Origin of the sequence: Streptomyces sp. NPDC014727 (assembly GCF_043083485.1) — a bacterium.
Taxonomy (GTDB): Bacteria; Actinomycetota; Actinomycetes; order Streptomycetales; family Streptomycetaceae; genus Streptomyces.
The window spans coordinates 566,574-679,869 of the sequence record NZ_JBIBYR010000001.1 but is presented as its reverse complement, the minus strand read 5'-3'; the positions used below and the strand labels follow the sequence as shown (position 1 = coordinate 679,869).

The window sequence follows — 113,296 nt, the reverse complement described above, 5'->3', positions numbered from 1 at the left end:
AGGCGTGACAGTGCTCCGGCGACGGTTCGAAGATCCGGGTCGGACGCGAGCCCGGCATGGTACAGGCGCAGTTGGTTCGCGCCGAGCGAGGCCGCGTGCGTCGCGTCCCGCTCCAGCGTGGCGGGGCTGCCCCCCATCCCGGAGACCACGGTGAAGTTGGCCGCGAGCACCCCCTCGCGCCCGGCGAACGGACCGAGCACCGCCTCGCGCGCCGCGTCGCCACCGGTGCAGGGCAGCACCACACCGTCCGCCACCGACACGATGTGCTCCGGGTCGACTCCGACGTTCGCCCCGGAGCGGTACGGCGCGGGGTCGGCGTGCAGCAACACCTGGAAGTCCGGCCCCGCCGCCGCCCGCACGGCGGCGACCACGGACTCCTGGAGCGTACGGGCGACCCGGCCGCGCCACTGGAGGGTGGTGGCGGCGAGGTCGGCGCCGAGGAGCTTCTCGACGCCGGCCCACCCGGCCTCCGGAGAACCGGAACCGGACCAGACCGGCTCCAGCGCCCGGCGCACCGAGTTGGCCAACTCGGCTGCTTCCAGGCCGTGTTCGGCGTAGCCGGTCCGGCAGTCGGGGCAGAAGCAGAGCGCCATCAGATACTGCGCCGCGTCCCCCAGACCGACGCCCGCGATCTTGTCGTGGGCGTGCAGATGCGCGAAGCCGTACCAGCCGCAGGACTCCAGCTCGGTGCCGTACGCACCGCCGCGCACCGCCGCCTCCCCCGCCAGGTCCACCAGATGGGAGCGGACCGCGGGCTGCGCGATGCAGGGCGCCCAGGGATAGCGGTCACCGTACGCATTGACCACGGAGGTCTCCGGATGCTCGGCACCCATCCGGGAGTTGTGCGCGAGGACCACCCAGGTGTGCACCTGAAGACCGGCGTCGGTCAGGGCCTGCGCGGCCTCGGCGTACGGATCGTCCGAGGCCACCCAGGACTGCTCGTACGGACGCAGCGCGCGCCCGGCCCACCGTGCGGCGTCCGGCGGGTAGAGCACCGCGGCGTGTTCGGCGGTGACGATGCGACGGCCGGGGTGGCGCGGGGTGAGCGCCCGGGTGGAGTGGTAGGCGGCGGCGAGCGTCACCTGCTGGACACCCAGGTCCGCGACGCGGGCGGCCGCGTCCGGGTCGCCGACGACGTCCCAGGGGTAGAGGAAGGCAGAAGTCCTCATCCGTGCCGCTCCTGTCCGTACTTCTCCAGCAGGGCACGGCCGCGCGCGATGATCCCGGCCAGTTCCTCGATGTGGGCGGCGGACGGCTCGGTGAGCGGGGTCCGGACCTCGCCCACATCCAGACCGCCCAGCCGGACCGCGGCCTTGACGAGTGAGACGGCGTAGCCGCGGCCCTTGGCGCGCAGTTCGACGAGCGGGCGGTAGAAGTGGTCCAGGAGCGCGCCCGCCAGGTCGTCGTCGCCGGAATCCAGCGCCCGGTAGAAGGCCAGCGCGATGTCGGGCGCGAAGGCGAAGACGGCGGAGGAGTAGAGCGTCACGCCGATGCCCCGGTAGGCGAGCCCGGTGAGTTCGGCGGTGGGCAGCCCGTTGAAGTACAGGAAGTCCCGGCCGGGCAGTGCGGTGCGGACGGCGCTGACGATGCGCTGCATCAGATCGAGGTCGCCGTAGCCGTCCTTGAGGCCGATGACGCCGGGTGTTGCGGCCAGGGCGACGACGGTCTGCGGGGTGAAGACGGCGTTGTCGCGCTGGTAGACGATCGTCTCCAGACCGGTGGCCGCGGCCAGTGCCGCGTAGTGGCTCAGCAGCCCCGGCTGGTCGGCGACGACGAGGTACGGGGGCATGGCGAGAAGCCCGTCCGCGCCCGCCTCCTCTGCCAGCCGCGCGTACTGGATCGCGAGCGCCGTGCCGTATCCGGCCCCCGCGACGACGGGCACCTCTCCGGCGGTCTCCTCGACGGCCGCGGCGACGACGAGCCGGAACTCCTCGGGCGTCAGCGCATGGAACTCACCGGTGCCGCAGCAGGCGAAGACGGCCGCCGCGCCGGCGTCGACACCGGTGCGCACATGCGCCCGGAAGGCATCGAGGTCGACGGAGCCGTCCGGCCCGTACGCGGTGACGGGGAAGAAGAGCGGCCCGGCGACGCGGCTGAGTCGGGCGGCAAGGGGGGCTGAGGTCACGGGCGCTCCCTGAGCGAGTTCAGGCGGCACAATTCTGATCGATGTACATATTCATGAACGCCCTCACGCTAAGGCAGCCGCCCGCCGCAGGTCAAGAAGGGGGCGCGCGGCCCGCCCGCCGCAAATCCGGAGTCACCGACTTCGCGAGCCACCTCACCGGAAAGCGCCCGGCACTTGACGTGAAACGCGGCGGCTTCTTAGCTTGTCCATGCATATGAATGCCGTCCATGGATTTGATGTCCCGCGCCGCGTGCCGCAGGTACCGCCGGGGTCGTCCACACGCGCGGGCCGCGCGCGTGGGCCTATGTACCGAGGAGATCCGCGTATGCCCGCTCCCCGCACCGTCCTGCTCACCGGCGCCGCCGGCGGCCTCGGCACCCTGATGCGCGGACTGCTGCCCGCGTACGGCTACGAGCTCCGCCTCCTCGACCTCGTCCCCGTCGAGGGCGAACCCGGCGCGATCACGGCCGACCTCGGCGACAGGGCGGCGCTGCGCGAGGCCGTGCGGGGCGTCGACGCGATCATCCACCTCGCGGGCATCTCCCTGGAAGCCTCGTTCGACAAGATCCTCAAGGCGAACATCGAGGGGACGTACAACCTCTACGAGGCCGCGCGCGAAGAGGGCGTCGGGCGCATCGTGTTCGCCTCCTCGAACCACGTCGTCGGCTACACGCCCCGTCCGCTGCCCGGCGATCCGCTCATCCCCGTCGGGACGCCGCGCCGCCCCGACACCTTCTACGGCCTGTCCAAGTCCTTCGGCGAGGACCTCGCCCAGCTGTACTGGGACCGGCACGGCATGGAGACCGTCTCCGTACGCATCGGCTCCTGCTTCCCGGAACCGACGTCCGTACGGATGCTCTCGGTCTGGATGAGCCCCGAGGACGGTGCCCGGCTCTTCCACGCCGCGCTCACCGCCGAGAACGTGCGGCACACCGTCGTCCACGGCTCCTCCGACAACACCCGGCTGTGGTGGGACCTGACGACGGCCCGTTCGCTCGGGTACGAGCCGAAGGACGACTCGGAGCCGTACGCGGCCGCACTCGTCGCCGAGCAGGGGGAGCTGGACCAGGACAACCCCGACCACGCCCACCTCGGCGGCCACTTCTGCACCAACGCGCCGATCTGGCCGCACTGACGCAAGGTCCGGGCGAACGGGGCGGTCCGGGTGGTCGTGTCAAGAGTGCGCCAAGGCGGGTGAAGGTAAGGGAACGGCAAAGCCCGGTCGTTCGTTACCCCGTGCATGACCGCAATGACCCCCGGCTCGAACATCCCTCTCACCGCCGCCCGCGTGGCAGTGGACGTCTCCGCTCCGGTGCGGCTCGACGTCTCGGGCCTGCTGCTCACCGTCGACGGCAAGGTGCGTTCCGACGACGACTTCATCTTCTACAACCAGCCCGCCGGCCCAGGGGTGACCTACCGCTCCGGCGGCGGGACCGCGCCGGACGCGATCCTGGTGGACACCACCGCCGTCCCGCCCGACATCGAGAAGATCGTCATCACGGCGAGCCCGGACGAGGCGGGCCGGACCTTCCAGGGAATCGAGCCCACCGCGACCGTGCGCAACGCCGACGACGGCAGTGTGATGGCCACATTCACCCCGCCGCGGCTCGGCAGCGAAACGGCGCTCGTGGTCATCGAGGTCTACCTCCGCAACGGCGCCTGGAAGGCCCGCGCGGTCGGCCAGGGCTACGCGAACGGGCTGGCCGGCATCGCGACGGACTTCGGCGTCTCGGTCGAGGAGGAGCCCGCCGCCGCACCCGCGCCCGTGCCCGCCGCACCGCCGATGCCCGCCGCACCGCCCGTGGACCCGCGGATCGCCGCGCCTCCGGCCCCCGCCGCGCCTCCGGCTCCCGCCGCCCCGCCCGCGCCCGCCGCCTCCGGCAGGATCAACCTCGACAAGGGCCGGGTCAGCCTCCAGAAGAACCAGACGGTCTCGCTGGTCAAGGCCGGCCGGCCGCTGCTCTCGCAGGTCAAAATGGGCCTCGGCTGGGAGCCCGCGTTCCGGGGCAAGGACATCGACCTGGACGCCTCGGTGATCGCCTACGGCCCCAACCGGAACCACCTGGACAGCTGCTACTTCGGCAAGCTCTCCATCCTGAACGGCGCCATCAAGCACTCCGGCGACAACCTCACGGGTGAGGGCGCGGGTGACGACGAGGTGATCGTCGTCGACCTGGGCCGGATCCCGGCGGAGGCGACCGGTCTGGTCTTCACGGTCAACTCGTTCACCGGCCAGAAGTTCACCGAGGTCGCCAAGGCCTACTGCCGGCTGGTCGACGCCGCCACCGACGAGGAGTTGGTCCGCTTCGACCTGACCGGCGCGGAGCCGCAGACCGGCGTGATGATGGCCAAGCTGATCAAGCAGTTCTCCGGCGAGTGGGAGATGACGGCCATGGGTGACTTCGTGAAGTCGCGCACCGTCCGCGGCATGGTGAAGCCCGCCGCCCAGGCGCTCTGACGCCGCGAAGGCGCCCGCGACACGGCTTCAGGGGCACCTGCGGATGCCAGGTGCCCCTGAGGACCTCGGAGTCCGGCGGGACGCCGAAGCCGCGCGCGCTCGCCGGCTCGCTCAGAGCTTGGTCAGCTTGGAGTACGGGCTCAGGATCCTCCCCTGTCGCCCCGAGAAGTCGATGAGCACCGCGTCGTTGTCGCCCTCGACGGCAAGGACACGGCCGAGTCCGAACTGATCGTGCGACACCCTGTCGCCCACATCGAACAATTCGACCGGTGGGGCCGCCTGGGCCGGGCGGTTGAAGGGACTGGAGGGCAGGTGGCGCCGGGATCCGGCTGACTGTTTCATTACCTTGAGTATGCGCCCTGGAAAGGCCCGACGCCATGCCCGTCCACTCCTGGGGGCGTAAGGACGCCGGATTCGGCATCAGCCGTTCCAGGGCCAGTCCGCGTCACGACCGGCTTCCAGCAGCGGCACCATGCGGAACGCCGCGTCCGAAAGCCCCCCGAAGGTGTGGCGGTTCGCACCCCCCGACGGAGCGTGTCCCACCCGGTGTCCGGCGAGATTCCAGGTGTACACGGGCACGGTGGACGGCACGGCCGCGGTGGCGTCCGAGGCGTACGAGAACGCCGCCTGCTCGTCCGTGACGATCAGTACGCGGTCGTGTCCCCGGTAGTGCAGACGCACCGCCTCCGCGGTGTTGGTGCCGCCGAGGTCACCGAAACGCTCCAGCACCTTCAGCACGGACTCGCGGCGTCGATACGTCACCGGTGCGCTGTTTGTTCCGAATTGCACCAGATCGGCATGGGACGCCCGCAGCGCCAGTGCCGTACCGAAGATCGCGGCGGCGTCGGCCCGGTTGAGCTGCGAACGGTCCGAGAGCGGCGACCACATCGAGCCCGAGCGGTCGACCAGGATCAGCGTCCGCCCCGGCAGTGCGGGCACATTGCGCAGGGAGTGACCGAGCGCCTTCTCCAGCGGGTGGGCCCAGCGCAGTGAGGGCGCGTGCCGGTAGGCGGCGAGATAGCGGAACGGGAACTGCCGCGACGCGGCGACCACGTCCGGGTCGCAGATCTTCGCCGCCACCCGCGCGGCGACCTCGTCCGAGACGCCCGCCTCGTCGAAGTTGCGCAGATTACGCAGGAGCGCCATCGCGCCCATCGACGGAATGACCGCTTCCCAGGCCGCGGCGTCCATGGGCCCCTGCAGCCACCCGGCCAGCGCCTCCCAGGTCATGCCCGCGGCAGCCAGCCGGTCCGCGCCGTCCTCGCCGGTGACGACGGCCCGGCGCTCCTCGACCGGCAGTTCCATCAGCGCGCGGTGGGCGGTGAGGGTGCGGTCGGAGGCCGGCACCACGGCCGCTTCCGGGTGGTGGCGACGGTCGAGGGCGTACCGGAACAGCTCGCCCTGCCACGGCTTCTCGGGGTCGGGCGAGGCGTGCACGATGTTCAGGATGTCGGCGAAGCGGTAGCCCTTGGACGCGGTGTCGTACTTCAGCAGCGACGTGCCGTGGTAAAGACGGCGTACGGCATCGGCGATGCCGCGCTTGACGGGCTTGGGCACGGCACGGCCGTAGCGCGAGGTCCAGTAGCCGAGGAGTTCCCCGGGTTCGTCGGCGCGCAGCAGGACGGAGTCGACGACCTGCCGGTTGGACGGACCGTCCTCGGCGCCCGCGTCGAGCCGCGCCTTCACGTACTCGGCGGCGCCGACGATCGAGGCGGTACGCATCCGGCCGTCGCGGCGCAGCCAGTGGAGCAGGCCGGCGGTCCACTCGGCGTCACCGACGGCGAGTACCCGCACCAGCTGGGCGAACCGGTCGTCGCGCTGCTCGCCGTCCTCGTAGAAGGTCTGCTGCGAAACGAAATTGGCGACCGCGAGCAGAAAGAGTTCGGAGCGATTGTCGCGGAGATGTCCTCGGCCGCCCTGATGCGTCGGCGCCGTCTGCCCGGACGACTTCACGGGCGAGGTGGCGCGAGGCCGGACGGCGCGGATGTTGAAGCGTGCCATGTGAATTCCCCCGAATTCATTGGGAGAAGGCACAGCGGAAAAGGTGCCCGAGATCAGGGGTCGGTGACGGGCTTGCCCGATGCTCTACCGCTTTGAGCTACCGGCCGTGGCCGGGCAGGACTTGAACCCGCAACCGTCGGATCCGAGAAGTAGCCGTCACCTGCGCACCGGGCACCCCCGGCATCTGTGCCTCCCGAGATCAGAGTCGGCGGCGGCGTTTTCGTTTCAAGAAGTAACCGCTGCCTGCGCACCGGGAGGTGCATGCATTTCTTGCTCATGAAGTTGTTGGGGTGCCCAGAGATCAGGGTCGGCGGAACCGACGAAGGTGCTCTGCCGACTGAGCTACACCGGAACGAGATCCGGTGACGGGACTCGAACCCGCGACATCCCCATTATCAGTGGAAGTAGGTCCTGCCTGCGCACCTGGGCACAGACAGGACTCTAGAGGGGGACTCCGGGGCGCGCGAGGGAATTAACCGCGCCGAAAGATGCCCTCCGGGGACTTTGGCGCCACCGGCCGTCAGTGGCGGTTCGGCTGGCGCTTCCACGGACCGGTGATGGCGAGCATGATGCCCGGCGTCTGGATGTTCGCGTACAGCGTCCTGCCGTCGGGCGAGAAGGTGACACCGGTGAACTCGCTGTACTCCGGCTCCTCTTCGCTGCCGATGTTCAGCTCGTTGCGCGCGATCGGGTACGTGCGGCCGCTCTCGGTCGCCCCGAAGAGGTGCTGGATGCCGTTGCCGTCCTCGGCGATGACCAGACCGCCGTACGGCGAGACGGTGATGTTGTCCGGGCCGTCGAAGGCACCGTCCTTCGACGGGTCGGCGTTCACGCCCAGGAGCACCTTCAGCGTCAGCGTGCGGCGCTTCGGGTCGTAGAACCAGACCTGGCCGTCGTGCTGGACGGGGCTCTCGGCGCGGGCGAACGAGGAGACGATGTACGCACCGCCGTCGCCCCACCACATGCCTTCGAGCTTACGGGCCCGGGTGACCTGGCCGTCCGTGAACTGCTTGCGCACCGAGACGGTCTTCGCGTCACGGTCGGGCACATCGGTCCAGTCCACGCCGTACACCGTGCCGATCTTCGTGGCGCGTGACAGGTCGTCGACGAACGTGCCGCCGCTGTCGAAGCACTTGGCGGCCTGGAGGACACCCGCGTCGTCGGCGAGCGTGCGGAGCTTGCCGCGGCCGTGCCGGAAGCCGTGCGGCGGGACCCAGCGGTACAGCAGCCCGTTGGGGCCCGCGGCATCCTCGGTCAGATAGGCGTGCCCCTGCTTGGGGTCGATGACGACGGCCTCGTGGGCGTACCGGCCGAGCGCCTTGATCGGGCGCGGGTCGCGATTGGCGCGCCTGTCGTACGGGTCGACCTCGAAGACGTAGCCGTGGTCCTTGAGCAGGCCGTTCTTGCCCGCCTTGTCCTCGGTCTCCTCACAGGTGAGCCAGGTGCCCCACGGGGAGGCGCCACCGGCGCAGTTGGTGGACGTACCGGCGATGCCGACCCACTCGGCGGTACGGCCGTCGCGGCGGGTCTCCACGACGGTGCAGCCGCCCGCCGCGACCGGGTCGTACACGAGGCCCTCGGCGAGCGGCACCGGGTGCTCCCAGCCGGCGCGGGTGCCGCTCAGCTCGTGGTTGTTGACGAGCAGCGTGACGCCGCGCGGGCCCTCGAAGGTGGCCGTCCCGTCGTGGTTGGAGGGGGTGTACTCCCCGGTCTCCAGCTTGGTGACACCACTGTGGGTGATGACCTTGTACGAGAATCCGGCCGGCAGCGAGAGGAGACCCTCGGGGTCGGTGACCAGCGGTCCGTATCCCGGCTCGTCGTGACGACCGTGGTCGTGGTCGTGTCCGTGTCCGTGCTTCGAGTCCTCGGCGGCCAGGGCACCGGGCGCGGTGGCCAGCGCGGCGACAGTGCCGGTCAGGGCGATGCCGGCACCGGTGAGAGCGGACTGTCTGGTGAATTCCCTGCGTGTGAAGGGCATCACGTACTCCTGGAGCGACTGGGTGGGTTGTTGGCGCGCCCACAGTCGCGCCCCTGCACCAACACCAGTTGAACCACGGGCGACGTCGAGGGGCATCCTTCCTGTGCAGTTGGCCGGATGCGGTCGGCCTGATGCGACCGGCCGGAGTGCCGGCCGCGCCCGTTCCACACTGCGCGCCACGGACCGCCGCGCGCCGCCCACACCTGCGCGGGCGCGCGGTCCGCGCGCCCGTCCGGCCTCAGGCCCCCGTCCGCGACCGCGCCTTGAACGCTGCCTTGCGGGCCTCCTTGGCCTTCTTCTTGTCGCTGTGCAGCCGCCCCATCGCTTCGAGGACATCCGCCGTCGCCGGGTGCTCCACCCGCCACGCCTCGTCGAAGAAGCCGCCGTGCTGGCCCGCGAGACCCTCGACCAGGCCCTGGAGCTCGTCCAGATCGCCCTCGGCCGCCAACTGGGCCGCGATCGTGTCGATGGCGAGCCAGAAGATCATCGGCTCCGGCGGCGCGGGAACATCCGCCGCACCCAGCTCCGCGAGCCAGACCCGCGCCAGCCCGCCCAGCTCGGGGTCGTCCAGCACCGCGCGCACCGCGGGCTCCGCCTCCGCGCCGACCAGCGCGAGCGCCTGCTGGCAGTGGAGCCGGCGCAGCGGCGCCTGCTCGTCCGTTCCGCGTGCCGCCGCCAGGAGTTCGGCCGCGGCGTCGTCCGCGCCGCGTCGGGCGAGCCACAGCCCGAACTCGTCGCGGGCCGCCGTCTCGGGGTAGTGGGCGATGCCGCCGAGAAGTGCGTCGGCGCCCTTCTCCGCGAGGTCCCCGATCGTGGGGGCGTCCACTCCGGCCTCCAGCATCCGGGCCCGGATGCCGTACAGGCCGAGGGGTGTCAGTTTCACCATTCCGTACCGGGTGATGTCCTCGTCGTCGGACTGCGCAGCGGTGTCCTCGCCCTCCTCGACCAGCAACGCCTCGTCCACCGGGCGGTATTCGACGATCCCGATGGGTTCGAGGACCCGGAACTGGTCGTCGAGGCGCATCATCGCCTCCGACACCTGCTCAAGAATGTCGTCGGTGGGCTCGCTCATGTCGTCGGGCACGATCACGGACGCGGCGAGTGCGGGCAGCGGTACGAGATCCGTGTCCACGCCGCCGTCGCCGACGGTGAGCAGATACAGATTGGCGAGGACCCCGTCGAGGAACTCCGCCTCCACCTCCGGGTCCCAGTCCAGGGATTCGAAGTCGACCGAGCCGTCCTCGCCGATGAGATCGGCGAAGTCCTCGAAGACGGGAGCGGTGGCGTCGGCGAACACGGCCTCCAGTCCGTCGAGCCAGATCGAGAGGACGTCCTGCGGTGAACCGCCGGTGATCAGCGCCAGGTTCTCACCTGCGGCGGCAGTCCCCTCCGCGTCCTCCCCCGCCTGCTCCTGAGGATCCTCGACGTCCACGAGCCCCGTGTCGACCGCGAGCCGCCACGCCTCGCTGGCCTCCGCCGCACCGTCCTCGTCCGCGGAGAGGCCGAGGTGCTCGGCCGCCGCGGGCAGTTGTGCGTCGACGAGCTCGCCACCGGCACCGACCCGGGTCCCGGGGCCCGCCCAGCGGGCGAGCCGGACAGCGCGGGCGAGCAGCGGCGCGGCGAGCGCGTCCCGTGCCAGCTCGGCCTCGGAGTGCAGCCGTACGGGCGGCAGGGTGGAGCGCTCTGCGGACATCAGGTGGTTCTCCTCGGGACGTACGGGGTCGGGCGGCCCCAGCGTAGACGCATTTCGCCCCATGCCGCCCGGTTCATGCAACGGACAGCCGCAGTCCACCGTGATGACCTTGACAACCGCCTTGCGCTCACAAGAGATTGACGCGCGTAGACCTCCACACCACCCTCGATTCCCCCCGGAGTCCGTGATGCCCATCGCATCGTCCAGAACGACCGCCGTGTCCGCCGTCGTCACCGCCGCGCTCGCCGCGGGTCTGCTCACCGGTGCAGCCACCACCTCCGCGTCCGCCTCCCCGACGCCCTCCTCGTCCTCGCCCTCGGACGGCCAGGTCCGGATCCACGACATCCAGGGCCCCACCCGGATATCCCCGCTCGTCGGCCAACAGGTCAACGGTGTCCCGGGCATCGTCACGGGTGTGCGGACGTACGGTTCGAAGGGTTTCTGGTTCCAGGACCCGAACGCCGACGCCGACCCCGCGACCAGCGAGGGGATCTTCGTCTTCACCAGCTCGGCGCCGACCGTCGCGGTCGGTGACGCGGTCACCGTCTCCGGCACGGTCGCCGAGTTCGTCCCGGGCGGCGCCTCCTCCGGCAACCAGTCGCTCACCCAGATCAGCAAGCCCGTCGTCACGGTGGTGTCCTCCGGCAACCCCCTGCCCGCACCGGTGACGATCACGGAGCGCTCGGTCCCCTCCCGGTACGCCCCGGCCGGCGACCCCGCGGCGGGCGGCTCCATCAACGCACTCCCCCTCGACCCTTCGCGCTACGCCCTGGACCACTACGAGTCGCTGGAGGGCATGAACGTCCGCATCGGCACCTCGCGGGTGGTCGGCGCCACCGACCCGTACGCCGAGCTGTGGGTGACGGTGAAGCCGCACGAGAACGCCAGCCACCGCGGCGGTACGGTCTACGGCTCGTACACCGCGCAGAACACCGGCCGCCTCCAGATCCAGTCGCTGGTACCGCTCGCCGAACAGCCCTTCCCGACCGCCGATGTCGGTGATGTCCTGTCCGGTACGACCGAGGGTCCGCTCGACTTCAACCAGTTCGGCGGCTACACGCTGACCGCGCGCACCCTGGGCAAGGTCACTGCCAAGGGGCTGAGCCGGGAGACGACCCGCAAGCAGCACGCCGACGAACTGGCGGTGGCGACGTACAACGTCGAGAACCTCGACCCCACCGATCCGCAGGAGAAGTTCGACGCGCTCGCCGCCGCCGTCGTCCGCAACCTCGCCGCCCCCGACATCGTGGCGCTGGAGGAGATCCAGGACGACAACGGCGCGAAGGACGACGGTACGGTCTCCGCCGAACAGACGGTCAAGAAGTTCACCGACGCGGTCGTGGCCGCGGGCGGCCCGGCGTACGAGTGGCGTTCCATCGACCCGGAGGACAAGAAGGACGGCGGCGAGCCCGGCGGCAACATCCGCCAGGTGTTCCTCTTCAACCCGAAGCGGGTGTCGTTCACCGACCGCGCGGGCGGCGGCGCGACGACCGCGACCGATGTCGTACGGCAGCAGGGCCGGGCGGCCCTGACCCTCTCCCCCGGCCGGATCGACCCGGCGAACACGGCGTGGACGAACAGCCGCAAGCCGCTCGCCGGCGAGTTCAGCTTCCGCGGCCGTACGGTCTTCGTCGTCGCCAACCACTTCGCGTCCAAGGGCGGCGACGAGTCCATCGTGTCGCAGCACCAGCCGCCGACCCGCTCGTCGGAGCTCCAGCGGCACGCGCAGGGCAAGGCGGTCAACACCTTCGTCAAGAAGCTGCTGAGCGTCCAGAAGAACGCGGACGTCCTGGTCGTCGGCGACATCAACGACTTCGAGTTCTCCGGCACGACCGAGGCGCTGACGGCCGGTGGCGTGCTGTACCCGGCGATCAAGTCCCTGCCGCGCGCGGAGCGGTACTCGTACGTCTACCAGGGCAACACCCAGGTGCTCGACCAGATCCTGACCAGCCCGTCGATCCACGGCTTCAGTTACGACAGCGTGCACATCAACGCCGAGTTCGCCGCGCAGAACAGCGATCACGACCCGCAGGTGCTCCGCTTCCGCCCGTAACCCCTCACGCCCCTACACGCCCGCCCCCGGCCTCATGCTGAGCGCGGGCGTGTACCGGTGCACGCCACCGCCGGTCACACTCGGGTAGGACTGCACCCGCTCCCACTGCGGCGTCCTCGACCCGACCCCGTCACCGGGGGCGGCCAGCGCGTCGACATGGGCCTGCGCGCTCTCCCATTCGGCGTAATTGAGCACGTGCGTTCCGTCGACGCTCACATGGAAGTGCCCGGAGATGCCTCCGGCGGCAGGCGCCGGATCGGTCCCCAGGGCCTCGAACACGGTGTCCACCCAGTCCCGCTGCCGCGCCTTGTCCGCGCCGTCGAACTCGACGTCGACGATCACGACGCACCCCGGCTCCCGCGCGTCCCCCTCCCCCGGCAGCGTGGAGCGGTAGGGCTCAAGCGTGTGCAGACCGAGCCGCCGGATGCCCGGCACGGCGGCGTCGATGTCCGCGTTGCGCTCGTCCCGGCCGTACCGGAAGAAGTCCTGATAGGCCTGCTCCCCACTCCACTGGCTGTAATGGAACAACGTCTTCCCGTCCTCACCCGCATGGACGGTGTACGAGAGCAGCCCCGGGTGCGGCCACTCCCGGCCGTCCCACGCCTTGCGGACGGCCTCGATCGTCCGCCGCTGCCGCTCGGGCGTACCGACGTCCCAGGTGCTTGCCTTGACCAGTCCGACGTCGTTGCGGGCAAGATCGGGACGGGACTGGAAGCGGACGCTCATGACGAGCCCTCCTGACCGGTGCACCCCTGCGGCGCACCACTGCCGACCACACTGGTACGTCAAGTGCGCTTGAGGTCAACACCACTCCCGCGTCGACGCCGTCAGGTCCCTCGAAAGAACAACGACTCGACAGAACCACGAACGGAGCACCTCATGGATCTGCATGTCAGGGCGATCACCCGCGAGGAACATCTGGCGTTCGTCGCGAGCCGGCCCGCCGTGAGCCATATGCAGGTTCCGTCGTGGGGCGATGTGAAGCCCGACTGGCGCGCGGAGAGCATCGGCTGGTTCGACCGGGACTCAGCCGGCCGTGAGCGGATCGTGGGCGCCGGGCTCGTCCTCCACCGGCCGATCCCCCGGACGGGACGCACCCTGGCCTATCTGCCGGAGGGCCCCGTCATCGACTGGCACGACACCGCCCTGCGGCGGTGGCTGGAGCCGATGCTGGCGCATCTGAAGGCGCAGGGGGCTTTCTCGGTGCGCATGGGCCCGCCGGTGGTCGTCCGGCGCTGGGACGCCGAGACCGTCAAGGACGCCATCGCCGAACCGTCCGCCGGGCGACTGCGCGACGTGCCCGCTGATGCGAACGAGCCGCAGGCGGCCGAGGTCGTGGAGCAGTTGCGCGCACTGGGCTGGCGGCAGGGCGAGGAGGACGGCGGGGACGGTTTCGGCGCCGGGCAGCCCCGGTACGTGTTCCAGGTGCCGTTCGCCGGGCTGCCGCTGGAGGAGATCCGGCGCAATCTGAACCAGCAGTGGCGGCGCAACATCAAGAAGGCGGAGAAGGCGGGCGTCAAGGTCGTCGAGGGCGGCTACGAGGACCTTCCCGCCTTCTACGAGCTGTACCGCGAAACGGCAGGGCGCGACCGTTTCATCCCCCGCCCGCTCGACTACTTCGAGCGCATGTGGACCGCGCTGCGGGCCGAGGACCCGGGCCGGATGCGGCTCTACCTCGCCCACCACGACGGCGAAACGCTCGCCGCGGCGACGATGCTGACCGTCGGGAACCACGTCTGGTACTCCTACGGCGCCTCGACCGGCCGCAAGCGCGAGGTCCAGCCCAACAACGCCATCCAGTGGCGCATGATGAGCGACGCGCACGAGCGGGGCGCGGCCGTGTACGACCTGCGTGGCATCACCGACACCCTGGACGAGGGCAACCATCTCCTGGGCCTGCTCCGCTTCAAGGTCGGCACCGGCGGCCGGGCCGCCGAATACCTCGGCGAGTGGGACTACCCGATCAACAAGGTGCTGCACAAGGCCTTCGCGCTCTACATGGCCCGTCGCTGACCACAGCGGCCGCGGACCACGGACCCGGCGCCGGGGTGCACCGTCCACCGGTCCCGGTCGGCATCCCGTGATCAGTCACGCGGCCGCGCCCCTGCCCGGGTACCGAGCGCTCGGGCGTCCGTGCCAGACTCCCGAGCATGCTCCTTCGCACCGCCACCCGCGCCGACCTGCCCGCCGTCCTCGCGCTGCTCGCGGACGAGGAGCGGGTCGTCGACCCGGCCTCGGTCGTGGTCGACGAGACGTACGAGAGGGCCTTCGCCGCCATCGAGGGCGACCCGCGCAACGAGATGCTCGTCCTGGTGGAGGGGGACACCGTGGTGGGCTGTCTGCAGGCGACCTACATACCGGGGCTCGGCAAGCACGGCGAGGAGCGGGCCCTGATCGAGGCGGTGCGCATCAGGGCCGACCGGCGGGGCGGCGGGCTGGGCCGGGAGCTGATGAAGCAGGCCGTCGACCGGGCCCGGCTGCGGGGGTGCGGACTGATGCAGCTGACCAGCAACAAGCGACGCACCGACGCGCACCGGTTCTACGAGTCGCTGGGATTCGCCCGCAGTCACGAGGGCTTCAAGCTCGCCCTCTGATCCGGCTCGTCGCGGCGCTGTCCCGCCGGTTCGGTCCGCCAGGCGGTCATGTTCAGCTCGTCGAGCAGCCGTACGTCGCTCCCCTCCAGCGGGAAGGTGCGCGCCTCCAGGCCGGGGGCCGGTGCGATCTCCAGCGCGTCTCCCTCGACGAGGTCGCCGCCGGTCGGGGTGGAGACCCAGGCGAGAAGCGACCGCATCGTCCCTCCCGGCTTCAGCACGACCTCCTCCGGGCCCTCGTCGCTCCCCATGTAGGAGGAGCCCGGATTCACCGGGACCGGCAGGGGGTCACCGGCGTCGTCCAGGGCCCGGACGGACGGATAGCCCTTGACGCGGTACGGCTCGCTGCCGCAGTTGGTGAGGGTGAGGCCGACGGCCCGGTGGCCCAGCGCGGCCTGCACCTCGCCCATGTCGACGACCACCCCGGAGGACGGGCAGCCGGCCCGGCCGGCGGAGGGCGTGGGGCCGGGGCCCTGCGCCGAGGGCGCCCACCGGTCGGGGAGCGGGGCCGAGACGGTCGGGAACGGGGTCGGCAGCGTGTCGGCGTGCACCCTGTACGGGGCACTCGGTGTCGGTTCCGGCTCGCCCTCGCCCGCCGGTACGAGAAACCCGGCGCAGCCCGAGAGCGACAGGGCCAGCGCCCCGGTCATGAGCACGGCCACCACCGGTCCGCGTCTTCCCGCCCCGGGCCCGGTCCCCGCCCCTGTCAGATCCCGCACGCTCATGCTCCCGCCCCCACGTCGGACTTCCGCATAGACGTTCGATCATGCCAGAGCGCACGCCCTCTTCCTTGCGACTGTTCAGCGATCCTTGCCTTTCATCCCAAGCAGAACTAAGTGGACCTTCACGGTCTGGCCGGCTGACACTTCGGGTATGACAGCATCTTCAGCACCTTTCGGCCGCGCGCTCTGCGCGATGATCACGCCGTTCACCGCCTCCGGCGCACTGGACCCGGACGCGGCCGGGAAGCATGCCGCCTCACTGATCGCCGACGGCTGCGACGGTCTGGTGCTCAGCGGCACCACGGGCGAGTCCCCGACCACGACCGACGCCGAGAAGATCGCATTGCTGCGCGCGGTCAGGGCGGCGGTCGGCGACGGCGTGCCGATCGTCGTCGGGGTCGGCGGCCCGGACACCCGCCACACCGTGACCCTTGCCCAGCAGGCCGAACAGGCGGGCGCGGACGGCCTGTTGGTGGTGACGCCCTACTACAGCAGACCGCCGCAGGCCGCAGTCGAGGCGTACTTCCGGCGCGTCGCCGACGCCACCGGCCTGCCGCTGATGCTGTACGACATCCCCGGCCGCACCGGCACCCGCATCGAGCCGGAGACCCTGCTGCGGCTCGCGGAGCACCCGCGCGTCGTGGCCGTGAAGGACTGCGCGTACGACCTGCTCGGCTCCACGAAGGTGATCGGCGCGACCTCGCTGGCGTACTACTCGGGCTGCGAGGAGCTGAATCTGCCGTTGTACGCGGTGGGCGCGGCGGGCTATGTCAGCACCGTCGCCAATGTGGCGCCCCGGCAGCTGAGGGCGGTCCTGGACGCCTTCGACACCGGGGACACCGCCGGGGCCGCCCGGCTCAACGGGCTGACGGTCCCGCTCACCGAGCTGATGATGGCGTCCGGGCTGCCCGGCACGGTCACGGCGAAGGCACTGCTCGACGCCGGACCGGTCCGGGAACCACTGCAGCCCGCCGGGCGTGAGGCGACCGACGGGCTGCGGAGGGTGTACGAGGAACTTCTCGCCGCTACAAGCTAGTTGTGGCTGTGCAGGATGTCGTTGAGGCCGCCCCAGACCGCGTTGTTCGGCCGCGCCTCCACGGCTCCGGTGACCGAGTTGCGACGGAAGAGGATGTTCGAGGCGCCGGAGAGCTCACGGGCCTTGACGATCTGTCCGTCCGGCAGCGTGATGCGGCTGCCGGCCGTGATGTAGAGCCCGGCCTCGACGACACACTCGTCGCCGAGCGCGATCCCGACACCGGCCTCGGCGCCGATCAGGCAGCGCTCGCCGATGACGATGCGTTCCTTGCCGCCGCCGGAGAGGGTGCCCATGGTGGAGGCGCCGCCGCCGATGTCGGAGCCGTTGCCGACGACGACACCCGCGGAGATCCGGCCCTCGACCATCGACGTGCCGAGGGTGCCCGCGTTGAAGTTGACGAAGCCCTCGTGCATGACGGTGGTGCCGGAGGCGAGGTGCGCGCCGAGCCTGACCCGGTCGGCGTCGGCGATCCGCACACCCTTGGGCGCGACGTAGTCCGTCATCCGGGGGAACTTGTCGACCGAGGTGACCTGCAGGTGCAGGCCCTCGGCGCGGGCGTTCAGCCGGACCCTCTCCACATCGTCCACGGCGACCGGGCCGAGCGAGGTCCAGGCGACGTTGGCGAGGAGGCCGAAGAGGCCGTCCAGGTTCTGACCGTGCGGCCGGACGAGGCGGTGCGAGAGGAGGTGCAGACGCAGGTACGCGTCGTGGGCGTCGAGCGGCTTGTCGTCGAGCGAGGCGATGACCGTACGGACGGCGACGATCTCGACACCGCGGCGGGCGTCCACACCGATGGCCTTGGCGGCACCCGTGCCCAGGAGGTCGACGGCCCGGTCGGGGGTGAGCCGTTCGGTTCCGGCCGGGCCCTGGGCGGCGGTGAGCTCGGGGGCGGGGAACCAGGTGTCGAGAACGGAACCGTCGCCGGCGATGGTGGCGAGGCCGGCGGCGACGGCGCCGGTGGTGCGAGCAGAAGTCGTGTCGGTCATGACAGGAAACCTAACCGGCGGGGCGCCGTCGGAGCCAACCGGTCTCGCCGGGTGGTCGTCCAAAGCCCATGACCACCCGGTCAGCCGGACCGCGCCTGCCGTTCGGGCGCCGGTGCGGAGGCCTCCTCGCGCACCGGCGGACGCACCGCCACGAGCCCCGGTTCCGCCTCCCGCAGCCGCCGGGCCGCCAGCACCGCCGCCCCCGCGCCGCCGGCCAGCACGGCGCAGGCCGGCCAGAGCAGGCCGGGCGCGGCGGCGTAGAGGGCGCCGCCGAGCGGTGGCGCCAGCACCTGACCGCTGATGGAGGCACCCGCGTACAGGCTCTGGAAGCGGCCCTGCGCATGGTCGGGAGCCCGGTCGGCGACGTACGCCGTCGCGGTGGTCTTGTACAGGATCTCGCCCGCGGTCAAGGCCGCCATCATGGTGACGGCGAACAGCGCTCCGGCCCCCGGGACGAGCACCGCGTAGCCCAGCCCCACGAGCAACAGCCCGGTACCCACGATGCCCAGCGGCTCCCGTCGGCGCAGCGCGTGCGCCGCGGGAAGTTCCAGCAGGAGGATGAGGCCGCCGTTGATCGCGAGCAGCCGGCCGTAGAACTGGGCGCCGTGGCCGTGCTCGGACAGGAAGACGGGCAGGGTCGAGTACTGCTGGCGGTAGACGAGGTCGACGCAGAGGATCGCGGCGAGCAGGACCAGCACCGCGGGCCTGGCCCGCAGCTCCTGCGCGAGCCCGGGTGCACCGGGCTCGCGGGCGGGCCGGCTGTGCGCGGTGCCGTGCGACGGCAGCACCATGGCCGCGTACCCCGCGAAGAGCAGTGTCCCGAGGCCGTCGGCGACGAACAGCCAGTCGTACGAGAAGCGGGCGGCGATCAGGGCGCCGAGCGGCGGCCCGACGGCGAAGGCCGCGTTGCCCCCGGCCCGTACGAGGGCGAAGCTCTGACGCCGGCCGCCCTCGGGGACACAGACGGCTACGAGTGCGGCATTGGCCGCGCGCACGACGCCCGCCGCGTACTGCGCGAGCGGCAGCACCCCGTACATGGCCGCGACGGGCAGAACCGGCAGGGTGGCGAGCGCCGCACCGCCGACCAGCGCACCGGTCAGGAGCATCCGGCGGTGACCGTAGCGATCGCCGAACCAGCCGCCGGTGAAGTTCCCCGCGACCAGGCCGATGCCGCCGACGCCCGCGATCACGCCGGCCTGGGGGACGGTCAGCCCGCGCGGGCCCGTCAGATAGACGAAGAGATAGACGAAGGTGAAGCTGACGACCCCGTTGAGGAAGGAGCCGAGAGCCAGCAGCCGTACCGTGCGTGGTACGTCCCGCACCATCCCGAAGAACCCCATCCGCAACACCCTCCCCAAGTGAGTCTCTCTTGGGAACGGACTATGGCATCATGCTTTCCTGCAGGTCAATCCGGTGAGATACGGCCGCGGAAGCAGGAAGGAGGACCCATGCCCCAGCGCACCAGCCTGGCCGACGCCGACTGCGCCATCGCCCAGGCACTCGATGTCGTCGGCGACTGGTGGACCCTGCTGATCGTGCGGGACACGGCGCGCGGGGTGCACCGCTTCGACGCGCTCCAGGAAGAGCTGGGCGTCTCCCGCAAAGTGCTGACCGAACGGCTGCGGCTGCTGGTCGACGCGGGCGTGCTGTCCCGGGAGCCGTACCAGGACCGGCCGCCCCGGTACGAGTACCGGCTCACCCGGCGCGGACACGCGCTGCTGCCCGTACTGATCGCGCTCCAGGACTGGGGCGACACCTGGGTGATGGGGGACGGGGAAATGATGGCAACGGCCGCGGAGGCGTCGAAGGAGGCGGCCCGGGTGCACGCCCTGGTGGGCACCCGCCTGCCCGAGCTGCGTCTGCTGGACCATGAGGGCGCGTCGCGCGACCCGGTCGCCGACACCCCGTACACCGTCCTGTACTGCTTCCCCGGCGCCTACGCCCGCCGGGACGCCTACCCGCCGGGCTGGGCCGAGATCCCCGGCGCGAGCGGCTGCACCCTCGAATCCTGCACGTACCGCGACCAGTTGGCCGAATTCACGGTGGCAGGAGCGAGCGTGCACGGCGTCTCGACCCAACGGCCGGACGAACAGCGGGCGTTCGCGGAGGCGGAACGGCTGCGCTTCTCGCTGCTGTCCGACGCGGAGCTGGACCTGGCGGCGGCCCTGCGGCTGCCGACCTTCCGCGCGGCGGGAACGAGCAGATTGAAGCGGCTGACGTTGGTGGTCGACCGGGACCGGACGATCCGCGAGGCGCTGTACCCGGTCACGGACATCGAGGCGAGCGTGCGGGCGGCCCTGGCCGCGGTCCGGGACGCGGGCCCGTCCGTCGAGTGAGGGGCACGTGCGGCCGGGTGCCGGGCCGGCCCGACACCCGGGACCGGAGCGGTCAGCCGACGATCCGGCTCATCATCTCCCGGGTGTACGCCTCGTCGTAGTCGCCGCCGGTGAGCAGCACCTGCAGGCAGATACCGTCCATGAGCGCGATCAGCGCCCGCGCCGTGGCCGGATCGGTCCGCCGCGACAGCAAATCGGCCGTGCCGTCGGTCCACTCGGCGGCGACGGGCCGCAGCGCGGGCCTGCGCAGCGCGGCGAGGTACAACTCGTACTCCAGCTCGGCCCGCCCGCGCCCGCCGGAGAAGTACTCCCCCAGCAGCCGGGCCAGCTCCTCGGCGAGGTCGGCCGCCGGGTCGGCCAGGGCCTCGCTCTCCCGCATGACCTCGGCGAAATTCTCGTTCGACCGGCGCAGCGCGGCGATCAACAGCTCGTCCAGCGAGGCGAAGTGATAGGTCGTCGAACCGAGCGGCACGTCCGCCTCGGCCGCGACGGAGCGGTGGCTGAGCCCCGCGATGCCCTTGGCGCCGACGACCCGGATCGCGGCGTCGATGATGCGTCCGCGCCGCTCGGGGTCGTAACGACGTGTCATCAGTGGGCTCCTCCCAGGTTCAGCACCACCACTCCGGCGATGACCAGCGCTATGCCCGCCAGCTTGACCAGGTTGCCGGACTCCCCCATGAAGAGGATGCCGATGGCGGCGACGGCGGCGGTGCCGATCCCGGCCCAGATGGCATAGGCGGTGCCCATGGACAGCGTCTTCAGCGTCTGGGCGAGCAGGGTGAAGGCTATGAGATAGCCCGCGACGGTGATCAGCGAGGGCCAGAGCCGGGTGAAGCCCTCGCTGTACTTCATGGCCGTCGTGCCGGCCACCTCCGCCGCGATCGCCGCGGCAAGCAGTCCATATCCCATGTGTACGAGTGTACGCATCGCCGCTCGCACCACGGTACGACGGATTCACGCCACTCGGGACGCTACGGTGTCCCGACCGGCACACAGGACGACGACACAACGGAGCTGCAGTGACGCAGGACGCAGGGTGGGGCGGCGGTGCGCCGTACGGAGGAGCACCGTACGGAGGGCCACCGGGATGGAGTGGCTGGATGCCACCGCCGAAGCCCGGAGTGATACCGCTGGCACCCCTGAGGCTCGGGGACATACTCGGCGGCGCCTTCAGCACGATAGGCCGCTACTGGAAGCAGCTCCTCGGCGTCGGCGTCGCCGTGTACGGCGTGGCGCTGGTCGTCGTGGGGGCGGCGACGTTGATCGCGTACTCCGCGACCAGCGACCATCTGCACCGGCTCATCTCGCTCAGCGCCGATCAGGACCCGGCGTCGGACGACCTCGCGCCGGTGCTGATCGCCTTCGGCGCCATCTGGCTGGTCGCCGTGGTCGCCCTCATGCTCTGTACGGCCCTGATGTACGCGGCCGTTCCCGCGATCCTGCAGGAGGCGGTACTGGGCAGGCCCACCACCTTCTCCGTCATCTGGCGACGGGCCTGGGCGCGCGTGCCGGCGGTGATCGGCACGGTGATCCTGTCCAGCCTGATCGCGATGATCCCGATGGTGCTCATGATGGTCGGCTTCTGCGCCCTCGTGATCAGCGCGATCACCCTGGCCCACGAGTCCGGTGCCGCGGTGTGGACCGCGCTCGGCCTCCTCGGCGCCCTGGCCACCGCTCCCCTGGCGGCCTGGCTCTGGGTGAAGTTCAGCCTGGCCGCCCCGGCCGCGGTCTTCGAGCGGCAGAGCCCTGTGGCGGCCCTGCGCCGTTCGTCGCAGCTGGTGCGTGGCGACTGGTGGCGGGTCTTCGGGATCAGTCTGCTGGCCTTCGTGATGGCGGCCGTGGCGAACTACGTCATCCAGATCCCGTTCTCGTTCCTCGGCATGTTCTCCGGCGCCATCGGCGGCTCGACCCTGGACGAGGACCCGAACCCCGCGTCGATCGCCTTCGCCATGAGCGGCTACCTGGTGATCTTCGTGCTGGGGCAGCTCATCGGTCAGCTCCTCTCGGCGACGTTTCCGCAGCTGGTGACCGGACTTCTCTACGTCGACCGGCGCATGCGCACGGAGAACCTGGGCCCGGTCCTCGCCGAGGCGGCGGCCGTACCGCCGTCCCCGTACGGCACCGGTTGAGGGCTGTCCCGGGATCCCAGGGATGACGGGACAGCCCTTGGGCTCTTCCGCCGGATCAGGCCGGGGCTCCTCAGCCGATGAGCGAGTTCTTCGGACTCAGCACACAGAACTCGTTCCCCTCGGGGTCCTCCAGCACCACCCAACTCACCTCCGCCTGCTGCCCGATGTCCGCCCGCCGCGCCCCGAGCCCGATGATGCGCTCGACCTCGGCGGCCTGGTCATCGGGGGCGAGGTCGATGTGGAGCCGGTTCTTGCGCGTCTTTTGCTCCGGCACGGGGACGAAGCAGATCCCGGGAATCGCCGACTTGTCGGCGCCGATGACGATTTCGTCGTCGGCCTCGAAGAGCACCTTCCAGTCGAGCACCTGGCACCAGAAGCGGGCCAGCGACGGAAGATCGTGAGTGTCGACGACGATGCTGTAGAAAGAAGCGGCCATGCCCGCCAGTCTGCCCGGCAGGCATGGCCGTTGACCATCCCGCATCGCGAAGGTGCCCGGCCCGTCAGCTGCCGACGGTGAACCAGGTGGCCCGGGACTTCTTCCACTCGGCGTGGTCGAGATCCTTCGCCTCCGTGCCGTCCCCGTACAGATCAGCCGATCCGGCATCCGTGACCAGCTGCGCCCGCGCGCCCGGAACCGTCAGGTCCGGAACGTCGACGACGGCCTCCCAGCCACCCGGGTCGGCGGTCGGCAGATCGGCCCGCTTGACCGGCGCGTGCGCGGCGACCCCGTCCCAGCTGTAGAGGGCGTACGGGTCGGAGTTGTCGTCGGCCGCCCAGGAACCGGCCACGATCAGATACTGGTCGGCCGCGTTCTTACGGATGTCCCGGATGCTGAGTCCGCCGAGGTCCAGCTCGATCGGCGTACCGATGACCGCCTTCGCGCCGCTGCCGGCCACCTTGTCGAAGTTGGTGACGGGCACGACGAGCGCCTTGCCCCCCGCCTTCGGCGGAACGAGCGGCGCCCGGAAACCGAGGTACGCGGTGGTCGTCGAGCCGGGGGCGAACTCCAGCCCCTCGATGTTGAATCCGTCGATCTGCTTGGGCGCTTCACCGTCCGCCGTCCCCGCGGCGAAGCCGTACCGGTTGCCGTTCGCCTTGTCCCAGGCGACGAGGTCGTCACGGAGCTTCTTGTACGAGCCGCCGACCGTCAGCCGGGTGGCGGCCCCCGAGCCGGTCACCGTCGTGGTGAAGACGGTGTTGCGGTCGGCCTTGTACACACCGTCCTTGTTGTTGCCGAGCGATCCGGTCCAGTAGATGGTGTTCCCGACCCGGGCTCCGGCCTCGATGTCGATCTCCTTCGACACCCCGAGCTCCGAGCCGACGTCCCAGCTCCGCACGGGCGCACCGGACGCCGAACGGTCGTACAGGCGCAGCGTGTTGGACTCGTCGTCGGCGACCACCACGTACCCGCCGCCCGCGTCGACGGCGGCCGAGGCGTCCGACGAGCCGATGAGGTAGCGCGTGTCGGCGGCGTTCTGCACGGCGGCGGACGCGGCGTAGTGCAGCGTCCGGGTGGCGGTCCTGCCGCCGAGTCCGGTGACCTTGATCGTGAGGTCCGTGTGGCCACGCCCGTGCGCGGCGACCGCGAGCTGCCGGGTGGCGCCGGTCCCGGTCACGGTCACATCGCCGGTTCCGGCGACGGAGGGCTTGGAGCTCGCCGACGCCGTCACCCCGAGCGCGGCGGCATCGGCGCCGCTCTGCGCGACGGTGACGGTCACCACCGGGTCACCGGTCGCAACGACGGCACCGGAGAGATAGGAGGCCGAGAGCCCGATCGTCGGCGTGCCGTAACCCGCGGCGTGCGCGGGGGCGTCGACCCCCAGGGCGGCCAGCACGAGGACTCCGCTCGCGGCGATGGCCGCCCGGCGGTTGTGGAGCGAAAGCTGATGCGACACAGCGTGCCTCTCGTCGGCGTGGGTTCGCGTTCAGACTCCCGTTCCCTCGCCAACGACGGACACACATCACGCGTACGGCGGACGAACAACGACGAACGGCCCCCGGCGCTTGCCGGGGGCCGTTCGCAGACGCGGATGGCTCAGACGTTGAAGCCGAGCGCGCGCAGCTGCTCGCGCCCGTCGTCCGTGATCTTGTCCGGGCCCCACGGCGGCATCCAGACCCAGTTGATCCGCAGCTCGTTGACGATGCCGTCGGTCGCGGACTTCGCCTGGTCCTCGATGACGTCGGTCAGCGGGCACGCCGCGGACGTCAGGGTCATGTCGAGGGTGGCGATGTTGGCGTCGTCGATGTGGATGCCGTAGATCAGGCCCAGGTTGACGACGTCGATGCCCAGCTCGGGGTCGACGACGTCGTACAGGGCTTCGCGGACCTCTTCCTCGGAGGCCGGCTTGGTCGTCGCGCCCTCGTTGGATGTCACCGTGTTCTCGCTCATGCCGTCTTCCCTTCGGACAGCGCTTTCGCCGTCGCGTCCTTCCACGCCATCCAGCTCAACAGCGCGCATTTGACCCGGGCCGGGTACTTCGAGACACCGGCGAACGCGACCGCGTCCTCCAGCACCTCCTCCATCGCGTCGTCCGGCTCCAGCTGGCCCTTCGACTGCATCAGCTCCAGGAAGGTCTCCTGGATCTTCTGCGCCTCGCCCAGCTCCTTGCCGACCAGCAGATCGTTCAGCACGGAGGCGCTGGCCTGGCTGATGGAGCAGCCCTGACCCTCGTACGACACATCGGTGATGGTCTCGCCGTCGTACTTCACCCGGAGAGTGATCTCGTCGCCGCACGTCGGGTTGACGTGGTGCACCTCGGCGTCGCCGTCCCGCAGGCCACGCCCATGGGGGTGCTTGTAGTGGTCCAGGATCACTTCCTGGTACATGGAATCAAGCTTCACCAGTCAACCCTCAGCCGCTCTGCCTAGTAACCGCTCTGCCTATTACCCGAAAAAGTTCCGTACGTGCTCCAGACCGTCCACCAGGGCGTCGACCTCGGCGGGCGTGGAGTACAGATAGAACGACGCTCGCGTCGTCGCAGGAATTCCGTACCTCAGGCAGACCGGCCGCGCACAGTGGTGTCCGACCCGGACCGCGATGCCCTGCTCGTCGAGTACCTGACCCACGTCGTGGGGGTGGATGTCACCGAGCGTGAAGGAGATCGTGGCGCCGCGGTCCTCGGCCGTCGCAGGACCGATGATCCTGAGGTCCGGCACCTCCAGCAGCCGCTTCACCGCGTACTCGGTGATCGCGTGCTCGTGCCGGTAGATGTTCTCCATGCCGATCGCCGAGAGGTAGTCCACGGCCGCGCCGAGGCCGACGGCCTGGGCGATCGGGGGCGTACCGGCCTCGAACTTGTGCGGCGCGGGGGCGTAGGTCGACGAGTGCATCGACACGGTCTCGATCATCTCGCCACCGCCGAGGAACGGCGGCAGGTCCTCCAGGAGCTCCTGCCGTCCCCAGAGCACACCGATGCCGGTCGGGCCGACCATCTTGTGGCCGGTGAAGGCCACGAAGTCGGCCTGCAGCGCCTGCACGTCCAGCACCATGTGCGGGGCGGCCTGGGAGGCGTCGATGCAGACCAGCGCGCCGACCTGCTGGGCACGGCGGATGATCTTCTCGACCGGGTTGATCGTGCCCATGATGTTGGAGACCAGGGTGAAGGAGACGATCTTCGTCTTCTCCGTGATGATCTCGTCGATGTCGGACAGGTCGAGCCGGCCCTCGTCGGTGATGCCGAACCACTTCAGCTTCGCGCCGGTGCGCTGCGAGAGCAGCTGCCACGGCACGATGTTGGAGTGGTGCTCCATCTCCGTGGTGACGATCTCGGTGTCGTGGTCGACCCGGTAGGGCTCGTCGGCCCAGCCGAGCATGTTGGCCACGAGGTTCAGCGACTCGGAGGCGTTCTTGGTGAAGATCACCTCGTTGCGACTGGGCGCGTTGATGAACGCGGCGACCTTGTCACGGGCGCCTTCGTACAGCGCCGTGGCCTCCTCCGCGATCGTGTACACGCCGCGGTGCACATTGGCGTTGTGCCGCTCGTAGTACTCGTTGAGGGCGTCGAGCACCTGGCGCGGCTTCTGCGACGTCGCCGCACTGTCCAGGTAGACGACCTTCTTTCCGTCGTGGACCGTACGATCCAGCAGGGGGAAGTCCTTGCGGATCGCCTCGGTGTCGAGGAGGCCCGGCAGCTGTGTCACGCGGAAGCGCCACCCTTCACATATGCCTCGTAGCCCTCGTTCTCCAGCTTGTCGGCGAGCTCGGCGCCGCCGGACTCGGCAATACGGCCGTTGGCGAAGACGTGCACGAAGTCGGGCTTGATGTAGCGGAGGATCCGCGTGTAGTGCGTGATCAGCAGGGTGCCGACCTCGCCGGTCTCGCGGACCCGGTTGACGCCCTCGGAAACGATGCGCAGGGCGTCGACGTCCAGGCCGGAGTCGGTCTCGTCGAGGATCGCGACCTTCGGCTTGAGGAGCTCCAGCTGAAGGATCTCGTGACGCTTCTTCTCACCGCCGGAGAAGCCTTCGTTCACGTTGCGCTCGGCGAACGCCGGGTCCATCTGGAGCCGGCCCATCGTCTCCTTGACCTCCTTCACCCAGGTACGCAGCTTGGGCGCCTCGCCGCGGACGGCGGTGGCGGAGGTGCGCAGGAAGTTGGAGACCGAGACACCGGGGATCTCGACCGGGTACTGCATCGCGAGGAACAGACCGGCGCGGGCCCGCTCGTCGACGGTCATCTCGAGGACGTCTTCGCCGTCCAGGGTCACCGAACCGCTGGTGATCGTGTACTTGGGGTGACCCGCGAGGGAGTACGCGAGGGTGGACTTGCCGGACCCGTTGGGGCCCATGATGGCGTGGGTCTCGCCCTGCTTCACGATCAGGTCGACGCCCTTGAGGATCTCCTTCGTGGCGTTGTCGGCCTCGACGGAGACGTGCAGGTCGCGGATTTCAAGCGTTGCCATGGGTGACTCAGGACTCCTGGGTGACGGAGACGAGCACATCGTCCCCTTCGATCTTGACGGGGTATACGGGGACGGGGCGCGTCGCGGGAAGACTGGACGGCTTGCCGGTGCGGAGGTCGAAGCTGGAGCCGTGCAGCCAGCACTCGATCATGCAGTCCTCGACCTCTCCCTCGGACAGTGAGACGTTCGCGTGCGAGCAGATGTCGTTGATCGCGAACACCTCGCCCTCGGTACGGACGACGGACACCGGAATGCCGTCGAGCTCCACCCGCTTCGGGGTGTCGTCCTCCAGCTCGCTCAGCGCACAGGCTTTGACGAAGGCCATCAGACGGACGCCTTCAGCTCGGCCTCGATCTTGTCGAGCAGCCGCGCCTCGACGTCCGGCAGTCCGATCTGCTGGACCAGCTCGGCGAAGAAGCCGCGTACCACGAGCCGACGGGCCTCCTCGGCCGGGATGCCGCGGGACATCAGGTAGAAGAGCTGCTCGTCGTCGAAGCGGCCGGTCGCGGAGGCGTGGCCGGCGCCGACGATCTCGCCGGTCTCGATCTCCAGGTTCGGCACCGAGTCGACCCGCGCGCCGTCGGTGAGGACGAGGTTGCGGTTCATCTCGTAGGTGTCGGTGCCCTCGGCCCTGGCCTGGATGAGGACGTCACCGATCCACACCGCGTGCGCGTCGTCGCCCTGGAGCGCGCCCTTGTAGGCGGCGTTGGACTTGCAGTGCGGGGTGTTGTGGTCGACCAGGAGACGGTGCTCCTGGTGCTGACCCCTGTCGGTGAAGTAGAGGCCGAAGAGCTCGGCCTCGCCGCCGGTGCCCGCGTAGCTGACGCGCGGGTGGAGACGGACGAGGTCACCGCCGAAGGTGACGACGATCGACTTGAACGAGGCGTCCCGGCCGACCAGCGCGTTGTGCTGGCCGACGTGGACCGCGTTCTCGTCCCAGTCCTGCACGGAGACGACGGTGAGCTTCGCGCCGTCGCCGAGGACGTAGTCCACGTTGGCGGCGAGCACCGCGTCACCGGTGTGGTCGATGACGACCACGGCCTCGGCGAAGGCTCCCAGCTCGACGACCTGGTGGCCGTAGGCCACGCCGCCCTCGCCGTGCACCGCGATGCGGATCGGCTCGGCGAGCACGGCCTCCTTGGCGACCGTGACGACGGACGCCTGCTCGAAGGACGTGTACGCCTGGGCGGCGACGCGGTCCACCGGGGTGCCGGCCTTCCCGAGCCGGGAGTCGTCGCGGCCGACGGTCTCGACCGTGACGCCCTCGGGGGCCTCGATCGCGACCTTCACCGCGCCGCCGGTGGCGACGGCGGTGCCGTCGTGCAGTCCGCGCAGCCGCTCCAGCGGCGTGAACCGCCACTCCTCCTCACGACCGTGCGGGACGGGGAAGTCCGCGACGTCGAAGGACGGAGGCGCGCTCATGCGCGTGGCGACGGTCGACTCGGCGGCCACCGCGATGGAGCCGGCGGTGGTTGATCCCGCCGGAGGGGGTCCCCCCGCTCGAACGGAGCCGAGAGTGGGGGAGTTCTGAGCCTCAGCCATGGCTGTCGTAGTGCTCACTTTCTCTGTCAAAAGTCGGGGGATTCGGTCGTCGGGCGGTGCTGCCCTGTCAGCCGACCGAGCCCTCCATCTGCAGCTCGATCAGCCGGTTGAGTTCGAGGGCGTACTCCATCGGCAGCTCCTTCGCGATCGGCTCGACGAAGCCGCGCACGATCATCGCCATCGCCTCGAACTCCGTCAGACCGCGGCTCATCAGGTAGAAGAGCTGGTCCTCGGAGACCTTGGAGACGGTGGCCTCGTGCCCCATCGACACGTCGTCCTCGCGGACGTCCACGTACGGGTAGGTGTCGGAGCGCGAGATCGTGTCGACCAGCAGGGCGTCGCACAGGACGTTGGACTTCGCGCCCGGCGCGCCTTCGCCGATCTCGATCAGACCGCGGTAGGACGTACGGCCGCCGCCTCGCGCCACCGACTTGGAGACGATGTTGGAGGAGGTGTTCGGCGCCATGTGGACCATCTTGGCGCCGGCGTCCTGGTGCTGGCCCTCGCCCGCGAAGGCGATGGACAGGGTCTCGCCCTTGGCGTGCTCACCCATCAGGTAGACGGCCGGGTACTTCATGGTGACCTTGGAGCCGATGTTGCCGTCGACCCACTCCATGGTCGCGCCCTCGTAGGCCACGGCGCGCTTGGTGACCAGGTTGTAGACGTTGTTCGACCAGTTCTGGATCGTCGTGTAGCGGCAGCGGCCGCCCTTCTTCACGATGATCTCGACGACCGCGGAGTGCAGCGAGTCGGAGGAGTAGATCGGGGCGGTGCAGCCCTCGACGTAGTGGACGTAGGCGTCCTCGTCGACGATGATCAGCGTCCGCTCGAACTGGCCCATGTTCTCCGTGTTGATGCGGAAGTAGGCCTGCAGCGGGATGTCGACGTGGACACCCTTGGGCACGTAGATGAACGAGCCGCCGGACCACACGGCCGAGTTCAGCGAGGCGAACTTGTTGTCGCCGACCGGGATGACGGTGCCGAAGTACTCCTTGAAGAGCTCCGGGTGCTCCTTCAGCGCGGTGTCGGTGTCCAGGAAGACGACGCCCTGCTCCTCCAGGTCCTCACGGATCTGGTGGTAGACGACCTCGGACTCGTACTGCGCGGCGACACCGGCGACCAGGCGCTGCTTCTCCGCCTCCGGGATGCCGAGCTTGTCGTAGGTGTTCTTGATGTCCTCGGGCAGGTCTTCCCAGGACTCCGCCTGCTTCTCCGTGGACCGGACGAAGTACTTGATGTTGTCGAAGTCGATGCCCGACAGGTCCGAGCCCCAGTTCGGCATGGGCTTCTTGTCGAAGAGCCTGAGGCCCTTGAGGCGCAGCTTCAGCATCCACTCGGGCTCGTTCTTCTTCGCCGAGATGTCGCGGACGACCTCCTCGGAGAGCCCGCGCTTGGCTGCGGCGCCTGCCGCGTCGGAGTCGGCCCAGCCGAATTCGTACGTGCCCAGACCCTCGAGCTCAGGGTGGGCAGTCTCCGTAGGGAGCGTCATGCGGGGTTCCTCCCGGCCGTGCTTGCTGATGCTGAATTGATGGTCTGTGGTGCTGAGTGGCCGCTGCGCGGAATGTACGTCGTGCACACACCGTCGCCGTGGGCAATGGTGGCCAGACGCTGCACATGCGTCCCGAGGAGGCTGGAGAAGAACTCCGTCTCCGCCTCGCACAGCTGCGGATACTGCTCGGCGACATGAGCGACCGGGCAGTGGTGCTGGCACAGCTGTTCGCCCTGCTGCGGGCCGGGCGCGCTACGCGCCGTAGCAGCGTACCCGTCGGCGGACAAGGCCTTGGCCAGCGCCTCCGTGCGCGCCTCGGGGTCGGCGGCCTCGATCACCGAGCGGTAGGCCTCGGACTGGGCCGCGATCCTGGCCCGTGCGAAAGCGACGACCGCCTCGTCGCCCGAGGTCTCGGCGATCCACCGCAGGGCGTCCGCCGCGAGCTTGTCGTAGGACTGGTCGAAGGCGTCGCGCCCGCAGTCCGTCAGAGCGAACACCTTGGCCGGTCGGCCCCGGGTCCGCGCGCCGTACACCCGCTGCTCACGGGCCTCGACGACGCCGTCGGAGACAAGGGCGTCGAGATGGCGGCGGACGGCGGCCTGAGTGAGGCCGAGGCGCTTCGCCAGATCGGCGACCGTGGACGGGCCGTGGTCCAGGATGGAGCGCGCGACCCGGTTGCGCGTCGAGCGCTCACCGGTCGCGAGTTCCTCCTGCGGAGCCTCGCCAACGTTTTTCACAACGCCATTGTTGCGTAATTCGCCGGGCCCTGACAACCACGGTCCGAAACGATCTACGGTGCGGTCCATCACTTAGGGTTACCTAATTCAGCCCCGCGACTCGGCCCGTTTCCGCTCCTGCCTACACTTACCGGCCATGAAGAGCGAGTCCGTCGTACAGGTCCGGAACCTGGTGAAGCGGTACGGCCCCAAGACCGCTGTGGACGGCCTCGACCTGTGTGTACGCACCGGCACCGTCACCGCCGTCCTCGGCCCCAACGGCGCCGGCAAGACCACCACCGTCGAAACCTGCGAGGGGTACCGCCGTCCGGACGGCGGGACGGTGGAGGTCCTCGGTCTCGACCCGGTCGCCGACGCCGCGGAGCTCCGCCCCCGGATCGGTGTGATGCTCCAGTCGGGTGGTGTCTACTCCGGCGCACGCGCCGACGAGATGCTCCGGCACATGGCGAAGCTCCACGCCCACCCGCTGGACGTCGACACGCTGATCGAGCGCCTCGGCCTCGGTGGCTGCGGCCGGACGACCTACCGCCGGCTCTCCGGCGGCCAGCAGCAGCGGCTCGCCCTGGCCATGGCCGTCGTCGGCCGCCCCGAGCTGGTCTTCCTGGACGAACCGACCGCCGGCCTCGATCCGCAGGCCCGCCGCTCCACCTGGGACCTCGTGCGCGAGCTCCGCGCCGACGGTGTGTCGATCGTTCTGACCACCCACTTCATGGACGAGGCCGAGGAGCTCGCCGACGACGTCGCCGTCATCGACGCGGGCAAGGTCATCGCCCAGGGCAGCCCCGAGACGCTCTGCCGCGGCGGCGCCGAGAACACTCTGCGCTTCACCGGCCGTCCCCGTCTCGACCTGGGTTCCCTCCTGAAGGCACTGCCCGACGGCTCGGAGGCGGCGGAGCTCACCCCGGGCACGTACCGCATCACGGGCGAAGTCGACCCGCAACTGCTGGCCACCGTCACCTCCTGGTGCGCGCAGCACGGAGTGATGCCGTCCGGCATCTCCGTGGAGCGGCACACCCTGGAGGACGTCTTCCTGGAACTGACCGGCAAGGAGCTGCGCGCATGAGCGCCGGTACGTACACCCCGCGGCCGGGCGCCGCCCCGCTCTCCCGCATGATCGCCACGCAGACCGCACTGGAGACGCGGATGCTGCTGCGCAACGGGGAGCAGCTGCTGCTGACCGTGATCATCCCGACGCTGCTGCTGGTGCTGTTCAGCGCGGTCGACATCGTGGACACGGGCGAGGGCAGGTCGGTCGACTTCCTGACGCCCGGCGTCCTCGCGCTCGCCGTGATGTCCACGGCCTTCACCGGCCAGGCCATCGCCACCGGTTTCGAGCGGCGGTACGGGGTGCTCAAGCGGCTGGCCGCCTCGCCGCTGCCCCGCTGGGCGCTGATGGCCGCCAAGACGCTGGCGGTGCTCGTCACCGAGGTGCTGCAGGTGGTGCTGCTCACGGTGATCGCGTTCGCGCTGGGCTGGTCGCCCCACGGCAACCCCTTCGCCGTCCTGCTGCTGCTCGTGCTCGGCACCGCGGCCTTCTCCGGGCTCGGTCTGCTGATGGCCGGGACGCTGAAGGCGGAGGCGACGCTCGCCGCGGCCAATCTGGTCTTTCTGCTGCTGCTGGTCGGCGGCGGGGTCGTCGTGCCCCTCGACAAGTTCCCGGACGCCGTGCAGTCGGCGCTGGGCCTGCTGCCGATCGCGGCCCTGTCGGACGGGCTGCGCGACGTGCTCCAGCACGGCGCGGCGATGCCGTGGGGCGACCTCGGCGTCCTCGCGGTGTGGGCGGTGCTCGGGCTGGGCGCGGCGGCCAAATTCTTCCGCTGGGAGTGAGCCGGCGCCTCGGCCGGGAGTGAGCCCGCGGGCGCGCTCCGTCGCCGGTTCGGGGTAACTCGTCCCCCTCGTGAAAGCTTGCACAAGCCGCCGCCTACGATGGTGCGCGTGCCCAAGCTGACCCGAGCCGAAGTCGCTCAAGCCGCGCGGAACCCGCTTCTCTTCATCGCCGAGCGATGGACTCCGTCCCCCCGTACGGTGCGCCGTGCGGCCATGTCGGCCGTCGTCATGGCCGTGCTCATCGTCGTGACCGGCGGCGCGGTGCGGCTGACCGGCTCCGGCCTCGGCTGCCCGACCTGGCCCAAGTGCACCGACGAGAGCCTCACGGCGACGAGCGAGATGGGTTTCCACGGCGCCATCGAGTTCGGCAACCGGATGCTGACGTACGTCCTGTGCGCGGCCGTCGGGTGGGCGATCATCGCCGCCCGGTCCGCGAAGCCCTGGCGGCACAGCCTCACCCGGCTCGGCTGGACGCAGTTCTGGGTCGTCATGGGCAACGCGGTGCTCGGCGGCATCGTGGTGCTGGTCGGCCTCAACCCGTACACCGTCGCGGCGCACTTCCTGCTGTCCACGGCTCTGCTCACCGTGGCGATGGTGACCTGGCAGCGGGTCCGCGAGGGGGACTTCGCGCCGCGTCCGCTGGTGGGCAAGGCGGTGTCGCAGTTGGCCTGGCTGCTCGCGGTCGTGACAGGGCTGCTGGTCGCGGTCGGCACGGTCGTGACCGGCGCCGGACGGCACGCGGGTGACTCCAGCGACGTCCACCGCATCCCGATCGACTGGAAGATGATCACACAGCTGCACGCCGATCTGGCCTGGGCCGTGGTGGCGCTCACCGTGGCTCTCTGGTTCGTGCTGAAGGCGGTGGACGCGCCCATCGGCCCGCTCCACCGCGCCCGTGACCTCTTCCTGGTGCTGATGAGTCAGGGCGTCATCGGTTACGTCCAGTACTTCACCGACACCCCCGAGATCCTCGTCGGCCTGCACATGCTCGGCTCGTGCCTGGTGTGGATCGCGGTCGTGCGGGTGCTGCTGTCGCTGCGTGAGCGCCCGGTGGCCGTCGCCCCGGTGTCCGGCCCCGCCGCCGAGCAGCCGGAGCCCGTCGCGGCGGGCTGAGCTCCGGGCGCCAGGAAGCCCTCCCCATACGTCGATCGCCGGACGGACCCGTACGCGGGTCCGTCCGGCGATCGACGTATGGGGGGTCCGTTCGCTCAGGCCTTGTCGGAGGGGCCGCCCACCTGGATGCCCGCCATTCGCGTCCATTCGTACGGGCCGGTGCGGACCTTCGCGGCGAACTCGCCGTCGAAGGACTCGTGCATCGTGATCCCGGCCTTGCGCGTGGCGCTCTCGGCGACCGCGTACGACGGTGCCACCAGATCGCCCCAGCCGCCGTCCTCGCCCACGAGAACGATGCGGGTGCCCATCTGCCCGATGTAGGCGAGCTGACCCTCCGCGCCGCCGTGCGCCTTGGCGAAGGCACCGATCTGCTTGGCGAGCCTCGCCGCCCTGCGCTCCGCGCGGGCCGCCTGCTTGCCGCTCTCCACCTGGGTCTCTGCCGTCTCTGCCATGGTCACGATGCTACCGATGGGTACACGGACGTGCGACGGGCGGGGCGCGTGGCCTGGGCCACGCACCCCGCCCGTCGGCAGGTGATCGGTGAAGCGGAACTACCTCACGAAGGGGTCGACCGCCACGGCGACGAAGAGCAGCGAGACATAGGTGATCGACCAGTGGAACAGCCGCATCTCCTTGAGCTTCCCGCCGGTCACCCCGGCGTTGGCCCGGTTGAGCAGGCCATGGGCCTCCCAGAGCCAGAACCCGCCGGTCAGCAGCGCCACCGCCGTGTAGAACCAGCCGGTGTAGCCGAGCGGGGTCAGCAGCAGCGAGACGGCGACCATCACCCAGCTGTAGATGACGATCTGGCGGGCCACCACCCGGTTGGAGGCGATGACCGGGAGCATCGGGACGCCGACCCTGGCGTAGTCGTCCTTGACCTTCATCGACAGCGGCCAGTAGTGCGGCGGCGTCCAGAAGAAGATGACGGCGAAGAGGATGACCGCGGCCCAGGACATCGAGTCGGTCACGGCGGACCAGCCGATGAGGACCGGCATGCAGCCGGCGATGCCGCCCCAGACGATGTTCTGCGAGGTGCGGCGCTTCAGCAGCATCGTGTAGACGACGACGTAGAAGAGCAGCGCGCCGAGCGACAGCGCCGCCGACAGCCAGTTGACCAGCAGTCCGAACCAGACCGTGGAGATCGCCGCGAGGGCGATACCGAAGGCCAGGCACTCACGTGGGCTCACCATGCCGGTGACCAGCGGGCGCTGCGAGGTACGGTCCATCAACGCGTCGATGTCGCGGTCGATGTACATGTTCAGCGCGTTGGCGCCGCCCGCCGAGAGATATCCCCCGATGGTGGTGGTGAGAACGAGCCACAGATCGGGTACACCCTGAGCGGCCAGGAACATCACCGGAACAGTGGTGATCAGCAACAGCTCGATGATCCGAGGCTTGGTCAGCGCCACGAATGCCTTGACACGGGCCCCGAACGGGCGGTGGCCCCCCGGGCTGGGAGTCAAGGCGACCCCTGCGGGTCGGGACTCGACGGCCGTCACGCACACCCCTGACAGAGAAATCCCAGCAAGCTCCGGGCGTGAGGGCCCGGTAAAGACTTGCGCGAACCAGACCACTGTAGACGTTGGCGGACAGGCCACCCTTCGCGGGGGTGGGGTCGTGTTGAAGTGGCGCGGGAGCACGGCGTCCGGCTCGTCGAAGTGCCCCGGGAGCGGGCGCGCCCGCGCTCGCCGGAGTGACGCGGGAGCGGGGAGACGGACGCGGAGAACGCCAATAAGGGGACAAGCCCGTCGATGCGCATCAGTAGGAGGATGCGCTCATCGGAGGGCGCATCGGTAACAGGGCGCGCTCATCGGAGGGCCCAGAAGTGAGCCGTCGCGCTCATACGGGAGGCGAACTCCGCAGGCCGCCTGCACCCTGGAAAGCAGCCGGAAAATGCGTGTTCCGACGGGGGTAGGCTCGACAACGCCCGGTGCGGTCACAGTCACCGGTTTTCAAACAGTGGAGAGGAGCCCTGACTCAGGGTGAGCACCAAGCCGACCACCACAGATCTCCAGTGGACCGAATTGGACCAGCGGGCCGTGGACACTGTCCGCGTCCTTGCCGCCGACGCCGTACAGAAGGTCGGAAACGGCCACCCGGGCACGGCGATGAGCCTGGCTCCCGCCGCGTACACCCTCTTCCAGAAGGTGATGCGGCACGACCCCGCCGACGCGGAGTGGACCGGTCGCGACCGGTTCGTGCTCTCCGCGGGTCACAGCAGCCTGACCCTCTACATCCAGCTCTACCTGGCCGGCTACGGCCTGGAACTCGATGACCTCAAGGCCTTCCGCACCTGGGGCTCGAAGACCCCCGGTCACCCGGAGTACGGCCACACCACCGGCGTCGAGACGACCACGGGCCCGCTCGGCCAGGGTGTCGCCAACGCCGTCGGCATGGCGATGGCCGCCCGTTACGAGCGCGGCCTGTTCGACCCGGACGCGGCCCCCGGCACCTCCCCGTTCGACCACATGGTCTGGGTCGTCGCCGGTGACGGGTGCCTCCAGGAGGGCATCTCCGCGGAGGCGTCCTCGCTGGCCGGCCACCAGAAGCTCGGCAACCTGGTCCTGCTGTGGGACGACAACCACATCTCCATCGAGGGCGACACGGAGACCGCGGTCTCCGAGGACACCCTGAAGCGTTACGAGGCGTACGGCTGGCACGTCCAGCGCGTCGACCAGCTGCCCAGCGGCGACCTGGACCCGGCGGGTCTGTACGAGGCACTGCAGGCCGCCAAGGCCGAGACCGGGCGCCCCTCGTTCATCGCGGCCCGTTCGATCATCGCCTGGCCCGCCCCGAACGCCCAGAACACCGAGGCCTCGCACGGCTCGGCGCTCGGTGACGAAGAGGTCGCCGCGACGAAGAAGGTCCTCGGCTTCGACCCGGAGAAGTCCTTCGAGGTCTCTGACGAGGTCATCTCCCACACCCGTGAGGCGCTGGACCGCGGCCGTGAGGCCAAGGCCGAGTGGGAGAAGTCCCTCGCCGCCTGGCGCACCACCAACCCGGAACGCGCCGCCGAGTTCGACCGGATCTCCGCGGGCGAGCTGCCCACGGGCTGGGAGGACAGGCTGCCGGTCTTCGAGCCGGGCAAGAGCGTCGCCACCCGCGCCGCCTCCGGCAAGGTGCTCCAGTCGCTCGGCGAGGTCATCCCCGAGCTGTGGGGCGGCTCCGCCGACCTTGCGGGCTCGAACAACACGACGATCGACAAGACGTCGTCGTTCCTCCCGGCGGGCAACCCGCTGCCCGGTGCCGACCCGTACGGCCGCACGATCCACTTCGGTATCCGCGAGCACGCCATGGCCGCGGCCATGAACGGCATCGCGCTGCACGGCCACACCCGCATCTACGGCGGCACGTTCCTGGTGTTCTCCGACTACATGCGCAACGCCGTTCGGCTGTCCGCACTGATGCACCTGCCGGTGACGTACGTGTGGACACACGACTCGATCGGTCTCGGCGAGGACGGCCCGACCCACCAGCCGGTGGAGCACCTGGCCTCGCTGCGCGCCATCCCGGGCCTGAACATCGTCCGCCCGGCCGACGCCAACGAGACCTCCATCGCCTGGCGCGAGATCCTGCGCCGCTACACCAAGGTGTTCGGCAAGGGGGCCCCGCACGGTCTGGCGCTGACCCGCCAGGGCGTGCCGACGTACGAGGCGAACGAGGACGCGGCGAAGGGCGGCTACGTGCTCTTCGAGGCCGAAGGCGGCGAGGCCCAGGTCCTCCTGATCGGCACGGGCTCCGAGGTGCACCTCGCCGTCGAGGCACGCGAGGAGCTGCAGGCGGCCGGCATCCCGACCCGGGTGGTGTCGATGCCGTCGGTCGAGTGGTTCGAGGAGCAGGACCAGGCCTACAAGGACAGCATTCTGCCGCCGTCCGTGAAGGCCCGGGTCGCGGTCGAGGCCGGTATCGGTCTGACCTGGCACCGTTACGTGGGGGACGCTGGCCGGATCGTCTCGCTGGAGCACTTCGGTGCCTCGGCCGACGCCAAGGTCCTCTTCCGTGAGTTCGGCTTCACCGGCGAGCACGTCGCCGCCGCAGCGCGGGAATCTCTCGCCGCCGCCACACGCTGACGCCGTTATACGACTAGTAGGAGATGCAATTCTCATGACAGACGCACTCAAGCGCCTCTCCGACGAGGGCGTGGCGATCTGGCTCGATGACCTGTCGCGCAAGCGGATCACCTCGGGCAACCTCGCCGAGCTGATCGACGAGCAGCACGTCGTGGGCGTCACCACCAACCCGTCGATCTTCCAGAAGGCGATCTCGCACGGCGACGGCTACGAGCAGCAGCTCACCGACCTCGCCACCCGCAAGGTCACCGTCGACGAGGCCATCCGCATGATCACGACGGCCGATGTACGGGATGCGGCGGACATCCTGCGTCCGGTCTTCGACGCCACGGACGGCCAGGACGGCCGGGTCTCCATCGAGGTCGACCCGCGTCTGGCGCACCGCACCGCCGCCACCGTCGCCGAGGCCAAGCAGCTGGCGTGGCTGGTGGACCGGCCCAACACGCTCATCAAGATCCCGGCGACGAAGGCCGGTCTCCCGGCGATCACCGAGGTCATCGGCAAGGGCATCAGCGTCAACGTCACGCTGATCTTCTCGCTGGAGCGCTACCGCGAGGTCATGGACGCCTACCTGGCGGGTCTGGAGAAGGCGAAGGCCGCGGGCCTGGACCTCTCCAAGATCCACTCGGTGGCCTCCTTCTTCGTGTCCCGCGTGGACACCGAGATCGACAAGCGTCTCGACGCGATCGGCACCGACGAGGCCAAGGCGCTCAAGGGCAAGGCGGCACTCGCCAACGCCCGGCTCGCCTACCAGGCGTACGAAGAGGTCTTCGGCTCGGAGCGCTGGGCCGCCCTGGACAAGGCGCAGGCCAACAAGCAGCGTCCGCTGTGGGCCTCGACCGGTGTCAAGGACCCCGCGTACAAGGACACCCTGTACGTCGACGACCTGGTCGCCCCCGGCACGGTGAACACCATGCCCGAGGCCACTTTGGACGCCACGGCGGACCACGGGCAGATCACGGGCAACACCATCGCCGACACCTACGAGCAGGCCCGTGCCGAGCTCGACGCGGTCGCGAAGCTCGGGATCTCCTACGACGACGTCGTCCAGCTCCTTGAGGACGAGGGCGTCGAGAAGTTCGAGGCGTCCTGGATCGACCTGCTCAACTCGACCGAGGCGGAGCTCAAGCGCCTCGCTCCTTCGGAGGGCTGACCACCTTGTCTGGTGTTCCCGGAGCCAACCCGCTTCGTGACCCCCAGGACCGACGGCTCCCGCGCATCGCGGGACCGTCGGGCCTGGTGATCTTTGGCGTCACGGGCGATTTGTCCCGTAAAAAGCTGATGCCCGCCGTCTACGACCTGGCCAACCGCGGCCTGCTGCCGCCGGGCTTCTCCCTCATCGGCTTCGCGCGCCGCGAGTGGCACGACGAGGACTTCGCCCAGGAGGTCCACGACGCCGTCAAGCAGCACGCGCGTACGCCGTTCCGTGAAGAGGTCTGGCAGCAGCTCATCCAGGGGATGCGCTTCGTCCAGGGCAACTTCGACGACGACGACGCCTTCGAGACCCTGAAGGCCACGATCCAGGACCTCGACAAGGCACAGGGCACGGGCGGCAACTTCGCCTTCTACCTCTCCGTGCCGCCGAAGTTCTTCCCCAAGGTCGTCCAGCAGCTCAAGAAGCACGGACTCGCCGACCAGAAGGAGGGTTCCTGGCGGCGTGCCGTCATCGAGAAGCCCTTCGGTCACGATCTGAAGAGCGCACAGGAGCTCAACCAGATCGTCCACGACGTGTTCCCGCCCAACGAGGTCTTCCGGATCGACCACTACCTGGGCAAGGAGACGGTCCAGAACATCCTGGCGCTGCGATTCGCCAACACGATGTTCGAGCCGATCTGGAACAGGTCGTACGTCGACCACGTCCAGATCACGATGGCCGAGGACATCGGCATCGGTGGCCGGGCCGGCTACTACGACGGCATCGGCGCCGCCCGTGACGTCATCCAGAACCACCTGCTCCAGCTGCTGGCGCTGACGGCGATGGAGGAGCCCGGCTCCTTCCACCCGAAGGCCCTGGTCGCCGAGAAGCTCAAGGTGCTCACGGCGGTGGAGCTGCCGGAGGACCTGGGCAAGCACACGGTGCGCGGCCAGTACGCGCACGCGTGGCAGGGCGGCGAGGAGGTCCTCGGCTATCTGGAGGAGGACGGCATCGACCCCAAGTCGACGACCGACACCTTCGCCGCGATCAAGCTGACGATCAACAACCGCCGCTGGGCGGGCGTGCCGTTCTACCTCCGGACCGGAAAGCGGCTCGGCCGCCGGGTCACGGAGATCGCGGTCGTCTTCAAGCGCGCCCCGTATCTGCCCTTCGAGTCCGGCGCGACGGAGGAGCTGGGCGGCAACGCCCTGGTCATCCGGGTCCAGCCGGACGAGGGCGTGACCGTGCGGTTCGGCTCCAAGGTGCCCGGCACCTCGATGGAGGTGCGGGACGTCACGATGGACTTCGCGTACGGCGAGTCCTTCACGGAGTCCAGCCCGGAGGCGTACGAGCGGCTCATCCTCGATGTGCTGCTCGGCGACGCCAACCTCTTCCCCCGGCACCAGGAGGTCGAACTCTCCTGGAACATCCTCGACCCGATCGAGGAGTACTGGGACAAGCACGGCAAGCCCGCGCAGTACCCGGCGGGCACCTGGGGCCCGGCCGAGGCGGACGAGATGCTTGCACGAGACGGACGGAGCTGGCGCCGGCCATGAAGATCGATCTCACGGAAACCACTTCCAGCAAGATCAACCAGGCGCTGGTGTCGGCCCGCCGCGCCATCGGCACCCCGGCCATCGGCATGGTGCTGACCCTGGTCATCGTCACCGACGAGGAGAACGCGTACGACGCGCTCAAGTCGGCCGGTGACGCCTCGCGCGAGCACCCCTCGCGGATCATCGCGGTGATCAAGCGGGTCAGCCGCTCGCCGCGCAGCCGCCGCGACGCCCGGCTCGACGCCGAGGTGCGGGTCGGTTCCGACGCGGGCACCGGCGAGACCGTCGTCCTGCGCCTCCACGGCGAGCTGGCCAACCACGCCCAGTCCGTGGTCCTGCCGCTGCTGCTGCCGGACGCCCCGGTCGTGGTCTGGTGGCCCGAGGACGCGCCCGACGACCCGGCGAAGGACCCGCTGGGCGCACTCGCCCAGCGCCGGATCACCGACGCGTACGCATCGGAGCACCCGGGTGACGAACTCGCGGTGCGCGCCCGGTCGTACACCCCGGGCGACACCGATCTGGCCTGGACCCGCATCACGCCGTGGCGCTCGATGCTGGCGGCCGCGCTCGACCAGCAGCAGGTCGAGGTGGCCTCGGCGACGGTCGAGGGCGAGTCGGAGAACCCGAGCTGCGAGCTGCTCGCCATGTGGCTCGCGGACCGCCTCCAGGTCCCGGTGGCACGCACCCTGTCCGACGGTCCCGGTCTGACGGCCGTGCGGATGGAGACCAAGAACGGCGTCATCGTTCTGGACCGCCCGGACGGTTCGCTGGCCACGCTCTCGATGCAGGGCCAGCCGGACCGTGCGGTGGCGCTCAAGCGGCGGGACACGGCCGAGCTGCTCGCCGAGGAGCTGCGGCGCCTGGACCCGGACAACACCTATGCGGCGACGGTGAAGTTCGGCGTGGAGAAGCTCGCCGGACCGGAGCAGAAGCCGTCCGAGCCCGCTCCCGCCGCCGCCCCGGCCGCCGCGAAGAAGACCGCGGCCAAGAAGGCGGCGGCGAAGTGAGTGCCCCTCAGCTTGTCGTGCACCGCGACAAGGAGCTGATGGCGCAGGCCGCCGCGGCCCGGCTGATCACGAGGATCGTGGACGCCCAGGCCGCACGCGGCTACGCCTCGGTGGTCCTCACCGGCGGGCGCAACGGCAACGGCCTGCTGGCCGCCCTCGCCGACGCGCCCGCCCGGGACGCGATCGACTGGTCGCGGCTCGACCTGTGGTGGGGCGACGAGCGGTTCCTGCCGGAGGGCGATCCGGAGCGCAATGTCACGCAGGCCCGCGAGGCCCTGCTGGACTCGGTGCCGCTGACCCCGTCACGGGTGCACGCGATGCCCGCCTCGGACGGTCCGTGCGGCAGCGACGCCGACGCGGCGGCGGCCTCGTACGCCGCTGAACTGGCCGCCGCGGCCGGCCCCGAGGACCACGGCCCGGTGCCGACGTTCGACGTCCTGATGCTGGGCGTCGGTCCGGACACGCATGTCGCGTCGCTCTTCCCGGAGCTGCCCGCGGTACGGGAGACCGAGCGCACTGTCGTCGGTGTGCACGGCGCGCCCAAGCCGCCGCCCACCCGCGTCTCGCTCACGCTGCCCGCGATCCGGGCGGCGCGCGAGGTGTGGCTGCTCGCCGCGGGTGAGGACAAGGCGGAGGCCGCGGAGATCGCGCTCTCGGGCGCCGGGGAGATCCAGGCCCCGGCGGCCGGTGCGTACGGACGCAGCCGCACCCTGTGGCTGCTGGACGCGGCGGCGGCCTCACGGCTGCCACGCGCGCTGTATCCGCCTGCCTCTTCCTGAGCGGTCGTCAGTGCCGTTGTGCACAGGCCCGGTTCGTCCCTCGGAGCGAACCGGGCCTGCGGCGTACTGGGCACGGCCCGGGTGCGACCGCCGTGACGGGCGCGGCGTGCTTCAGCGGCGGGATTCAGCAGGGGCTAGTGCTGTGGCCGGTCCGGCACCGCACGCGCCGAGGGCGTCGGGCGGGCTCTGCTCGTCGAACCGACGCACGGCCGGGCACCGCGCGGTCACCCGGCGGGCGGAGTGCGCTCCAGGAAGGGCTCCAGCAGGCCCGGAACGGCCTTGGAGGCGAAGTCGAGTCCCTCGTTCGCGTCCGCGTCGTACGCCGTGTACGCGCCCGCTCCGGCGGCCGTCGTCGCGGTGAGGCTCAGCACTCCGGCCCGCCGCTGGAAGTACGTCTGCCTGACCGTCCAGCCGATGACACCGGCCCGCTCCAGGGCGGCGGTCGAGCGCCGCACCGTGCCGGACCGGACCACCAGGTAGTCGCCATGGACGGTGTGTCCCAGGCCGCGGTACGCGTCCCGGGCGAGGAACACCCCGACGGGCAGCCCGACGACAGCGCAGGCGAGCGCGATCCCGAGCAGGACGGGTGTCAGCGACAACCCCAGCAGGACGAGGACGGCGACGGGGGCCACGACGGCCCCGCACGCCCGGCGCAACCGCCGGCCCCGGGCCGCGCGGGGGTGTCCGGTCAGCGGGGCGCCCGTCGGGGACATGACCTCGCGCAGGACGTCGGCGGCCACCGCGTCGGCGACGCGGCGCGGCGCGGCGGGCAGCAGGGTGTTGTGGTCGCCGTGCTGCTCCTCGTCGTCCTTGGCGAGCCCGGTGGTGATCGCGTCGACCCTGGCGGCGCCGAACAGTCGCACGCCGAGCGGTTCGACGAGGTCGACACCGCGCAGCCGCCGCTCCTCGATGGAGACGGAGCGGGAGGTCAGCAGTCCGCGCCGGACGCGCAGGGTGCCGCCGGGTTCGCGCTCCAGCCGGTAGCTCCACCACATCTCGACCCACAGGCCGAGCGCGCCGACGACCCCGGCGGCGACCGCGGCGACGACGAGGATCACGATCATGGTGATCAGTGAGGTGTCCCGGAACCGGTCACCGATCCAGTCGATCACCTGTCCCTGCGCCCCGAACCAGTCGCTGACCTGCATCACCCCGCCGGCCGCCGCGCCGCCGAGCGCGGGGGCGACGAACGAGACCGGTGCGTAGCGGATCCAGCGCGGGTCGAGGGCGACGAGCTCGCCCTCGCGATGGGTGCCCGGGGCTCCGGTGGCTGTACGTTCCAGCAGTTCGCGGCGGAGCCGTTCGCCCTCGGCCCTGGGGACCGGGTCCAGTTCCAGGGTGGATTCGTTGCCGGTGTGCTCGCCGGTGCCGATGCGGACGGTGACCAGGCCCAGGACCCGTTGCAGCAGGTGGGCGGTGAGGTCGACGCTGCGGATGCGTGGCCGGGCCAGTGAGCGCTTCTTGACCAGGAACAGCCCGGTGTGGAGCTCGACCCGTTCGGCGCCGATGCGGTAGCGGGTGCGGCGCCACCGCACATGGTCGCCGGCCGCGGCGCCCGCGATCAGCAGGACGGCACCGGCCAGTACCCAGGCGACCGCGGGTGCGAACCCGAACCGCCCGGAGAGCCCCAGCGTGGTGGGTACGGCCGCGCCGGCCGCCACCCCGGCCGCGAGGAGTGCGCTGAGGAGGACCGTACGCCGGTCCAGCCGCCGCCAGCCGGCAGCGGCATCGGGGCCGTCGGCGCTGTCGTCGTCGGCCGCCGGGAAGACGGTTGTCCCGGCGCTCATGTGGCGTCCCCGGGAATGTCCTGGGTTATCCGGGTCAGCCGCTCGGCCAGCTCGGCCGCCGGCTCATGGCCCAGTCCCTCGATCCGCACCGCGCCCTTGGACGACGCGGTGGTCACGGTGACCGTGGCGAGCCGGTAGAGCTGTTCGAGCGGGCCGCGCACGGTGTCCACGGTCTGGATCCGGGACATCGGGGCGATCCGCCACTCCTGACGCAGCACGCCGGTTCTGACATACACCGCTTCGTCGGTCACCTCCCAGCGGTGGGTGCGGAACCACCAGAGGGGGAAGAGGACGGCGCAGCCGCCGCCGAGGACCGCGAGGACCGCGGCGGACAGCAGCAGCCAGAACCGGGCGGGCTCGATGAGCGCGCCCAGCACGGCCAGGACGACCACCGGTGCCGCGGTCAGCAGCAGCCACCGGGCCCGCCACCAGCCGACGGCCCTCGGGTCCAGGGTGTTGTTCGGCGGCCTCAGCCGCACCGTCCGCTCCCCCGTGGTCATCGGCTCAGCGCCCCCTGCGGGCGCGGTACGCCTCGACGAGTGCGGCGGTCGAGCTGTCCAGCCCCTCGCCTCCCCGGCCTTCGGTCAGCACCGGCTCGATCCTCTTGGCGAGCACCTTGCCCAGTTCGACGCCCCACTGGTCGAAGGAGTCGATGTTCCAGACGGCGCCCTGGACGAAGACCTTGTGCTCGTACAGGGCGATCAGCTGGCCGAGGACGGACGGGGTCAGGCGGTCGGCCAGGATCGTGGTCGTCGGGTGGTTGCCCTTGAAGGTCTTGTGCGGCACCAGTTCCTCGGCGACGCCCTCGGCACGGACCTCGTCCGGCGTCTTGCCGAAGGCCAGCGCCTGCGTCTGGGCGAAGAAGTTGGCCATCAGCAGATCGTGCTGGGCGACCAGGCCGGGCAGCAGGTCCGCGACCGGCTCGGCGAAGCCGATGAAGTCGGCCGGGATGACCTTGGTGCCCTGGTGGATCAGCTGGTAGTAGGCGTGCTGCCCGTTGGTGCCGGGGGTGCCCCAGACGACCGGTCCGGTCTGCCAGTCGACCGGCTCGCCGTCCCGGTCCACGGACTTGCCGTTGGACTCCATGTCCAGCTGCTGCAAGTACGCGGTGAACTTGGACAGATAGTGGCTGTACGGCAGCACGGCGTGCGACTGGGCGTCGAAGAACGCTCCGTACCAGACACCCAACAGGCCCAGCAGCAGCGGGACGTTCTCTTCGGCGGGGGCGGTGCGGAAGTGCTCGTCGACGAGGTGGAAGCCGTCGAGCATCTCGCGGAACCGGTCCGGACCGATGGCGATCATCAGCGAGAGGCCGATGGCGGAGTCGTACGAGTAGCGGCCGCCGACCCAGTCCCAGAACTCGAACATGTTGGCGGTGTCGATGCCGAAGTCCGCAACCTTGCCGGCGTTCGTCGACAGCGCCACGAAGTGCTCGGCGACCGCTTCCTGACCGGCCCTCAGGCCGGTCAGCAGCCAGTCGCGGGCGGAGGTGGCGTTGGTGATGGTCTCGATCGTGGTGAAGGTCTTCGACGCGATGACGAAGAGCGTCTCGGCCGGGTCGAGATCGCGCACGGCCTCGTGGAGGTCGGCGCCGTCGACGTTCGACACGAAGCGGACGGTGAGCGAGCGGTCCGTGAAGGAGCGCAGCACCTCGTACGCCATGGCGGGACCGAGGTCGGAGCCGCCGATGCCGATGTTGACGACGTTCTTGATGCGCTTGCCGGTGTGACCGGTCCACTCGCCCGACCTGATGCGGTCGGAGAAGGACGCCATCTTGTCGAGCACGGCGTGCACACCGGGCACCACGTTCTCGCCGTCGACCTCGATCACGGCATCGCGCGGGGCGCGCAGCGCGGTGTGCAGGACGGCGCGGTCCTCGGTGGTGTTGATCTTCTCGCCGCGGAACATCGCGTCCCGCAGCTGTGCCACCCCGGTGGTCGCGGCCAGTTCGCGCAGCAGCCGGAGCGTCTCGTCGGTGACCAGGTGCTTGGAGTAGTCGACATACAGATCGCCGACCCGGAGGGTGTATCCGGTACCGCGCTGCGGATTGTCCGCGAAGAGCTGCCGCAGATGCGTGGTCCCGAGCTGCTCACGGTGCTTGCCCAGAGCGTTCCATTCGGGCGTCTGGTTGAGCCTGGTTCGGCTAGGTGTATTCATCCCGGATATCAGCCCACTTCTTCTCGTGCCTGCAGATGCCCCGCTGCCTCTCCAACTTAATTGATCAGAGGGGTTGACGAGACGATGGGAAGCTGCGGCACGGCAAAAGCAGTCCGGCCGGGCACCCTGTGGGTGCTCGGCCGGTGAACTTCCGGTGCGAGGCGCTAGATTTCGCCCCGGAGTTTCGCCAGGGCCTCGGCGAGGATGGCCTCGCCGTCCGCGTCGCTCCGCCGCTCGCGTACGTACGCGAGGTGTGTCTTGTACGGCTCGGTGCGCGGCGGGTCCGGCGGGCTGTCCCGGTCCTGACCTGCCGGGAAACCACAGCGCGGACAGTCCCAAGTCTCCGGTACCTGCGCGTCACTGGCGAAGCTCGGCTGCGTCTCGTGCCCGTTCGAGCACCAGAAGGAGATGCGGAGACGTGGCGCGGACTCGCCACGCTCGGCCTCCCCCATCGGCCCCGCTCCGACCCGGCTTCCCCGGATCGCGTTGCCACTTGCCACGGTCGTAACTCCCTGCGTGATGGTGCTCGAAGATGCCCCAGTCTACGTAAGGCCCAACGCGCGTCCAGTGAAAGGAGTTACACCCTCACCGGGAATCGCGTACGACGGGTCAGTTGTCCAGCTTGATCAGCAGACCAAGCACAACAATGCACGCGAACCAGGCCAGACCGATGAACACAGTGATCCGGTCCAGGTTCCGCTCGGCGACCGAGGAGCCGCCCACGGACGACTGCATGCCGCCACCGAACATGTCGGAGAGACCGCCGCCCTTTCCCTTGTGCATCAGCACCAGCAGCATCAGCAGCAGGCTGAAGACGATCAGGGCGATCTCGAACGCCAAAATCACGGCTGGTCCCTACTTTCCGGAATTCCTCTGGACTGCATGTGCGAACAACGGGGGCCGGGAGGCTACACCTTCCCCGGCCCCCGCAAGGGTACGACGGATCCGCGCTACCGCATACTCACTGGTCGCGGAAGCGGACGATCTTGACGAACTCGTCGGCGTCCAGCGCTGCGCCGCCGACGAGGGCGCCGTCCACATCCGGCTTCGACATGATCTCGGCGACGTTCCCGGACTTCACGGAGCCGCCGTACTGGATGCGGACCTTGTCGGCCAGCTCCTGGGAGTACAGCTCGGCGAGGCGGCCGCGGATCGCCGAGCAGACCTCCTGGGCGTCGTCGGCGCCGCAGACCTTGCCGGTCCCGATCGCCCAGACCGGCTCGTACGCGATCACGATCGACTCGGCCTGGTCGGCCGGGATGTCCCGCAGACCGCCGTCGACCTGGGCGAGCGTGTGCGCGACGTGGTTGCCCGCTTCACGGACCTCCAGTTCCTCGCCGACGCAGAGGATCGGGGTCAGGCCGTGCTTGTAGGCGGCCTTCACCTTGCTGTTGCAGATCTCGTCGGTCTCGCCGTGGTACTGGCGGCGCTCACTGTGGCCGACGGCGACGTAGGTGCACTTCAGCTTGGCGAGCATCGGGCCGGAGATCTCACCGGTGTACGCGCCGGAGTCGTGCGCCGAGATGTCCTGGGCGCCGTACTTGATCTTCAGCTTGTCGCCGTCGACCAGCGTCTGTACGGAGCGCAGGTCGGTGAAGGGCGGCAGGACGGCGACCTCGACGGCTTCGTAGTCCTTGTCGGCCAGGGCGAAGGCGAGCTTCTGGACGTGTGCGATGGCCTCAAGGTGGTTGAGGTTCATCTTCCAGTTGCCCGCCATCAGCGGGGTGCGAGTGGTCATGAAAGGTCAGTCCTCCAGTGCGGCGAGGCCGGGAAGCGTCTTGCCCTCAAGGTATTCGAGGCTGGCGCCGCCACCGGTCGAGATGTGTCCGAATGCGTTTTCGTCGAAGCCCAGGATGCGGACGGCGGCGGCGGAGTCACCACCGCCGACGACGCTGAAGCCCGAGGAGTCGACGAGGGCCTGGGCGACGGCCCGGGTGCCCTCGGCGTAATCAGGGTGCTCGAAGACGCCCATCGGACCGTTCCAGAAGACGGTGACGGCGTCGGCGAGCTTCGAGGCGTACAGCTTGTTGGTCTCGGGACCGTTGTCCAGCCCCATGAAACCGGCCGGGATGGCGTCCGCGGGCACGGTGCGGTGCTGCGTCGGGGCCTTGGCCTTGAGGTCCGGGAACTGCTCGGAGACCACGACGTCGACGGGGAGCACGAACTCCACGCCCTTCTCCTCGGCGCGCTCGAGGTATTCCAGCACCGCCGGGATCTGGTCCTCCTGGAGGAGGGAGCTGCCGACCTCGTGCCCCTGGGCCTTGAGGAAGGTGTACGCCATGCCGCCGCCGATGAGAATGCGGTCGGCGCGCTCCAGCAGGTGGTCGATGACACCGAGCTTGTCCGAGACCTTGGAGCCGCCGAGCACGACGGCGTAGGGGCGCTCGACGTTCTCGGTGAGCTTCTTCAGGACGCCGACCTCGGTGGCGATCAGGTCACCGGCGGCGTGCGGCAGCCGGGCCGGAAGATCGAAGACCGAGGCGTGCTTGCGGTGCACGGCTCCGAAGCCGTCGCCCACGTACACGTCGGCGAGCTCGGCGAGCTGGTCGGCGAACGCGCCGCGCTCGGCGTCGTCCTTGGAGGTCTCACCGGGGTTGAAGCGGAGGTTCTCGATGACGGCGACCCGGCCGTCGGTGAGCGCGGCGACCGTGGCGCGGGCGGACTCGCCGACCGTGTCGGTCGCGAAGGCCACGTCGGCACCGAGGAGCTCGCCGAGACGGGCGGCGGCGGGCGCCAGGGAGAAGGCGGGGTCCGGAGCCCCCTTGGGACGACCCAGGTGCGAGGCGACGATGACCCGCGCCCCGGCCGCAGCGAGCTTCTCCACGGTCGGCTGGACGGCGCGGATGCGGCCGTCGTCGGTGATGGTGGTGCCGCTCAGCGGCACGTTGAGGTCGGCGCGGACGAATACGCGCTTGCCGGTGACCCCTTCGGCGAGAAGTTCGTCGATCGTCTTCATCTTGCTGGACTCCTTGGAAGGGCGAGGGAGCATGCAACGGGGCTCGAACGGCGCGGCGTTGCGCTGTTCGAGCCCCGTGCTCACATCGAGATGCCTGCCGACCCGAAGGTCAGAGCTGGTTGCCGACGAAGACGGTCAGGTCGACAAGACGGTTGGAGTAACCCCACTCGTTGTCGTACCAGCCGAGGATCTTCACCGACTTGCCGTCCTGAACCATCGTCAGCGAGGAGTCGAAGGTGCAGGACGCCGGGTCGCTGACGATGTCCGAGGACACGATCGGGTCCTCGGTGTAGTAGAGGATGCCCTTGAGGTCGCCGTCGTCGGCGGCCTTCTTGAACGCGGCGTTGACCTCGTCCTTGGTGACCTCGCGCTGCAGCTCCACGACCAGGTCGGTGGCCGAGCCGGTCGGCACCGGGACGCGCATGGCGATGCCGTCCAGCTTGCCCTTCAGCTGCGGGAGCACCAGGGCGGTGGCCTTGGCCGCGCCGGTGGTGGTCGGGATGATGTTCTCGGCGGCGGCGCGGGCGCGACGCAGGTCCGAGTGCGGGAAGTCCAGGATGCGCTGGTCGTTCGTATAGGCGTGGACCGTCGTCATCAGGCCCTTGACGATGCCGAAGTTCTCGTCCAGGACCTTGGCCATCGGCGCGACACAGTTGGTGGTGCAGGAGGCGTTGGAGATGACGTGGTGGCTGGCCGCGTCGTACTTCTCCTGGTTGACACCCATCACGATGGTGATGTCCTCGCCCTTGGCCGGAGCCGAGATGAGGACCTTCTTGGCACCGCCGGCGATGTGCTTCTCGGCGTCGGCCTTCTTGGTGAAGATGCCGGTCGACTCGATGACGATGTCGACGCCCAGTTCGCCCCAGGGGATGTCGGCCGGGTTGCGCTCGGAGAGCACCTTGATGGTGTGACCGTCGACGGTGATGGTGTCGGTGGTGTGGCTGACCTCCGCCTTCAGACGACCCAGAATGGTGTCGTACTTCAGCAGGTGGGCCGTGGTCGCAGTGTCACCCAGGTCGTTGACAGCCACGATCTCGATGTCCGCACCCTGCTCCAGCAGCGCGCGGAAGTAGTTACGTCCGATGCGGCCAAAGCCGTTGATGCCTACGCGGATCGTCACGAACCGATCTCCTCGTTAGGTACGCCGGTTTTCGACGCCGGCGAGTTGTATGGGATGTCCCCGACCGCCTCCGACCCTACCTCTCCGATGGCGCGGGAGTGACATCGAGCGGGGCCGGAAGAGCCGCGCAGGCCCGTACCCCTCGGTAGGAGTACGGGCCTTCGGATGCCCGGTCGAACACGCAGTCACGACTACGGAGCGTCAACGCCCCGGGGATTTCCCGGCGTTCTGAATTCGGCCGATTTCACAGCCTTCGCCGGTCACCCCACCAGTCCGTCGGCGAGCTCCTCGCTGAGGGTCGATTCCGTCCCCGGGACACCCAGGTCCTGGGCTCGCTTGTCGGCCATCGCCAGGAGTCGGCGGATCCGGCCGGCGACCGCGTCCTTCGTCAGCGGCGGGTCGGCGAGCGCGCCCAGCTCCTCCAGGGAGGCCTGCTTGTGCTCCATGCGCAGCCGTCCGGCCGCCGCGAGGTGCTCGGGCACCTCCTCGCCGAGGATCTCGAGCGCGCGCCCCACCCGGGCGCCCGCGGCGACCGCGGCCCGCGCGGAACGGCGCAGGTTGGCGTCGTCGAAGTTGGCGAGCCGGTTGGCCGTGGCGCGGACCTCACGACGCATCCGCCGCTCCTCCCAGGCCAGCACCGACTCATGGGCGCCGAGCCGGGTGAGCAGCGCACCGATCGCGTCGCCGTCGCGGACGACGACCCGGTCCACCCCTCGCACCTCACGGGCCTTCGCCGCGATGGAGAGCCTGCGGGCCGCGCCGACCAGCGCGAGTGCCGCTTCCGGACCGGGGCAGGTCACCTCCAGCGAGGAGGAGCGGCCCGGTTCGGTGAGCGAGCCATGGGCCAGGAAGGCCCCGCGCCAGGCGGCCTCGGCATCGCAGGTGGCCCCCGAGACCACCTGCGGCGGCAGACCGCGGATGGGCCGGCCGCGACCGTCCACCAGACCGGTCTGGCGGGCCAGCTGGTCGCCTCCCGCCACCACCCGGACGACATAGCGGGAGCCGCGCCGCAGCCCGCCGGGGGCCATTACGATCAGCTCCGAGCTGTGCCCGAAGATTTCGAGGATGTCCCGCTTCAGCCGGCGAGCCGCCATCGCGGTGTCCAGCTCCGCCTCGATCACGATCCGACCGCTCACCAGGTGCAGCCCGCCGGCGAACCGGAGGATCGCCGAGACTTCTGCCTTCCTGCAGCAGGTCCGGGTCACGGGAAGCCGAGAGATTTCGTCCTTCACCGCGGGCGTCATCGCCATGGGCCGATCCTTCCATGCATCCGAAAAATACGGTCGTACGCGGCGGCCAACAGCTCCGGATCATGGATCGGAACGCCGTCGGGTGAGGCCACCGGCGCCAGCTCGACCGCGGCGCCGAGCCGCTTGGCGGCGTCGGCGAGGGACTCACGATCGGGCACGGCGGCTTCGTCGGCCAGCACCACGTCCATGGCGAGTTTAGGGGCGTGTCGTCCCAAAACCTCCAAATGACGCTGCGGAGAGAAGCCATCAGTTTCGCCGGGTTGCGGTGCGAGGTTGAGCGAGAGGACCTTGCGGGCCTTGGTCTCGACGAGCGCGTCGAGCAGTTCCGGGACGAGCAGATGCGGGATCACGGAGGAGAACCAGGACCCCGGACCGAGCACCACCCAGTCGGCGTCCAGGACGGCGGCGACGGCCTCGGGAACGGCCGGCGGGTCGTGCGGGACGACATGGACGGACTGCACCTCGCCCGGGGTGAGCGCCACGGTGGCCTGGCCGCGCACCGTGTCCACGTCGTCCGGGCGGTCCGGGTCGTGGCCCCGTACGAGCGCCTGGAGCTCCAGCGGCACGGCGGACATGGGCAGCACCCGGCCGTGCGCCCCGAGGAGCTTGCCGACCAGGTCCAGGGCCTGGACATGGTCACCGAGCTGCTCCCACAGGGCGACGATCAGCAGATTGCCGACCGCGTGCTCGTGCAGATCGCCCTTGGACTGGAAACGGTGCTGGATGACCCGGGCCCAGGTCTGGCCCCAGTCGTCGTCACCGCACAGGGCGGCGAGCGCCTTGCGCAGGTCGCCTGGCGGCAGGACGCCGAGCTCCTCGCGGAGCCGACCGCTGGAGCCGCCGTCGTCGGCGACGGTGACCACGGCCGTGAGATCGCCGGTGATCCGGCGGAGCGCGGCGAGTGACGCGGACAGCCCCATGCCGCCGCCGAGCGCGACGACCTTGGGCTGCGCGCCGCGCTTGCGGCCGGGCAGCGCAGCGGTGGCTCTGCGCAGCCGCCGCAGGCGCAGGTTACGGCTGGTCACTCGCGCCCCATGTCCCGGTGGACGAGGACGGTCTCGATGCCTTCGGTCGCGAGCCTGGCCGCGAGCTTCTCCGACATGGCCACGGAGCGGTGCTTGCCGCCCGTGCAGCCGACGGCGATCGTCACGTAGCGCTTGCCCTCGCGGCGGTACCCGGCGGCGATGAGCTGGAGCAGTTCCGTGTACTGGTTGAGGAATTCCTTGGCGCCGGGCTGGTCGAAGACGTAGGCGGAGACCTCTTCGTTGAGCCCGGTGAACGGCCGCAGCTCGGGAACCCAGTGCGGGTTGGGCAGGAAGCGGCAGTCGACCACGAGGTCGGCATCGACCGGCAGGCCGTACTTGAAGCCGAAGGACATCACCGTGGCGCGCAGCTCCGGCTCCTCGTCGCCGGCGAACTGGGCATCCATCTTGGCGCGCAGTTCGTGCACGTTGAGGCTGGAGGTGTCGATCACCAGGTCGGCGTCGCCGCGCAGCTCGCGCAGCAGGTCGCGCTCGGCGGCGATGCCGTCGACGATCCGGCCGTCGCCCTGGAGCGGGTGCGGGCGGCGGACCGATTCGAAGCGGCGGACCAGGGCGTCGTCGGAGGACTCCAGGAAGACGATCCGCCGGGTGACGTGCTTGGCCTCCAGGTCGGCGAGGGAGTCACGGAGGTTGTCGAAGAAGCGGCGGCCACGCACGTCGACGACGACGGCGATACGGGCCACGTTGCCCTGCGAGCGGGCGCCGAGCTCGACCATGGTGGGGATCAGGGCGGGTGGCAGGTTGTCGACGACGAACCAGCCGAGGTCCTCCAGACACTTGGCCGCCGTGCTGCGTCCGGCGCCCGACATCCCCGAGATGATCACCAGCTCGGGGATGGCCGCGTTCCCGTCGCCCGTGTCGTTGGTGGTGCCCGTACTCACGTGTCCTGCTCCGTCTGTTCGGTCGGTGCTGTCGTGCTCGACATCGCGTTCCTGCTCGACGTCGTGTTCGTGTTCGTGCTCGTGCTCAGTCATGTCGTGCTGCCCCCGTCGTCCTCTTCGATGATCTCTCCTGTCGCCGTGTTCACGGCGGGCGTGGCCGGGGCGGCCGAGGCCAGGGCGACAGCCACTGATTCCGCCGTTCTGCGGCCTATCCCCGGAACCTCGCAGATCTCGTCGATTGTCGCCTGCCTCAGCTTCTTCACGGAGCCGAAATGCTTGATCAACGCCTGTTTCCGGGTCTCTCCGAGGCCTGCGACCGCGTCCAGGGGGCTGGACCGGATGCGCTTGGCCCGTTTGGCGCGCTGATACGTGATCGCGAAGCGGTGGGCCTCGTCACGGACGCGCTGGAGGAGGTAGAGGCCCTCGCTGGAGCGGGGCAGGACGACGGGGTCGTCGTCATCGGGCAGCCAGACCTCTTCGAGGCGCTTGGCGAGGCCGCAGACGGCGATGTCGTCGATCCCCAGCTCGTCGAGGGCCCGCTTGGCGGCGGCGACCTGCGGCTGGCCGCCGTCGACCACGACGAGCTGCGGCGGATACGCGAACCGCTTGGGCCGGCCGTCGTCCTCACGGGGCTCGGTGTCCGGGTCCGGGGCGCTGTCCGGGACGGGGCCGGTGCCCGGTCCGGGGACGGTCTCCCCGGTGGGTGCGGTCCCCGGACCGGGAGAGGTGTCCGTGCCGGGGGCGACGGCCGGGAGGAGAGCCGTGCCCGTGCCCCGTGCGGCCCCCGTGAGAGCGACCGTGTCGCCTCCGGCGGCCGGGACGGGACCGGTCGGAGCGGGGGTCTCCTCCCACTCCCCCGTCCGCTCCTTCTCCTGGAGGTAGCGCTTGAAACGGCGGCCGATCACCTCGTGCATCGACCGGACGTCGTCCTGGCCCTCGAAGCCCTTGATCTGGAAGCGGCGGTACTCGCTCTTGCGGGCCAGTCCGTCCTCGAAGACGACCATGGACGCGACCACGTCGTCGCCCTGGAGGTGGGAGATGTCGAAGCACTCGATGCGCAGCGGGGCCGTGTCGAGGTCGAGCGCCTCGGCGATCTCCTCCAGGGCGCGGGAGCGGGTGGTCAGGTCCGAGGCGCGCTTGGTCTTGTGCAGCCCCAGGGCCTGCTGGGCGTTGCGCTGGACCGTCGCCATCAGGTCCTTCTTGTCACCACGCTGCGGGATGCGCAGGCTGACGTGGGAGCCCCGGCGGTCGGCGAGCCACTGGGAGATCGAGTCGGGGTCCTCGGGGAGGGCCGGGACGAGCACCTCCTTGGGGACGGAGTCGCCCGTCTCCTCGCCGTACAGCTGTTGCAGGGCGTGCTCGACCAGGCCGGAGGTGTCGACGTTCTCGACCTTGTCGGTGACCCAGCCGCGCTGACCGCGCACCCGCCCGCCGCGCACATGGAAGATCTGGACGGCGGCTTCGAGCTCGTCCTCGGCGACCGCGATCAGGTCGGCGTCGGTGGCGTCGGCGAGGACGACGGCGCTCTTCTCCATGGCCCGCTTGAGGGCCTCCACGTCGTCGCGGAGCCGGGCCGCCCGCTCGTACTCCATCTCCTCGGCCGCCGCCATCATGTCCTTCTCCAGGCGGCGGATGTACGTACCGGTGCGGCCGGCCATGAAGTCGCAGAAGTCGACCGCGAGTTCGCGGTGCTCCTCGGGGGTGACCCGGCCCACGCAGGGGGCCGAGCACTTGCCGATGTAGCCGAGGAGGCACGGGCGGCCGGTCCTGGCGGCGTTCTTGAAGACCCCTGCGGAACATGTACGCACCGGGAAGACCCGGAGCATCAGGTCGACCGTCTCGCGGATCGCCCAGGCGTGCCCGTAGGGGCCGAAGTAGCGCACGCCCTTCTTCTTGGCCCCGCGCATGACCTGGACCCGCGGGAATTCCTCGTTGAGCGTGACCGCGAGATACGGATAGCTCTTGTCGTCGCGGTACTTGACGTTGAACCGGGGGTCGAACTCCTTGATCCAGGAGTACTCCAGCTGGAGCGCCTCGACCTCCGTGGAGACGACCGTCCACTCCACCGAGGCGGCGGTGGTGACCATCGTGCGCGTACGCGGGTGGAGCGCGGCCAGGTCCTGGAAGTAGTTGGCCAGGCGCTGGCGCAGGTTCTTGGCCTTGCCGACGTAGATCACCCGGCGGTGTTCGTCGCGGAATTTGTAGACCCCCGGGGAGTCGGGGATCTGTCCCGGCTTGGGGCGGTAGCTGGAGGGGTCTGCCATGTGTCCCACCCTACTTGCGGGCAGTGACAGTGCTGTCTGTCGGCGGTGGAGCCGTGCTCCGGGGCGCGGACCGGGGGAGCGCGCCCCGGAGCACGGGTCAGGAGGTGCGGTCGCCGGTCACGAGGCCGCGCTGCCGGTGCGGTGCCGGAGCTCCGCCCAGGTCTCGGCGGGCGCACCGCGCGGTGCCCGTGCGGATCTCGCTCTCACCGGCCGGCACCGGACCGTTCACCTGGTGGAGCAGGGGGTACGGCCCGGCATGGTCGGCATCGACTGGGACTGGGAGTGAATCCGTTCGCGGCGGAGGTCAGGCCTTGGGGCCCGCGATGAGCTTCCCGCCCTCCAGCCGGACCGGGACCGCGGGCAGCGGCACGGTCGCCGGGCCGTGCAGCGCCTCGCCGGTGGTCGTGTCGAAGTGGCTGCCGTGGCAGGGGCACTCCCCCACGTTGTCCTCGATCTTGTTCAGCAGGCAGCCCGCGTGGGTGCACTGGGCGCTGAACGCCTTGTACTGACCCTTGGCCGGGCAGCTGACGATGACCCGCTGGTCCCGGTAGAGCTTGGATCCGCCGACCGGAACCTCTTCCGGCGCGCCGAGTTCGACGGGCGCGGTCGGCGTCGGCGTCACGGCGTGGCCGAGCTTCGACTCGGTCGAGCAGGCGGCGACTCCCAGCCCGGTGGCGCCGGCGAGCGCGGCACCCTTCAGCACGGTACGGCGGGCGGCGGGCTGGCCGGGCATGCGGTCTCCACTGGTCAGAGGGTGCAGGGTGCAGAGAGCTACCGCGGGCGACTGAGACACGCCGATACCGGAGGTACCGCGAGTATCAGAGCCATCGGTGACAGAACCGACGATACCGGCGGGGACCAGGGTCCCGTAGGCCGGGCCACCCCGGACGGGTCGTCCCTGGTCAGGAGAGGAGGGTGCACATGCCTCGGATCGGAGGGGGTGGGGCGCTCGGCCGCAACAACGAGCACCGGCGGGACACCCCCGTGCCGACGAAAGCGGCGGCCCCGGATTCCGGGGCCGCCGCCCGTACGCGGGCCTCAGGCCTTGCGCGTGCGCGTCGTCTTCTTGGCAGCGGGCTTCTTCGCCGCTGCCGTCTTGGTGGTCCTGGCAGTGGCGGACTTGGCGGCCTGGCCCGCGCTCGTCCTGGCCGTGGCCGTCTTCCTGGCCGGGGCCGACTTCGCGGCGACGGCCTTCTTCGCCGCCACGTTCCGCACCGGCTTGCGGGCCGCGGGCACCGCGGCTTCGCTCACCCGGTCCGGGTCCAGGATGCCCTGGAGGAACTTGCCGGTGTGGCTGGCCGGAACCCCGGCGACCTGCTCCGGTGTCCCCTCGGCGACGACCAGACCCCCGCCGTTGCCTCCTTCGGGGCCCATGTCGATGACCCAGTCCGCGGTCTTGACCACATCGAGGTTGTGCTCGATGACGATCACCGAGTTCCCCTTGTCGACCAGCCCGGAGAGCACCTTGATGAGCTTGCTGATGTCCTCGAAGTGCAGACCCGTGGTCGGCTCGTCCAGCACGTAGACCGTGCGGCCGGTGGAGCGCTTCTGCAACTCGCTCGCGAGCTTCACACGCTGGGCCTCACCACCGGAGAGCGTCGGCGCGGACTGGCCGAGCCTGACGTATCCGAGGCCGACCTCGTGCAGCGTACGCAGGTGACGGGCGATCGTCGGGACGGCCTCGAAGAACTCCAGGCCCTCCTCGATCGGCATGTCCAGCACCTCGGCGATGGACTTGCCCTTGTAGTGGACCTCCAGGGTCTCGCGGTTGTAGCGCGCTCCGTGGCAGACCTCGCACGGGACGTACACATCCGGCAGGAAGTTCATCTCGATCTTGATCGTGCCGTCGCCGGAGCAGTTCTCGCAGCGGCCGCCCTTGACGTTGAAGGAGAAGCGGCCCGGCAGATAGCCGCGCACCTTCGCCTCCATCGTCTCCGCGAACAGCTTGCGGACGTGGTCGAAGACACCGGTGTACGTGGCCGGGTTGGACCGGGGCGTACGGCCGATGGGCGACTGGTCGACGTGGACCACCTTGTCGACCTGGTCGTCCCCGTCGACCCGGGTGTGCCGCCCGGGGACCGACTTCGCGCCGTTCAGCTCGCGGGCCAGGTGGGTGTAGAGGATGTCGTTGACCAGCGTCGACTTTCCCGAACCCGAAACACCCGTGACGGCCGTGAGCACACCGAGCGGGAAGGAGACGTCGATGTCCTGGAGGTTGTTCTCGCGGGCCCCGTGCACCGTGAGCCTGCGCCCCGGGTCGACGGGGCGCCGGATGTCGGGCATCGCGATCGACTTCTTGCCGTTCAGGTACTGGCCGGTGATCGAATCGTCGTTGCCCAGCAGTTCCTTGAGCGATCCGGAGTGGACCACCTTCCCGCCGTGCTCACCGGCGCCGGGGCCGATGTCGACGACCCAGTCGGCGACCTTGATGGTGTCCTCGTCGTGCTCGACGACGATGAGCGTGTTGCCCATGTCACGGAGCCGGACCAGGGTCTCGATCAACCGGTGGTTGTCCCGCTGGTGCAGGCCGATGGACGGTTCGTCCAGCACGTACAGCACACCGACCAGGCCGGAGCCGATCTGGGTGGCCAGCCGGATGCGCTGGGCCTCGCCGCCGGACAGGGTGCCTGCCGCGCGGTTCAGCGAGAGGTAGTCGAGACCGACGTCGACCAGGAACCTCAGCCGCTCGTTGACCTCCTTCAGCACCCGCTCGGCGATCTTCTTGTCGCGGGCATTCAGCTTCATCCGGCCGAGGAACTCGGCGCACTCGCTGATCGACATCGCGGAGACCTCGGCGATGGACTTCTCCATCACCGTGACCGCGAGGACGATGGGCTTGAGCCTGGTGCCCTCACAGGTCGGGCAGGGCACCTCGCGCATGTAGCCCTCGAACCGCTCCCGGCTGGAGTCGCTCTCGGCCTCGGAGTGCCGCCGCTTGACGAACTGCACCGCCCCCTCGAAGGCGGGCGTGGTGTAGGCGCGCTCGCGCCCGTACCGGTTGCGGTAACGGACCTCGGTCTGGATCTTGTGGCCGAAGAGCAGGGCCTTCTTGGCGCGCTGCGGCAGCCCGGCCCACGGGATGTCCGTACGGAATCCGAGGGCCTCGGCGAGCGCGCCGATCAGCCGGCCGAAGTACTCCTTGGTGTGGCCGTGCGACCAGGGGTGGATCGCGCCCGCGTCGAGCGACCTCTCCTCGTCGGGGACGATCAGCTCCGGGTCGACCTCCATCCGCGTGCCGATACCCGTGCAGTCGGGGCAGGCGCCGAAGGGCGAGTTGAAGGAGAAGGAGCGCGGCTCCAACTCCTCGAAGGAGAGGTCGTCGTACGGGCAGTAGAGGTGCTCGGAGTACATCCGCTCACGCTCGGGATCGTCCTCGGGGAGGTCGACGAAGTCGAGCACGACCATGCCGCCGGAGAGCCCGAGCGCGGTCTCGACCGAGTCGGTCAGCCGGCGCTTGGCACTGTCCTTCACCGTGAGACGGTCGATGACCACCTCGATGGTGTGCTTCTCCTGCTTCTTCAGCTTGGGCGGCTCGGAGAGATGGACGGTCTCGCCGTCGACCCGGGCCCGGCTGTAGCCCTTGGTCTGCAGATCGGCGAAGAGATCGACGAACTCGCCCTTGCGTTCGCGCACCAGGGGCGAGAGCACCTGGAAACGGCTGCCCTCGGGCAGACCGAGCACCTTGTCGACGATGGCCTGCGGCGACTGGCGCGAGATGGGCCGCTCGCACTCGGGGCAGTGCGGCTTGCCGATCCGGGCGAAGAGCAGCCGGAGGTAGTCGTAGACCTCGGTGATGGTGCCGACCGTCGAGCGCGGGTTGCGCGAGGTCGACTTCTGGTCGATGGAGACGGCGGGCGAGAGGCCCTCGATGAAGTCGACGTCCGGCTTGTCCATCTGGCCGAGGAACTGGCGGGCGTACGAGGAGAGGGACTCCACGTAGCGTCGCTGGCCCTCGGCGAAAATCGTGTCGAACGCGAGAGACGACTTGCCCGACCCGGAAAGCCCGGTGAAGACGATGAGGGAGTCGCGGGGAAGGTCGAGCGAGACGTTCTTGAGGTTGTGCTCGCGAGCGCCACGGACGATGAGACGGTCGGCCACGCCGGTCCGCACCTTTCTAGAGAGAAATGGGGGAACTGAGCCCCTGTCCCAGGGTATGGGGGGCGCCACAGCGATGTACGAAGCTTTCGACTCCGAGCGTATAGCACGCACATTCGATTTACGGACGCCCATGGACTCCTTCACCCGAATGAGTGGCGAGGCTAGGCTCAGCCTCATGATTGATCACGCGCACGACCTGGAAGCCCTACGTGAAGCGACTGATCGACTGCTCAGCGCCACAGGAAAATTGGACGACGCCTCGCTTGCCGGGCCCTCGCGTCTGCCGGGCTGGAGCCGGGGCCATGTCGTTGCGCACCTCTCTCGTAACGCCGACGCGCTCGTAAATGTTCTCCACGGCCGACCCATGTACGCAGACAGCGAAACCCGCGACCGTGACATCGAGCGCGACGCGACCCGGCCGAGGGCCGGACAGCTGGCCGACCTGGCCGAGAGCGCGGCCCGCTTCGCGGCCGCCGCTTCGGCCCCGGCCGACTGGTCCCGCACGGTCACGCTGCGCAACGGCGTGACCGACTCGGCCTCCCGGGTCCCCTTCCGCCGCCGCGTCGAGGTCGAGCTGCACCATGTCGACCTGGGAATCGGTTACGAGCTGGAGGATCTTTCCGACGAGTTCGTCGCCCGGGAGATCGACTTCCTCGCCGAGCGGTTCGGCGGTCACCCCGATGTCGTGTCCACGGCCGTGGCCGACGACGAGGGCCGGGTGTGGACAACGGGCGGCGGAGCAGAGGGCGCTCCCGTCTCCGTCCGCGCTACGGCCCCCGAGCTGCTCGGCTGGCTCTGCGGGCGTCGCGACGGGTCGGCGCTGACCGTCGAAGGCGGCCCCCTCCCCGTACTGCCCCCGCTATAGGCTGAGACGCATGACGTACAGCGGAGCGGTCAAGGTCGGCGGTCGTGCGGATGTGCACGAGTTGACGGATCTGATGATCTCGAAGGTCGCCGTCGGCCCGATGGACAACAACGCCTATCTGCTGCGCTGCCGGGCCACCGACGAGCAGCTCCTGATCGACGCGGCCAACGAGGCCGGGACCCTGCTGCGGCTGATCGGTGACGACGGCATCGCCTCCGTCGTCACCACCCACCGGCACGGCGACCACTGGCAGGCGCTCGGCGAGGTGGTGGCCGCCACCGGCGCGCGTACGTACGCCGGGCGGTACGACGCGGAGGGCATCCCGGTCCCGACCGATGTCCTGGTCGACGACGACGACACGATCCAGGTGGGCCGGGTCCGCCTGACCGCCCGTCACCTCGTCGGCCACACCCCGGGCTCCATCGCGCTGGTCTACGACGACCCGCACGGCGCTCCGCACCTGTTCACCGGGGACTGCCTCTTCCCGGGCGGTCCTGGGAGGACAACACTTCCGAAGGACTTCGAGTCGTTGATGAACGGCATCGAGACCAAGCTCTTCGACCGGCTGCCGGACGAGACGTGGGTCTACCCGGGTCACGGTCACGACACCACGCTCGGTGCGGAACGCCCGCACCTGGCGGAGTGGAGAGCCCGAGGCTGGTAAGTCGGTACCTCGTACGGCCTCGGGGAACATCGGTACTCGGCCGCTACAGCTTCACCGCGTCCACCCCGGCCGATGGCGGCCTCAGGCCACTGCAAAACCCGGACACACTTGGGCTCGACGAGGACGACGACTGACCGCAGCCGGACACTCACCAGACCGATGGCCGCTCTTTGGGCCGTGCCCGGCGGGAAGTCGACCTGGGCCCCGCGGGCCGGGCGGCGCTCGACCGTGTTCTGGCAACGACCTGAGGACCGCTTGCTCGTCGCAAGGATTCCGAGGTGCGGCCACCGTGCCTGCCCGCACGGCTGACGGTCCGACAAGCAGGAGGGAGCGGGCGCCCCGACCGTTAGCATACGAGCGTCCGCGGCTGCGGCCCGTGGGGCAGACACCTTGCCACTGGGGGCGCGGGGCGGCGGATTCACCTGTGAGAGCCCAAGGAGGCCTGCGGCCGCAGGTCATCCGTGACCAGTGGAGTTCGAACAACATGAGACCCAGACGCCTGCGCCGGTATGTGTGCATAGGAACCCTCCTCGCTGTCGGCCCCCTGGCCGGATGCTCCTCGTCGGACGGGTCGGCCGAGCCGACGCGGACAGAATCGTCGTCCGGCCGGCCCGCGCACGAGAGCAGCAGCCCGAAGGCGTCGTCCCCGGCGTTCACCACCCCGGCCGAGTGCGGCGGGCTCCAACTCAAGGGCGACGCGACCTTCGCCGGTTCGGCCCTGTCGAAGTGTCTGGTGGCCGCGTTGAAGGCGTACGGATCGGGTACGGAGTCCGTGCAGTCGGGGGACGAGTCGGGGACTTCGCAGTTCGTCTTCGGGGACGAGCCCTCGCTGTCCGGCTCGATGACGGGACCGGAGGGGGAGAACGCATACGTCTTCAAGGGCGACGACGAGTGGATCAAGACCCCGGGGCTCGGCAAGTGGGTCAAGGGGGACGAGAGCAGCACCGACCCGCAGGAGCGGGTGGTGGCCGCCACGGGGAAGCTCTATCGCGCGCTCGCTGATCCGGCGGTGACAGCCCAGATGATCGCGTCGGCGCCGGAGTGGACCGTGGAGCGGGAAAGGCCCGTGATCTCCCTGGACAATGGGGAGGACGTCGAGGCGTGGCGGATCGTGAACAAGAAGCCGTACACGTTCCTGGGCGCGGACGTGCGGGAGCACATCCTGTGGTTCGGGGACGACTTCACGCCTTACGGCGGGCAGGCCGAATCCAGAGCAGGCGGCGTGATGACCACGACCACACAGCGCTTCTACGATCTTGGCGAACCGGTAACGATCGAGCCGCCCGCGTAGACCTACCGGAGCCCGGAGTCCGGCCACTTCGGTGAAGTACACGCGGAACAACGGCTCGTCACCGCAGCGGCACCCGGAAGGTGTTCTCCGGACTCGGCCCTGTCCTCGTATTGCTACGGCAAACGGACATGTAGCGCTGAGTGATGCTCGGGGCTGCATCGGGCGCGAGGCTCAGCGGTGCCCTGCGGCTCCTGACACGCCGCCCAGAGGGCAGACACGCCCCGTGATCATTCTCAGCGCGAACGGCTGTCCGATGTTCCCCGAGGCCCTCGTACAAGCGGGGCCGCCCTGAAAAGGGCCGGCCCCGCTTTGGTGTTCCCACACCCGCAGCCGGTTGTAGACGCCTCGCCAGTTCCCGGGCGGGGTCGGCAACACCCACCAGGACCCCGAAGCCTTCGCGCATCTGCTCCACGATGTGGAGACCAAGCTCTTCGACCAGTTGCCCGACGAGACCTGGGTCTATCCGGGCCACGGTCACGACACCACGCTCGGCGACGAGCGTCCGCAGCTGCCGCAGTGGCGCGCCCGCGGCTGGTGACGGCAGCCGTACCGCGGCCGACGGGCCCGTGCGGGAGTTGAGCGCCGCCGATGGACCACCGCCCCCGGACCGGGGGCTCTCCATCCGTACGAGCACCGGCCGGGTCGGGCGACGCGTGGTCGCCCCACCCGGCCGGTGCCGGTTCCCGTCCGCCCCGATCAGGCGTCGATGCTGGAACCCCGGTCCGCGGGCCCGTCCGCTTCCGCGGCCGCCTCGGCCCGCTCCCGCTTCTTGTTGGCGACGAGGCTGGTGATCGTGGTGATCACCAGCACGCCGCAGATGACGCCGAGCGAGACCGGGATGGAGATCTCGGGAACGTGCACTCCGGACTCGTGCAGTGCGTGCAGCACCAGCTTCACGCCGATGAAGCCGAGGATGACCGAGAGACCGTAGCTGAGGTGGACCAGCTTCTTCAGCAGGCCGCCGATCAGGAAGTACAGCTGCCGCAGCCCCATCAGGGCGAAGGCGTTGGCGGTGAAGACGATGTACGGGTCCTGGGTCAGGCCGAAGATCGCGGGGATGGAGTCCAGGGCGAACAGCACATCGGTCGTACCGATGGCGAGCATGACGACCATCAGCGGCGTCAGGACGCGCTTGCCGTTGTTACGGATGAAGAGCTTGGTGCCGTGGTATCGGTCGGCGACGCCGAAGCGGCGCTCGATCGTCTTGAGAAGGCGGTTCTCCTCGAACTCCTCCTCGTCCTCGTCGGCCCGCGCCTCCTGGATGAGCTTCCAGGCGGTGTAGATCAGGAACGCGCCGAAGATGTAGAAGACCCACGAGAAGTTGGCGATGACGGCCGCGCCGGCGGCGATGAAGACCGCTCGCAGCACCAGCGCGATCAGCACACCGACGAGCAGCACCCGTTGCTGGAGGTGGAAGGGGACCGAGAACTTCGCCATGATCAGGACGAAGACGAAGAGGTTGTCGACGCTGAGCGACTTCTCGGTGATGAAGCCGGCGAAGAACTCGCCCGAGGCCTGGCTCTCGCCGAACACCAGCAGACCGAGTCCGAAGAGCACGGCCAGCGCGATCCAGACGATCGTCCAGATTCCGGCTTCCTTGGTCGTCACGTCATGGGGCTTGCGCCCGATGAAGAAGTCGACGGCGACAAGGGCTGACAGACCGAGAATGGTCAGCACCCAAAGGGTCCATGAAACGTCCACTGCGCCTCCGGCAGTTCGCTACGGCTACTGATCAGCGTCGTCGCTGCCGGAGGTCTCTTCCACCCGGGCGCACGGGCTGCGCGCCACGGGCCGGCGCCCCGGGACCGGTCACAGTCCGTACTGACGGGCACGCCGCGTATGGGAGTACTCCCCTCCGCTCGAAGAACAGTACAGGGAACACCAAGGAAAGGTAAAGAGAAGGGTAAAGATCCCCCAAAAGGGCAGGTCAGGGACGATGAGGTGCAGCAGTCACGCCCCAGAGGTGCCGAGCCGTCAGGGGCGCCGAGGGCGCCGAGCCGCGGACACTCTGGCGAGCACCTGTTCGAGGACCCGGCTGCCGGGCGGCATCCTCAGCGGCTCGTACGTCCAGGCGTGGCCCACCCAGGGATCGGCCAGGTGGTCGTCGGCGACCGGCGTGATCCGAAGCAGCGAACGCCACAGAGGGTCGAGCACCGGCCCGTACACACTGGCATCCGCCCGGTCCGCGACCATCAGGAGATGGACGCCGACCGAGGGCCCCTCATCGGCCAGGTAGCGCAGCTGGGTGACGGACCGGTCGTCGAATCCGTGCGGGAAGTCGTTGACGATCAGCAGTTGCTGGCCCAGGTCCAGGTCCGGCGGCAGCGAATCGGCGGCGCCGGCCCGGATCGCCATCTGCACCAGGTCGACGCGCCGGGTCAGCTGGGCGAGGACCGGGGCCACTCCCCCGGCTCCGGTGGCGGGCGGCCCGGCGAGGGCCCCCGATCCGACCAGGGGCGCGAGGGCTCCGGCCGCCGAACCCGCGGGGTCGATGACGTGGACGGAGAACTCGTCGGCCGGGTACACGGCCAGCAGCCGGGCCGCGTGCGCGACCGCGTTCTCCATGGCCAGGTGGCGCAGTTGGGCGCTGTCCATGAGGGACGCGGCCTCGGACGCCGTACGGCTGCTGTCGATCCAGAGCCCGCGCTCCAGAGGGAGCCGGACCAGCAACGGGATGCGCAGCCCGGTGTTCTCGGGCAGATGGAGGTCGCCGATGCGCAGCGCCATGGGGATCTCCATGGGGACGCGGTAGGCGTGCCACACGGGGTTGTCCCAACCCGCGAACGCCGCGGGGAGGGCGGGTTCGACCACGGCGGACTCGGCGGCGAGCTGGGCGAGGTCCCGGTCGAGGACCTCGCGGGCCCGTGCTGTCAGCTCGTCGCGCTTGGCGCGGGCCTGCTCGCGGGCCCGGTCGCCGGCGCCGCCGATCCGGTTACGCGGATCGGACAGGGTCCGGTCGAGCTCCTGGTCCATGCGGGACTCGGCGAACTCCACGGCGCTGCGGTACGCGGCGGTGGTGCGGGCCAGGTCTTCGAACATGCCCCAGATCTGGTTGTAGAGGCGCTCCTCCATGGACCAACCGGTCGCGTCTCCGGCGACGGGCCGGGCGGGTCGGCCCGGCTCGGCGGGCGGCGCGGTGGGCGGGGGCGGCGGGGGCGCGGAGGTCCGGCGGCGCGGGTGCGTGTAGTCGATGGGGCCGCCCGTAGCGGCCGTGGGCGGCGGAGTGGTGGGCTCGGCGAGCGGCTGGGAGGGCTGTGCCGCCGTCGTCGGTGCGACGGGAGGCCTGCGGCCGTCCGAGGGCGGTACGGAGCCCGTGCCGTGGCCGGCCCTGTCTGCGCCCGGGGTGCGCGGCGGGGGCGGAGCGACCGAGCGGGCCATCCCCCGGGCGACCGCGTCCTGGATCGAGCGGGCCAGCTCGCCCGCCTGGGCCAGGCCCTGGTCGGCGAGCATGTCGGCGAGGCCGCCCGCGTAGCCCTGACCGACGGCGCGGACCTTCCAGGCGCCCTGGCGGCGGTAGAGCTCCAGTGCGGTGACCGCGGATTCGGTGTCCAGGCCGGTGAGGGTGAAGGTGGCGATCTCGGTGCCTTCGAGGCCGGTGACGGCGACGAACGGCGCGGAGACCGCGCCGAACCGGGCCGGGCCGCCCACGCCCGTGGGCAGGGCCAGCAGCACGGTGACCCGGTGTACCGAAGCGGACAGGGCATCGAGGTCCACGGCGAGCCGGTGGTCGGCTGCGGCCTGCCTGGACACTTCGAGCCCGGGCAACTGGGGCGACCCCGGGTGCGCGATCCACTCGGTGCCGTGCACGGTGCCGTTCTCGTCGCCGAGCGTGGCACCGGCCACGACGGGCGTGCCGGCCGATACCCGGATCTCCAGACGGGTCTGGGGCAAGGTGTGGTTCTGCCCTCGGACCAGCTCGGCCGTCATTGCTCTGTCCCCTCGATGAGTCGCCGCCGCGCGGTGCGGTGAGGCGTGGTGCCATGTGATGCAGCTCCCGGCGGCCGATGCCGCCGGGAGCTGCGCGTACCGATGTCGACCGGTCGGTCCGGCCGTGCCTACAGATGCGGCAGGATCGCCGGCATCAGGTCCTGGAAGGTGCGGCCGTTGGCCGGGTTGCCGAGGGCGGTCATCTGCCAGCCGTTCCCCGAGCGGTGCACCTTGGCCATGATCTGGGCGGTGTACTGCCCGCCGCCGTCCAGCGTGTAGCGGGCGAGCTCCTGGCCGTTGGTCTCGTCGACGATGCGGCAGAAGGCGTTCTGCACCTCCTGGAACGTCTGGCCGGTGAAGGAGTTCACCGTGAAGACGATCTGGTCGATGTGGACCGGCACCCGCTGCAGGTCGACGAGGATCGCCTCGTCGTCCCCGCCCGAACCGGCGCCACCGACCAGGTTGTCACCGGTGTGCTTGACCGAGCCGTCGTCACTGACCAGGTGACGGAAGAAGACCACGTCGACCGGCTGCTTGTCGGCGAACAGCACCGCCGACGCATCGAGGTCGATCTCCCGCGTACGCGAACCGAACAGACCACGGCGTGGCGCCGCCTGCCAGCCGAGCCCCATCCGTACCGCGGTCAGGGTCCCCCCGTCGTTCTTCTGCAGGCTGATGGCCTGACCCTTGGTCATGTTGACCGTCACGCGCTGTCCCCTCTCCGCTTGCCCCGCGACCGTCCGTGCGCGGTTTTCCAGCACCCTACGCAGTCGCGCCGGAGACGCGGCCGCTCGGGGCGTTTTTGTGTCGGTCCTGCAACACACAGGACGTGGCAGGGTCAGGCGAGACCCGCCTCCCGCATCTGCCGCAGCTCCTTCTTCAACTCACCGACCTCGTCGCGCAGTCGGGCCGCCACCTCGAACTGCAGGTCCGCTGCGGCCGCCCGCATCCGGTCGGTCATCTCCTCGATGATCCCGGCGAGTTCGGTGGCGGGACGGTCGGTGACCACGGCGCCGGCAGCCCCGGCCTTCCTGGTTGTGGCCTTCTTGGTTCCGGCCGCCTTCGCGCCCAGCGTGGGCACGGGGGCCTTGGCACCCTTCCCCTGGCGGTAGCCGGTGCCGAGCAGTTGCTCGGTGTCGACCTCCTCGCGGGCGATCGTCGCGACGATGTCGTTGATCTTCTTGCGCAGCGGCTGCGGGTCGAGACCGCGCTCGGTGTTGTAGGCGATCTGCTTCTCGCGACGGCGGTTGGTCTCGTCGATGGCCTGTGCCATCGCCGGAGTGATCTTGTCCGCGTACATATGGACCTGCCCCGACACGTTTCGGGCGGCGCGCCCGATGGTCTGGATCAGGGACGTCCCGGAGCGCAGGAAGCCCTGCTTGTCCGCGTCGAGGATGGCGACGAGCGACACCTCGGGCAGGTCCAGGCCCTCGCGCAGGAGGTTGATGCCGACCAGTACGTCGTACTCGCCGGAGCGCAGCTCCCGCAGCAGCTCGATGCGGCGCAGTGTGTCGACGTCGCTGTGCAGATAGCGGACCTGGATGCCGAGCTCCAGGAAGTAGTCGGTGAGGTCCTCGGCCATCTTCTTGGTGAGAGTGGTGACCAGGACCCGCTCGTCCTTCTCCGCGCGCTTGCGGATCTCGTGCACCAGATCGTCGATCTGGCCCTCGGTGGGCTTGACCACGACCTCCGGGTCGACGAGACCGGTGGGACGGATGATCTGCTCCACGAAGCCGTCGCCCCTGGACAGCTCGTACTTTCCCGGCGTGGCGGAGAGATAGACGGTCTGGTCGATCCGGCCGAGGAACTCCTCCCACTTCAGCGGGCGGTTGTCGAGCGCGGAGGGGAGCCGGAAGCCGTGGTCCACGAGGGTGCGCTTGCGGGAGGCGTCGCCCTCGTACATCGCGCCGATCTGCGGCACGGTGACGTGCGACTCGTCGAGGACGAGGAGGAAGTCCTCGGGGAAGTAGTCGAGGAGGGTGTTGGGGGCGGTGCCGGGCGAGCGCCCGTCGAAGTGCATCGAGTAGTTCTCGACACCGGAGCAGGTGCCGATCTGCCGGAGCATCTCGATGTCGTACGTGGTGCGCATCCGCAGCCGCTGGGCCTCCAGCATCTTGCCCTGTTTCTCCAGCTCGGCGAGTCGCTGTTCCAGCTCCCGCTCGATGCCGTCGACCGCCTTCTCCATGCGCTCGGGGCCCGCGACGTAGTGGCTGGCGGGGAAGACATGGAGGGACTGGTCCTCGCTGATGACCTCGCCGGTGAGCGGGTGGAGGGTGGAGAGCGCCTCGATCTCGTCACCGAACATCTCGATGCGGACGGCGAGCTCCTCGTAGACCGGGAAGATCTCGATGGTGTCGCCCCGCACCCGGAAGGTGCCACGGGTGAACGCGAGGTCATTGCGGGTGTACTGGATCTCGACGAAGCGGCGCAGCAGCTGGTCGCGGTCGATCTCGTCGCCGACCTTGAGCTGGACCATCCGGTCCACGTACTCCTGGGGCGTACCCAGGCCGTAGATGCAGGAGACGGAGGCGACCACGACGACATCGCGCCGGGTGAGCAGCGAATTCGTCGCGGAGTGACGCAGCCGCTCGACCTCCTCGTTGATCGAGGAGTCCTTCTCGATGTAGGTGTCCGACTGCGGGACGTACGCCTCGGGCTGGTAGTAGTCGTAGTACGAGACGAAGTACTCGACGGCGTTGTTGGGGAGCAGCTCGCGGAACTCGTTCGCCAGCTGGGCCGCGAGCGTCTTGTTCGGCGCCATGACGAGGGTGGGGCGCTGCAGCTTCTCGATCATCCAGGCGGTGGTCGCCGACTTGCCGGTGCCGGTCGCACCGAGCAGGACGACATCCTTCTCGTCCGCGCGGATGCGTCGCTCCAGCTCGGCGATGGCCGCGGGCTGGTCGCCGCTGGGCTGGTAGGGACTGACGACCTCGAAAGGCGCCACCGAACGTTCGATCTTCGAAACGGGCCGCATGCAACCACCGTACGACCCCCCACTGACAACCGGGCCGGGTCAGCCGTCGTGCCGGAGCGGGGTCACTGTTCCGACGGCGGCGCGGGATCGCGCGGCCGGGAATGGAACGACGCCGGATCGGCGTGTGTACCGAACCGCGGGACGTGCCGCTGGGCCGGGATCCCGAGGGGGCGTCCGGCCCCGTTCACGGCTCCGGGCTCGTCCCGGTCCGGGGTGCCCATCACCATCAGGGGGTCGAACATCACGACCACCGCGGCCAGGAACAGGAAGCAGCCGGGGCCGATCAGCAGGGGGACGAGGGAGGCGCCGTGCCCCTCGGCCGAAGCGGGGCCTGCGAGGGCGCCGGGGTGCAGATGGACGCTGAGCGCGGCCATGGCCGTGTAGTGCATGCCGCTCACCGCGACGCCCATCACGACCGCGGCGCCGAGGCTGGACAGGAAGCCGTGGATGGAGACGGCTGCCCAGAGCGCGGTCGTGGCAGCCACCACGGCGATGACGACGGAGAGGGCCACGGTGACGGTGTCGTACTCGAACTGTCCTTCAAGGCGCATTCCGGCCATGCCCAGGTAGTGCATGGTGGCCACCCCCAGCCCGGTGATCGTGCCACCCGTCACCAGTGCCATCCGGGTGGCGCCCCGGTACCCGACGATGAAGATGCCGATGGCGACCATGCCGATCGCGACCGCGAGGCTGGCGAAGGTGATCGGCTTGTCGTAGCCGATGGTGACCCCTTCGACGGAGAAGCCCATCATCGCGATGAAGTGCATCGTCCATATGCCGGAGCCGATGGAGGTCGCGCCGAGGGCCAGCCAGCCGGCCCTGAAGGAGCGTCCGGTGCGCACCGAACGGGTCGTGCAGCGCAGCCCGAGGGCCGCGCCGAGGCAGGCCATGAGGAAGGCCGCGACGGGCGTCACCGCTCCATAGCTGAAACCGTCGATCGTGCCCTGCATGCTCGTACGCCCTTCGCGGAAGCCCGGGTTCGGGGTGACCCTAAGGCGCGCGGCCCGGCAGACAAACAGATCAGCCGCATTTTATCGACAAGGAAATCGGCCCGTGACCCGGTCTCAACAGCGGCGTTCACGTTGTGGCCATCCTTCGCCTGTCGTTTGTTGGGCGGTGGCTGCCACTCTCGGCCCGTCCGTAACTCTGACGCGAGGAGTACACGTGTACGCACGCACCGCCACCGCCGTCGTCGCAGCCGCCGCCCTCATGGGTGCCGGCGCATTGCTGATGTCGACCGCCGACACGCAGACGACGGGCCGGGCCGCAGCCGGGCACACGGGCACGGTCACGGGTATCCGGACCGTCGGCGCCCGGACCACGGACATGAAGGGGGCCGCCCCGGTCGTCTTCGCCCACCGGGGTGCCTCGGCCTACGCGCCGGAGAACACCCTGGCCGCCGTCGACAAGGCCGTCGCCCTGGGCTTCGACCGGGTGGAGAACGACGTCCAGTTCACCAGGGACGGTGTGCTGGTGGTCGTGCACGACACCGATCTGAAGCGGACCACCGATGTCGAGGAGGTCTTCCCGGACCGCGCACCGTGGGCGGTCAAGGACTTCACGGCCGCCGAGATCGCCCGGCTGGACGCGGGCAGCTGGTTCGGTCCGCAGTTCGCCGGAACCCGGGTGCCCACCCTCAAGCAGTACCTGGACCGGATCGAACGCAATCACCAGAAGCTGCTGTTGGAGATCAAGAGCCCGGAGCTCTACCCGGGCATCGAGAAGGAGACCCTGCGGGTACTGAGCCAGAAGGGGTGGCTCGACCGCGACCACGTCAGGAACAGGCTCGTCATCCAGAGTTTCGGAGCGGACAGTGTGAAGGAGGTGCACCAGCGGCGTCCGGACGTCACCACCGGTTTCCTCGGCACTCCCGCGGTGGCCGATCTGCCCTCGTACGCGGCGTTCACCGACCAGATCAACCCCTCGTACACGTCGATCTCCGCCGACTATGTGAAGGCGGTGCACGCACTGAAGGGCGCACACGGCAAGAAGCTTCGGGTCAACACCTGGACGGTCAACGACGCGGCGAACGCGACCAGGGTGGCGGGCTTCGGTGTCGACGGGATCATCACCAACACCCCTGACGTGGTGCGCGGGGCCACGGGCTGACAGCTCTACCGCCCCCGTCGCCACGGCGCGTTGTCAGTGGCTGGTCGTACGGTGGTCCCCATGAACAGCAACGGGGTCGTCGAGTGGGCCGTCGTCGAGAGCGACATCGGCCCGCTGCTGCTCGCCGCGACCGACGCGGGCCTGGTGAGTGTGGTGTTCCACGCCCGTCCCGAGGTGCGCAGGAGGGCGGTAGAGCAGCTGCGGACGCGACTCTGTGCGGAGCCGGAGGAGAGTCCCGGCTCCGCGCGGCTCGCCGAGCCGATACGCCAGCTCGCGGAGTACTTCGCGGGCGCGTCGCGGGAGTTCTCGCTCGACCTGGACTGGTCGCTGACGTCCGGCTTCAACCGCCAGGTGCTCCGCGAGCTGGCGACGGGGGTGCCGTACGGGACGGTCGTCGGATACGGCGATCTCGCCGAGCGAGTGGGGCAGCCGGGGGCGGCCCAGGCGGTGGGGGCGGCCATGGGGTCCAATCCGCTGCCGGTGGTCGTGCCGTGCCATCGCGTGGTGGAGAGCGACGGCGGACTCGGCGGGTTCGGCGGTGGTCGCGAAACCAAACGGAAGCTGCTGGCGCTGGAGGGCGTGCTTCCCCAGCCGCTCTTCTGACCCGGCCGCACTCCGACCCGGCCGCTTCCTGACCCCGCCGCTGTGCCGATCCGGATCGCGGTGACCTGCCGCTGCTCGATCCGGATCCCGGCGATCCGCCACCGTTCCGATCAGGGCTCCGGCGACTCCGTCGCTCCTGTCGGACGGCCGGGGGCCCCGCCCCGGTTTCGTACCCGTGTGCGGGCTGGCACACTGCGTCAGTGACCAACACCTCCGACGCACCTGACACCCCCGACGGACCCGGCCGGGTCACGGCGGCCGAGCTGCCCCGACTGCGGCGCAGAACGTCCGCGGTACTCATAGCCAGCCAGATACTCGGCGGCCTCGGCGTGCCCATCGGGATCGCCCTGGCCCCGGTCCTGGCCACGGAGGTGAGCGGCTCCGAGGCACTGTCCGGTCTGGCCCCGACCGCGTCGGTGACGGGTACCGCACTGCTTTCACTGCCGCTCGCGGCGCTGATGACCTCGCGCGGCCGACGCCCCGGTCTGGTACTGGCGTATCTGATCGGTGCGCTCGGCGCGGGACTCGTGGTCCTGTCCACCCTCGTGGAGAGCTTCCCGCTGCTGCTGCTCGGCATGGCCGGGTTCGGTGCCGGGTCCTCGGCCAATCTGCAGGCCCGGTTCGCCGCCGCGGATCTGGTCGAGCCCGACCGGCGCGGCCGGGCGATCTCCACCGTCATCTGGGCCACGACGATCGGTTCGGTTCTGGGGCCGAACATCGCGGCGCCGGTGGGACGTGTCTTCCGCGGCACCGCGATATCCGAGAAGGCCGGTCCCTTCTTCTTCGCGGCCGGAATCTTCCTGCTGGCCGCCGTGGTGGTCGGGGTGCTGCTGAGGCCGGACCCACTGCTCACGGCACGGGCGTTGGCGCCGCAGAACGACGAGTCCGCCTCGGGCCGTTCGCTGCGGGCCGGCATCGCGGCGGTCCGGGCGTCCGCGACGGCGCGGCTCGCCCTGGTCACGGTGGCCGTCTCGCACACCGCGATGGTCTCGATCATGGTGATGACCCCGGTCGATCTGGGCCATCATGGCGCCGGTCTCCAGCTCATCGGCCTGGTCATCAGCGGCCACATCGCGGGTATGTACGCGTTCTCGCCGGTGATGGGCTGGCTGTCCGACCGCTTCGGCCGGCTCACGGTGATCGGTCTGGCGGTCGGACTGCTCTCCTGTGCCGCGCTTCTGGCCGGCACCGCAGGTCCGAGCCACGGTCGGACCGCGGCAGGCCTGTTCCTGCTCGGGCTCGGCTGGTCGGCCGGGCTGGTCGCCGGTTCGGCGCTGCTCACCGACTCCGTACCGCAGCCCGCCCGTGCCGCCGTGCAGGGTCTGTCGGACCTGACCATGAACACGGCGGCGGGCATCGGCGGCGCGATCGCCGGGGTGATCGTCGCGCGGGCGAGCTACGGCTGGCTGAACGCGGTCGCAGCATGCCTGCTTCTCCCGATGGCGGCACTCGCACTGCGCCGGGTGCTCACTCGATCGGCCGCACCGGCCGTGCCCGCCGCTCCCGTCACACCCGACGCGGCCACCGCACCCGTCACACCGACAGCAGCGACTGCGCCCACCGAACCCTGAGGGCTCAGAGGCTGATGTGATACGCCTTGCGCAGCGTCTCGTGCACGGTCCACGTCGTACGATCGCCCTCGCGCAGCACGCAGGCGTCCCCCGGCCCGATCTCCAGCGTCGCTCCGCCCTCGACCACCACGGTCGCACGCCCGCTCACGACCACGAACAGCTCGTTGGCCTCCGTGTCGGTGACCACGCCGGGCGTGATCTGCCAGATCCCGCGCACCTGCTTGCCGTCGGGCGACTCCCAGAGCACCTTGCCGGTCACCACGGGCTCGCCCGAGACGATCTGTGCCGGGTCGAGCGGTTCCGGTTCGAGTTCGGCGTCGGGAATGTGGACGGCAAACGAGGCGGGAGCTTGATCAAATGTGGTCATGGCCGGTCACCCTAGCGACCGCTTCGAGGTCGCTCGGCACCAGGACCGGGAAACCCTGCCGGACGGTGGGCTTTCCGGCCGGTGTCCCGGCCGCACGTTTGAGGTCGGCGCACCCGCGACAGGGATGTGGACATGTCATTCAATGCGTCGCACGGCGCGCAGTCCTCCTACGCCCCCGTCCTCTCCAACGAGGTCCGGGCCGCCCTCGCCACGCACCACCCCGTCGTGGCCCTGGAGTCGACGATCATCGCCCACGGTCTGCCGCGCCCCCGCAATCTGCGGGTCGCCGAGGAGCTCGAAGAGCTCGTACGGTCCGCGGGCGCGGTGCCCGCCACGATCGCCGTACTCGACGGCCGGGCCCACATCGGTCTGGGCAAGGACCAGTTGGAGCGGGTCGCCGCCGACCCGGCGATGCGGAAGCTGGGCCACCGGGACCTCGCACCGGCCCTGGCGACGGGAGCGAGCGGGGCGACGACCGTGTCCGCGACGGCGTTCCTGGCCGCACACGCGGGCCTGCGCGTCTTCGCGACCGGCGGTCTCGGCGGTGTGCACCGGGAATGGACGCGGACCCAGGACGAGTCCGCGGACCTCCGGCTCCTCGCGCGGACCGGCATCACCGTGGTGTGCGCGGGGGTGAAGTCGATCCTGGATGTGCCCGCCACGCTGCAGCGCCTGGAAACGCTCGGCGTCGGAGTGCTCGGCTACGGCACCGACCGCTTCCCCGGCTTCTATCTGAACAGTTCGGGCGAACCGGTCGACTGGACGGTGCGGACACCCGAGGAGGTCGCGGAGGTGATGCGTGCCCAGGACGCGCTCAAAGGCCCCGGCTCGGCGCTGATCGTCGCCAACCCCGTATCCGTCCAGGACCAGTTGGATCCCGAACTCCATGACCGTGTGCTGGCCGAGGCGCTCGCCGCGTGCCGGGAACTCGGCATCGCGGGCCAGGCCGTCACGCCGTTCCTGCTGGACCGGTTGATGCGGGGCACCGGGGGCGCCTCGCTGGAGGCCAATCTGGCGGCCGTGCGCGGGAACGTATCGCTCGCCGCGCGGATCTCCGGGGCGTGGGCCGCCACCGCCCAGGAGACGGCGACGCACCCGGACGCGCGGGATTCCGCATCGCCCCGCCGCCCGGCGGCCGGCCGATGACCGACGGCGGCCTCCTCGTCGTCGGCGACGTGGTCACCGACGTGGTGGCCCGCCACGGAAGAGCGCTGATCCACGGCACGGACACCGCGGCCCGGATCCGTACCCTCCCCGGCGGGGCGGGCGCCAACGTCGCCTGCTGGGCGGCACGTTCGGGCTGCCACGACGTACGGCTGCTGGCCCGGGTCGGCGCCGACAGCGCGGTCTGGCACCGGGACGCACTGCGCAGGGCAGGGGTCCGTTGCCTGCTGGCCGTGGACGACGACATACCGACCGCCACCGTCGTCGCCCTCGTCGATTCCGCCGCCGAGCGCACCTTCCTCACCGACAGCGGTGCCGTGCTCCGGCTCTCCCCCGACGACTGGTCGCCGTCGATGCTCGACGGCATCGCCCATCTCCATCTCTCCGGGTACCTGCTCTTCGCCGCGACGAGCCGGGCCACGGCCCTGCTCGCCCTGCAGGAGGCCCGGCGGCGGCGGATCACGGTGAGCGTCGACCCGGCTTCGGCCGGCTTCCTCGCCGAGCTGGGCGCCGACCGGTTCCTGGCCTCGGTGGAGGGCGTGGATCTGCTCCTGCCCAACGCGGACGAGGCCCGGCTGCTGACCGGACTCCGCGAACCGGCGGAGGCCGCTGCCGAGCTGAGCCTTCAGGTGCCCCGAGTGGTCGTCACACTCGGCGCCCACGGCGCCCTGCTGGCCGCCGCGGGCGCGGTGACCCGGCGCATCCCGGCGGTTCGGATGCGCGGCGCCGTCGACTCGACGGGGGCGGGCGACGCGTTCACCGGCGGATTCCTCGCGGCCCGGCTGTCGGGGGCGGACGACGCCTCGGCCGTGGCGGCGGGCTGCCGGTCGGGGGCGGAGGCGGTCACCACCGTGGGGGGCCGCCCCGGTCCATGACGTACCCTGCGCACCACGGCTCCCGGCCCCCTACTCCTCCCGTCGCCACCCGGTCCAGGCGGGGTGCAGCGGGTCGTCGGCCCGGACGACCGCGGCCGCGCGGCCGCCGGGCGCCACCTCGTCCTCGTACCGCGCGAAGGCGGGCAGGGTCCACCGCTCACTCTCCTCGGTGCGCCGCCGCAGCGCGCCCGGCGACAACCGCAGATGGACGCTCAGGTCGAACGGGAACCAGTGCCCCAGCAGCAGCGGGCCGTGCACCACCAGCACACCGCCCTCGGGCAGGACTCGATACGGACTGCGCGTGGCACGGTCCGTCACCGGATCCCAGAGATCGGGCAGCACCCGCCCGCTCCCGCCCGCCTCCAGCGGCCCGAACACCTCACGCCACAGCGCGCCCGTGTCGAACCAACTGCCGTAGTACGAGTCGGGGTCCTGTTTGCCGTACTCGTACCGTAGGCTCGCGGGCCGCAGGAATCCCTCGGTGGACACGACGAGCACCGCGCGTCCACGGACCCGCAGCGCCTGCGCGACCTGTCCGGCCAGTTCCCCGGTACGGGCCGCCGGAGCGCCGTCCACGGCGACCTTCAGCCACGGGCTCGCGTCGGCCGGTCCCAGACCGTCGGCGTGCGTGGCGAACTCTTCGGCCAGCCGCTCCCAGGTGATCGCTTCACATCGCACGCGACCATCATCACCCCTGCCCCGTGCGTCGGCCCCGGCCGTCCGCCCGACCGCGTTCTTCCTCATCGGCCCCCGCCAAGCGATCCCCGGCCAGGCGCAACACACGATCGGCGAGGGGGCGCAGGCCCGGTTCGCGGTCGGCGGCGGCTTCTGCGAGGCGGCCGATGTCGGCGCACCACTGTCCGGTGACGGTGTCCGGCGCGTCGATGCGCCGGAAGCCGCGCTCCAACAGGCCCCGGGCCGTCTGCGGCTGTCCGCGCAGTACGGCCTTTGCCGCGGCGACCGCGTTGGCCAGCGCGCTCGCCGGCCGCGACCAGTCGTCATCGTCAGCTGTGAGGCTGTCCCGGTCGTGGTCGGCGGGCCGGGCGGCCGATGCCGCCCCGATCTCCAGGTCCACGCGCCAGAAGAGCGGAAGCCCGCGGAAGGCCGCGAAGAGCAGCCGCCGCTCACGGGAGTTTTGCAACTCGGGGTCCGTACGCAGGGAATCGAGGGGCCGGACGGCTTCGAGCACCTCCCCGGCGGCGGCGACACAGGCGTCGAAGCGGTCGTCCGGCACCGTCCAGACGAGGTCGATGTCGCTGTACGCATCGGCCGTTCCACGGGCGAGCGAGCCCTTCAGCGCCGCGCGCGAGCCGGGGCAGTGGGCGGCGAGCGCATGCAGCAGCGCCTGCGCGAACGCGTCGCGTCGCGCCGGATCCAGATCATCCACGCTTTTCACATCGCCCTCCGGGCTCGCCGCGTCCACGGCCGTGCGCTCCCGTCGCCCCCGTACTCACTGCTTCTTCGCGCCGCAGTCCACGGCGTCGGCGTCGTCGGAGAGCGCGCTGCCCTCGGGCAGCAGATAGGTCACCCAGAGCACGACGGGCTGGGTCCCCAGATTGCGTCCGATGTGGCGGTGTCCGGTGCCGGACGGCTCGATGAAGGACGAGCCCGCCGGTGTCACCTCGACCGAGCAGTCGTCCAGAGTGCGCGTCAGCGTCCCGGACTTGACGACGGCGATCAGCTGTCCGCTGTGGGTGTGCCAGCCGGTGGAGCCGCCCGGCTCGACGGTGATGGTCCGAAAGGTCACATCCGTACGGCCGTTCGGGGTCTTCACCTTCAGTTTCCCCGCCGATGTGCCCTGCGCGAGCACGGTGCCGCTCACCCCGCTGCCGGGTGTCGCGACGGCCGCCGACGGCACGAAGCCGAGCGCGGCCACACAGCCGCCCACGACCAGAGCCTTGGCGAGTCGCCCCTGCCTCATCCGCAGTACTCGGCTCCCCCGCTGTCCGCCGACCCTCATGTGCGACTCCTCTGCCTCAGCGTCCCCGGAAGCGTCCAGGACCTTCCGAACGCCCCAACGCTACCCCTGAGTTGATCCGCGGAACCCTCCCTGATCCGGCGGTCACCCGCCACGCAGTTCGGTGGCGAGCGGTCCGTCGCCCGACACCTCGACACGTCCGTCCTCGACGGCCCGGGCGAACGTCAGCTCACCCCGCCCCAGCGCAAGGCAGGCCTCCACGTCGAGCGCGATACGGACATCGGCATGGGCGGCCGGACCGTCCCCGTACACAGCGGCACCGGCCTCGGCCCCACCTGTGCGCACATGGAACTCGCCCTCGTCCAGCTGGACTTCGACGATTCCCGGATGGGTCAGCCCGTCCAGCGCGCGCAGCAGCAGAAGCGCGAACCAGTGCGCCCGCACCGCGTCCGTGGGCCGCCGGTCGGTGAGCGCGGGCGCGCCCCACTCGGCGAGTGCGGCGAGCACGGGCAGCAGCCCGTGGCCGCGCTCCGTCAACTCGTACACCGTGGCCGCGGCGGGCGGCGGAAGCCGGCGGCGGGTGACCAGTCCGCTCTGCTCCATGTCCTTGAGCCGGGAGGCGAGGACGTCCGTGCTGACACCCGGCAGGTCGGCATGGAGGTCGGTGTAGCGGCGGGGGCCCGCCAGCAGTTCACGGACGATCAGCAGGGTCCACCGGTCGCCCACGGAGTCGAGGGAGCGCGCGGTGGCGCAGAACTGGTCGTAACTCCGGCGGCGGGCCGGGCGGGTCGGTGACTGTGGCTGACGTGGCATGCGACGCAGTCTAGACATGTTGTTGGACTTTCCAAGCCCGAGCTTGGTAAAACCAAGTATCGCAATCAGGTCGGGGAGGCCACCGCATGGAATTCCGGCAGTCCAGCAAGCTCGACGAGGTCTGTTACGAGATCCGGGGCCCGGTCATCGAGCACGCCAACGCCCTGGAGGAGGCGGGCCACAGCGTCCTTCGCCTCAACACGGGCAACCCGGCACTCTTCGGCTTCGAGGCGCCGGAGGAGGTCGTCCAGGACATGATCCGGATGCTTCCGCAGGCCCACGGCTACACCGATTCGCGCGGCATCCTGTCCGCCCGCCGGGCAGTGGCGCAGCGCTACCAGGCGATGGGGCTGGCGGACGTCGGGGTCGACGACATCTTCCTCGGCAACGGCGTCTCCGAGCTGATCTCCATGGCCGTCCAGGCGCTGCTGGAGGACGGCGACGAGGTGCTCGTCCCGTCCCCCGACTATCCGTTGTGGACCGCGGTGATCACCCTCGCGGGCGGCAAGGCCGTGCACTACACCTGTGACGAGGCCTCGGACTGGAACCCCGACCTCGCCGACATGGCCTCGAAGATCACCGACCGCACCAAGGCCGTCGTGATCATCAATCCGAACAACCCGACCGGCGCGGTCTATCCGCGCGAGGTCCTCGAAGGAATCCTCGATCTGGCGCGCAGGCACGGCCTGATGGTGTTCGCCGACGAGATCTACGACCAGATCCTCTACGACGACGCCGAGCACCACAGCGTGGCGCGCCTCGCTCCCGACCTGGTCTGCCTCACTTTCAGCGGCCTGTCGAAGACGTACCGCGTGGCGGGCTTCCGCTCCGGCTGGCTGGTGATCTCCGGGCCGCAGCAGCACGCCCGCGGCTATCTGGAAGGGCTGACCACACTCGCCTCCATGCGTCTGTGTCCCAACGCGCCCGCGCAGTACGCCATTCAGGCGGCGCTCGGCGGCCGGCAGTCGATCGGGGAACTGGTGGCGCCCGGCGGCAGGCTCTACGAGCAGCGCAACCGGGCCTGGGAGAAGCTGAACGAGATCCCCGGGGTGTCGTGCGTGAAGCCGAAGGGCGCGCTGTACGCGTTTCCGCGCATCGACCCGAAGGTGCATCGGATCGTCGACGACGAGAAGTTCGTCCTGGATCTGTTGTTGCGGGAGAAGATCCAGGTCGTGCAGGGCACGGGCTTCAACTGGCCGCGTCCCGACCACTTCCGGATCCTGACACTCCCGTACGCTGACGATCTCGACGCGGCGATCAGCCGCATCGGCCGCTTCCTGACCGGATACCGCCAGTGATCGGATGCCCCCGGTGACCTGCCCCGCCTGCCACGTTCCCGTCCACACCCAGTTCGCCTCGCCCGAACTCGTCGGCCCGATCGTGGAGGGCGGACTCGATCCGGCCACCGACCCGGCCTGGGCGGATTCGGGCGCGGCATCACCGGCCGAGTACGCGCGCTGGTCGGGACATCTGTGCGGTATGACCTGCCTGCGCATGGCGCTCGGCGCCGGGGCCCCGTCCCTGTTCGCACTGCGCGACGGGGCGCTCAAGTACGGCGCGTACACCGAGGACGCGGAAGGGGTGATCCGGGGCCTGATCTACGCCCCCTTCGCGCAGTACGCACGGGAGGCGCACGGCCTCGACGCCACGGTCCACCGCCATCTCTCGACGCAGGAGATCCTCGGCCTGCTGGACGGCGGCCGGACGGTCATGGCCTCGGTGCACTACGGCATCCGGCATCCGCTGCGGCCCGCTCCGGGGCGGGGCGGGCATCTGGTGCTGCTGACGTCCCGTACGGTCGACGGCACCGGCGTCCATTTCCACAATCCGTCCGGCACGACGGCCGGGACGCGGACCGCGGAGCTTGCGCTGCCCGACTTCGAGCGTTTCTTCGCGGGGCGCGGGGTGTCGCTGCCCGCGGGGGCGTGAGCGGGACTGCCCGCGGAAGCGGGAGCGGGCCCGGGGGCGTAGCCGGCCCCCGAGCCCTGTAGATGCCACCCATGCGGCACGCCGACACTTTTAAGGACCCGTGTCAGGTTTATGTCGTCGCGTCCTGCCTTTAGACGACCGCAGATCGAAGCTCCGCGGGCCGGAGTCGAACCGGCATCTCGACGCCCATGGGCACGGGCCCGATTGATTCGGCGATCGGTGGCGAATGCTGAGTCTGGAGCAAGAGTCTGAGATTGATCGCGGTCTGCCTCTGCCAATTGGGCTACCCCGGCCCGTCCGTGTGCGGGGAACGCACCGAATGCCGGGGGGAGGGCTCGAACCTCCACTGGAACCGCATCGTCACGACAAGCCTCAGTTTCAGCTTGCGCTCCTCGCGCACCCCGGCCGTAATGAACGGCCGGGGAATCCATGGTCGGTCACCCGAAGAGGTAACCGAATACCGCATCACCCACCCGATGGTCGCTGACGTCCATGCCGTTGGCCTCCTCGCGGGCGAACTTCACGGCCTGCTGGAGCTTCTCCACCCGGTCCAGCAGTTCATTGACCCGTCGCGCGGGAAGGGCTCCGGAGAACTTCACCGTCGTCCAGTACCCGATCGGAATGTCCTCGTAGTACACCTCGACCTGCGCCGGATGCTTGTCGGTGGCCTCCGCCTTCACATGGTTGCGGGGCACCTTCTTCGTACGGAGGGTCTTCACCGGCTCGGTCTTCCAGGAGTCCGTCGACGGGTCCTGCGTCCAGGCCTCGGAGGCGTCGAGCACCGGAAGCTTGCGGACAAAGGTGTTGAGGTCCGTCAGCTGCTTCTCCAGGAAGAGCAGGTACGACACCGGCACCTCGCTCACGAGCACCCGTCCGTCGACCTTCACGTCCGCGCGGGCCGAGCAGTTGGCCCAGTCCTTCGTGGCGGTCACATCGAAGAGCCGGGTCAGGGTCGTCGCGGTCTCCCGCAGCACGTCCTCGGCCTTGATCTGCACCAGGGTCGACTCGGGCGGCAGCTGCTCGCCCTCCTCGTCCTTGGGCTGATACGTCCGGGAGATCCCGGCCAGCAGACCGGTCTTCTGAAGGCCGTGATGCGCCGCCGTCAGGTCCTGGTGAGCCTTGGACTTGACGCCCTTCTCCACTGCGATGATCTGATTGAGTTTCGCCACGTCGAGGAACCTATCAACGTCAAGTCCCGCAGAACTAACGGATTTTGCGGAGCCGGTCCTTCGAACGGACCGCCCATGTCATGGACGAACCCCTCCGGCCGCGCCCGCGGCGAACAGGGCGGCACGGGCGGACGTTCAGCCGGGCAGCGCCGCGGTGAGGTCGAGCTCGATCAGCTGTCCCCGGAAGCCGAGCCGTGTGACGCCGAGCAGCGTGCTCGCGGTGGTGAACGCGGGCCCGATGGCCGAGCCGGTGAGCCCGCGCCAGGCGGCTCCCAGGACCGTGACGTCGTCACTGACCACGTAGATCACCGATCGGACGACCCGGGACGGTTCGGCGCCCACGGCGGCCAGAGCGGCGAGGGAGTTGGCCACCACCTGGTCGATCTGCGCGTCGAGGTCCCCCGGACCCACCAGTGTGCCGGAGCGGTCGAGCGGGCACTGCCCGGCCAGGTACGCGGTCCGGCCCGCTTCCACCACGGTGATGTGGTGATAGCCGGGCGTGGGGTGCAGCTGGTCCGGATTGATCCGGGTGATCCGCTCAGTCATGCGGGCGAGTCTGACAGTCCGCGCCGTGAGCCGCAGCGGGATTTCGGCGAGCCCGTCGAGCGACCCGTACGGGTGGTTTCCAGTGGATGCCCATGTCCTGCCGCCGCTCGGCGGGGACCGCTTGCCACAGTGGCCCCGCATGTCCAGGCGTCGATGTGTCCACGCCGCGGACCGACGCGAACTCCGCGCTCCCGCCCTCCGTCCTCCGCCCTCCCAGACTCCGCAGAAAGGTCCCCGCCGTGCCTCGTCTCCCCCGCCTCACTCGCACGAAGGGTCTCACCGGCCCCAAGCGGCCCAGCGCGCTCACCACCACCGCCGCCTTGGCCGTACTGGCCGTGGGCACCCCTGCCGCGTACGCCACGCTCGGCGACGAAGCCTCCACCACCTCGAAGCCTGCGGCGTCGGCCGTCGCCGTGCGGGGGAAGGCCTACATCGAGACCCGGCTGCTCTTCGGCACCGAACGTCCCGACGGCGGACCGCACGTGACCGATCGTCAATTCTTGGCCTTCATCGACGAGGAGGTCACACCGCGCTTTCCGAACGGGCTGACCATCCAGGACGGCCGGGGGCAGTGGCGCGATTCCCACGGCGTGATCGAACGGGAGCGCAGTTACGAACTGACCCTGCTCTACCCGGCGTCCGAAGTCCGCCTGCGCGACGCCCAGATCGAGCGGATCCGGAACGCCTACGAGAAGGCTTACGCCCAGGACTCCGTGGCCCGGATCGAGGAACGCGCGACCGCCGACTTCTGACATCGCCCGCCGCCCTGGCCCCGTCATCCAGCTCCCGGGTCGCACGGCCGTACGAGCCTCCCGCGAGTTCGTCGATGCCGTACTCCCCCACCGAGGCCGGCCGCCGGAGCAGTCGGGCACGGTGCCGCGGCCGAGGACGGGCCATGGCCGGAAGGGGTCAGCCTCCGCTCAGTTCCATGAGCGCGCCCACCGGATCGGTGTCCGGGGTGGCGCGGGGCCACCAGTCGTCCTCGCCCGGCTCGGATTCGTAGCCGTACCAACGGCCGTCGTGTCCGAAGCGGAGCTGCAGAGTGCCACCGGGGTGGGTGAGGTGGTTGCGCCAGGGGTGGAAGCGGGGGAAATCGGCGGCTGCCAGTGCGGGCCGGGCCCGGTCGAAGGGGCCGGCCGGAGGATCCCAGGAGGTTTCGAGGACGGCCAGCCCCTCGGCGCCGCCCTGCCGCCAGGCCGCGACGGCTCGGGCCAGGTCGGTGGGTGTGCGGCCGGTGGCGTACGCCAGCTCGCGGTAGAGGGCGCGGGTGGTCGCGGTCAGCCCTGCGGTAGGTCGGGACGCGGCCAGGCGTACCGCGTCCTGCCAGGGGCTGAGGCCGGCGAGCGGGTCGAGGCCGCTGACGAGGAGCGTGTGCGCACGGACGGCCGCCTCCGTGGCGAGGTGGTCCAGGGCGAGCGGGCCACGGGCGCCGGGCAGACTCGGGTACGAGGGCGGCTGCCCGGGATGCGGCAGGGGCGGGAGCGGGGCAGGGAGCGGCGGGAGATACCGGTCGGCGAGGGCCTCGCGAGCCGACACGGAGGGGGTGGCGGGGGCCGAGGGACGTTCCCGGGCGGAGTGTGCGGCGTTGCGACGGCCCAGGTCTTCGAGGAGTTCGCGCTCGCCCCGGCCGCGCAGCAGCAGAAGGACGAACGGATCGGTGTCCAGGAGTCTGGCCATCTGGTAGCAGAGGGCTGCCACGTGTTTGCAGGGCCAGCCGTGGTCGGGGCAGGAACATCCGGGGTCGAGGTCGCCCGCGGCGGGCAGCAGTGCGACACCGGCCTCGGCCGCCGTGTCGACGAGCGAGTGCGGCATCTCCTTGCCGAGCAGCGCGGCGAGGTGACCGGGACGGGCGGCGACCGCGTCCAGGAATGTCTCCCAGTCGGCGTCGGCGAGCGGCCGCAGACGCAGTTCGGCGCGGTAGGGGCGGGGGCGGCTGCCGTGGACGTAGGCGACGACCCGTCCGGGGGTGACCGTGATCGCGGCGACCTTGCCGCTGTCGGCGTACGTACGACCGCGGGAGAGCCGTCCCTCGTCCATCGACAGGGATTCCAGGGCGGCCACCCAGGCGCGGCCCCACCAGCTGTCCGCGAAGGGTTCGTCGCCGTCGGAGGTACGGGGCGGCACGGCCTCGAAGGTGCGCCGCAGATCGTCGGGTCCCGGGCGTGGCCGGGCGACCGGCCGGGACTGGGAACGGTCGTGCGCGAGGGACCGGGGGCGGGGGCTCATGACGGCCTCCGGAGCGAGACGAGATCGGCCAGGTCACGGTCGCTGAGCTCGGTCAGCGCGGTCTCCCCGGTGCCGAGGACCGCGTCGGCCAGGACCCGCTTGGCCCGCAACAGCTCGTCGATCCGGTCCTCGACCGTGCCTTCCGCGATCAGCCGGTGCACCTGCACGGGTTGCGTCTGGCCGATGCGGTACGCCCGGTCCGTGGCCTGTTCCTCGACGGCCGGGTTCCACCAGCGGTCGTAGTGGATGACGTGGGCGGCCCTGGTGAGATTCAGTCCGGTGCCCGCCGCTTTGAGGGAGAGCAGGAAGACCGGGACCTCGCCGGACTGGAAGCGGTCCACCATCCGTTCACGTTCGGTCACCGGCGTGCCGCCGTGCAGGAGCTGGGAGGGGATGGCGCGCGAGGCGAGGTGGGCGGAGAGCAGCCGGGCCATCGTCACGTACTGGGTGAAGATGAGGACCGAGCCGTCCTCGGCGAGAATCGTATCCAGGAGTTCGTCGAGCAGGGCGAGCTTTCCCGAACGGCCGTCGAGTCGGGTCGGCTCCTCCTTCAGGTACTGCGCGGGGTGGTTGCAGATCTGCTTCAGCGAGGCCAGCAGCTTCATGATCAGACCGCGCCGGGCGATGCCTTCCGAGGCTTCGATGAACGCCATCGTCTCGCGGACCGCCGCCTCGTAGAGCGTGGCCTGCTCGCGCGTCAGGAAGACGGGGTGGTCGGTCTCTGTCTTGGGCGGCAGTTCGGGGGCGATACCCGGGTCGGACTTCTTGCGGCGCAGGAGGAAGGGCCGGACCAGCCGGGAGAGCCGTTCGACCGCTTCGTCGTTGGCGAGGCCGGCAGCCGTCCCGGTGCTCTCGACGATGCGGGCGTGGCGGGCCCGGAACGCCTTGAGAGGGCCCAGCAGTCCGGGGGTGGTCCAGTCGAGCAGGGCCCACAGTTCGGAGAGGTTGTTCTCCACGGGGGTGCCGGTGAGGGCGATTCTGGCCGGGGCCGGGATGGTGCGCAGCGCCTTCGCCGTGGAGGAATGCGGGTTCTTCACGTGCTGGGCCTCGTCGGCGACGATCAGCCCCCAGGTGTGGTCGGCGAGTTGCGCCGCGTTGGAACGCATCGTGCCGTACGTGGTGAGGACGAAGCCGCCGTCGGGTTCGGCGAGGGTGCGGTCGGCGCCGTGGAAGCGGCGTACCGGGACACCGGGGGCGAAGCGGTTGATCTCCCGGTGCCAGTTGCCCAGGAGGGAGGCGGGGCAGATCACCAGGGTGGGCGCGGGGTGGGCGCGGTGCAGATGGAGGGCGATGAGGGTGATCGTCTTGCCCAGGCCCATGTCGTCGGCGAGGCAGCCGCCGAGACCGAGCGAGGTCATCCGGTCCAGCCAGGCGAGGCCGCGCAGCTGGTAGTCGCGGAGCGTGGCGTCGAGTCCGGGCGGCGGGGCGATGGTGGTGTCGTCGGCGGTGATGCGGGCCCGGAGCGCGGCCAGTGCCCCGACGGGCACCGCGTCGACCTGTTCGCCGTCGACCTCGGCGCTGCCGGTCAGCGCGACGGCGAGGGCGTCCACCGGATCGAGCAGGCCCAGCTCTCGCTTCCGCGCCTTGCGTACGAGCGCGGGGTCGACGACGACCCACTGGTCCCGCAGTCGCACCACCGGCCGGTGGGCCTCCGCGAGCACATCCATCTCCGCCTCGGTGAGCCGCTCGTCGCCCAGTGAGAGCTGCCAGTCGAACGAGAAGAGCTGCTCGGCGTCGAAGAACGAGGTGCCGTCGGTGGCCGAGCCGGGGGCGGACCGCACGACGGCTGCGGCGGTGAGGGAACGGGCCAGCTCCCTGGGCCAGTGGACGTCGACCCCGGCCGCCGCCAGCCGGGCTCCGGCATCGCTCAGCAGCTCGTACAGCTCGTCCTCTTCGAGTGCGAGTACATCGGGCACCGGCTGGTCGAGCAATCGCTCCAGCGGTGCCCAGACACGGGCGGCACGGCGCAGTGCGAGCACGGCGTCGATCCTGGCGCGTGGGCCGAACGGCTCTCCCGCCCCGCCGTTCCACAGCGCGGCGGCGTCGACGACATAGGTCGGGTCGGCCAGGCTGTGCACCTGGGTGACGGCCGCGGCGGCGTGCCGCGCCGTGCCGCGACGGGGTTCCACCGCCGTCCGGCCTGCGCCGGTGTCGGTGTCGTCAAACTCGTCGGGGCTGTCGTACGTATCGGCCGTGTCGAAGAGTTCGTAGGCCGAGAGGTCGAGGCGCAGCGAGATCCGTACGCCCGCGTCGAGCCCGGCTGCGACCTCGACGGCCCAGTCCCGGGCCTGTGGCAGATGCTGGGCCGCACGGGCCGCGAAGGGCGCCCCCATCGCGTACGCCGCCGCGGGTGTACGGGGCAGGGTGTCGGCGACCGCGTCGAGGAACGCCCCGATCAGCCACTCCGGCTCGGGGACCTGGAGCGGTGTGCGGTCCGGCAGCGGGACCGCGTACCCCTCGGCGGGCAGTGCGGCGGCGATCGCCCGGAGGTGGGCGATGTCCTCGGCGTCGCGCGGTCCGGCCCGCCAGGCGTCGTGGTCCTCGCCCGTCAGGCCGGGGAGCAGCCTGCCGCGCGCCACCAGATGGAGCGCCTGGAGCGCGGCGGCGCCCCAGCAGCGGGTGGCGGGGTGGGCGGACCGCTGATGCCGGGCGCGGGCCAGCAGTGGCAGGGCATCGGCCACGGGCATCAGGACGGCGGGCACCGCACGCCGACGGATGCCGTTCTCCCGACCGTGTCCGCGGACGACGGTGATCTCCTCCACGACCACGTCGGGTACGGATCCCTCGGGATCCGCGGCGTACCCGGAGAAGTCACCGGGCTCCGGGAGCGGGCCGCCGTCGGGATCCCAGAAGGCGACGCGTCCGTCTCTCGGCAGCGACGCGGGAAGGAAGACGGCCGCGCAGCTCAGGAGGCGGACGGCCGACGCGTCCGACTGCTGTTGTGCCGTGGTCATCGGTCCCCTCCCCTCCCGCCCTGATCCTCTTGATCGTCTCGATCCTCATGACTCCTGCGAGTCTAGGCGGGGGGTCTGACAACCGGTGGCGCACCTGCGTTCCAGCACGTCAGAGGCGATACGAGCCTGCCGGTCCGGGGAGCGGACCGGCAGGCTCAAGAGCGGGCCGGGTCGGCCCGGAGAGCGGACCTTCCCGACGGGGAACGTCGGCGCCCTTCGAGGGCTCAGTGCGCTCCGGCAGTCAGTGCCTGGCGAGCGGCTTGGAGCGGGAGGGCGGCGCGGGCGTGGCGGCCGGGGTCACACCGGGCATGGACGCCGGCGAGGGCGCCGGAGTCGCCGGCGGCGGCTGAGGCCGGCGGGGTTGAGGCCGCGGACGCGGTTGCGCCTGGACCGGACGCTGTGGCTGCGCGGGCTGCTGCGGCGGCTGCACGGCCTGCTGCGGCTGTGTCGTCAGCTGCTGTGCGGGCTGCTGCGCCCTCTCCAGGAAGCGGAGCAACTCCACCGGGAACGGCAGCACCAGCGTGGAGTTCTTCTCGGCAGCGACCGCCACCACCGTCTGCAGCAGGCGCAACTGGAGCGCGGCCGGCTGGGAGGACATCTGCTTCGCCGCCTCGGCGAGTTTCTTCGACGCCTGGAGTTCGGCGTCCGCGTTGATGACACGGGCCCGCCGCTCACGGTCGGCCTCCGCCTGCCGGGCCATGGAGCGCTTCATCGTCTCCGGCAGCGAGACGTCCTTGATCTCCACCCGGTCGATCTGCACGCCCCAGCCGACCGCCGGGCTGTCGATCATCAGTTCAAGGCCCTGATTCAGCTTCTCGCGGTTGGACAGGAGATCGTCCAGATCGCTCTTGCCGATGATCGACCGCAGTGAGGTCTGCGCCATCTGCGACACCGCGAACCGGTAGTCCTCCACCTGGATCACCGCACTCGCCGCGTCGACCACCTTGAAGTAGATGACCGCGTCCACCCGCACCGTCACGTTGTCCCGCGTGATCCCGTCCTGCGCGGGCACCGGCATCGTCACGATCTGCATATTGACCTTGCGCAGCCGCTCGACACCGGGAAGCACCATGGTGAAGCCGGGCCCTCGCACGCCCTCACGGAGCCTGCCTAGCCTCAGCACGACGCCCCGCTCGTACTGCTTGACGATCTTGGCTGCGGCCATCAGGTACAGCGCACCTGCCGAAGCCCCCGCCACTGCCGCGATTACAAGCTCCTGGACCATGACGGCCCCCTGAAAGCCGGGAACACCTGAATACAGGAATGAATCAGTTGTTATTACCACGGTATGCCCACTATCAACCGATATGAACATTGTCCGAGGGTCTCCGGCCCCGGCTGTCGCCCGCCCGGCCGTGCACCGGATGCCGGGGCTCCCGGGAGCGGGCAGGGTGACCAGCGTCAGCACGTTCTCCGTGGCGTACGCGGCGCGTGGTCCGCGGCGGGCTGACGGATGAGCCGGACGAGACAGACGAGGACCTGCCATGCCCGTGATCGACCACCAGCGCCGCCGCCTCGGCATCGCAGCCGGGACCGCGCTCCTGACCCTCACCGTCGCAGGCTGTTCCGGCCTCGGCCGGACCGCGGTCGGGCCGGTCACCTACACCACCGAGCGGGACGCCGTGATCACGGTGAACAGCCCCTCGGTGAGGGGCTGCCACCGGCTCGCTCCCTCGGGCGCCAAGGAAGTGATCAACGGCACCCTGATCGACATCATCCTGTACCGCACGCCCAACTGCACCGGGCCGGGTTCGACGTACCTCGCGACCACCTTCACCGACGTCAACGGGACCGGCGCCCTCCCCTGGCGCAGCTTCGGCACGGTCCACTGACCGACGGCGCACGGAGCCCGGACGCGGACCACGCGCTATGCGTGTCTCCGGACGAGCGCGAACAGATCCGCCGTACGGTCCCGGCGCTCCCTGGCGATCAGCACGAGCAGCACGATGAGCAGGGCCGGCATGATCGCGTTCACCCGGTCGAGCAGTGTCAGCTGGACGATGGAGGCCCCCGCCATCAGTCCGCAGAAGGCCATGGCCGCCACTCCGGCCAGAACCGGGATCAACAGGGCGATGGCCCCCATCATCTCCAGCCCTCCGATGGTGTACATCGCCGCCTGATTCCAGCCCATCCGGTCGAAGGACTCGATCGCCGTCTCATGGGCGATCAGCTTGGCGAACGCGCTGAAGCCGAAGAACAGGGCGAGTACGACGCGAGCGACGGTCAGTGCCACGGCCCCGCGGCCCCGGCCTCCGGCCCGGGTGTCGGCGCGGGTGCCAGGGGTGGCAGCAAGGTTGTTGTGGGCCGCTGTGGACTCGGTCATCCTGGTCTCCTCGGGAAGCTTCGCAGTGTGTCGCTTACGAAGAGGTAGACCGGTCCGCAGTCCAGAACTCATCGCTTCCCGGCACGCCCGCCCGCTCAGCCCGCCCGCGTCGCCGGCGGACCGTCGGCGACGCGGCGCGCGGGGCACTCGTCAGTACGCCGGATATCGGTCGGCCGGCCACGCGACCGCGTGCTCGAACTCCAGGCACAGATCGTCGGCCACCTCGGTGATCACCGCTCGTCCTTCGGTCGCCACCAGCCAGGACGGCGGAAGGTGCACGTCCCCGTGACGGGCTCCGAGCAGATTGCCGCAGATCGCGCCCGTGGAGTCGCTGTCGCCCGAGTGGTTGACCGAGAGCAGCAGCGACTGGGCCACCCGGTCGGCGGTCGGCAGCACCAGGGCGCAGTACACGGCGATCGCGAGCGCTTCCTCCGCAACCCATCCCGCGCCCAGCGTCTCCACCTTCTCGGCGGTCGGTTCGCCCTCGGCAGCCAGGGCGACGGCCGCGCGCAGAGCCGCCGTCGTCTCCTCGTGTCCCGGATGACGGCCCAACAGCTCCATGGCCCGCAGGACCGCGCCCGCCGTCGAGTCCCCCTCCAGAAGATGGGTGACGATCGCGGCGAACGCCCCTGCCGCGTACGCACCGGTCGGGTGACCGTGCGTGATCTGCGCGCACCAGTGGGCGAGCCGGAAGCCCCTCTGGGCGTCCTCCCCCACCAGCCCGAAGGGGGCGGACCGCATCACCGTGCCGCAGCCCTTGGACCCGGTGTTCACGGGGCCGGGCGTACCGAGCCTTTCCGTGGGTTCGGGTACATGGCCGGCCGCGAGCCCGGTCAGACAGGCATTCCCGGGGGCCCGGCGCGCGTAGAGCCAGGCCTCCTGCCTCAGCCAGCCGGTCCGCACCGGGTTGTCGCCGCCGCGGGGCGGCGGAGCCGGGTGGTTCTGGGTGTCGAGCCAGCGCAGATAGGCGTTCCGCACGGTGTCGATCTCGGCACCGCCCATCCCCTTCGACATCGCCCGGGAATGCGCTCTGATCAGCCCCTCGGCTGTGAAGAGGGTCATCTGCGTATCGTCCGTGACACGTCCGACGACTCCCTCGTCGTCCGCGAGAAGCCCCTGTACGCCGTGTTCACCGTGCGCGCGGCGGATACCGGCGAGCGAAAGGAACTCCACCGGGTTTCCCAGGGCGTCCCCGATCGCCCCGCCCAGCAGACAGCCACGCACCCTCGCCCTGCGGCCGTTGCGGTCCCCCCACGATGTGCTGTTCACGCACGATCCCCTCGATCCGAAATCCGACATCGACATCCCCGAAAAGGCCATCGCGGGTCCATTCTGGGTAGGAGAGGCGATCGCCATGCGTACCGGCAATGAACCGATGACTGCCCGCAGTCCTCTGCGGCTGCGGCTCTGCCTGAGTCTATGGGGGCTGGTCTGGGCCGTCTTCGGCCTGGCGGCCTTCACGCTGACCGGCCGGCCGGGCTGGGCCGCCGCCTGCGGACTGCTGCTCCTGCTCGTCCTGGTGGACATCGCGGTGATCATCCACCACATCCACCAGGGACCGCACTACCAGCCGGGCCGCAACATCCCACCGTACGAACCCGATCACGGCGGGCGCGGCCGGTACGGGCACTGACGAGTGCCGGGCACGAACGCGCGCCGGGCGGGGGCTCGGCCGGCCCTTCGCGTGGAGGGGTCAGTCCTCCGTACGGAAGCGGGCCGCCTTCAGATACTCGGGGTTCGGATCGAGTGCGGCGGCAAGCCGGAAGTGTCGGGCGGCCCGGTCGGAGCGGCCCGAGCGCTCGAAGGTGCGGGCGAGCGCGAAGTGCGCGAAGGCGTTGTCCGGTTCGCGCTCCAGGACGAGCTCGAATTCGAGTTCGGCAGGACGCAGTTGGGCGGCGGCGAAGAAGGCTCGGGCCCGCAGCAGACGGGCCGCGGTGTTCTCCGGATGGGCCGCGATCACCGAGTCCAGGAGCTTGACCGCGCCCCGGGGGTCGCGGGCCGCCAGCAGGTGTTCGGCCGCGCGGAAGTCGATGACATCTGTTTCCGGGGTCCTCTCGGGCACGATCGCATCCTTCCCTTCAGTATCGGATCCCCAACGTCCGACCGGCTGCCACTATTCCGACAAAGAGCGATCCGGTGTTCCGACAAAGAGCGATCCGGCACGGACCGGACCGGCACGGGGATCAGCCGGCCGCGGCCCGCTGAGTCAGCTCCGACCAGACCTTGCGGACCTGCGGCTCCAGCGCTTCCAGCGATCCGTCGTTGTCGATGATCAGATCGGCCACGGCTCGCCGCTGCTCTCGGGTGGCCTGTGCAGCCATCCGGGAGCGAGCCTCCGGCTCGGTCATGCCGCGCAGCCGTACGAGCCGGTCGAGCTGGGTCTGCGGACTGGCGTCCACGACGACGACCAGGTCGTAGAGCGGCGCGAGGCCGTTCTCGGCGAGGAGGGGGACGTCGTGGACGACGACCGAGTCGGGGCCCGCGGCCCGCTCCAGTTCGGCGGAGCGGGCGCCGACCAGCGGGTGGACGATCGCGTTGAGGGTGGCGAGCCGGTCGGCGTCGGAGAAGACGATCGAGCCGAGCTTTGGCCGGTCCAGGGTGCCGTCGGCGGTCAGGATGCCTTCGCCGAACGCGTCGACGACGGCGGCGAGTCCGGGCGTCCCCGGCTCGACGACCTCCCGGGCGATCCGGTCCGCGTCGATCAGCTCCGCTCCGTATCCGACGAGCAGCCGCGACACTTCACTCTTGCCGGCGCCGATCCCACCGGTCAGGCCCACTTTCAGCATGCCGGGAAGCCTAGTACGAAGGGCGTTCGGGCGGACCGGGCGGCCGGTCGGGCGTCCTGCTCACGCTCCGCGAGGAACCGTCGGCCGGTCAGGCGTCTCCCTCACGCTCCGCGAGGAACCGCTCGAATTCGCGGCCGATCTCGTCGGCGGACGGCAGGTCGACCGGCTCGGCGACCAGATTGCCCCGGGTCTCGGAACCCGCGACCGCGTCGTACTGGTGCTCAAGGCCCTCGACGAGCGAGACGAGATCCTCGTCACCCTGGTCGATCTGCCGGTCGATCTCGGTCTGGGTCCGGTGCGCCTCCGTGCGCAGCGCGTGGGCGACGGTCGGCAGGACCAGGCCGGTGGCGGCCGTGATCGACTCCAGGGCGGTGAGCGCCGCGTCCGGATAGGCGGAGCGGGCGACGTAGTGCGGTACGTGGGCGGCGACGCCCAGGACGTCGTGCCCGGCCTCCATCAGCCGGTACTCCACCAGGGACTCGGCCGAGCCGGGCACCTGCGCCTCGTCGAACGGGCTGCGGTGGCCGGGCATGAGGTCCGTGCGGTTGCCGTGCGGGGTCACGCCGACGGGACGGGTGTGCGGGACGCCCATCGGGATGCCGTGGAAATTCACCGCCAGGCGGACACCGAGGCGCTCGACGATCTGCTCGACGGCAGCGGCGAAGCGCTCCCACTCCACATCGGGCTCGGGCCCGGAAAGCAGCAGGAAGGGCGCGCCGGTGGCGTCCTGGACGACCCGGACGTCGAGCGTCGGGGTCTCGTAGGCCGCCCAGCGGTCGCGCCGGAAGGTCAGCAGTGGGCGCCGCGCGCGGTAGTCGACGAGCCGGTCGTGGTCGAAGCTGGCGACGACCTGGTGCGGCAGCGTTTCGAGCAGTCCGTCGACGATCTGCTCGCCCGTCTCACCCGCGTCGATGTATCCGTCGAAGTGGTAGAGCATGACCAGGCCGGCCGACTCCTGGGCGAGCGCCATGTCGACGACGGCCAGCCCCTTCGGCTCCCATTCGTACAAACTCTGCGGATCAGGCACTGTTACCGCTCCTCCTCGTGTTCCTAGAGCAGAACGTCCGGCAGGGCACGGGCATTCCCGGACCGTGCCCCGTCACCCGGCGATTCATGCCAGAACCTATGCGAGAACACGGGCGTGGAGCGCCGTCGCCGCCTTCCGCGCAGAGGTGAACGCGCCGTGCCGCCAGGCATCCGTGCGGCCGAGGTGATCACCCGCGAAGTGGACGTGCCCGGCGGTGCGGCGGCGCACCGGAGCCCTCGCCCCTGCCTTGCCGTCAAAGATATGGACGTTGACATTCATGTCGGTGAACACCTCGATGGGGACGCCGAGTTCGCGACAGCGGAAGGGCGGGTTCACGGCCGGCCGCCCGGGCGATGGGGGCGAGGCCGAGGACCTCGTCGTCGCGAACATCGCGCCCGCGCCACCGATGATGCCGATGCCGCGCAGAAGCGCACGACGGCTCGCGCCAGGCACCACGGGCGAGTGGTGCGAAGCATGCGTCATATCCCCGCTCACCTCCGGATGTTGAGGCTGCCGACATCCCGACCAAGGCGTATTACGAACCGTCAGTTATTTGCACATTGCGCTGTTTTTTTCCTCTCTTCACCCCGCCCGACGCCCCACGAACAATGGTCCATACCTTGACACGCCCACACCCCATCCCTACCGTCACTGGGCAGCACGTTCAGACACTCGCCCCACATTCATGTACAAGAACGTCTTGAACTCCTTCGACGGAAGGCACCCCCCATGCGCATCCGTACGCCGCTCCCCGCACTGCTGGCCGCCGTACTCGCCACCGGCGGTCTCGCCCTCGCCTCCGCCACCGACGCGGACGCGGCGGCCGTCATCGATGTGAGCACCGCGGCCCAGCTCAAGTCCGCCCTCGCCGCCGCGTCCCCCGGCGACACGATCCGACTCGCCGATGGCACGTACACCGGCAACTTCAAGGCGACCGTCCCCGGCACCGCCTCCGCCCGGATCACCCTCACCGGTTCCGCCGGAGCCGTCCTCACCGCCGGCGGCGGCTACGGGCTGCACCTCGACGGCGCCTCCTACTGGACCGTGCAGGGCATCACGGTCACCGGCGGCCAGAAGGGCATCATGGCCGACACCGCCACCGGAGTCGTGATCGACTCGGTGACCGTGCACGACCTGGACATGGAGGGCGTCCACTTCCGCAAGTCCAGCAAGAACGGCGTCATCAAGAACTCACGGATCTATGACACCGGGCACGACGGCCGCGGCATGGGCGAGGGCGTCTACGTCGGCACGGCGAGCGACCTCTCCGACAAGAGCGACCAGGTCCAGATCCTGAACAACACGATCGGGCCGGGGGTCGGCGGCGAGAACGTCGACATCAAGGAAGGCACCACCGGAGCGAAGATCATCGGCAACACCTTCGACGGCAGCGGGCTGACCGGCGCCCACTACGACGACTCCTGGGTCGACGTGAAGGGCAACAACGTCCTGGTCGACAGCAACAAGGGGACCCGTACGACCAACAACGGCTACGAGACCCACACCCAGCAGAGCGGCTGGGGCTGCGGCACCGTCTTCCGCAACAACACCTCGGACCTGTCCGGCTCCAAGGGTGACAAGCAGATCGCGTTCAACGTCACCAACTACAGCACGAGCTGCCCGACCACCGTCTACAGCAGCAACACGGTGACCGGCGGCAAGGGCTTGACCAACATCACCGTCACACCGTAACGACTCGCGCGGGCGGCCGCGGACACGAGTGAGGCCCGCTCCCCGAGGGGAACGGGCCTCACTCTCAGCTACGGCGATCAATCACCGGCCGGAAGGGCAGAGCGTCAGCTCTGGCCGCCCGCCAGCTTCTCGCGCAGGGCAGCCAGGGCCTCGTCCGACGCCAGGGCGCCGGAGTTGTCCGCGGACTCCGAGGAGTACGAGCCGCCACCGCTGCCGCCGGAGGCAGCCGGGGCGCCACCGGCCGGGGCGGCAGCACCCTCGGCAGCAGCGGCCTCGTCGGCCTCGCGGGACTTGATGACCTGGGCCTGGTGCTGCTCGAAGCGCTGCTGCGCCTCGGCGTACTGCGTCTCCCACGCCTCGCGCTGGGTCTCGTAGCCCTCGAGCCAGTCGTTGGTCTCGGGGTCGAAGCCCTCGGGGTAGATGTAGTTGCCCTGGTCGTCGTAGGACGCCGCCATGCCGTACAGGGTCGGGTCGAACTCGACCGACGCCGGGTCGGCACCGAAGGACTCGTTGGCCTGCTTCAGCGAGAGGCTGATGCGGCGACGCTCCAGGTCGATGTCGATGACCTTGACGAAGATCTCGTCGTTGACCTGGACGACCTGCTCCGGGATCTCCACGTGGCGCTCGGCCAGCTCGGAGATGTGGACCAGACCCTCGATGCCCTCGTCGACGCGCACGAACGCACCGAACGGAACGAGCTTGGTGACCTTACCGGGAACGACCTGCCCGATCTGGTGCGTACGGGCGAACTGCTGCCACGGGTCTTCCTGCGTCGCCTTGAGCGACAGCGAGACGCGCTCGCGGTCCATGTCGACGTCGAGAACCTCGACGGTGACCTCCTGGCCGACCTCGACAACCTCGGAGGGGTGGTCGATGTGCTTCCAGGACAGCTCGGAGACGTGCACGAGACCGTCGACGCCGCCGAGGTCCACGAACGCACCGAAGTTGACGATCGAGGAAACGACGCCGGAGCGGACCTGGCCCTTCTGCAGGGTCGTGAGGAACGTCTGGCGGACCTCGCTCTGGGTCTGCTCCAGCCAGGCACGGCGGGACAGGACCACGTTGTTGCGGTTCTTGTCCAGCTCGATGATCTTGGCTTCGAGCTCCTTGCCCACGTAGGGCTGGAGGTCGCGGACGCGGCGCATCTCGACGAGGGAGGCCGGCAGGAAGCCACGGAGGCCGATGTCGAGGATGAGACCACCCTTGACGACCTCGATGACGGTACCGGTGACGATGCCGTCCTCTTCCTTGATCTTCTCGATCGTGCCCCAGGCACGCTCGTACTGAGCGCGCTTCTTGGACAGGATGAGGCGGCCTTCCTTGTCCTCCTTCTGGAGAACCAGGGCCTCGATCTCGTCGCCGACCTTGACGACCTCGTTGGGGTCGACGTCGTGCTTGATCGAAAGCTCGCGGGAGGGGATGACGCCTTCGGTCTTGTAACCGATGTCGAGCAGGACCTCGTCCCGGTCGACCTTCACGATGACGCCGTCGACGATGTCGCCGTCGTTGAAGTACTTGATCGTCTCGTCGATCGCGGCGAGGAAGGCTTCCTCGTTACCGATATCGTTGACCGCTACCTGCGGGGTGGTGGCGGTGGTCTCGGTGCTGCTCGTCATGTGGGAAAGGGCTCCGGTACGGACAGAGAGTCGTAGGTACTGCTACGCCGGGAGCCCGTATCGCCTCCGCTGAAGCCGGACAGCCCGGGAAGCACCGCACCCGTCGAACGGGAGGCACCTCGTGAACCGAGGGGACATGCAACAGACGCGAGCGCGGCCTGCTAGGTCTGAGGCGCGCAGGCTCGCAGCGCAACTTGTAGCATACGGGGGCAGCCGGGCACGGTCAATGCGCGAAGGCGCACACCCGGGGCGCAACAGTCCATATCCGGCACAATTCGTGTTCCCCGAGGCCACATCGGCCCCGGGAGATAATCCGTGGGTACGGAGCCGTACGGGCAGCTGCCCCTGGGTACATACCGCGTGCGGCGGGGTGAAGGCAAACTACAACGACGGGCACGATGAGCCAAGAGATCTACGCGGCCGAACCCGAAGCGACTCGCCGCGACGCCTCGGAAACCGAAAGCACCCGGGCCAGTCGCGGCTGGTGGGACCGGAACGCCGACGAGTACCAGAGCGACCACGGCGCCTTCCTCGGCGACGACCGTTTCATCTGGGGGCCGGAAGGGCTCGACGAGGCCGAGGCCGGTCTGCTCGGCCCCGCCGAGTCGCTGAAGGGCCTGGACGTCCTGGAGATCGGCGCGGGCGCGGCGCAGTGCTCGCGCTGGCTCGCCGCCAGGGGAGCCCGTCCGGTGGCCCTCGACCTCTCGCACCGGCAGTTGCAGCACGCGTTGCGGATCGGCAGCGGGGTCCCCCTGGTGGAGGCGGACGCCGGGGTGCTGCCCTTCCGGGACGGCTCCTTCGACCTGGCCTGCTCCGCATACGGCGCGGTGCCGTTCGTCGCCTCCCCTGTGCAGGTGTTCCGCGAGGTGCACCGGGTGCTGCGCCCCGGGGGCCGCTGGGTCTTCTCGGTGACGCACCCGATCCGCTGGGCGTTCCCGGACGAGCCCGGACCCGAGGGGCTCTCGGTCGCGGCCTCGTACTTCGACCGCACCCCCTACGTCGAGCAGGACGAACAGGGCGATGCCGTGTACGTCGAGCACCACCGGACGCTGGGCGACCGGGTGCGGGACGTGGTGGCCGGCGGTTTCCGTCTGGTCGATCTGGTCGAACCGGAATGGCCCGCCTGGAACCACCAGGAGTGGGGCGGCTGGTCCCCGCTGCGCGGGAACCTGATCCCGGGCACGGCGATCTTCGTCTGCGAACGGGACTGATACGGAGGTCCTGGCCCGGCCTCAAGGTACGGGAGCCCCGGTTCCTCGTACGAGACTGGGGGCGTGATCCGTACCGACGCCCTGGACCAGTTGCCCGTACGCACGGCTGTGCCCGCCCTGGAGCGGGCGCTCGACAACCGCGGTGTCGCGGTGCTGTGCGCGCCGCCCGGCACCGGCAAGACGACTCTCGTACCGCTGGTCCTGGCCGGTCTGGCCGGTGGCGGGCCGGTGCGCCGGGTGGTGGTCGCCGAGCCGCGGCGGATCGCGGCGCGGGCGGCGGCGCGGCGGATGGCGTGGCTCATCGGGGAGCGGGCCGGCGGGCGGGTGGGGTTCACGGTCCGCGGGGAGCGGGTGGTGGGGCGCGACACCGTGGTGGAGGTGGTGACCACCGGGGTGCTGCTTCAGCGGCTGCAGCGCGACCAGGAGCTGGCCGCGGTCGACGCGGTGATCATCGACGAGTGCCATGAGCGGCATCTGGACGCGGACACGGTCGCCGCGTTCCTTCTCGACGTGCGGGAGGCGATCCGGCCCGACCTGCGGCTGGTGGCCGCGTCGGCGACGACGGACGCCGCGGGCTGGGCACGGCTGCTGGGCGATGCCCCCGTGGTGGAGGCACGGGGTGTCTCGCACCCGGTGGAGGTGGTCTGGGCACCGCCCGCCACCCCGGTGAGGCCGCCGCACGGGATGAGGGTCGATCCGGCGCTGCTGACGCATGTCGCGGCCACGGTGCGCCGGGCACTCGCCGAACGGGACGGCGATGTGCTGTGCTTCCTGCCCGGTGTCGGCGAGATCGGGCGGGTGGCGGGGCAGCTGGCGGGGGTGGGAGCCGAGGTGCTCCAGGTGCACGGGCGGGCTCCGGCCGCGGTGCAGGACGCGGTGCTGGCCGGGTCGTCCGGGAGCCGGCGGGTGGTGCTGGCGACCTCGGTGGCGGAGTCGTCCCTGACGGTGCCCGGGGTGCGGATCGTGGTCGACTCGGGGCTGGCCAGGGAACCTCGTACCGATCACGCGCGGGGGCTGAGCGCGCTGACCACGGTGCGGGCGTCGCAGGCGGCGGGGAGGCAGCGGGCGGGCCGGGCCGGGCGTGAGGCGCCGGGGGCGGTGTACCGGTGCTGGGAGCAGGCGGAGGACGGGCGGCTCGCGCGGTTCCCGTCCCCGGAGATCGAGGTCGCGGATCTGGCGGCTTTCGCGTTGCAGGCGGCGTGCTGGGGCGATCCGGACGCGTCGGGGCTGGCCCTGCTCGATCCGCCGCCCGCGGGCGCGATGGGCGCGGCGCGCGAGGTGCTGAGGGCGGTCGGCGCGGTGGACGCGGACGGCCGGGTCACCGACCGGGGTGTACGGATGTCCCGGCTGGGCCTGCATCCGCGGCTGGCGCGGGCGCTGCTGGACGGCGCCGTCGAGGTGGGCGGGCGGCGGGCGGCCGAGGTGGTGGCGCTGCTGAGCGAGGAGCCGCCGCGCGAGTACGGGGACGATCTGGCGGCCGCGCTGCGGACCGCCCGGCGTGGCGGGGACGGGTATGCGGCGCGCTGGCGGCAGGAGGTCCGGCGGCTCTCCTCCTCGGTCCAGGACGCGGGCGGGGGTTCGGGCCCGGACGACGGAGCCGTCGGTCTGGTGGCCGCTCTGGCGTTCCCGGAGCGGGTGGCGCGGGCCCGGGGCGGGGGGGCGTTCCTGATGGCGTCGGGTACGGGTGCGCAGGTGCGGGACGGCTCGGGGCTGCGCAGCGCGCCGTGGCTGGCCGTCGCGGTCGCCGACCGGCCCGCGCACACAGCGTCCGCGCGAGTGGGGCTCGCCGCCGTCATCGACGAGGACACGGCGCGGACGGCCGCCGGGCATCTGCGGTTCACGGGTGAGGAGGTCCGTTGGGCCGACGGCGATGTGGTCGCCCGCAGGGTGGAGCGGCTGGGTGCCGTCGAGCTGTCGGTGCGCCCGCTGAAGGAGCCGGCGCCCGAGCTGGTGCGCGAGGCGCTGGTCGAGGGTCTGCGGCGCGAAGGGCTCGGGCTGCTGCGCCGGACGCGTGAGACCGAGCAGTTGCGGGAGCGGCTCGCCTTTCTGCACCGGACGTTGGGCGCGCCCTGGCCGGACGTGTCGGACGGTGCGCTGCTGGACCGTACCGGGGAGTGGCTGGAGCCCGAGTTGTCTCGGGCGCGGCGGCGCTCCGACCTGGCGCGGATCGACGCGGGGCAGGCGTTGCGGCGGCTGCTGCCGTGGGCGTCCGGTGAGGCGACGCGGCTGGACGAGCTGGCTCCGGAGCGGATCGAGGTGCCGAGCGGCTCCCGTATCAGGGTCGAGTACGGCGGGGTGCAGCCCGTGCTCGCGGTGAAGCTGCAGGAGCTGTTCGGCCTGCAGGAGACCCCGAGGGTGGCCGGGGTGCCGGTGCTGGTCCATCTGCTGTCCCCCGCCGGCCGCCCCGCGGCCGTCACCGCGGATCTGGCGTCGTTCTGGCGGGACGGCTACCGGGTCGTGCGGGCGGAACTGCGCGGCCGCTATCCGAAGCATCCGTGGCCACAGGACCCCACGACGGTGGAGGCGACCCGGTTCACGAAGAGGGCCCGGCGGTAGGCAGCGCCGGGCTCTCCGGGGCGCGGCTCAGGCGGGAGCAGGTTGCGGGTCCGGGGCGGGTGCCGGTGTCCCGTCGGGCAGTTCGCCGTCCGGGCGCCGGGAGCGGGCCTCCAGCCACAGGGCGAGTGCGAGCAGTCCGGCGCCGAGGACCAGGAAGCCCCAGGGCAGGTACGAGGTGAGCAGCAGGACCAGCACACGCTGGGACTGGACCAGGGCGACGATCGAATCGACGTAGTCCTCGCGCATCTTCACGTGCCCGGCGAATACGGTGACGGTGTCCTGGGGCAGGCCCATCGCCTTGGCGTTGCGCAGCTCCTCCTTGTGGACCTCCTCGCCGTTGACGGGCGCTCCGGTGACCGGGTCCACCCAGAACATGCGCTTGGTCGTGTACCAGCGGGTCATGCCCGTCTTCGCGATCTGCTCCGGGGTGACGCCCTTGATGGGCATCTTCTTCGGCATCGGGACCTTGGTCCACGGAATGGTCTGCTCGAAGTAGTAGACGTCCATGCCGTGGAAGGTGCGGGTGCCCTTGTAGTGGATCGGCGCGCTGGTGCGGGCCTGGGCGTCGAAGTACTCGTAGTCGCGTTTCTGGGTGAGGAAGGGCCACTTGAACTCGATGCCCTCGCGCCTGACCGGATCACCGTCGACCGATTCCCCGGTGGCGTGGACGGGGGCCTGGCTGTGCGCGTCGAAGATGTAGCGCTCGGGGATCTCGGAGACCATCTTGCCGTCCGGACCGACCACATAACTGAGGGCGTCCCAGACGACGACGTCTCGTCCGGCGCTGCGCTCGATCTTCTCGGACTCCTCCACATTGCCCTTGAGGGTCTGCACGATGGTGACCTTGGGGACCCGCTTGACCTTCATGTTGTCGTTGTAGTCGAGGAGGGTGGCGGGTTTCGCCTCCAGCACCGTTTCCTGGTACTGACTGGGCGGGATCTTCGCCAGCCTCGGGAAGGCGTACCAGCGCAGCAGGGGCGACATGGCGGCGAAGAAGACGGCGAAGGCCAGGAGTACGAGGCTGGCTCGGCGGCGCATGGTGGTGCCCTCCCTCAGCTTCTGTTGCTTCTTCCGGTGGCTAGTTCTTGGGGCCCGGGACGGTGGTCAGCAGAGGTTTGGGCGAGGTTTCTCCGGGCGGGGCGCCGATCGCGCTGATGGTGAGGACGAGCGCGAGGGCTGCGGCCAGCCCGATGGCGGCGGCGACGAAGGCACGCATGCCGGATCCTCCCGGGAGCACGGATCTGATGGGTCGTCAGGGTTGAGGCACCGTAGCAATGCGGGCGCGAGATGAGAACACGTAGGACAGCCCCTCTGCCGTGGTGGCGGAGGGGCTGTCGGGGCATGCGGCCGGGCGGGTCACACGGCGGGGGGCTCCGGGGCCTGTGATGCCGTCGGGGCCTCGGTCCTGAGCTCGATGACGATCGTGGCACCGCCCTCGGTGGTGAGGCGCAGCTTGTACGTGCCCTCGGCGTCGTCCGCGTAGATCTTCGGGAGCTTCAGGATGCCGTCGGCGTCGGTCGTGAGGTCCGTGAGGGTACGGACGGTCTTGCCGTCCGCGTCCTTGAAGTACGGGCCCTTGTCGTTCTCGGCCGGCTGCTCGGCGTCGGTGATCATGGTGGCGGTGACGGCGACCCCGGCGGCGATCGCGTCCTTGTAGGTGGCCTTGACCTCGACGGTGTCGGCGAACTCGGTGCCGGGCGCGGCGGTCAGTTCCTTGTCGTCGGTCCTGGCGATCGCGTCGGCCCGTCGGGCGGTGACGGTCGCGGAGTAGGTGACGGCGGGCAGCGAACGGCCGGTGGCGACGGCCCGCACCGTGAACTTCCCCGTCGTCTCGCCCGCCTTCAGCACCGGCGCGGTGACCGTGCCGTCGGCTCCGGTGAGAAGGGTGACGGCGGTCTTCCCGCCGGTGAAGGTGGCATCCGTGTCACCGGCGACGGTGAAGGTCACGGAGACCCTGGCGAGCGGGCCGCCGAGGCTGTTCCTGGCCCGCACCTTGATCCGCTCGGCGAACGCGTCGCCCGCGGTGGCGGTCAGCGGGCCGGTGCCGGCGTTCTCCACACTCGCGAGGGTCTGCGACGGCTTGGGAGTGGGCTTCGGGGTCGGGGTGGTGGTGCCGCCCCCCGGCTTCGAGGGGTTCGGGCTCGGCTTCGGCTTCGGCTTCGGCTTCGGCTTCGGCTTCGTCTTGGTCGTTCCGGACGGCGAAGGGGACGGGGTCGGGCTGCCGGGACTCGGGTCCGTACCGCCGCCGAGGCCGGGCGGGATGGCTCCGGTGCCGTCGGGGATCTCGTGGGTGCCGCGCTTGTAGTACTCGAACCAGGAACGGACCGTACGGAGGTAGGCGTCCGAGTGGTTGTAGCTCAGGACCGCCCGGTCGAGATCCGCGGCGACGGACAGATCACGGGAGCCGGCGCAGAGATAGTGTCCGGCGGCGAGGGCCGCGTCGTAGATGTTGTTGGGGTCCTTGCGGCCGTCGCCGTTGCCGTCCTGGCCCCAGGTCGCCCAGGTGGACGGGATGAACTGCATCGGGCCGACGGCACGGTCGTGGGTCGAGTCCCCGTCGTACGCCCCGTTGTCGGTGTCCTTGATCATGGCGAAGCCCCGGCCGTCGAGGACCGGGCCGAGGATCGGGGAGAACGTGGTGCCGTTCGCGTCGACCCGGCCGCCGCGGGCATGACCGGACTCGACCTTGCCGATCGCGGCGAGCAGTTGCCACGGCAGCCGGCAGGCGGCGTCGCTGTCGGCGATGTTCTGCTCGGCCTTCTTGTACGCGGCCAGGATCGAAGCCGGTATGCCCGATTCCGCTCTGCCGGTGACGGGGAGGTTCGTGCTGGTCCCCGGTTTGTCGGGCGTGTTCAGCGGCGGCAGGTCCGTGTAGTACGGCGAATTGCCGGTGGCCGCGCCGCTGTCGGGCGAAGGCGCTGTTCCGGTGGACTGCGGGTCGCCGCTGTCGCCGACCAGCGGTGTACCGGGGGCTCCTGAGGCGGAGAGCGCCGCCACGGCGACGGCGGCCACAGCGGTGGTGGTCGCCCCCTTGCGAAGTCGGCGACCGAATTGCGCTGCCATACCCCTGGTCCCTCCCCGTCGACGGCTGTCCGCGCTCCCCAGCGCCAGGACTCAGGCGACCCTACGGCAACTTGTGCCGCCGGGACACTGTGCCCTGACCGGTTCTTACCTCTTTTTCACGTTCCCGACAGCAAGTTGTACGGCCGTGGCCGGGCGGAGGCCGGAGGCTCGCGCATACTGGCCGCCATGCCGTTCACACTCAGCCATGCCGCCGCAGTGCTGCCGGGGATGCGGCGGAACGGAACGGCGCGGGGCCCGCTGCTCGCCTCCGCCCTCGTCGCCGGTTCGTTCGCCCCCGACATGACGTACTACGCGGACACCGCGATCCCGGGCGCCATGGAGTTCGGCCGGGTCACCCACTCGGCAGGAGGCGTGTGCACGGTCGATGTGCTGATCACGGCGGCAGTGGTGGCGCTGTGGCTGCTGCTGCGAGAACCGCTGGTGGCATTGCTGCCGCGGGCCTGGCAGGGACGGGTGCATGCCTTCGTGCGGGGGCGGCGAAGGACATGGCGCGTCCGGGACTGCGGGTGGTTCGTGCTGTCGGCGGTCGTCGGGGCCGCCACCCATGTCGTCTGGGACGCCTTCACGCATCACGACCGGTGGGGTGTGCGGCTGGTCCCGGTGCTCGGCGGGAACCTCGGCGGACTTCCGGTGTTCCAGCTGGTGCAGTACGGCAGTTCGGCGGCGGCACTGGCTGTGCTCGCATGGTTCACGGCTTCGGGGCTGCGGCGGGCGGGGGCGCGCCCCGTCCCGCCGTCCGTGCCGGTGCTGGACCGTCGCGGGCGGTGGGCGGTGGGCGTGCTGCTCGGCGTCTGCGTACTGCTCGGCGTCGTGCACCGGTGCGCACGCTGGTATGCGCATTTCAAGCACATCGACACCCCGCTGGACATCATCCCGACCGCCTGCTTCGGCGCGGGGGCGGGATTGGCGGTGGGCCTGGTGCTGTACGGGGCGTGGATGCGGCTGCGGCGTACGCGCGCGTCCGCTCCCCCGGTCGTCGCCGGACGGACCTGATTCCTCCAGGACCCGTCCGCAGCCCGGCCCGTCCGGCGTACCGCCGCGTCAGTGCGCGGCGGACTCCCAGTCCGTACCGACGCCGACCGAGACGTCCAGCGGGGCACGCAACTGCACGGCCGTGGACATCTCGTGGCGGAGGATCTCCTCCACCTGCGCCCGCTCGCCCCGGGCGATCTCCAGGACGATTTCGTCATGGACCTGGAGCAGCATGCGGGACTTCAGCTTCCGCTCGGTCAGCGCCCGGTCGACCTGGAGCATGGCGACCTTGACGATGTCCGCCGCCGTGCCCTGGATCGGGGCGTTGAGCGCCATCCGCTCGGCCATCTCGCGGCGCTGGCGGTTGTCGCTGTTGAGGTCGGGGAGGTAGCGGCGGCGGCCGAAGGCCGTCTCCGTGTAGCCGGTGGCCCTGGCCTCCTCCACCACGCGGTGCAGGTAGTCACGCACTCCGCCGAACCGCTCGAAGTAGGTGTCCATCAGCCCGCGTGCCTCGCCCGCCTCGATGTTCAGCTGCTGGGACAGACCGAACGCGGAGAGCCCGTAGGCGAGTCCGTAGCTCATGGCCTTGATCTTGCGGCGCATCTCCGGGTCGACGGCGGACTTGTCGACGCCGAAGACCTGCGAGGCGACCGTCGTGTGCAGGTCCTCGCCGGAGGTGAACGCCTCGATCAGGCCCGCGTCCTCGGAGAGGTGGGCCATCACCCGCAGCTCGATCTGGCTGTAGTCGGCCGTCATCAGCGTCTCGAAGCCCTCGCCGACCACGAAGCCCCGGCGAATGGCCCGGCCCTCGTCCGTACGGACCGGGATATTCTGCAGGTTGGGGTCGGTGGAGGAGAGCCGGCCGGTCGCCGCCACCGTCTGGTTGAACGTGGTGTGGATACGGCCGTCGGCCGCGATCGTCTTGATCAGGCCCTCGACGGTGACCCGCAGCTTCGCCTGCTCGCGGTGGCGCAGCATGATGACCGGCAGCTCGTGCTCGGTCTGCGCGGCGAGCCAGGCCAGGGCGTCGGCGTCCGTCGTGTACCCGGTCTTCGTCTTCTTCGTCCGGGGCAGGCCCAGTTCACCGAAGAGCACTTCCTGGAGCTGCTTGGGCGAGCCGAGGTTGAACTCGCGGCCGACCGCGGCGTGCGCCTCCTTCACCGCCTGCTGCACCGCACCGGCGAACTGCTGCTCCATACCTTCCAGATGGGCCCGGTCGGCGGCGATGCCGTGCCGTTCCAGACGGGCCAGCAGAGCGGACGTCGGCAGCTCCATGCCGTGCAGCAGGTCGGTCGCGCCGACCTCTGCCAGCCGGGTGGTGAACGCCTCGCCCAGATCCAGGACCGCGCGGGCCTGCGTCATCAGGGCGTCGGCCTCGGCCCGGTCGTCGGCGCCGAAGGCCAACTGCCCGTCGGCCGCCGCCGCAGGCGCCAGCTCCCGGCCGAGATACTCCACCGCCAGCGCGTCCAGCGCGAAGGAACGACGACCGGGCTTGACCAGATAGGCGGCCAGGGCGGTGTCCATCGTGACGCCGTCGACCTGCCAGCCGTGCTCCGGGAAGACCCGCATGGCGCTCTTCGCGTTGTGCATGACCTTCGGCCGACGCGCGTCGGCGATCCAGGCGGCGAACGCCTGCTCGTCGACCTCGTCGAGCTCCGCCGGGTCGAACCAGGCCGCCGCACCGTCGGCCGCGGCGAGCGCGACCTCGGTGACCGTGCCGGCACCCACCGCCCATGTGTCCACGGTGGCCACGCCGAGCGGCTGCCCGCCGTGCTCGGCGAGCCAGGGCGCCAGCTCGCCCGCGCCCAGCACCGCGCCGTCCAGCTCGATGCCCGCGGCGGGCTGCGGGGCCTCGCCCTCGGCCGCGCCGGGGTCGACCGCCAGCAGCCGCTCGCGCAAGCTCGGGTTACGGATCTCCAGGACATCCAGCACACCCGTCACCGCGGTGCGGTCGTACGGCGCGCGCTCCAGGTCCTGCGGCGTCTTCTGCAGCCCCACGTCGCGGACCATCTCGGTCAGCCTGCGGTTCATCCGCACCGCGTCCAGGTGGTCCCGGAAATTCTGGCCCGCCTTGCCCTTCACCTCCTCGGCGCGCTCCACCAGTTCGGCGAACGAACCGAACTGGTTGATCCACTTCGCGGCGGTCTTCTCGCCGACGCCGGGGATGCCGGGAAGGTTGTCCGACGGGTCACCGCGCAGCGCCGCGAAGTCCGGGTACTGCTGCGGCGTGAGCCCGTACTTCTCCTCGACCTTCGCCGGGGTGAAGCGCGTCAGCTCCGAGACGCCCTTGGTCGGGTACAGCACGGTGACGTTGTCCGTGATCAGCTGGAACGAATCGCGGTCACCGGTGACGATCAGCACCTCGAAACCGGCCGCCTCGGCCTGGGTCGCCAGCGTCGCGATGACATCGTCCGCCTCGAAACCGTCGACCGCGAAACGGTCGGCGTGCATCGCGTCGAGCAGCTCGCCGATCAGCTCCACCTGCCCCTTGAACTCGTCCGGGGTCTTCGAGCGGTTCGCCTTGTACTCGGGGAACTCCTCGGAGCGCCAGGTCTTGCGGGAGACGTCGAACGCCACCGCGAAATGCGTCGGCGCCTCATCACGCAGCGTGTTCGCCAGCATCGACGCGAAGCCGTACACCGCGTTCGTCGGCTGCCCCGACCCTGTCGTGAAATTCTCCGCAGGCAGCGCAAAGAACGCCCGGTACGCCAGGGAGTGCCCGTCCATCAGGAGCAGGCGCGGTCGGTTGTCTGCCGTCTTCTTCGATGCCGTCTCAGCCACGCCCCCGATCCTGCCACGGACCACTGACAATCCCGACCGGACGGGACACCCCGGCGCCTCTGTCGGTGCCACGTGACAAAATCGCAGGACGAACACATACCGCGTCGATGCGCACCGCGCACCGCGCAGGTCCGCAGTCGGCTCGAAGGGGAGCGCACCATGGCCACGAAGCCGCCCGCAGGTGACCCGGTCCAGGACGCGCCGCGGATCGAGCCGGCGCAGCACGCCGCCGCCGGACTGCCGGCCGTGGCCCACAGCCTGCTGATCGCCCAGCAGCAGATGGGCGTGCGGCGCACCGCACAGACCCTCCTCAAGGTCAACCAGAAGAACGGCTTCGACTGCCCCGGCTGCGCCTGGCCCGAGGGTGACAAGCGGCACACCGCGGAATTCTGCGAGAACGGCGCCAAGGCCGTCGCCGAGGAGGCGACACTGCGCCGGGTCACCCCCGACTTCTTCGCCGCGCACCCCGTCGCGGACCTCGCGTCGCGCAGCGGGTACTGGCTGGGCCAGCAGGGCCGGATCACCCAGCCGATGTACCTCCCCGAGGGCGCCGAACGGTACGAGGCGGTGACCTGGGAGCACGCCTTCGGCATCATCGCCGAGGAGCTGGGCGCGCTCGGCTCCCCCGACGAGGCCCTCTTCTACACCTCGGGGCGCACCAGCAACGAGGCCGCGTTCCTGCTCCAGCTGTTCGCCCGCGAATTCGGCACCAACAACCTCCCCGACTGCTCCAACATGTGCCACGAGTCCTCCGGCTCGGCACTGACGGAGACCATCGGCATCGGCAAGGGCAGCGTCTCGCTGGAGGACCTCCACCAGGCTGACCTGATCATCGTCGCCGGACAGAATCCCGGTACCAACCATCCCCGGATGCTCTCCGCCCTGGAGAAGGCCAAGTCCGCGGGCGCGAAGATCATTTCGGTGAATCCGCTGCCCGAGGCCGGTCTGGAGCGGTTCAAGAACCCGCAGACCCCGCTCGGCATGATCAGGGGCGCCGCACTCAACGACCTCTTCCTGCAGATCCGCATCGGCGGCGACCAGGCCCTCTTCCGGCTCCTCAACAAACTGATCCTTCAGACCGAGGGCGCCGTCGACGAAGCCTTCGTGCGGGAGCACACCCACGGCTACGAGGAGTTCGCCGCCGCGGCCCGCGAAGCCGACTGGGAACAGACCCTCGCCGCCACCGGCCTCGACCGCGGCGCCGTCGAGGAGACGCTCGCCATGATCCTGGCGTCGAAGCGCACCATCGTGTGCTGGGCCATGGGCCTCACCCAGCACAAGCACTCCGTGCCGACCATCCGCGAAGTCGTCAACTTCCTGCTGCTGCGCGGCAACATCGGCCGCCCCGGCGCCGGGGTCTGTCCCGTCCGCGGCCACTCCAACGTCCAGGGCGACCGCACCATGGGCATCTTCGAACGGCCCTCGCCCGAATTCCTCGACGCGCTCGACAAGGAATTCTCGATCACCTCACCGCGCCACCACGGCTACGACGTCGTCCGCTCCATCCAGGCACTGCGCGACGGCGACGCCAAGGTCTTCTTCGCCATGGGCGGCAACTTCGTCGCGGCCACCCCCGACACGGAGGTCACCGAGGCCGCGATGCGCCGCGCCCGCCTCACCGTCCATGTCTCCACCAAGCTCAACCGCTCGCACGCCGTGACCGGCACCCGCGCGCTGATCCTGCCCACGCTGGGCCGTACCGACAAGGACGTCCAGGCGAGCGGCAAGCAGTTCGTCACGGTCGAGGACTCCATGAGCATGGTCCACGCCTCGCGCGGCAACCTCGCCCCGGCGAGCCCCCACCTGCTCTCCGAGCCCGCCATCGTCGCCCGCCTCGCCCGCGCCGTCCTCGGCCCCGGATCGGCCACCCCCTGGGAGGAGTTCGAGAAGGACTACGCGACGATCCGCGACCGCATCTCCCGCGTCGTCCCCGGCTTCGAGAACTTCAACGCCCGCGTCGCCGCACCCGGCGGCTTCACCCTCCCGCACGCCCCGCGCGACGAGCGCCGCTTCCCCACCGCGACCGGCAGGGCCAACTTCACCGCCGCAGCCGTGGAATACCCCGAACTCCCCGAAGGCAGGCTGCTGTTGCAGACCCTGCGCTCGCACGACCAGTACAACACCACGATCTACGGCCTCGACGACCGCTACCGCGGCATCAAGGGCGGTCGCCGCGTCGTCCTGGTCAACCCCGACGACGCCCGCGCCCTCGGCCTCGCCGACGGCGCGTACACCGACCTCGTCAGCGAATGGAAGGACGGAGTGGAACGCCGCGCCCCCGGCTTCCGCATCGTGCACTACCCGACCGCCCGGGGCTGCGCGGCCGCCTACTACCCGGAGACCAACGTGCTGGTCCCCCTCGGTTCGACGGCCGACACCAGCAACACCCCTGCCAGCAAGTCCGTGGTCGTCCGCTTCGAGAACGTACAGGGCCACAACGCCCACGGGGAGAACGTCCAGGAGCAGAACGGCCGACGGTAGAACGTCCGGCGGCAGAACGGCCGGGGCGGAACGGCCGGGGGAATCCGCACCCACAACCCACTAAGCGTTCGCTCAGTCGTCTGATAAGAACGATGCACACAGCAATAAAGCTATGAATCGGACGATCGGAGCCGGACCCATGGGCGAGCACACCGCACCCAAGTTCCCCCAGGAGATCATCGACGAGTACGCCGCACTCGGCGTCGACCTGCCCGCCCTCTTCTCCGCCGGCCACCTCGGCGAGCGCATGGGAGTCACGATCGTCGAGGCCTCCGCGGACCGCGTCGTCGGGACCATGCCCGTCGAGGGCAACACCCAGCCGTACGGACTGCTCCACGGCGGCGCCTCCGCCGTCCTCGCCGAGACCCTCGGCTCGATCGGCTCCATGCTCCACGGCGGCGCCACCAAGCTCGCCGTCGGCGTCGACCTGAACTGCACCCATCACCGAGGGGTACGCAGCGGCCTCGTCACGGGCGTCGCCACCCCCGTACACCGCGGCCGCTCCACCGCCACCTACGAGATCGTCATCACCGACGAGCACGACAAGCGGGTCTGCACCGCCCGCCTCACCTGCATGCTCCGCGACGCACCGCAGGCCGAGGCCGCCTGACCCGCCGAAACACACGCACACCGCCACCGACACAGCTGCCCGGCCGGAACGCAATCCGGCCGGGCAGCACCATTCCCGCTCACAACCACCAGCACGAGGAGCACAGTTGAGCAACCGAACCAGCCAACTCCCTTGACCACGCTGATCGTTGTGTGGCCCACTCAGCACTCCGGCCAAGCCTCACCGCATTCCGCACAGACAACACCGCGTCGACCACGCCACGCCAGATGTAACACTGCGTAACAAACGTGCAATGTGCACACGCTTTCACGTGGCACCCCGAACCCGGCCTCCCGACGCCGGGCAGCTCGTCACGCCCCCACGGACCCCCCTCCGGCCCCCATCACGCGACAGCAGCAAGATCGGCTCAAGCCCCTTAGCAGAGCTGCGCGTTCTCAGAATGCGGTCACTTCGCCGACCGGTAAAAAGCCGTACATGTCCGCACAGCCACCTCAAGCCTTCCTCAACGGCATAACAAGACAGTCACATCCTGCGGCGGACCCATCCCGGACCACCACACCTGCGCCTAGAGTCACCGCCAGTCACCGCGCCGCCGGGCGCGTCTGCAGCACGGCCCTGTACCAACCAGTACGGCCCGGCGAACGACACGGCACCTCAAGCAGAGGAGGCCGCGCCAGGGAAAGGACCTTTCGTGCGACACCGTTCGTTGCTCATCCTCACCACAGTGCTCACCACCGGAGCACTGACACTCACCGCCTGCGGGTCGCGCGACGACAGCAAGAACAGCAGCAGCGGCGACACCCAGACCGTCGTCATCGGCGTCGACGCGCCCATCACCGGCGACCTGTCCGCCCTCGGCCTCGGCATCAAGAACTCCGCGGACCTCGCCGCCAAGACGGCCAACAACGACAAGACCGTCCCCGGCATCAAATTCGAGGTCAAGCCGCTCGACGACCAGGCACAGCCCTCCGTCGGCCAGCAGAACGCCCAGAAGTTCATCGACGACGACACCGTCGTCGGCGTCGTCGGCCCGCTGAACTCCGGCGTCTCCCAGTCGATGCAGAAGCCGCTCAACGACGCCGGCCTCACCCAGGTCTCCCCCGCCAACACCGGAACCGAGCTCACCCAGGGCGAGAACTGGAAGACCGGCGACAAGAAGCGCCCCTACAAGACCTACTTCCGCACCGCCACCACGGACCAGATCCAGGGCGCCTTCGCCGCGAAGTACCTCTTCAACAACGCGAAGATCAAGCAGGTCTACCTCATCGACGACCAGAAGCCCTACGGCGCCGGTCTCGCGGCCTCCTTCAAGAACACCTTCACCACCCTCGGCGGCAAGATCGTCGGCACCGACCACGTCAACCCCGACGACCGCGACTTCAACGCCGTCGTCACCAAGGTCAAGAAGTCCGGCGCCAAGGCCGTCTACTACGGCGGCGAGTACCCCGCCGGCGCACCCCTGAGCCAGCAGCTCAAGGACAGCGTCCAGATCCCCCTCATGGGCGGCGACGGCATGTACAGCGCCGACTTCATCAAGCTCAACAAGAAGGCCCAGGGCGACATCGCCACCTCCGTCGGCAAGCCCGTCGAAGAACTCGACTCCGCCAAGAAGTTCATCGCGGACTACAAGACGGCCGGATACAAGGACGCCTACGAGGCCTACGGCGGCGGCACCTACGACGCCACCTGGTCGATCATCGAAGCCGTCAAGCTCGCCGTCGCCGACAACAACGGCAAGGTCCCCGACGACCTCCGCGCCAAGGTCCTCGACGCCATGAGCAAGGTCAAGTTCGACGGCGTCACCGGCCCCGTCTCCTTCGACGAATTCGGCGACACCACCAACACCATGATGACCGCCTACCAGGTCGACGGCGGCAAGTGGACGTCCAAGCTCAGCGAGGCCTACAAGCCGTAACCAAGCTCCCGGTCACACCTCGCTGACACACCAGACCGCGCGGGAGCGCCACCAGCGCTCCCGCGCGGTGCCATATCCGAACCACTCCACGGAGGCCCTGCGGTGAACGAACTGCCGCAACAGCTGGCCAATGGACTCATCCTCGGCGCGATGTACGGTCTCATCGCGATCGGCTACACGATGGTCTACGGAATCATCCAGCTCATCAACTTCGCCCACGGCGAGATCTTCATGATCGGAGGCTTCGGAGCTCTCACCGTGTACCTCTGGATGCCGGCCGGTGTCTCCCTCCTCGCGATCATCCCAGTCATGATCATCGGCGGCGTCATATGCTCCGTCGCCGTCGGAACAGCCGCCGAACGCTTCGCCTACCGGCCTCTGCGCAACGCACCCCGACTGGCCCCACTGATCACCGCCATCGGACTCTCCCTCGCACTCCAGCAGGCCATCTGGAAGTGGTACCCCGACGCCAAGAAAGACCGCTCCTTCCCCCAGT

The 113,296-nt window shown here is 70.1% G+C and carries 103 protein-coding genes and 1 pseudogene (3 of these 104 cut by a window edge); 40 read left to right on the top strand and 64 right to left on the bottom strand.

Going from position 1 to position 113,296, the window contains the following annotated elements; translation table 11 throughout:
• A protein-coding gene (locus ACF1B9_RS03095; RefSeq protein WP_391740093.1) for an MFS transporter crosses the window boundary here: on the top strand, positions 1-8 show its 3' end. Its footprint begins 1,258 nt before the window's first position; 8 of the gene's 1,266 nt are visible here — the last part of the coding sequence; its start codon lies off the left edge, out of view; its stop codon occupies positions 6-8.
• On the opposite strand, the gene ACF1B9_RS03090 is transcribed toward ACF1B9_RS03095, so the two are convergent.
• Positions 1-1,169 carry the 5' portion of a hypothetical protein gene (locus ACF1B9_RS03090; protein WP_391739849.1) on the bottom strand. Its footprint begins 10 nt before the window's first position, so the window shows 1,169 of its 1,179 coding nt (coding positions 1-1,169); the start codon lies at positions 1,167-1,169; its stop codon lies beyond the left edge, outside the window. The genes ACF1B9_RS03095 and ACF1B9_RS03090 overlap by 18 nt on opposite strands.
• Complete coding sequence (locus ACF1B9_RS03085; RefSeq protein ID WP_391739850.1) at positions 1,166-2,125, bottom strand: 5-dehydro-4-deoxyglucarate dehydratase; 960 nt, start codon at positions 2,123-2,125, stop codon at positions 1,166-1,168. The genes ACF1B9_RS03090 and ACF1B9_RS03085 overlap by 4 nt, the downstream gene beginning before the upstream one ends.
• A gap of 325 nt (positions 2,126-2,450) precedes the next feature.
• Here ACF1B9_RS03085 and ACF1B9_RS03080 point away from each other — a divergent pair, with 325 nt between their 5' ends.
• Positions 2,451-3,260, top strand: coding sequence for an NAD-dependent epimerase/dehydratase family protein (locus tag ACF1B9_RS03080; protein WP_391739851.1), 810 nt, complete (start codon positions 2,451-2,453; stop codon positions 3,258-3,260).
• A gap of 105 nt (positions 3,261-3,365) precedes the next feature.
• Positions 3,366-4,583: a TerD family protein gene (locus ACF1B9_RS03075; RefSeq protein WP_391739852.1), complete on the top strand. Its 1,218-nt coding sequence runs from the start codon at positions 3,366-3,368 to the stop codon at positions 4,581-4,583.
• Positions 4,584-4,694: 111 nt separating this feature from the next.
• On the opposite strand, the gene ACF1B9_RS03070 is transcribed toward ACF1B9_RS03075, so the two are convergent.
• From ACF1B9_RS03070 to ACF1B9_RS03055, 4 genes are all read right to left on the bottom strand, one after another.
• Positions 4,695-4,925 (bottom strand): hypothetical protein, encoded by a 231-nt coding sequence (locus ACF1B9_RS03070; RefSeq protein ID WP_037711258.1) that lies wholly within the window; start codon positions 4,923-4,925, stop codon positions 4,695-4,697.
• Between the two features lie 78 nt (positions 4,926-5,003).
• Positions 5,004-6,584, bottom strand: a complete 1,581-nt coding sequence (locus ACF1B9_RS03065; protein ID WP_391739853.1) for a TROVE domain-containing protein — start codon at positions 6,582-6,584, stop codon at positions 5,004-5,006.
• Between the two features lie 520 nt (positions 6,585-7,104).
• Complete coding sequence (locus tag ACF1B9_RS03060) at positions 7,105-8,562, bottom strand: alkaline phosphatase PhoX (RefSeq protein WP_391739854.1); 1,458 nt, start codon at positions 8,560-8,562, stop codon at positions 7,105-7,107.
• 238 nt (positions 8,563-8,800) lie between these two features.
• Complete coding sequence (locus tag ACF1B9_RS03055; RefSeq protein ID WP_391739855.1) at positions 8,801-10,255, bottom strand: hypothetical protein; 1,455 nt, start codon at positions 10,253-10,255, stop codon at positions 8,801-8,803.
• Between the two features lie 187 nt (positions 10,256-10,442).
• Between ACF1B9_RS03055 and ACF1B9_RS03050 the strand changes: the two genes are divergently transcribed.
• Positions 10,443-12,308, top strand: a complete 1,866-nt coding sequence (locus ACF1B9_RS03050; protein WP_391739856.1) for an endonuclease/exonuclease/phosphatase family protein — start codon at positions 10,443-10,445, stop codon at positions 12,306-12,308.
• A 12-nt stretch (positions 12,309-12,320) separates the two neighbouring features.
• Here the strand turns inward: ACF1B9_RS03050 and ACF1B9_RS03045 are convergent, their stop codons facing one another.
• Complete coding sequence (locus ACF1B9_RS03045) at positions 12,321-13,034, bottom strand: antibiotic biosynthesis monooxygenase (protein ID WP_391739857.1); 714 nt, start codon at positions 13,032-13,034, stop codon at positions 12,321-12,323.
• 153 nt (positions 13,035-13,187) lie between these two features.
• On the opposite strand from ACF1B9_RS03045, the gene ACF1B9_RS03040 reads away from it, so the two are divergent.
• Both ACF1B9_RS03040 and ACF1B9_RS03035 read left to right on the top strand, forming a co-directional pair.
• A complete protein-coding gene (locus tag ACF1B9_RS03040) occupies positions 13,188-14,321 on the top strand; it encodes a lipid II:glycine glycyltransferase FemX (protein WP_391739858.1) in 1,134 nt (377 codons plus the stop codon).
• A gap of 137 nt (positions 14,322-14,458) precedes the next feature.
• The gene (locus ACF1B9_RS03035; RefSeq protein ID WP_391739859.1) at positions 14,459-14,902 is read left to right on the top strand and encodes a GNAT family N-acetyltransferase; all 444 of its coding nucleotides are present in this window, start codon (positions 14,459-14,461) and stop codon (positions 14,900-14,902) included.
• On the opposite strand, the gene ACF1B9_RS03030 is transcribed toward ACF1B9_RS03035, so the two are convergent.
• Positions 14,875-15,549, bottom strand: a complete 675-nt coding sequence (locus ACF1B9_RS03030; protein WP_391740095.1) for a DUF4232 domain-containing protein — start codon at positions 15,547-15,549, stop codon at positions 14,875-14,877. The genes ACF1B9_RS03035 and ACF1B9_RS03030 overlap by 28 nt on opposite strands.
• Before the next feature lie 223 nt (positions 15,550-15,772).
• Here ACF1B9_RS03030 and dapA point away from each other — a divergent pair, with 223 nt between their 5' ends.
• Positions 15,773-16,657, top strand: coding sequence for a 4-hydroxy-tetrahydrodipicolinate synthase (dapA, locus tag ACF1B9_RS03025; protein ID WP_391739860.1), 885 nt, complete (start codon positions 15,773-15,775; stop codon positions 16,655-16,657).
• On the opposite strand, the gene dapD is transcribed toward dapA, so the two are convergent.
• The gene (gene dapD / locus ACF1B9_RS03020) at positions 16,654-17,643 is read right to left on the bottom strand and encodes a 2,3,4,5-tetrahydropyridine-2,6-dicarboxylate N-succinyltransferase (RefSeq protein ID WP_391739861.1); all 990 of its coding nucleotides are present in this window, start codon (positions 17,641-17,643) and stop codon (positions 16,654-16,656) included. The two genes, dapA and dapD, sit on opposite strands and share 4 nt — an antisense overlap.
• An 80-nt stretch (positions 17,644-17,723) precedes the next feature.
• Positions 17,724-18,983, bottom strand: coding sequence for an MFS transporter (locus tag ACF1B9_RS03015; RefSeq protein ID WP_391739862.1), 1,260 nt, complete (start codon positions 18,981-18,983; stop codon positions 17,724-17,726).
• Between the two features lie 108 nt (positions 18,984-19,091).
• Here ACF1B9_RS03015 and ACF1B9_RS03010 point away from each other — a divergent pair, with 108 nt between their 5' ends.
• Entirely contained in the window at positions 19,092-19,979 is an 888-nt protein-coding gene (locus tag ACF1B9_RS03010; RefSeq protein ID WP_391739863.1) for a winged helix-turn-helix transcriptional regulator, read from the top strand.
• Between the two features lie 52 nt (positions 19,980-20,031).
• Here the strand turns inward: ACF1B9_RS03010 and ACF1B9_RS03005 are convergent, their stop codons facing one another.
• Positions 20,032-20,568: a TetR/AcrR family transcriptional regulator gene (locus ACF1B9_RS03005; RefSeq protein WP_391739864.1), complete on the bottom strand. Its 537-nt coding sequence runs from the start codon at positions 20,566-20,568 to the stop codon at positions 20,032-20,034.
• On the bottom strand, positions 20,568-20,888 hold the full coding sequence (locus ACF1B9_RS03000) for a multidrug efflux SMR transporter (RefSeq protein ID WP_351078852.1): 321 nt from the start codon (positions 20,886-20,888) through the stop codon (positions 20,568-20,570). Before ACF1B9_RS03000 ends, ACF1B9_RS03005 begins: the two co-directional genes overlap by 1 nt.
• 191 nt (positions 20,889-21,079) lie before the next feature.
• Between ACF1B9_RS03000 and ACF1B9_RS02995 the strand changes: the two genes are divergently transcribed.
• Entirely contained in the window at positions 21,080-22,108 is a 1,029-nt protein-coding gene (locus ACF1B9_RS02995; protein WP_391739865.1) for a hypothetical protein, read from the top strand.
• A gap of 70 nt (positions 22,109-22,178) precedes the next feature.
• Here the strand turns inward: ACF1B9_RS02995 and ACF1B9_RS02990 are convergent, their stop codons facing one another.
• From ACF1B9_RS02990 to ACF1B9_RS02945, 10 genes are all read right to left on the bottom strand, one after another.
• Positions 22,179-22,544 (bottom strand): VOC family protein, encoded by a 366-nt coding sequence (locus tag ACF1B9_RS02990; RefSeq protein ID WP_391739866.1) that lies wholly within the window; start codon positions 22,542-22,544, stop codon positions 22,179-22,181.
• 64 nt (positions 22,545-22,608) lie between these two features.
• Complete coding sequence (locus tag ACF1B9_RS02985; RefSeq protein ID WP_391739867.1) at positions 22,609-24,003, bottom strand: hypothetical protein; 1,395 nt, start codon at positions 24,001-24,003, stop codon at positions 22,609-22,611.
• Positions 24,004-24,143: 140 nt separating this feature from the next.
• Entirely contained in the window at positions 24,144-24,497 is a 354-nt protein-coding gene (locus ACF1B9_RS02980) for a metal-sulfur cluster assembly factor (protein ID WP_391739868.1), read from the bottom strand.
• Positions 24,494-24,949, bottom strand: coding sequence for a Fe-S cluster assembly sulfur transfer protein SufU (gene sufU, locus ACF1B9_RS02975; protein WP_114243911.1), 456 nt, complete (start codon positions 24,947-24,949; stop codon positions 24,494-24,496). The genes ACF1B9_RS02980 and sufU overlap by 4 nt, the downstream gene beginning before the upstream one ends.
• Before the next feature lie 42 nt (positions 24,950-24,991).
• Positions 24,992-26,248 (bottom strand): cysteine desulfurase, encoded by a 1,257-nt coding sequence (locus tag ACF1B9_RS02970; protein ID WP_391739869.1) that lies wholly within the window; start codon positions 26,246-26,248, stop codon positions 24,992-24,994.
• On the bottom strand, positions 26,245-27,009 hold the full coding sequence (gene sufC / locus ACF1B9_RS02965) for a Fe-S cluster assembly ATPase SufC (protein WP_351078837.1): 765 nt from the start codon (positions 27,007-27,009) through the stop codon (positions 26,245-26,247). Before sufC ends, ACF1B9_RS02970 begins: the two co-directional genes overlap by 4 nt.
• Before the next feature lie 7 nt (positions 27,010-27,016).
• Positions 27,017-27,334, bottom strand: coding sequence for a bifunctional 3-phenylpropionate/cinnamic acid dioxygenase ferredoxin subunit (locus ACF1B9_RS02960; protein ID WP_391739870.1), 318 nt, complete (start codon positions 27,332-27,334; stop codon positions 27,017-27,019).
• On the bottom strand, positions 27,334-28,551 hold the full coding sequence (sufD, locus tag ACF1B9_RS02955; RefSeq protein WP_391739871.1) for a Fe-S cluster assembly protein SufD: 1,218 nt from the start codon (positions 28,549-28,551) through the stop codon (positions 27,334-27,336). The genes ACF1B9_RS02960 and sufD overlap by 1 nt, the downstream gene beginning before the upstream one ends.
• A 67-nt stretch (positions 28,552-28,618) precedes the next feature.
• The gene (gene sufB / locus ACF1B9_RS02950) at positions 28,619-30,040 is read right to left on the bottom strand and encodes a Fe-S cluster assembly protein SufB (RefSeq protein WP_391739872.1); all 1,422 of its coding nucleotides are present in this window, start codon (positions 30,038-30,040) and stop codon (positions 28,619-28,621) included.
• Complete coding sequence (locus tag ACF1B9_RS02945; RefSeq protein ID WP_391739873.1) at positions 30,037-30,777, bottom strand: helix-turn-helix transcriptional regulator; 741 nt, start codon at positions 30,775-30,777, stop codon at positions 30,037-30,039. Before ACF1B9_RS02945 ends, sufB begins: the two co-directional genes overlap by 4 nt.
• 136 nt (positions 30,778-30,913) lie before the next feature.
• Between ACF1B9_RS02945 and ACF1B9_RS02940 the strand changes: the two genes are divergently transcribed.
• From ACF1B9_RS02940 to ACF1B9_RS02930, 3 genes are all read left to right on the top strand, one after another.
• Entirely contained in the window at positions 30,914-31,840 is a 927-nt protein-coding gene (locus tag ACF1B9_RS02940) for an ABC transporter ATP-binding protein (protein WP_391739874.1), read from the top strand.
• The gene (locus tag ACF1B9_RS02935; RefSeq protein ID WP_391739875.1) at positions 31,837-32,604 is read left to right on the top strand and encodes an ABC transporter permease; all 768 of its coding nucleotides are present in this window, start codon (positions 31,837-31,839) and stop codon (positions 32,602-32,604) included. The genes ACF1B9_RS02940 and ACF1B9_RS02935 overlap by 4 nt, the downstream gene beginning before the upstream one ends.
• 99 nt (positions 32,605-32,703) lie before the next feature.
• A complete protein-coding gene (locus ACF1B9_RS02930) occupies positions 32,704-33,717 on the top strand; it encodes a heme A synthase (RefSeq protein ID WP_391739876.1) in 1,014 nt (337 codons plus the stop codon).
• 95 nt (positions 33,718-33,812) lie between these two features.
• Here ACF1B9_RS02930 and ACF1B9_RS02925 read toward each other — a convergent pair whose 3' ends face one another.
• On the bottom strand, positions 33,813-34,169 hold the full coding sequence (locus ACF1B9_RS02925) for a hypothetical protein (protein WP_376282913.1): 357 nt from the start codon (positions 34,167-34,169) through the stop codon (positions 33,813-33,815).
• Between the two features lie 99 nt (positions 34,170-34,268).
• Entirely contained in the window at positions 34,269-35,222 is a 954-nt protein-coding gene (locus ACF1B9_RS02920) for a heme o synthase (protein WP_391739877.1), read from the bottom strand.
• A 477-nt stretch (positions 35,223-35,699) separates the two neighbouring features.
• On the opposite strand from ACF1B9_RS02920, the gene tkt reads away from it, so the two are divergent.
• The 5 genes from tkt to pgl are packed head-to-tail and all read left to right on the top strand — an operon-like array spanning position 35,700 to position 42,264.
• Complete coding sequence (gene tkt, locus ACF1B9_RS02915) at positions 35,700-37,787, top strand: transketolase (RefSeq protein WP_391739878.1); 2,088 nt, start codon at positions 35,700-35,702, stop codon at positions 37,785-37,787.
• A gap of 34 nt (positions 37,788-37,821) precedes the next feature.
• Positions 37,822-38,940: a transaldolase gene (tal, locus tag ACF1B9_RS02910; protein WP_391739879.1), complete on the top strand. Its 1,119-nt coding sequence runs from the start codon at positions 37,822-37,824 to the stop codon at positions 38,938-38,940.
• Positions 38,941-38,945: 5 nt separating this feature from the next.
• Positions 38,946-40,478 carry a glucose-6-phosphate dehydrogenase gene (gene zwf, locus ACF1B9_RS02905; RefSeq protein ID WP_376282907.1) on the top strand — a complete coding sequence of 511 codons (1,533 nt, stop codon included), beginning with the start codon at positions 38,946-38,948 and terminating at the stop codon, positions 40,476-40,478.
• Positions 40,475-41,485, top strand: coding sequence for a glucose-6-phosphate dehydrogenase assembly protein OpcA (gene opcA, locus ACF1B9_RS02900; protein ID WP_391739880.1), 1,011 nt, complete (start codon positions 40,475-40,477; stop codon positions 41,483-41,485). The genes zwf and opcA overlap by 4 nt, the downstream gene beginning before the upstream one ends.
• Entirely contained in the window at positions 41,482-42,264 is a 783-nt protein-coding gene (pgl, locus tag ACF1B9_RS02895; RefSeq protein ID WP_391739881.1) for a 6-phosphogluconolactonase, read from the top strand. The genes opcA and pgl overlap by 4 nt, the downstream gene beginning before the upstream one ends.
• A 224-nt stretch (positions 42,265-42,488) precedes the next feature.
• Here pgl and ACF1B9_RS02890 read toward each other — a convergent pair whose 3' ends face one another.
• The 12 genes from ACF1B9_RS02890 to uvrC all read right to left on the bottom strand — a co-directional run bounded on the left by ACF1B9_RS02890 (position 42,489) and on the right by uvrC (position 55,722).
• Positions 42,489-44,051, bottom strand: a complete 1,563-nt coding sequence (locus ACF1B9_RS02890) for a PH domain-containing protein (RefSeq protein ID WP_391739882.1) — start codon at positions 44,049-44,051, stop codon at positions 42,489-42,491.
• On the bottom strand, positions 44,048-44,551 hold the full coding sequence (locus ACF1B9_RS02885; RefSeq protein WP_391739883.1) for a PH domain-containing protein: 504 nt from the start codon (positions 44,549-44,551) through the stop codon (positions 44,048-44,050). The genes ACF1B9_RS02890 and ACF1B9_RS02885 overlap by 4 nt, the downstream gene beginning before the upstream one ends.
• A gap of 4 nt (positions 44,552-44,555) precedes the next feature.
• Complete coding sequence (gene pgi / locus ACF1B9_RS02880) at positions 44,556-46,208, bottom strand: glucose-6-phosphate isomerase (protein ID WP_391739884.1); 1,653 nt, start codon at positions 46,206-46,208, stop codon at positions 44,556-44,558.
• Between the two features lie 164 nt (positions 46,209-46,372).
• A complete protein-coding gene (locus ACF1B9_RS02875) occupies positions 46,373-46,708 on the bottom strand; it encodes an RNA polymerase-binding protein RbpA (protein ID WP_072483070.1) in 336 nt (111 codons plus the stop codon).
• Between the two features lie 109 nt (positions 46,709-46,817).
• Positions 46,818-47,054, bottom strand: a complete 237-nt coding sequence (gene secG / locus ACF1B9_RS02870; protein WP_114243929.1) for a preprotein translocase subunit SecG — start codon at positions 47,052-47,054, stop codon at positions 46,818-46,820.
• A gap of 115 nt (positions 47,055-47,169) precedes the next feature.
• Entirely contained in the window at positions 47,170-47,946 is a 777-nt protein-coding gene (tpiA, locus tag ACF1B9_RS02865; protein ID WP_391739885.1) for a triose-phosphate isomerase, read from the bottom strand.
• 6 nt (positions 47,947-47,952) lie between these two features.
• Positions 47,953-49,164 carry a phosphoglycerate kinase gene (locus ACF1B9_RS02860; protein WP_391739886.1) on the bottom strand — a complete coding sequence of 404 codons (1,212 nt, stop codon included), beginning with the start codon at positions 49,162-49,164 and terminating at the stop codon, positions 47,953-47,955.
• Between the two features lie 109 nt (positions 49,165-49,273).
• Positions 49,274-50,284 (bottom strand): type I glyceraldehyde-3-phosphate dehydrogenase, encoded by a 1,011-nt coding sequence (gene gap, locus ACF1B9_RS02855; RefSeq protein WP_391739887.1) that lies wholly within the window; start codon positions 50,282-50,284, stop codon positions 49,274-49,276.
• A gap of 260 nt (positions 50,285-50,544) precedes the next feature.
• Positions 50,545-51,534: a DNA-binding protein WhiA gene (gene whiA / locus ACF1B9_RS02850; protein ID WP_391739888.1), complete on the bottom strand. Its 990-nt coding sequence runs from the start codon at positions 51,532-51,534 to the stop codon at positions 50,545-50,547.
• Positions 51,525-52,559 (bottom strand): uridine diphosphate-N-acetylglucosamine-binding protein YvcK, encoded by a 1,035-nt coding sequence (gene yvcK / locus ACF1B9_RS02845; RefSeq protein WP_391739889.1) that lies wholly within the window; start codon positions 52,557-52,559, stop codon positions 51,525-51,527. Before yvcK ends, whiA begins: the two co-directional genes overlap by 10 nt.
• Positions 52,556-53,551 carry an RNase adapter RapZ gene (rapZ, locus tag ACF1B9_RS02840; RefSeq protein WP_391739890.1) on the bottom strand — a complete coding sequence of 332 codons (996 nt, stop codon included), beginning with the start codon at positions 53,549-53,551 and terminating at the stop codon, positions 52,556-52,558. Before rapZ ends, yvcK begins: the two co-directional genes overlap by 4 nt.
• Positions 53,548-55,722 carry an excinuclease ABC subunit UvrC gene (uvrC, locus tag ACF1B9_RS02835; RefSeq protein WP_391739891.1) on the bottom strand — a complete coding sequence of 725 codons (2,175 nt, stop codon included), beginning with the start codon at positions 55,720-55,722 and terminating at the stop codon, positions 53,548-53,550. Before uvrC ends, rapZ begins: the two co-directional genes overlap by 4 nt.
• 136 nt (positions 55,723-55,858) lie before the next feature.
• Between uvrC and ACF1B9_RS02830 the strand changes: the two genes are divergently transcribed.
• The gene (locus ACF1B9_RS02830) at positions 55,859-56,008 is read left to right on the top strand and encodes a hypothetical protein (RefSeq protein ID WP_391740112.1); all 150 of its coding nucleotides are present in this window, start codon (positions 55,859-55,861) and stop codon (positions 56,006-56,008) included.
• A gap of 18 nt (positions 56,009-56,026) precedes the next feature.
• Here the strand turns inward: ACF1B9_RS02830 and ACF1B9_RS02825 are convergent, their stop codons facing one another.
• Together ACF1B9_RS02825 and uvrA are read right to left on the bottom strand one after the other, a co-directional pair.
• Positions 56,027-56,455: a Rieske (2Fe-2S) protein gene (locus ACF1B9_RS02825; RefSeq protein ID WP_391739892.1), complete on the bottom strand. Its 429-nt coding sequence runs from the start codon at positions 56,453-56,455 to the stop codon at positions 56,027-56,029.
• 305 nt (positions 56,456-56,760) lie between these two features.
• Positions 56,761-59,820, bottom strand: coding sequence for an excinuclease ABC subunit UvrA (gene uvrA, locus ACF1B9_RS02820; RefSeq protein WP_391739893.1), 3,060 nt, complete (start codon positions 59,818-59,820; stop codon positions 56,761-56,763).
• A 175-nt stretch (positions 59,821-59,995) separates the two neighbouring features.
• Here uvrA and ACF1B9_RS02815 point away from each other — a divergent pair, with 175 nt between their 5' ends.
• From ACF1B9_RS02815 to ACF1B9_RS02800, 4 genes and pseudogenes are all read left to right on the top strand, one after another.
• A complete protein-coding gene (locus ACF1B9_RS02815; RefSeq protein WP_391739894.1) occupies positions 59,996-60,685 on the top strand; it encodes a maleylpyruvate isomerase family mycothiol-dependent enzyme in 690 nt (229 codons plus the stop codon).
• Between the two features lie 10 nt (positions 60,686-60,695).
• Positions 60,696-61,349 carry an MBL fold metallo-hydrolase gene (locus tag ACF1B9_RS02810; RefSeq protein WP_391739895.1) on the top strand — a complete coding sequence of 218 codons (654 nt, stop codon included), beginning with the start codon at positions 60,696-60,698 and terminating at the stop codon, positions 61,347-61,349.
• Between the two features lie 484 nt (positions 61,350-61,833).
• Complete coding sequence (locus ACF1B9_RS02805; protein WP_391739896.1) at positions 61,834-62,640, top strand: hypothetical protein; 807 nt, start codon at positions 61,834-61,836, stop codon at positions 62,638-62,640.
• A 352-nt stretch (positions 62,641-62,992) separates the two neighbouring features.
• A pseudogene (locus tag ACF1B9_RS02800) lies at positions 62,993-63,178 on the top strand (MBL fold metallo-hydrolase); the annotation flags it as partial.
• Positions 63,179-63,336: 158 nt separating this feature from the next.
• Here the strand turns inward: ACF1B9_RS02800 and ACF1B9_RS02795 are convergent.
• The 5 genes from ACF1B9_RS02795 to ACF1B9_RS02775 all read right to left on the bottom strand — a co-directional run bounded on the left by ACF1B9_RS02795 (position 63,337) and on the right by ACF1B9_RS02775 (position 70,491).
• Entirely contained in the window at positions 63,337-64,341 is a 1,005-nt protein-coding gene (locus tag ACF1B9_RS02795; RefSeq protein WP_391739897.1) for a TerC family protein, read from the bottom strand.
• Between the two features lie 273 nt (positions 64,342-64,614).
• Positions 64,615-66,567 (bottom strand): TerD family protein, encoded by a 1,953-nt coding sequence (locus tag ACF1B9_RS02790; RefSeq protein WP_391739898.1) that lies wholly within the window; start codon positions 66,565-66,567, stop codon positions 64,615-64,617.
• Between the two features lie 128 nt (positions 66,568-66,695).
• Complete coding sequence (locus ACF1B9_RS02785; protein ID WP_351081610.1) at positions 66,696-67,274, bottom strand: TerD family protein; 579 nt, start codon at positions 67,272-67,274, stop codon at positions 66,696-66,698.
• Between the two features lie 131 nt (positions 67,275-67,405).
• Complete coding sequence (gene uvrB, locus ACF1B9_RS02780; RefSeq protein ID WP_391739899.1) at positions 67,406-69,541, bottom strand: excinuclease ABC subunit UvrB; 2,136 nt, start codon at positions 69,539-69,541, stop codon at positions 67,406-67,408.
• A gap of 62 nt (positions 69,542-69,603) precedes the next feature.
• Positions 69,604-70,491 (bottom strand): MHYT domain-containing protein, encoded by an 888-nt coding sequence (locus ACF1B9_RS02775; RefSeq protein WP_391739900.1) that lies wholly within the window; start codon positions 70,489-70,491, stop codon positions 69,604-69,606.
• 214 nt (positions 70,492-70,705) lie between these two features.
• Here ACF1B9_RS02775 and ACF1B9_RS02770 point away from each other — a divergent pair, with 214 nt between their 5' ends.
• The 3 genes from ACF1B9_RS02770 to ACF1B9_RS02760 all read left to right on the top strand — a co-directional run bounded on the left by ACF1B9_RS02770 (position 70,706) and on the right by ACF1B9_RS02760 (position 73,824).
• The gene (locus tag ACF1B9_RS02770; protein WP_391739901.1) at positions 70,706-71,650 is read left to right on the top strand and encodes a glycerophosphodiester phosphodiesterase; all 945 of its coding nucleotides are present in this window, start codon (positions 70,706-70,708) and stop codon (positions 71,648-71,650) included.
• A gap of 60 nt (positions 71,651-71,710) precedes the next feature.
• Positions 71,711-72,253, top strand: a complete 543-nt coding sequence (locus ACF1B9_RS02765) for a methylated-DNA--[protein]-cysteine S-methyltransferase (RefSeq protein WP_391739902.1) — start codon at positions 71,711-71,713, stop codon at positions 72,251-72,253.
• Between the two features lie 200 nt (positions 72,254-72,453).
• Positions 72,454-73,824 (top strand): MFS transporter, encoded by a 1,371-nt coding sequence (locus tag ACF1B9_RS02760; protein ID WP_391739903.1) that lies wholly within the window; start codon positions 72,454-72,456, stop codon positions 73,822-73,824.
• Between the two features lie 4 nt (positions 73,825-73,828).
• Here the strand turns inward: ACF1B9_RS02760 and ACF1B9_RS02755 are convergent, their stop codons facing one another.
• Positions 73,829-74,191 carry a cupin domain-containing protein gene (locus tag ACF1B9_RS02755; RefSeq protein WP_259929375.1) on the bottom strand — a complete coding sequence of 121 codons (363 nt, stop codon included), beginning with the start codon at positions 74,189-74,191 and terminating at the stop codon, positions 73,829-73,831.
• Between the two features lie 132 nt (positions 74,192-74,323).
• Here ACF1B9_RS02755 and ACF1B9_RS02750 point away from each other — a divergent pair, with 132 nt between their 5' ends.
• Positions 74,324-75,337, top strand: a complete 1,014-nt coding sequence (locus ACF1B9_RS02750; protein ID WP_391739904.1) for a pseudouridine-5'-phosphate glycosidase — start codon at positions 74,324-74,326, stop codon at positions 75,335-75,337.
• Complete coding sequence (locus tag ACF1B9_RS02745) at positions 75,334-76,230, top strand: carbohydrate kinase family protein (protein WP_391739905.1); 897 nt, start codon at positions 75,334-75,336, stop codon at positions 76,228-76,230. The genes ACF1B9_RS02750 and ACF1B9_RS02745 overlap by 4 nt, the downstream gene beginning before the upstream one ends.
• 30 nt (positions 76,231-76,260) lie before the next feature.
• Here the strand turns inward: ACF1B9_RS02745 and ACF1B9_RS02740 are convergent, their stop codons facing one another.
• From ACF1B9_RS02740 to ACF1B9_RS02725, 4 genes are all read right to left on the bottom strand, one after another.
• A complete protein-coding gene (locus ACF1B9_RS02740; RefSeq protein WP_391739906.1) occupies positions 76,261-76,908 on the bottom strand; it encodes a uridine kinase in 648 nt (215 codons plus the stop codon).
• Between the two features lie 10 nt (positions 76,909-76,918).
• Positions 76,919-77,617 carry a nucleotidyltransferase domain-containing protein gene (locus ACF1B9_RS02735; protein ID WP_391739907.1) on the bottom strand — a complete coding sequence of 233 codons (699 nt, stop codon included), beginning with the start codon at positions 77,615-77,617 and terminating at the stop codon, positions 76,919-76,921.
• Positions 77,618-77,680: 63 nt separating this feature from the next.
• Positions 77,681-78,190 carry a cupin domain-containing protein gene (locus ACF1B9_RS02730; protein ID WP_391739908.1) on the bottom strand — a complete coding sequence of 170 codons (510 nt, stop codon included), beginning with the start codon at positions 78,188-78,190 and terminating at the stop codon, positions 77,681-77,683.
• Between the two features lie 102 nt (positions 78,191-78,292).
• Complete coding sequence (locus tag ACF1B9_RS02725) at positions 78,293-78,961, bottom strand: winged helix-turn-helix transcriptional regulator (RefSeq protein WP_391739909.1); 669 nt, start codon at positions 78,959-78,961, stop codon at positions 78,293-78,295.
• A gap of 86 nt (positions 78,962-79,047) precedes the next feature.
• On the opposite strand from ACF1B9_RS02725, the gene ACF1B9_RS02720 reads away from it, so the two are divergent.
• Both ACF1B9_RS02720 and ACF1B9_RS02715 read left to right on the top strand, forming a co-directional pair.
• Positions 79,048-80,259, top strand: a complete 1,212-nt coding sequence (locus ACF1B9_RS02720; RefSeq protein ID WP_391739910.1) for a pyridoxal phosphate-dependent aminotransferase — start codon at positions 79,048-79,050, stop codon at positions 80,257-80,259.
• A 13-nt stretch (positions 80,260-80,272) separates the two neighbouring features.
• A complete protein-coding gene (locus tag ACF1B9_RS02715; protein WP_391739911.1) occupies positions 80,273-80,890 on the top strand; it encodes a peptidase in 618 nt (205 codons plus the stop codon).
• 437 nt (positions 80,891-81,327) lie between these two features.
• On the opposite strand, the gene ACF1B9_RS02710 is transcribed toward ACF1B9_RS02715, so the two are convergent.
• Together ACF1B9_RS02710 and ACF1B9_RS02705 are read right to left on the bottom strand one after the other, a co-directional pair.
• Entirely contained in the window at positions 81,328-82,059 is a 732-nt protein-coding gene (locus tag ACF1B9_RS02710) for a hypothetical protein (protein WP_391739912.1), read from the bottom strand.
• Positions 82,060-82,194: 135 nt separating this feature from the next.
• Positions 82,195-82,605 carry a RidA family protein gene (locus ACF1B9_RS02705; protein ID WP_391739913.1) on the bottom strand — a complete coding sequence of 137 codons (411 nt, stop codon included), beginning with the start codon at positions 82,603-82,605 and terminating at the stop codon, positions 82,195-82,197.
• Between the two features lie 320 nt (positions 82,606-82,925).
• Here ACF1B9_RS02705 and ACF1B9_RS02700 point away from each other — a divergent pair, with 320 nt between their 5' ends.
• Positions 82,926-83,357 carry a DUF3574 domain-containing protein gene (locus ACF1B9_RS02700; RefSeq protein ID WP_391740096.1) on the top strand — a complete coding sequence of 144 codons (432 nt, stop codon included), beginning with the start codon at positions 82,926-82,928 and terminating at the stop codon, positions 83,355-83,357.
• Between the two features lie 157 nt (positions 83,358-83,514).
• Here the strand turns inward: ACF1B9_RS02700 and ACF1B9_RS02695 are convergent, their stop codons facing one another.
• The 3 genes from ACF1B9_RS02695 to ACF1B9_RS02685 form a co-directional block, all read right to left on the bottom strand.
• Positions 83,515-84,831 (bottom strand): SWIM zinc finger family protein, encoded by a 1,317-nt coding sequence (locus tag ACF1B9_RS02695; RefSeq protein ID WP_391739914.1) that lies wholly within the window; start codon positions 84,829-84,831, stop codon positions 83,515-83,517.
• The gene (locus ACF1B9_RS02690) at positions 84,828-87,785 is read right to left on the bottom strand and encodes a DEAD/DEAH box helicase (protein ID WP_391739915.1); all 2,958 of its coding nucleotides are present in this window, start codon (positions 87,783-87,785) and stop codon (positions 84,828-84,830) included. Before ACF1B9_RS02690 ends, ACF1B9_RS02695 begins: the two co-directional genes overlap by 4 nt.
• Before the next feature lie 241 nt (positions 87,786-88,026).
• Entirely contained in the window at positions 88,027-89,010 is a 984-nt protein-coding gene (locus ACF1B9_RS02685) for a slipin family protein (RefSeq protein ID WP_391739916.1), read from the bottom strand.
• A 259-nt stretch (positions 89,011-89,269) separates the two neighbouring features.
• On the opposite strand from ACF1B9_RS02685, the gene ACF1B9_RS02680 reads away from it, so the two are divergent.
• The gene (locus ACF1B9_RS02680) at positions 89,270-89,617 is read left to right on the top strand and encodes a hypothetical protein (RefSeq protein WP_391739917.1); all 348 of its coding nucleotides are present in this window, start codon (positions 89,270-89,272) and stop codon (positions 89,615-89,617) included.
• Between the two features lie 35 nt (positions 89,618-89,652).
• Here the strand turns inward: ACF1B9_RS02680 and ACF1B9_RS02675 are convergent, their stop codons facing one another.
• Both ACF1B9_RS02675 and ACF1B9_RS02670 read right to left on the bottom strand, forming a co-directional pair.
• On the bottom strand, positions 89,653-90,108 hold the full coding sequence (locus ACF1B9_RS02675; RefSeq protein WP_391739918.1) for a DoxX family protein: 456 nt from the start codon (positions 90,106-90,108) through the stop codon (positions 89,653-89,655).
• 150 nt (positions 90,109-90,258) lie between these two features.
• Complete coding sequence (locus ACF1B9_RS02670) at positions 90,259-91,407, bottom strand: ADP-ribosylglycohydrolase family protein (RefSeq protein ID WP_391740097.1); 1,149 nt, start codon at positions 91,405-91,407, stop codon at positions 90,259-90,261.
• A 55-nt stretch (positions 91,408-91,462) separates the two neighbouring features.
• Between ACF1B9_RS02670 and ACF1B9_RS02665 the strand changes: the two genes are divergently transcribed.
• Positions 91,463-91,741, top strand: coding sequence for a DUF6343 family protein (locus ACF1B9_RS02665; protein WP_391739919.1), 279 nt, complete (start codon positions 91,463-91,465; stop codon positions 91,739-91,741).
• Positions 91,742-91,801: 60 nt separating this feature from the next.
• On the opposite strand, the gene ACF1B9_RS02660 is transcribed toward ACF1B9_RS02665, so the two are convergent.
• The 4 genes from ACF1B9_RS02660 to ACF1B9_RS02645 all read right to left on the bottom strand — a co-directional run bounded on the left by ACF1B9_RS02660 (position 91,802) and on the right by ACF1B9_RS02645 (position 94,404).
• On the bottom strand, positions 91,802-92,170 hold the full coding sequence (locus tag ACF1B9_RS02660) for a tetratricopeptide repeat protein (RefSeq protein ID WP_351081567.1): 369 nt from the start codon (positions 92,168-92,170) through the stop codon (positions 91,802-91,804).
• 121 nt (positions 92,171-92,291) lie between these two features.
• Entirely contained in the window at positions 92,292-92,894 is a 603-nt protein-coding gene (gene coaE / locus ACF1B9_RS02655; protein ID WP_391739920.1) for a dephospho-CoA kinase, read from the bottom strand.
• Positions 92,895-92,982: 88 nt separating this feature from the next.
• Positions 92,983-93,921 (bottom strand): PAC2 family protein, encoded by a 939-nt coding sequence (locus ACF1B9_RS02650; protein WP_391739921.1) that lies wholly within the window; start codon positions 93,919-93,921, stop codon positions 92,983-92,985.
• 96 nt (positions 93,922-94,017) lie between these two features.
• Positions 94,018-94,404 (bottom strand): hypothetical protein, encoded by a 387-nt coding sequence (locus ACF1B9_RS02645; RefSeq protein ID WP_391739922.1) that lies wholly within the window; start codon positions 94,402-94,404, stop codon positions 94,018-94,020.
• Positions 94,405-94,650: 246 nt separating this feature from the next.
• Here ACF1B9_RS02645 and ACF1B9_RS02640 point away from each other — a divergent pair, with 246 nt between their 5' ends.
• Positions 94,651-95,613 (top strand): right-handed parallel beta-helix repeat-containing protein, encoded by a 963-nt coding sequence (locus ACF1B9_RS02640; protein WP_391739923.1) that lies wholly within the window; start codon positions 94,651-94,653, stop codon positions 95,611-95,613.
• Between the two features lie 104 nt (positions 95,614-95,717).
• Here the strand turns inward: ACF1B9_RS02640 and rpsA are convergent, their stop codons facing one another.
• On the bottom strand, positions 95,718-97,229 hold the full coding sequence (gene rpsA, locus ACF1B9_RS02635) for a 30S ribosomal protein S1 (protein WP_072483117.1): 1,512 nt from the start codon (positions 97,227-97,229) through the stop codon (positions 95,718-95,720).
• A 398-nt stretch (positions 97,230-97,627) separates the two neighbouring features.
• Between rpsA and ACF1B9_RS02630 the strand changes: the two genes are divergently transcribed.
• The gene (locus ACF1B9_RS02630; protein WP_391739924.1) at positions 97,628-98,440 is read left to right on the top strand and encodes a class I SAM-dependent methyltransferase; all 813 of its coding nucleotides are present in this window, start codon (positions 97,628-97,630) and stop codon (positions 98,438-98,440) included.
• A 63-nt stretch (positions 98,441-98,503) separates the two neighbouring features.
• Positions 98,504-100,996 carry an ATP-dependent helicase HrpB gene (gene hrpB, locus ACF1B9_RS02625; RefSeq protein WP_391739925.1) on the top strand — a complete coding sequence of 831 codons (2,493 nt, stop codon included), beginning with the start codon at positions 98,504-98,506 and terminating at the stop codon, positions 100,994-100,996.
• A gap of 27 nt (positions 100,997-101,023) precedes the next feature.
• Here hrpB and ACF1B9_RS02620 read toward each other — a convergent pair whose 3' ends face one another.
• The 3 genes from ACF1B9_RS02620 to ACF1B9_RS02610 all read right to left on the bottom strand — a co-directional run bounded on the left by ACF1B9_RS02620 (position 101,024) and on the right by ACF1B9_RS02610 (position 104,059).
• A complete protein-coding gene (locus ACF1B9_RS02620; RefSeq protein WP_391739926.1) occupies positions 101,024-102,034 on the bottom strand; it encodes a DUF3068 domain-containing protein in 1,011 nt (336 codons plus the stop codon).
• A gap of 40 nt (positions 102,035-102,074) precedes the next feature.
• On the bottom strand, positions 102,075-102,212 hold the full coding sequence (locus ACF1B9_RS02615) for an SPW_0924 family protein (protein WP_351081551.1): 138 nt from the start codon (positions 102,210-102,212) through the stop codon (positions 102,075-102,077).
• Between the two features lie 140 nt (positions 102,213-102,352).
• Entirely contained in the window at positions 102,353-104,059 is a 1,707-nt protein-coding gene (locus ACF1B9_RS02610) for a lytic murein transglycosylase (protein ID WP_391739927.1), read from the bottom strand.
• Between the two features lie 186 nt (positions 104,060-104,245).
• Between ACF1B9_RS02610 and ACF1B9_RS02605 the strand changes: the two genes are divergently transcribed.
• Positions 104,246-105,073: a DUF4184 family protein gene (locus ACF1B9_RS02605; protein ID WP_391739928.1), complete on the top strand. Its 828-nt coding sequence runs from the start codon at positions 104,246-104,248 to the stop codon at positions 105,071-105,073.
• A 48-nt stretch (positions 105,074-105,121) separates the two neighbouring features.
• On the opposite strand, the gene polA is transcribed toward ACF1B9_RS02605, so the two are convergent.
• Complete coding sequence (gene polA / locus ACF1B9_RS02600; protein ID WP_391739929.1) at positions 105,122-107,833, bottom strand: DNA polymerase I; 2,712 nt, start codon at positions 107,831-107,833, stop codon at positions 105,122-105,124.
• 159 nt (positions 107,834-107,992) lie between these two features.
• On the opposite strand from polA, the gene ACF1B9_RS02595 reads away from it, so the two are divergent.
• The 4 genes from ACF1B9_RS02595 to ACF1B9_RS02580 form a co-directional block, all read left to right on the top strand.
• A complete protein-coding gene (locus ACF1B9_RS02595) occupies positions 107,993-110,314 on the top strand; it encodes an FdhF/YdeP family oxidoreductase (protein WP_391739930.1) in 2,322 nt (773 codons plus the stop codon).
• A gap of 139 nt (positions 110,315-110,453) precedes the next feature.
• The gene (locus tag ACF1B9_RS02590; RefSeq protein ID WP_376219499.1) at positions 110,454-110,924 is read left to right on the top strand and encodes a PaaI family thioesterase; all 471 of its coding nucleotides are present in this window, start codon (positions 110,454-110,456) and stop codon (positions 110,922-110,924) included.
• Positions 110,925-111,591: 667 nt separating this feature from the next.
• Entirely contained in the window at positions 111,592-112,800 is a 1,209-nt protein-coding gene (locus tag ACF1B9_RS02585; RefSeq protein ID WP_391740098.1) for a branched-chain amino acid ABC transporter substrate-binding protein, read from the top strand.
• A gap of 102 nt (positions 112,801-112,902) precedes the next feature.
• Positions 112,903-113,296, top strand: partial view of a branched-chain amino acid ABC transporter permease gene (locus ACF1B9_RS02580; RefSeq protein WP_391739931.1) — the beginning only. Its footprint extends 536 nt past the window's final position; the window shows 394 of its 930 coding nt (coding positions 1-394); the start codon lies at positions 112,903-112,905; its stop codon lies beyond the right edge, outside the window.

Excerpts from the sequence above, each read along its gene's own strand:
- ACF1B9_RS03080 (WP_391739851.1), top strand. The coding sequence starts at position 2,451 with ATGCCCGCTCCCCGCACCGTCCTGCTCACCGGCGCCGCCGGCGGCCTC.
- ACF1B9_RS03075 (WP_391739852.1), top strand. The coding sequence starts at position 3,366 with ATGACCGCAATGACCCCCGGCTCGAACATCCCTCTCACCGCCGCCCGC.
- ACF1B9_RS03070 (WP_037711258.1), bottom strand. The coding sequence starts at position 4,925 with ATGAAACAGTCAGCCGGATCCCGGCGCCACCTGCCCTCCAGTCCCTTC.
- ACF1B9_RS03065 (WP_391739853.1), bottom strand. The coding sequence starts at position 6,584 with ATGGCACGCTTCAACATCCGCGCCGTCCGGCCTCGCGCCACCTCGCCC.
- ACF1B9_RS03060 (WP_391739854.1), bottom strand. The coding sequence starts at position 8,562 with ATGCCCTTCACACGCAGGGAATTCACCAGACAGTCCGCTCTCACCGGT.
- ACF1B9_RS03055 (WP_391739855.1), bottom strand. The coding sequence starts at position 10,255 with ATGTCCGCAGAGCGCTCCACCCTGCCGCCCGTACGGCTGCACTCCGAG.
- ACF1B9_RS03050 (WP_391739856.1), top strand. The coding sequence starts at position 10,443 with ATGCCCATCGCATCGTCCAGAACGACCGCCGTGTCCGCCGTCGTCACC.
- ACF1B9_RS03045 (WP_391739857.1), bottom strand. The coding sequence starts at position 13,034 with ATGAGCGTCCGCTTCCAGTCCCGTCCCGATCTTGCCCGCAACGACGTC.
- ACF1B9_RS03040 (WP_391739858.1), top strand. The coding sequence starts at position 13,188 with ATGGATCTGCATGTCAGGGCGATCACCCGCGAGGAACATCTGGCGTTC.
- ACF1B9_RS03035 (WP_391739859.1), top strand. The coding sequence starts at position 14,459 with ATGCTCCTTCGCACCGCCACCCGCGCCGACCTGCCCGCCGTCCTCGCG.
- ACF1B9_RS03030 (WP_391740095.1), bottom strand. The coding sequence starts at position 15,549 with ATGACCGGGGCGCTGGCCCTGTCGCTCTCGGGCTGCGCCGGGTTTCTC.
- dapA (WP_391739860.1), top strand. The coding sequence starts at position 15,773 with ATGACAGCATCTTCAGCACCTTTCGGCCGCGCGCTCTGCGCGATGATC.
- dapD (WP_391739861.1), bottom strand. The coding sequence starts at position 17,643 with ATGACCGACACGACTTCTGCTCGCACCACCGGCGCCGTCGCCGCCGGC.
- ACF1B9_RS03015 (WP_391739862.1), bottom strand. The coding sequence starts at position 18,983 with ATGGGGTTCTTCGGGATGGTGCGGGACGTACCACGCACGGTACGGCTG.
- ACF1B9_RS03010 (WP_391739863.1), top strand. The coding sequence starts at position 19,092 with ATGCCCCAGCGCACCAGCCTGGCCGACGCCGACTGCGCCATCGCCCAG.
- ACF1B9_RS03005 (WP_391739864.1), bottom strand. The coding sequence starts at position 20,568 with ATGACACGTCGTTACGACCCCGAGCGGCGCGGACGCATCATCGACGCC.
- ACF1B9_RS03000 (WP_351078852.1), bottom strand. The coding sequence starts at position 20,888 with ATGGGATATGGACTGCTTGCCGCGGCGATCGCGGCGGAGGTGGCCGGC.
- ACF1B9_RS02995 (WP_391739865.1), top strand. The coding sequence starts at position 21,080 with ATGCCACCGCCGAAGCCCGGAGTGATACCGCTGGCACCCCTGAGGCTC.
- ACF1B9_RS02990 (WP_391739866.1), bottom strand. The coding sequence starts at position 22,544 with ATGGCCGCTTCTTTCTACAGCATCGTCGTCGACACTCACGATCTTCCG.
- ACF1B9_RS02980 (WP_391739868.1), bottom strand. The coding sequence starts at position 24,497 with ATGAGCGAGAACACGGTGACATCCAACGAGGGCGCGACGACCAAGCCG.
- sufC (WP_351078837.1), bottom strand. The coding sequence starts at position 27,009 with ATGGCAACGCTTGAAATCCGCGACCTGCACGTCTCCGTCGAGGCCGAC.
- ACF1B9_RS02960 (WP_391739870.1), bottom strand. The coding sequence starts at position 27,334 with ATGGCCTTCGTCAAAGCCTGTGCGCTGAGCGAGCTGGAGGACGACACC.
- sufD (WP_391739871.1), bottom strand. The coding sequence starts at position 28,551 with ATGGCTGAGGCTCAGAACTCCCCCACTCTCGGCTCCGTTCGAGCGGGG.
- sufB (WP_391739872.1), bottom strand. The coding sequence starts at position 30,040 with ATGACGCTCCCTACGGAGACTGCCCACCCTGAGCTCGAGGGTCTGGGC.
- ACF1B9_RS02940 (WP_391739874.1), top strand. The coding sequence starts at position 30,914 with ATGAAGAGCGAGTCCGTCGTACAGGTCCGGAACCTGGTGAAGCGGTAC.
- ACF1B9_RS02935 (WP_391739875.1), top strand. The coding sequence starts at position 31,837 with ATGAGCGCCGGTACGTACACCCCGCGGCCGGGCGCCGCCCCGCTCTCC.
- ACF1B9_RS02930 (WP_391739876.1), top strand. The coding sequence starts at position 32,704 with ATGGTGCGCGTGCCCAAGCTGACCCGAGCCGAAGTCGCTCAAGCCGCG.
- ACF1B9_RS02925 (WP_376282913.1), bottom strand. The coding sequence starts at position 34,169 with ATGGCAGAGACGGCAGAGACCCAGGTGGAGAGCGGCAAGCAGGCGGCC.
- tal (WP_391739879.1), top strand. The coding sequence starts at position 37,822 with ATGACAGACGCACTCAAGCGCCTCTCCGACGAGGGCGTGGCGATCTGG.
- opcA (WP_391739880.1), top strand. The coding sequence starts at position 40,475 with ATGAAGATCGATCTCACGGAAACCACTTCCAGCAAGATCAACCAGGCG.
- ACF1B9_RS02890 (WP_391739882.1), bottom strand. The coding sequence starts at position 44,051 with ATGAGCGCCGGGACAACCGTCTTCCCGGCGGCCGACGACGACAGCGCC.
- ACF1B9_RS02885 (WP_391739883.1), bottom strand. The coding sequence starts at position 44,551 with ATGACCACGGGGGAGCGGACGGTGCGGCTGAGGCCGCCGAACAACACC.
- pgi (WP_391739884.1), bottom strand. The coding sequence starts at position 46,208 with ATGAATACACCTAGCCGAACCAGGCTCAACCAGACGCCCGAATGGAAC.
- tpiA (WP_391739885.1), bottom strand. The coding sequence starts at position 47,946 with ATGACCACTCGCACCCCGCTGATGGCGGGCAACTGGAAGATGAACCTC.
- ACF1B9_RS02860 (WP_391739886.1), bottom strand. The coding sequence starts at position 49,164 with ATGAAGACGATCGACGAACTTCTCGCCGAAGGGGTCACCGGCAAGCGC.
- whiA (WP_391739888.1), bottom strand. The coding sequence starts at position 51,534 with ATGGCGATGACGCCCGCGGTGAAGGACGAAATCTCTCGGCTTCCCGTG.
- rapZ (WP_391739890.1), bottom strand. The coding sequence starts at position 53,551 with ATGACTGAGCACGAGCACGAACACGAACACGACGTCGAGCAGGAACGC.
- uvrC (WP_391739891.1), bottom strand. The coding sequence starts at position 55,722 with ATGGCAGACCCCTCCAGCTACCGCCCCAAGCCGGGACAGATCCCCGAC.
- ACF1B9_RS02825 (WP_391739892.1), bottom strand. The coding sequence starts at position 56,455 with ATGCCCGGCCAGCCCGCCGCCCGCCGTACCGTGCTGAAGGGTGCCGCG.
- ACF1B9_RS02815 (WP_391739894.1), top strand. The coding sequence starts at position 59,996 with ATGATTGATCACGCGCACGACCTGGAAGCCCTACGTGAAGCGACTGAT.
- ACF1B9_RS02810 (WP_391739895.1), top strand. The coding sequence starts at position 60,696 with ATGACGTACAGCGGAGCGGTCAAGGTCGGCGGTCGTGCGGATGTGCAC.
- ACF1B9_RS02805 (WP_391739896.1), top strand. The coding sequence starts at position 61,834 with ATGAGACCCAGACGCCTGCGCCGGTATGTGTGCATAGGAACCCTCCTC.
- ACF1B9_RS02790 (WP_391739898.1), bottom strand. The coding sequence starts at position 66,567 with ATGACGGCCGAGCTGGTCCGAGGGCAGAACCACACCTTGCCCCAGACC.
- uvrB (WP_391739899.1), bottom strand. The coding sequence starts at position 69,541 with ATGCGGCCCGTTTCGAAGATCGAACGTTCGGTGGCGCCTTTCGAGGTC.
- ACF1B9_RS02775 (WP_391739900.1), bottom strand. The coding sequence starts at position 70,491 with ATGCAGGGCACGATCGACGGTTTCAGCTATGGAGCGGTGACGCCCGTC.
- ACF1B9_RS02765 (WP_391739902.1), top strand. The coding sequence starts at position 71,711 with ATGAACAGCAACGGGGTCGTCGAGTGGGCCGTCGTCGAGAGCGACATC.
- ACF1B9_RS02755 (WP_259929375.1), bottom strand. The coding sequence starts at position 74,191 with ATGACCACATTTGATCAAGCTCCCGCCTCGTTTGCCGTCCACATTCCC.
- ACF1B9_RS02750 (WP_391739904.1), top strand. The coding sequence starts at position 74,324 with ATGTCATTCAATGCGTCGCACGGCGCGCAGTCCTCCTACGCCCCCGTC.
- ACF1B9_RS02745 (WP_391739905.1), top strand. The coding sequence starts at position 75,334 with ATGACCGACGGCGGCCTCCTCGTCGTCGGCGACGTGGTCACCGACGTG.
- ACF1B9_RS02730 (WP_391739908.1), bottom strand. The coding sequence starts at position 78,190 with ATGAGGGTCGGCGGACAGCGGGGGAGCCGAGTACTGCGGATGAGGCAG.
- ACF1B9_RS02725 (WP_391739909.1), bottom strand. The coding sequence starts at position 78,961 with ATGCCACGTCAGCCACAGTCACCGACCCGCCCGGCCCGCCGCCGGAGT.
- ACF1B9_RS02720 (WP_391739910.1), top strand. The coding sequence starts at position 79,048 with ATGGAATTCCGGCAGTCCAGCAAGCTCGACGAGGTCTGTTACGAGATC.
- ACF1B9_RS02705 (WP_391739913.1), bottom strand. The coding sequence starts at position 82,605 with ATGACTGAGCGGATCACCCGGATCAATCCGGACCAGCTGCACCCCACG.
- ACF1B9_RS02695 (WP_391739914.1), bottom strand. The coding sequence starts at position 84,831 with ATGAGCCCCCGCCCCCGGTCCCTCGCGCACGACCGTTCCCAGTCCCGG.
- ACF1B9_RS02690 (WP_391739915.1), bottom strand. The coding sequence starts at position 87,785 with ATGACCACGGCACAACAGCAGTCGGACGCGTCGGCCGTCCGCCTCCTG.
- ACF1B9_RS02685 (WP_391739916.1), bottom strand. The coding sequence starts at position 89,010 with ATGGTCCAGGAGCTTGTAATCGCGGCAGTGGCGGGGGCTTCGGCAGGT.
- ACF1B9_RS02680 (WP_391739917.1), top strand. The coding sequence starts at position 89,270 with ATGCCCGTGATCGACCACCAGCGCCGCCGCCTCGGCATCGCAGCCGGG.
- ACF1B9_RS02675 (WP_391739918.1), bottom strand. The coding sequence starts at position 90,108 with ATGACCGAGTCCACAGCGGCCCACAACAACCTTGCTGCCACCCCTGGC.
- ACF1B9_RS02670 (WP_391740097.1), bottom strand. The coding sequence starts at position 91,407 with ATGTCGGATTTCGGATCGAGGGGATCGTGCGTGAACAGCACATCGTGG.
- ACF1B9_RS02665 (WP_391739919.1), top strand. The coding sequence starts at position 91,463 with ATGCGTACCGGCAATGAACCGATGACTGCCCGCAGTCCTCTGCGGCTG.
- coaE (WP_391739920.1), bottom strand. The coding sequence starts at position 92,894 with ATGCTGAAAGTGGGCCTGACCGGTGGGATCGGCGCCGGCAAGAGTGAA.
- ACF1B9_RS02645 (WP_391739922.1), bottom strand. The coding sequence starts at position 94,404 with ATGACGCATGCTTCGCACCACTCGCCCGTGGTGCCTGGCGCGAGCCGT.
- ACF1B9_RS02640 (WP_391739923.1), top strand. The coding sequence starts at position 94,651 with ATGCGCATCCGTACGCCGCTCCCCGCACTGCTGGCCGCCGTACTCGCC.
- rpsA (WP_072483117.1), bottom strand. The coding sequence starts at position 97,229 with ATGACGAGCAGCACCGAGACCACCGCCACCACCCCGCAGGTAGCGGTC.
- ACF1B9_RS02630 (WP_391739924.1), top strand. The coding sequence starts at position 97,628 with ATGAGCCAAGAGATCTACGCGGCCGAACCCGAAGCGACTCGCCGCGAC.
- ACF1B9_RS02620 (WP_391739926.1), bottom strand. The coding sequence starts at position 102,034 with ATGCGCCGCCGAGCCAGCCTCGTACTCCTGGCCTTCGCCGTCTTCTTC.
- ACF1B9_RS02615 (WP_351081551.1), bottom strand. The coding sequence starts at position 102,212 with ATGCGTGCCTTCGTCGCCGCCGCCATCGGGCTGGCCGCAGCCCTCGCG.
- ACF1B9_RS02610 (WP_391739927.1), bottom strand. The coding sequence starts at position 104,059 with ATGGCAGCGCAATTCGGTCGCCGACTTCGCAAGGGGGCGACCACCACC.
- ACF1B9_RS02605 (WP_391739928.1), top strand. The coding sequence starts at position 104,246 with ATGCCGTTCACACTCAGCCATGCCGCCGCAGTGCTGCCGGGGATGCGG.
- ACF1B9_RS02595 (WP_391739930.1), top strand. The coding sequence starts at position 107,993 with ATGGCCACGAAGCCGCCCGCAGGTGACCCGGTCCAGGACGCGCCGCGG.
- ACF1B9_RS02590 (WP_376219499.1), top strand. The coding sequence starts at position 110,454 with ATGGGCGAGCACACCGCACCCAAGTTCCCCCAGGAGATCATCGACGAG.